Annotated in this window: 79 protein-coding genes (2 of these 79 only partly in view); 43 read left to right on the top strand and 36 right to left on the bottom strand. The window is 55.7% G+C overall.

What is annotated here, in order from left to right; genetic code table 11:
• Positions 1-255, top strand: partial view of a carbohydrate kinase family protein gene (locus ABD971_RS08075; RefSeq protein ID WP_345320998.1) — the 3' end only. It extends 675 nt beyond the left edge of the window; 255 of the gene's 930 nt are visible here — the last part of the coding sequence; its start codon lies beyond the left edge, outside the window; the stop codon is at positions 253-255.
• A gap of 97 nt (positions 256-352) precedes the next feature.
• On the opposite strand, the gene ABD971_RS08070 is transcribed toward ABD971_RS08075, so the two are convergent.
• Entirely contained in the window at positions 353-2,197 is a 1,845-nt protein-coding gene (locus ABD971_RS08070; RefSeq protein ID WP_345320996.1) for a mucoidy inhibitor MuiA family protein, read from the bottom strand.
• Between the two features lie 253 nt (positions 2,198-2,450).
• On the opposite strand from ABD971_RS08070, the gene ABD971_RS08065 reads away from it, so the two are divergent.
• The 3 genes from ABD971_RS08065 (at position 2,451) to ABD971_RS08055 (ending at position 6,410) form a co-directional block, all read left to right on the top strand.
• Positions 2,451-3,410 (top strand): hypothetical protein, encoded by a 960-nt coding sequence (locus tag ABD971_RS08065; RefSeq protein WP_345320994.1) that lies wholly within the window; start codon positions 2,451-2,453, stop codon positions 3,408-3,410.
• 189 nt (positions 3,411-3,599) lie between these two features.
• On the top strand, positions 3,600-5,138 hold the full coding sequence (locus ABD971_RS08060) for a PQQ-binding-like beta-propeller repeat protein (RefSeq protein WP_345320992.1): 1,539 nt from the start codon (positions 3,600-3,602) through the stop codon (positions 5,136-5,138).
• Positions 5,139-5,240: 102 nt separating this feature from the next.
• Positions 5,241-6,410 (top strand): DUF6985 domain-containing protein, encoded by a 1,170-nt coding sequence (locus ABD971_RS08055; protein ID WP_345320990.1) that lies wholly within the window; start codon positions 5,241-5,243, stop codon positions 6,408-6,410.
• Positions 6,411-6,464: 54 nt separating this feature from the next.
• On the opposite strand, the gene ABD971_RS08050 is transcribed toward ABD971_RS08055, so the two are convergent.
• The 3 genes from ABD971_RS08050 to hemB form a co-directional block, all read right to left on the bottom strand.
• A complete protein-coding gene (locus ABD971_RS08050; protein ID WP_345320988.1) occupies positions 6,465-7,925 on the bottom strand; it encodes a multiheme c-type cytochrome in 1,461 nt (486 codons plus the stop codon).
• Between the two features lie 196 nt (positions 7,926-8,121).
• Positions 8,122-8,820, bottom strand: coding sequence for a class I SAM-dependent methyltransferase (locus ABD971_RS08045; RefSeq protein ID WP_339938415.1), 699 nt, complete (start codon positions 8,818-8,820; stop codon positions 8,122-8,124).
• 21 nt (positions 8,821-8,841) lie between these two features.
• Positions 8,842-9,858 carry a porphobilinogen synthase gene (hemB, locus tag ABD971_RS08040; RefSeq protein ID WP_345320986.1) on the bottom strand — a complete coding sequence of 339 codons (1,017 nt, stop codon included), beginning with the start codon at positions 9,856-9,858 and terminating at the stop codon, positions 8,842-8,844.
• Positions 9,859-10,162: 304 nt separating this feature from the next.
• On the opposite strand from hemB, the gene ABD971_RS08035 reads away from it, so the two are divergent.
• From ABD971_RS08035 to ribH, 7 genes are all read left to right on the top strand, one after another.
• Positions 10,163-11,704 (top strand): 3-keto-alpha-glucoside-1,2-lyase-like domain-containing protein, encoded by a 1,542-nt coding sequence (locus ABD971_RS08035; protein ID WP_339938417.1) that lies wholly within the window; start codon positions 10,163-10,165, stop codon positions 11,702-11,704.
• Between the two features lie 403 nt (positions 11,705-12,107).
• Positions 12,108-14,252, top strand: a complete 2,145-nt coding sequence (gene dnaG, locus ABD971_RS08030) for a DNA primase (RefSeq protein ID WP_345320984.1) — start codon at positions 12,108-12,110, stop codon at positions 14,250-14,252.
• A 285-nt stretch (positions 14,253-14,537) separates the two neighbouring features.
• Entirely contained in the window at positions 14,538-16,196 is a 1,659-nt protein-coding gene (locus ABD971_RS08025; RefSeq protein ID WP_339938420.1) for a sigma-70 family RNA polymerase sigma factor, read from the top strand.
• 294 nt (positions 16,197-16,490) lie between these two features.
• Positions 16,491-17,225: a zinc ribbon domain-containing protein gene (locus ABD971_RS08020; RefSeq protein ID WP_345320982.1), complete on the top strand. Its 735-nt coding sequence runs from the start codon at positions 16,491-16,493 to the stop codon at positions 17,223-17,225.
• A gap of 220 nt (positions 17,226-17,445) precedes the next feature.
• Positions 17,446-18,084, top strand: coding sequence for a dephospho-CoA kinase (gene coaE / locus ABD971_RS08015; protein ID WP_345320981.1), 639 nt, complete (start codon positions 17,446-17,448; stop codon positions 18,082-18,084).
• A gap of 142 nt (positions 18,085-18,226) precedes the next feature.
• A complete protein-coding gene (gene rho, locus ABD971_RS08010) occupies positions 18,227-19,738 on the top strand; it encodes a transcription termination factor Rho (protein WP_339938426.1) in 1,512 nt (503 codons plus the stop codon).
• Positions 19,728-20,195 carry a 6,7-dimethyl-8-ribityllumazine synthase gene (gene ribH, locus ABD971_RS08005; protein ID WP_345320978.1) on the top strand — a complete coding sequence of 156 codons (468 nt, stop codon included), beginning with the start codon at positions 19,728-19,730 and terminating at the stop codon, positions 20,193-20,195. The genes rho and ribH overlap by 11 nt, the downstream gene beginning before the upstream one ends.
• A gap of 3 nt (positions 20,196-20,198) precedes the next feature.
• Here the strand turns inward: ribH and ABD971_RS08000 are convergent, their stop codons facing one another.
• The 3 genes from ABD971_RS08000 to ABD971_RS07990 all read right to left on the bottom strand — a co-directional run bounded on the left by ABD971_RS08000 (position 20,199) and on the right by ABD971_RS07990 (position 23,564).
• A complete protein-coding gene (locus ABD971_RS08000) occupies positions 20,199-21,491 on the bottom strand; it encodes an alpha/beta hydrolase family protein (RefSeq protein ID WP_345320976.1) in 1,293 nt (430 codons plus the stop codon).
• A gap of 221 nt (positions 21,492-21,712) precedes the next feature.
• Positions 21,713-23,047: a histidine--tRNA ligase gene (gene hisS / locus ABD971_RS07995; protein ID WP_345320974.1), complete on the bottom strand. Its 1,335-nt coding sequence runs from the start codon at positions 23,045-23,047 to the stop codon at positions 21,713-21,715.
• Positions 23,048-23,072: 25 nt separating this feature from the next.
• Positions 23,073-23,564: a YkgJ family cysteine cluster protein gene (locus tag ABD971_RS07990; RefSeq protein ID WP_345320972.1), complete on the bottom strand. Its 492-nt coding sequence runs from the start codon at positions 23,562-23,564 to the stop codon at positions 23,073-23,075.
• A 164-nt stretch (positions 23,565-23,728) separates the two neighbouring features.
• Here ABD971_RS07990 and ABD971_RS07985 point away from each other — a divergent pair, with 164 nt between their 5' ends.
• The gene (locus ABD971_RS07985) at positions 23,729-24,589 is read left to right on the top strand and encodes a formyltetrahydrofolate deformylase (RefSeq protein WP_339938437.1); all 861 of its coding nucleotides are present in this window, start codon (positions 23,729-23,731) and stop codon (positions 24,587-24,589) included.
• A gap of 92 nt (positions 24,590-24,681) precedes the next feature.
• Here the strand turns inward: ABD971_RS07985 and ABD971_RS07980 are convergent, their stop codons facing one another.
• From ABD971_RS07980 to ABD971_RS07955, 6 genes are all read right to left on the bottom strand, one after another.
• The gene (locus ABD971_RS07980; RefSeq protein ID WP_339938439.1) at positions 24,682-26,013 is read right to left on the bottom strand and encodes an ABC transporter permease; all 1,332 of its coding nucleotides are present in this window, start codon (positions 26,011-26,013) and stop codon (positions 24,682-24,684) included.
• On the bottom strand, positions 26,013-26,831 hold the full coding sequence (locus ABD971_RS07975) for an ABC transporter ATP-binding protein (protein ID WP_339938442.1): 819 nt from the start codon (positions 26,829-26,831) through the stop codon (positions 26,013-26,015). The genes ABD971_RS07980 and ABD971_RS07975 overlap by 1 nt, the downstream gene beginning before the upstream one ends.
• Positions 26,828-28,633, bottom strand: coding sequence for a permuted SH3 domain-containing protein (locus ABD971_RS07970; protein WP_345320969.1), 1,806 nt, complete (start codon positions 28,631-28,633; stop codon positions 26,828-26,830). Before ABD971_RS07970 ends, ABD971_RS07975 begins: the two co-directional genes overlap by 4 nt.
• Before the next feature lie 183 nt (positions 28,634-28,816).
• A complete protein-coding gene (locus ABD971_RS07965) occupies positions 28,817-30,214 on the bottom strand; it encodes a UTP--glucose-1-phosphate uridylyltransferase (RefSeq protein WP_339938446.1) in 1,398 nt (465 codons plus the stop codon).
• A 205-nt stretch (positions 30,215-30,419) separates the two neighbouring features.
• The gene (locus ABD971_RS07960) at positions 30,420-31,166 is read right to left on the bottom strand and encodes a lipoate--protein ligase family protein (protein ID WP_339938448.1); all 747 of its coding nucleotides are present in this window, start codon (positions 31,164-31,166) and stop codon (positions 30,420-30,422) included.
• Between the two features lie 6 nt (positions 31,167-31,172).
• On the bottom strand, positions 31,173-34,742 hold the full coding sequence (locus ABD971_RS07955) for an ABC transporter permease (RefSeq protein WP_345321072.1): 3,570 nt from the start codon (positions 34,740-34,742) through the stop codon (positions 31,173-31,175).
• Positions 34,743-34,991: 249 nt separating this feature from the next.
• Between ABD971_RS07955 and ABD971_RS07950 the strand changes: the two genes are divergently transcribed.
• Positions 34,992-37,181: a TolC family protein gene (locus ABD971_RS07950; protein ID WP_345320966.1), complete on the top strand. Its 2,190-nt coding sequence runs from the start codon at positions 34,992-34,994 to the stop codon at positions 37,179-37,181.
• A 92-nt stretch (positions 37,182-37,273) separates the two neighbouring features.
• Here the strand turns inward: ABD971_RS07950 and ABD971_RS07945 are convergent, their stop codons facing one another.
• Positions 37,274-37,744, bottom strand: a complete 471-nt coding sequence (locus tag ABD971_RS07945; protein ID WP_339938455.1) for a nuclear transport factor 2 family protein — start codon at positions 37,742-37,744, stop codon at positions 37,274-37,276.
• A gap of 54 nt (positions 37,745-37,798) precedes the next feature.
• A complete protein-coding gene (locus ABD971_RS07940; protein ID WP_345320962.1) occupies positions 37,799-38,383 on the bottom strand; it encodes a carboxymuconolactone decarboxylase family protein in 585 nt (194 codons plus the stop codon).
• Positions 38,384-38,604: 221 nt separating this feature from the next.
• Here ABD971_RS07940 and ABD971_RS07935 point away from each other — a divergent pair, with 221 nt between their 5' ends.
• The 3 genes from ABD971_RS07935 (at position 38,605) to ABD971_RS07925 (ending at position 43,947) form a co-directional block, all read left to right on the top strand.
• Entirely contained in the window at positions 38,605-40,221 is a 1,617-nt protein-coding gene (locus ABD971_RS07935) for a sigma-54-dependent Fis family transcriptional regulator (RefSeq protein WP_339938536.1), read from the top strand.
• Between the two features lie 735 nt (positions 40,222-40,956).
• Positions 40,957-41,988: a GDSL-type esterase/lipase family protein gene (locus tag ABD971_RS07930; RefSeq protein ID WP_345320960.1), complete on the top strand. Its 1,032-nt coding sequence runs from the start codon at positions 40,957-40,959 to the stop codon at positions 41,986-41,988.
• 162 nt (positions 41,989-42,150) lie between these two features.
• Positions 42,151-43,947 (top strand): arylsulfatase, encoded by a 1,797-nt coding sequence (locus ABD971_RS07925; RefSeq protein ID WP_345320958.1) that lies wholly within the window; start codon positions 42,151-42,153, stop codon positions 43,945-43,947.
• A 100-nt stretch (positions 43,948-44,047) separates the two neighbouring features.
• Here ABD971_RS07925 and ABD971_RS07920 read toward each other — a convergent pair whose 3' ends face one another.
• The gene (locus ABD971_RS07920; protein ID WP_345320956.1) at positions 44,048-45,679 is read right to left on the bottom strand and encodes a cation:proton antiporter domain-containing protein; all 1,632 of its coding nucleotides are present in this window, start codon (positions 45,677-45,679) and stop codon (positions 44,048-44,050) included.
• Positions 45,680-45,838: 159 nt separating this feature from the next.
• Here ABD971_RS07920 and ABD971_RS07915 point away from each other — a divergent pair, with 159 nt between their 5' ends.
• A complete protein-coding gene (locus ABD971_RS07915) occupies positions 45,839-46,918 on the top strand; it encodes a dihydroorotate dehydrogenase-like protein (RefSeq protein WP_339938464.1) in 1,080 nt (359 codons plus the stop codon).
• Positions 46,919-46,970: 52 nt separating this feature from the next.
• Here the strand turns inward: ABD971_RS07915 and ABD971_RS07910 are convergent, their stop codons facing one another.
• From ABD971_RS07910 to ABD971_RS07900, 3 genes are read right to left on the bottom strand one after another with little or no spacing between them, the layout of a single operon-like run.
• Positions 46,971-49,139, bottom strand: coding sequence for a serine/threonine-protein kinase (locus ABD971_RS07910; RefSeq protein ID WP_339938466.1), 2,169 nt, complete (start codon positions 49,137-49,139; stop codon positions 46,971-46,973).
• A gap of 49 nt (positions 49,140-49,188) precedes the next feature.
• The gene (locus ABD971_RS07905; RefSeq protein ID WP_345320953.1) at positions 49,189-49,317 is read right to left on the bottom strand and encodes a hypothetical protein; all 129 of its coding nucleotides are present in this window, start codon (positions 49,315-49,317) and stop codon (positions 49,189-49,191) included.
• On the bottom strand, positions 49,308-49,937 hold the full coding sequence (locus ABD971_RS07900; RefSeq protein WP_339938468.1) for a sigma-70 family RNA polymerase sigma factor: 630 nt from the start codon (positions 49,935-49,937) through the stop codon (positions 49,308-49,310). The genes ABD971_RS07905 and ABD971_RS07900 overlap by 10 nt, the downstream gene beginning before the upstream one ends.
• 232 nt (positions 49,938-50,169) lie before the next feature.
• On the opposite strand from ABD971_RS07900, the gene ABD971_RS07895 reads away from it, so the two are divergent.
• Complete coding sequence (locus tag ABD971_RS07895) at positions 50,170-50,964, top strand: TlpA family protein disulfide reductase (RefSeq protein WP_345320951.1); 795 nt, start codon at positions 50,170-50,172, stop codon at positions 50,962-50,964.
• A gap of 96 nt (positions 50,965-51,060) precedes the next feature.
• Here ABD971_RS07895 and ABD971_RS07890 read toward each other — a convergent pair whose 3' ends face one another.
• Positions 51,061-51,909: a class I SAM-dependent methyltransferase gene (locus tag ABD971_RS07890; protein ID WP_345320949.1), complete on the bottom strand. Its 849-nt coding sequence runs from the start codon at positions 51,907-51,909 to the stop codon at positions 51,061-51,063.
• A 395-nt stretch (positions 51,910-52,304) separates the two neighbouring features.
• Here ABD971_RS07890 and ABD971_RS07885 point away from each other — a divergent pair, with 395 nt between their 5' ends.
• Entirely contained in the window at positions 52,305-53,189 is an 885-nt protein-coding gene (locus ABD971_RS07885) for a hypothetical protein (protein ID WP_339938474.1), read from the top strand.
• Between the two features lie 13 nt (positions 53,190-53,202).
• Here the strand turns inward: ABD971_RS07885 and ABD971_RS07880 are convergent, their stop codons facing one another.
• Both ABD971_RS07880 and glgB read right to left on the bottom strand, forming a co-directional pair.
• A complete protein-coding gene (locus tag ABD971_RS07880) occupies positions 53,203-54,198 on the bottom strand; it encodes a BPSS1187 family protein (protein ID WP_345321069.1) in 996 nt (331 codons plus the stop codon).
• 110 nt (positions 54,199-54,308) lie between these two features.
• The gene (gene glgB / locus ABD971_RS07875) at positions 54,309-56,336 is read right to left on the bottom strand and encodes a 1,4-alpha-glucan branching protein GlgB (RefSeq protein WP_345320946.1); all 2,028 of its coding nucleotides are present in this window, start codon (positions 56,334-56,336) and stop codon (positions 54,309-54,311) included.
• A 457-nt stretch (positions 56,337-56,793) separates the two neighbouring features.
• Between glgB and ABD971_RS07870 the strand changes: the two genes are divergently transcribed.
• The 7 genes from ABD971_RS07870 (at position 56,794) to ABD971_RS07840 (ending at position 65,836) form a co-directional block, all read left to right on the top strand.
• Positions 56,794-57,723, top strand: coding sequence for an SRPBCC family protein (locus ABD971_RS07870; RefSeq protein ID WP_339938478.1), 930 nt, complete (start codon positions 56,794-56,796; stop codon positions 57,721-57,723).
• A gap of 274 nt (positions 57,724-57,997) precedes the next feature.
• Complete coding sequence (locus ABD971_RS07865; RefSeq protein WP_339938539.1) at positions 57,998-58,996, top strand: mechanosensitive ion channel family protein; 999 nt, start codon at positions 57,998-58,000, stop codon at positions 58,994-58,996.
• A gap of 310 nt (positions 58,997-59,306) precedes the next feature.
• Positions 59,307-60,032, top strand: coding sequence for a hypothetical protein (locus tag ABD971_RS07860; RefSeq protein WP_040764695.1), 726 nt, complete (start codon positions 59,307-59,309; stop codon positions 60,030-60,032).
• A gap of 128 nt (positions 60,033-60,160) precedes the next feature.
• A complete protein-coding gene (locus ABD971_RS07855; protein ID WP_345320939.1) occupies positions 60,161-61,201 on the top strand; it encodes a phospholipase C/P1 nuclease family protein in 1,041 nt (346 codons plus the stop codon).
• A gap of 551 nt (positions 61,202-61,752) precedes the next feature.
• Positions 61,753-62,997 carry a Glu/Leu/Phe/Val family dehydrogenase gene (locus ABD971_RS07850; RefSeq protein ID WP_339938484.1) on the top strand — a complete coding sequence of 415 codons (1,245 nt, stop codon included), beginning with the start codon at positions 61,753-61,755 and terminating at the stop codon, positions 62,995-62,997.
• Positions 62,998-63,073: 76 nt separating this feature from the next.
• Positions 63,074-63,802 (top strand): 1-(5-phosphoribosyl)-5-[(5-phosphoribosylamino)methylideneamino]imidazole-4-carboxamide isomerase, encoded by a 729-nt coding sequence (hisA, locus tag ABD971_RS07845; protein ID WP_345320936.1) that lies wholly within the window; start codon positions 63,074-63,076, stop codon positions 63,800-63,802.
• Positions 63,803-63,814: 12 nt separating this feature from the next.
• A complete protein-coding gene (locus ABD971_RS07840) occupies positions 63,815-65,836 on the top strand; it encodes a hypothetical protein (protein ID WP_345320934.1) in 2,022 nt (673 codons plus the stop codon).
• 267 nt (positions 65,837-66,103) lie between these two features.
• Here the strand turns inward: ABD971_RS07840 and ABD971_RS07835 are convergent, their stop codons facing one another.
• Positions 66,104-67,249, bottom strand: a complete 1,146-nt coding sequence (locus ABD971_RS07835) for a helix-turn-helix domain-containing protein (RefSeq protein WP_339938490.1) — start codon at positions 67,247-67,249, stop codon at positions 66,104-66,106.
• Positions 67,250-67,556: 307 nt separating this feature from the next.
• On the opposite strand from ABD971_RS07835, the gene ABD971_RS07830 reads away from it, so the two are divergent.
• Complete coding sequence (locus ABD971_RS07830; RefSeq protein WP_345320931.1) at positions 67,557-71,189, top strand: circumsporozoite protein- membrane associated protein; 3,633 nt, start codon at positions 67,557-67,559, stop codon at positions 71,187-71,189.
• A 65-nt stretch (positions 71,190-71,254) separates the two neighbouring features.
• Here ABD971_RS07830 and ABD971_RS07825 read toward each other — a convergent pair whose 3' ends face one another.
• Entirely contained in the window at positions 71,255-72,367 is a 1,113-nt protein-coding gene (locus tag ABD971_RS07825; protein WP_345320929.1) for an HD domain-containing protein, read from the bottom strand.
• Between the two features lie 316 nt (positions 72,368-72,683).
• Here ABD971_RS07825 and ABD971_RS07820 point away from each other — a divergent pair, with 316 nt between their 5' ends.
• The gene (locus ABD971_RS07820) at positions 72,684-74,147 is read left to right on the top strand and encodes an autotransporter outer membrane beta-barrel domain-containing protein (RefSeq protein WP_345320927.1); all 1,464 of its coding nucleotides are present in this window, start codon (positions 72,684-72,686) and stop codon (positions 74,145-74,147) included.
• Positions 74,148-75,075: 928 nt separating this feature from the next.
• Here the strand turns inward: ABD971_RS07820 and treZ are convergent.
• The gene (treZ, locus tag ABD971_RS07815; RefSeq protein WP_345320925.1) at positions 75,076-76,920 is read right to left on the bottom strand and encodes a malto-oligosyltrehalose trehalohydrolase; all 1,845 of its coding nucleotides are present in this window, start codon (positions 76,918-76,920) and stop codon (positions 75,076-75,078) included.
• Between the two features lie 199 nt (positions 76,921-77,119).
• Here treZ and ABD971_RS07810 point away from each other — a divergent pair, with 199 nt between their 5' ends.
• The gene (locus ABD971_RS07810; RefSeq protein WP_345320923.1) at positions 77,120-78,211 is read left to right on the top strand and encodes an endonuclease/exonuclease/phosphatase family protein; all 1,092 of its coding nucleotides are present in this window, start codon (positions 77,120-77,122) and stop codon (positions 78,209-78,211) included.
• Complete coding sequence (locus tag ABD971_RS07805) at positions 78,211-79,350, top strand: glycosyltransferase (protein ID WP_345320921.1); 1,140 nt, start codon at positions 78,211-78,213, stop codon at positions 79,348-79,350. Before ABD971_RS07810 ends, ABD971_RS07805 begins: the two co-directional genes overlap by 1 nt.
• 7 nt (positions 79,351-79,357) lie before the next feature.
• Here ABD971_RS07805 and ABD971_RS07800 read toward each other — a convergent pair whose 3' ends face one another.
• The gene (locus ABD971_RS07800; RefSeq protein WP_345320919.1) at positions 79,358-79,795 is read right to left on the bottom strand and encodes a PH domain-containing protein; all 438 of its coding nucleotides are present in this window, start codon (positions 79,793-79,795) and stop codon (positions 79,358-79,360) included.
• Between the two features lie 264 nt (positions 79,796-80,059).
• Here ABD971_RS07800 and ABD971_RS07795 point away from each other — a divergent pair, with 264 nt between their 5' ends.
• From ABD971_RS07795 to ABD971_RS07785, 3 genes are all read left to right on the top strand, one after another.
• Positions 80,060-80,728 carry a hypothetical protein gene (locus ABD971_RS07795; RefSeq protein ID WP_345320917.1) on the top strand — a complete coding sequence of 223 codons (669 nt, stop codon included), beginning with the start codon at positions 80,060-80,062 and terminating at the stop codon, positions 80,726-80,728.
• Positions 80,703-82,079, top strand: a complete 1,377-nt coding sequence (locus tag ABD971_RS07790) for a sporulation protein (protein WP_345320914.1) — start codon at positions 80,703-80,705, stop codon at positions 82,077-82,079. Before ABD971_RS07795 ends, ABD971_RS07790 begins: the two co-directional genes overlap by 26 nt.
• Positions 82,080-82,489: 410 nt before the next feature.
• Positions 82,490-83,698, top strand: coding sequence for a vWA domain-containing protein (locus ABD971_RS07785; RefSeq protein WP_345320912.1), 1,209 nt, complete (start codon positions 82,490-82,492; stop codon positions 83,696-83,698).
• 385 nt (positions 83,699-84,083) lie between these two features.
• Here the strand turns inward: ABD971_RS07785 and ABD971_RS07780 are convergent, their stop codons facing one another.
• The 4 genes from ABD971_RS07780 to ABD971_RS07765 form a co-directional block, all read right to left on the bottom strand.
• A complete protein-coding gene (locus tag ABD971_RS07780; RefSeq protein ID WP_345320910.1) occupies positions 84,084-85,424 on the bottom strand; it encodes a hypothetical protein in 1,341 nt (446 codons plus the stop codon).
• Positions 85,425-85,440: 16 nt separating this feature from the next.
• Complete coding sequence (locus ABD971_RS07775; protein WP_345320908.1) at positions 85,441-85,857, bottom strand: hypothetical protein; 417 nt, start codon at positions 85,855-85,857, stop codon at positions 85,441-85,443.
• The gene (locus tag ABD971_RS07770) at positions 85,854-86,906 is read right to left on the bottom strand and encodes a DUF1559 family PulG-like putative transporter (protein ID WP_345320906.1); all 1,053 of its coding nucleotides are present in this window, start codon (positions 86,904-86,906) and stop codon (positions 85,854-85,856) included. Before ABD971_RS07770 ends, ABD971_RS07775 begins: the two co-directional genes overlap by 4 nt.
• 310 nt (positions 86,907-87,216) lie before the next feature.
• A complete protein-coding gene (locus tag ABD971_RS07765) occupies positions 87,217-87,690 on the bottom strand; it encodes a DUF2946 family protein (protein WP_345320904.1) in 474 nt (157 codons plus the stop codon).
• Positions 87,691-88,008: 318 nt separating this feature from the next.
• On the opposite strand from ABD971_RS07765, the gene ABD971_RS07760 reads away from it, so the two are divergent.
• From ABD971_RS07760 to ABD971_RS07745, 4 genes are all read left to right on the top strand, one after another.
• On the top strand, positions 88,009-88,554 hold the full coding sequence (locus ABD971_RS07760; RefSeq protein ID WP_339938522.1) for a sigma-70 family RNA polymerase sigma factor: 546 nt from the start codon (positions 88,009-88,011) through the stop codon (positions 88,552-88,554).
• Entirely contained in the window at positions 88,551-90,248 is a 1,698-nt protein-coding gene (locus ABD971_RS07755; protein ID WP_345320899.1) for a LamG-like jellyroll fold domain-containing protein, read from the top strand. Before ABD971_RS07760 ends, ABD971_RS07755 begins: the two co-directional genes overlap by 4 nt.
• 8 nt (positions 90,249-90,256) lie before the next feature.
• Complete coding sequence (locus ABD971_RS07750; RefSeq protein ID WP_345320897.1) at positions 90,257-93,124, top strand: PSD1 and planctomycete cytochrome C domain-containing protein; 2,868 nt, start codon at positions 90,257-90,259, stop codon at positions 93,122-93,124.
• A 154-nt stretch (positions 93,125-93,278) separates the two neighbouring features.
• A complete protein-coding gene (locus ABD971_RS07745) occupies positions 93,279-94,676 on the top strand; it encodes a DUF1501 domain-containing protein (RefSeq protein ID WP_345320895.1) in 1,398 nt (465 codons plus the stop codon).
• 152 nt (positions 94,677-94,828) lie between these two features.
• Here ABD971_RS07745 and ABD971_RS07740 read toward each other — a convergent pair whose 3' ends face one another.
• Together ABD971_RS07740 and ABD971_RS07735 are read right to left on the bottom strand one after the other, a co-directional pair.
• Entirely contained in the window at positions 94,829-95,983 is a 1,155-nt protein-coding gene (locus tag ABD971_RS07740; protein WP_345320894.1) for a fatty acid desaturase family protein, read from the bottom strand.
• Positions 95,984-96,320: 337 nt separating this feature from the next.
• On the bottom strand, positions 96,321-98,240 hold the full coding sequence (locus tag ABD971_RS07735; protein WP_345320892.1) for an OPT family oligopeptide transporter: 1,920 nt from the start codon (positions 98,238-98,240) through the stop codon (positions 96,321-96,323).
• A 187-nt stretch (positions 98,241-98,427) separates the two neighbouring features.
• Between ABD971_RS07735 and ABD971_RS07730 the strand changes: the two genes are divergently transcribed.
• The 5 genes from ABD971_RS07730 to aat all read left to right on the top strand — a co-directional run bounded on the left by ABD971_RS07730 (position 98,428) and on the right by aat (position 106,570).
• Positions 98,428-99,987 carry a sulfatase-like hydrolase/transferase gene (locus ABD971_RS07730; protein ID WP_345320890.1) on the top strand — a complete coding sequence of 520 codons (1,560 nt, stop codon included), beginning with the start codon at positions 98,428-98,430 and terminating at the stop codon, positions 99,985-99,987.
• A 79-nt stretch (positions 99,988-100,066) separates the two neighbouring features.
• Positions 100,067-101,200 carry a lactonase family protein gene (locus ABD971_RS07725; protein WP_345320888.1) on the top strand — a complete coding sequence of 378 codons (1,134 nt, stop codon included), beginning with the start codon at positions 100,067-100,069 and terminating at the stop codon, positions 101,198-101,200.
• Between the two features lie 178 nt (positions 101,201-101,378).
• Positions 101,379-102,659, top strand: a complete 1,281-nt coding sequence (locus ABD971_RS07720) for a beta propeller repeat protein (protein WP_345320887.1) — start codon at positions 101,379-101,381, stop codon at positions 102,657-102,659.
• 10 nt (positions 102,660-102,669) lie between these two features.
• Positions 102,670-105,252 carry a DUF4838 domain-containing protein gene (locus ABD971_RS07715; protein WP_345320885.1) on the top strand — a complete coding sequence of 861 codons (2,583 nt, stop codon included), beginning with the start codon at positions 102,670-102,672 and terminating at the stop codon, positions 105,250-105,252.
• Between the two features lie 658 nt (positions 105,253-105,910).
• Complete coding sequence (gene aat, locus ABD971_RS07710) at positions 105,911-106,570, top strand: leucyl/phenylalanyl-tRNA--protein transferase (RefSeq protein WP_345320883.1); 660 nt, start codon at positions 105,911-105,913, stop codon at positions 106,568-106,570.
• A gap of 22 nt (positions 106,571-106,592) precedes the next feature.
• Here aat and ABD971_RS07705 read toward each other — a convergent pair whose 3' ends face one another.
• The 4 genes from ABD971_RS07705 to ABD971_RS07690 all read right to left on the bottom strand — a co-directional run bounded on the left by ABD971_RS07705 (position 106,593) and on the right by ABD971_RS07690 (position 114,312).
• Positions 106,593-107,987: a DUF1501 domain-containing protein gene (locus ABD971_RS07705; protein WP_345320881.1), complete on the bottom strand. Its 1,395-nt coding sequence runs from the start codon at positions 107,985-107,987 to the stop codon at positions 106,593-106,595.
• Between the two features lie 36 nt (positions 107,988-108,023).
• Positions 108,024-111,128 (bottom strand): PSD1 and planctomycete cytochrome C domain-containing protein, encoded by a 3,105-nt coding sequence (locus ABD971_RS07700; protein WP_345320879.1) that lies wholly within the window; start codon positions 111,126-111,128, stop codon positions 108,024-108,026.
• Positions 111,129-111,496: 368 nt separating this feature from the next.
• On the bottom strand, positions 111,497-112,708 hold the full coding sequence (locus tag ABD971_RS07695) for an outer membrane protein assembly factor BamB family protein (protein ID WP_345320877.1): 1,212 nt from the start codon (positions 112,706-112,708) through the stop codon (positions 111,497-111,499).
• Positions 112,709-113,172: 464 nt separating this feature from the next.
• Positions 113,173-114,312, bottom strand: coding sequence for a DNA alkylation repair protein (locus tag ABD971_RS07690; RefSeq protein WP_345320875.1), 1,140 nt, complete (start codon positions 114,310-114,312; stop codon positions 113,173-113,175).
• 244 nt (positions 114,313-114,556) lie between these two features.
• On the opposite strand from ABD971_RS07690, the gene ABD971_RS07685 reads away from it, so the two are divergent.
• Positions 114,557-115,343 carry the 5' portion of a phosphoribosylformylglycinamidine synthase subunit PurQ gene (locus tag ABD971_RS07685; RefSeq protein WP_339939341.1) on the top strand. 14 nt of this gene lie beyond the right edge of the window, so 787 of the gene's 801 nt are visible here — the first part of the coding sequence; it begins with the start codon at positions 114,557-114,559; its stop codon lies off the right edge, out of view.

The following is a 115,343-nucleotide window of genomic DNA, read 5'->3' as shown; positions in this document are numbered from 1 at the left end:
ACTTGCGGTGAACGCGGCAGTTGGATTGCCGAGACCGATCAGTCGCCCTGGCATCAACCGGCCACCACGGTCGAGGCGGTTCGTGATACCACCGGCTGCGGTGACACCTATCACGGTGCATTCCTGTTCGCTTGGTCGCAGGGGTGGTCGGCGCGTAAGTGTGCGGAAGTGGCGTCGTTGGTTGCCGCGCACAACGCCACCGAGTTAGGGGCGTTTGCCTTTGATGCAAGGCAGGTTTCCGCGATGCTGAAATGAGAGTGATGCGCGCCAACGGCTTGGAAAGCCGAGCGACAATGGGAAAGCGACGACAAACCTCTGATTCGCAATGGAAAGGATCCGGACGAGTGTTGCTTTAGAAGATGCCACCACCGCCCATGCCACCGCCGAACCCGCCGCCGCCTGAGTTTTCAAATCGGTAATCGCTTCGCATCTGTTCGAGCATGCGGTCGCCGACAATACGTTTCTCGCGATCGTGTTCAATCGTAAACATATATTCGAAATCGTAAGCGTTGCTGCCAAACCGGTCGGCTGGGATTTCGAGATCCCAACGCAGTATTCCGGTTGGTCGTTGCATTCGCAGGTAGAGCGGATCGGTGGACAATTGATTCGCCGCGTCTGCCGCCAGCGTGATGCTGATCGATTCATTCTCAGTCGCCAGCGGAATGCGGTCCAACAAACGGATGGGGATTACGGTGTTGTGATAGTTGGAAACGACCAATCGGTATTTCAGAGCGACGCGTTGGTTGCCGCCGTGGACCGTTGCATCCCGCGACATCAATTCGCGACGCGTTCGGACTTGGCGGTCGGACCCAAATCCGATTCGGAAACGTTGTCCCGCGGCGGTGGGCGGCAGCGTCGTTCGGCCGATAAATTTTTCGTTTAAGTAGACGTCGGCATCGCCAGCGATCAAGTTTCGACCGATCGTGTTTTTTAAGTCGGCTTCGCGAAAGGCAAAGCTGCTCAGCAGCGGCGTGACGACGTAATTTAAATCACCTGCGAGTGTGTTGCGAGTCACCGCGACGACTTGGTTCTCAAGTCGACTTGGGATTTTGATGCGGTCGGCGATCGCGTAGCTCTCGTCGCTGACGTTCGCTCCCGCATCCAAGGCGATATCGCGTTGGACTTTCGCAGCAGACTCGAGTTCAGCGATTTGCTTCACTCCCGATTCGGCATTGCGTGTAATGTCGCGGTGCCAAACCATTTGGTCTTGCCATGAGGGGATTTCCAGCTCGTTCGGCGCTGTCGATGGCATTTGAGATGTCGAGGCCGCACTTGATTCCGCGATGCCGATGCGTAATGGGGTCAGACCGGGGGCGGCGGAGTGCAGATCGGGCTGAGCCGTCGACAGGGTCAGCTTTACGTTGTCCCAATCTTCGCCGCTGTTTTGCACCATCACGCTTTCGAATTCGAGCGAAAATTCCGCTTCTTTCTGGTCGATGCGTTTGCCCCGCACGGTATAGCTCGGCGACCATCCTACATCGCTGACTTGGTAGCTGAACCGCAATGGCCCGCCGTCGGGAGAGATCACCTCGATCAGAGCTTCGCTTGTGGTGCCTCGCGTATTGTGGATCGATTCGATGCTCGCGCGGTTGACTTGGATCGCCTTTGTCAAATCTTCGATCGCGGTTTGCTGTTCATATAGTTCTTGAGCGAGTTGCCGTCGCCGCTGCATGGTGAAATCGGTCAGTGCAGTAACCGATTGTACGTCCAGCGTGGCACGGTCCAGGTTTTCAAGCGTTTTGCTCGCCGAGAAGTCGACAAGTTTCTCGAGCGTGATCAAGTCCTGTTCAATCACCGTCGATGACTGTTTGGCGTTATCCAGATCACGAAGCAGCGTCGCGTATTGGTCCGCAAGCGTTTTGACTTTTTGCTCGTTTTCGGGCGAAAGTGAATCGACGGTCATCACGCGAGTCGAGCGAATGACACTGCCCGATTCACATTGTGAAAACGCGGATCCTGCCACATAACTCGTCGGCAAGTCGGTCACCCGGATTTGTTGCAAGTGCGTCGAGGCGGGGACTTCGATCCGGCGAACGACACTCGCTTGGTCGCGGTACAGCGTGACGGAATCGATCGTGTCGGTGCTCGCTGCGATCGCTTCGGCGGCGCTGGTTTGATGGACGTTGATGACAATCGGGTGGAATGACATGACCCAGGCGACAGTGATCGCAAGCGAATTGGTCCTGAACGAGAGCATAGTGGATTCCTTGTTCACGACGTCAAATTCCGGATGGTTAGAAAAGTGAATCGAGGGATTGTCTTTGTGTGCAAATCGAATGCAGCAAATTGCAACACACTCGGCAAACTTGATCACGCAGCCCAGCGCAGTGCATGAAGGATGTTCTCGATACCGTGGTTGAATGCACTTGGAATGCCAATTGGGAATGCCAATTGCTTGTTCGGTAACGCGATGGAGTTCGAATTCACCTCACACACTGCGAGTGGCTGCCATGACGTTTTCTGTGCCGCGTTGTCGATCGATTTTCGTGACGGGAATCGTTTTAGCTGCGGCGTCGGTGGCCGATGCTCAATCGGTAGTGCCGGCCGACGTGATGCATGGAATTCACGCTCACGCCCGCGTTACTCGAGATGGTGGCGAGGTGGCTTCGTGGCAAATCGATCCGTTTATGACTGAACAGCAGGAGGCTGACATCCTGGCGTTTTTGAAGGAGCCGTGTCGATTTGACTGGGACGATGGTCTCACGTTGCCTCAGTTGGTACGAGACATGTCGACCCACGCTGCCACCGAGATTGATGTGCGGGCTTTGGAAGAGATCGGAGTGAAGGAAAGCCTTGTGCTGATTGCAAAGAAACGCGAGCAACCAAGTTTTGCGATCACGGATAATGATCCGTTTGCGAGTCCTTCTCGACCGGACTCGCAGCGGCGTGACCAAACCGCCGATTCGCAAGTGAATGTACCTGGGGGTGCGGAGGGGCGTACTGGTGTCGTTCCATGGTGGCGAAGCTCCGAGGTGACGAGGGGTATGGATTTAATCCGGGCGGACATCCAGACGCCGTGCGTCGGTGCGAAAGTGACCCATTTGTTAGAGCAGTTTGACTTAGTGCTCTCGATACGCTCAGGGCAGCTAACGATCACCACGCGAGAAGGTGCCGAGGAGCAATTGGCGATTCGCGTCTATGACGTCACGCCGTTGATCGGACGTCAGCGCGAGCCGGAGACGAAACGGAATGCCAGCGGGGCAGCCTTCTGGCGGGAATCTTATTCCAACCGCGCCGAGCCGCTGATGCAGGTAATCGAAACGAGCATCGACAGTGATACTTGGGAATCGCTAGGCGGACCGTCCACGATGTCGCTTTTGACGTGCCGATCGCGGCGATGGTTGGTGGTCGCGGCCACTTCGCCGACGCACTGGAAAATCCAAGCGATGTTGGATCGTCTCAATCGTTAATTTGCATTCTCGCCCAAAATCAGGGGGTGGGGTCCAGTCGGTTATCGTCCGAATTAGCTGAAATGACCAGTTTTCGCAGCTCCCCAGCGCTCCCGACATCCAGCGGAACTTGCGGGTCGCGGAGGGGTTGAATCGAGCTATGGACTCGCTGACTTGCCGCTCCTTTTCTCGATTTTTGGGACTGTTGTTGTGAAATCAATCCATTTGATTGCCTCTGCCACCTTTGCATTGACTGCTTTTGTCGGGGTTTCCAGCTCGGCCAAGGATCTCGATCCCGCCTGGCCGCAGTGGCGTGGTCCCGAAGCGTCCGGCGTGTCGCCAACGGGGAATCCGCCGACGCAGTGGAGCGAAACCGAGAACATTCGCTGGAAAATCGAAGTGCCGGGTGTCGGCAGCTCGACCCCGATCGTGTTGGGCGACCGCGTCTATGTCGCGACCGCAGTGAAAACCGATCGGATGAAAGAGGGAGCGGAGACGGCAACGGAGTCGCAAGCCGCCGAATCATCCGAGCCGCCGCGACGTGACCGTGCTGGAGATCGTCCCGACGGCGATCGGGCAGGTGGCGATCGGGCAGGTGGCGATCGAGCGGGTGGAGATCGAGCGGGTGGAGATCGAGCGGGCGGCGATCGCTCCGAAGCTGGGCGTCCAGGCGGTTTTGGTCGCGGTGACCGTGGCGGACGCGGTGGTCGTGGCGGTGGACGTGGTTTCGGTGGCGGGGTAGCGCCGACCCATTACTACGCGTTCATGGTGTTGGCCTACGACCGAGCCAGCGGCGCCGAGGTGTGGCGGAGCACCGTGACCGAGCAAGTGCCTCATGAAGCCGGACACAACACCAACACGTTTGCATCGGCATCGCCGGTGAGCGACGGAGAACGACTGTACGTCTCGTTCGGATCACGAGGCGTTTACTGTCTGGATCTAAACGGAAAAACATTATGGAGTCGCGATCTGGGCAAGATGCAAACGCGAGCTCAATTTGGCGAGGGCAGTTCGCCGGCGGTCTCCGGCGACACACTCGTGGTCCCCTTTGATCACGAGGGCGAATCGTTCATCGTGGCACTCGATGCGAAATCGGGTGAAGAGCGGTGGCGACAAACTCGCGATGAACAAACAACGTGGTCGACTCCTTTGATCACCGAATTTAATGGACGCACGCAGGTGGTCACCAACGGCAGCAATCGGGTGCGTAGTTACGACTTGGCCACCGGTGAATTGATTTGGGAGTGCGGCGGTCAAGCGGGCAACCCGATTCCATCGCCTGTGCGTTTCGAGGACAACGTGATTGTGATGACCGGATTTCGAGGTTACGCGATCTATTCGATCCCGCTCAGCAGCAAAGGGGACATCACCGACAGCGAGACGATCACTTGGATCGAGGAAGACGCGGCGCCGTACGTGCCATCGCCGCTGCTGTATCAAGGCCAGCTCTATTTCGTCAAAGCCAACAATGGCGTGCTGGTTTCACGCGATGTCAAGACCGGCGAATTGCGGATTGACCAAACTCGATTGCCCGATATTTCGACCGTTTATGCGTCACCCGTCGCAGCGAATGGCTATGTCTATTTGACCGGGCGGGATGGCACGACGGTGGTTTTGAAGCATGGGAATTCGTTTGAGGTTGTGGCCAAGAACAAGCTCGACGAGGAAATCGATGCCTCGGCGGCGATTGTCGGCGACGAGATCTTTTTTCGCGGCAAGCAACACCTATACTGTGTCGCCAAAGAGTGATGATTGTCGCGTTTGCTCGTTGCGAAAGTAGCGATGGTCACTCGACTCGTCACGCTCTTGGCGATGCCATCCCCTTAATGCTTTACCGCTGCGAAAATAACGATGAAAAAAACGATTCAGATCGAAGGTCTCTGGTTCACTCGCGACGAGGAAGGCGCTGGATGGAGCTGTGAAACGGAGCTCAAGGGCTGGAACGGCCCGCATGAAAGTTGCGATGTGGTGATCGAGATCGATACCGAAATGAGTGACGGTTTTTCTTCGCAGCCGTTGGTCCCCGACCTAGAACCGACCGAGGCTCAGATTGCGGCGGTCAAGTATCTGCTGGAAAACCAGTCGCGAATCATCGAGCGAGTGCTCGATGCGTCGCTGCGTTGGGCTCGTTATTTTATGGAAAACAACGAGGATTGGTTCGATGAGGATGAGGCCATCGAATCGGTTTCGCAGTTGCGAGACAATATCGGGGCGCTGGAAATCTTGGTCAGCCCACAAGCGGTGGACGGCTTCGCGTGGATCGGATTCAGTACCGATTGTGAGTGGGACGAGGAGCATGGGCTAGGGATTGCCGTTTGGAAAGACACGGTGATCGATGTCGGGCATGCCGATGTCGCCTTCTCAACTCCCTACGGCGGCTTTGATGAAATCCTGCCTATCGAAGAAAAGGAGACTCGCGAAAACGTGTTGAGTTCGCTTGAAGAGCAAGAGCAGCAAGCCGAAGCCGAGTACCTTGCCTCGCTTCCCGACAGTGTCAAATTGGTCCAGGCGATCTGTATCGGCGATCAAGACGAAGTGCAGCGATTGAAACAAAGGGGTGCGAAGGTGAACGACACCCCCGCGACTTTTCCACCGCCTATCTTTATGGCGATGCAAACACAGGACCCCGCCGCCGTCGCTGCGATGATCGCCGAAGGAGCGTCGTTGTCAGTCAAAAACCACGAGGGGCAAACGCCGGTGGAGTTTGCCCAGCAGATGATCGAGACTTTCTCGATGAGCTCGCAGATGCCACTTGGTGATCCCGAACTGATGAGGGAAATGATCTCCGAATTTCTTGGCGAGGACGTTGGCGATCCGTATGACGTAGTTCAAGACACGTTGAACGAGATTCGTGGCCTTGGCGGCGAGCTGGCTGATGCCGCCGATGAGATCGGCGGGATGTTTGATCGTTTGGCGGGCGAAGATTCCGAAAGTACCCCACAAAGTTCGCACGATTCGGAGCAGCAGGAAACCCTCGATGCTCTGCAGCAAATTCTGGAAATCGTAAGGCAAGCTAAGTGAGGAGTGAGGAGTGAAACCTCTCGTCCGCGCCCCCAAACGCCAGCTGGCATTGCACTAGCGGGCTGCGTCGGGTTCGCTCGATTGTGATCGTGACTGTAAATACTCTGCCGTCGCTTCATCATCGACGCGGATCAGGTGATCCCGCAGCGGTGGAAATACGTCTCCTTCGACCGAACGCAGTCGCAGCGGTTTGGTGGCTCGGATAGGCATGTGGCACGCGATACAGTTTTCGGCGATGTCAAAGTCCACCTTGTCGTGCATTCCGCATGCTTGCACATTGTGGCACTGGAGGCACCGCTGCGAAAAGAGTTCGTTTTGGCCTCGCTCGTTCTGGTGCGGGTTGTGGCACTCGACGCAGCCCATTTGTGAGTTTTGAAAGCATTCGCTTGCGGTCAGCCGCGTCAATTGGTTGCTGGTGTGTACCGAGTTGGTTCCATCATCGGGCGTCCGGTGATAGTGGTCAAACAATGGGTCGCCGGGGCGGTAGCTGAAAGTCGGGTTTTTCAAATTGTTTACACCCGAGTGGCATTGGCCGCAGACTTCGAGTTGGCGGTCACGTGGCAGTTCGCTCGGTAACACGATCGCGTGGGCCTGTTTAACATCGGGGTTTTGCTGGTGATGGGTGACGTGTTCCTTTCCCGGGCCATGGCACCGTTCGCAGGTCACGCCAAAGATCATGCCGTCGGGGGTGTAGTGGTTCGGTTCTTTGCGAAAATCAAAGTACGTCATGTGGCAATCCATACAACGCTCGGGCACCGGGCGTGCGTAGGCCGCGTCGCCATCGATATAGCCGGGGCTGTTGATCCATTGATCACCGTCGGTCAAGTAGGTTACGTTGGCTTGATAAAGTTGATCATCATGCCAATACAAATACGTTTGCGCCATCTTGCTGGACCCCAAAATGATGTCCATCGGCACGTCAAACTTCCAGTCAAAAAACTGCACGCGTTGAATGTACTGGTCGTCCCGTTTTCGCATCTCGAACTTGACATGCTTGTCGACGGTCTTGAGCACATTTTCGCCTTCGGAAAAACGGCCGCGGATCGTATCCTCGCTCACTCGGCTGGATGTTCGGTAGTGCGCGGTGTGCACAAACGATTCGTACATCTTGGGGTGACATGCTTTGCATGCGTCGGGGCCGACGTAGCCCGGGTTTTCATGCAGCGGTTTCAGCTCGGGGGGCGGCGTCGGTTGGCGACCGGGCGCGAACGGGATCTCGACCCCCGATCCTCCTTCGTGCTTGCCCACAAACCAATAACCCTCGGGTTGGACTCGCGAGAAAATCAGGTCGTCGGGTAGCGGCATGCCAACGCCTCGTTTGGCAAGTACGTCTAGATCCGCGTCGATTTCCGATTTCGATTTTGTTTCAGAGGTCGCGGTTTCTGATTGCGAGTTTTGCCGCTGTGCTAAGCGTCTGGCTTGATCCATCCGCTCGCGATCTTGGCTAGACGTGTAGGCGAGCCAGAGGGCCAGGCCCAGTACGATGGCGACGATGACGATCCATTTCGCTTTCAAAGTCGCAGTTCCCGTTCACAGAGGTCCAAGGTGTTTAAATCGATTGTAGAGGATCGTGGCGGAAAGAGTGCAACCCGCACCACATCCCCCCCCTGGCCCTTGTTGAATCGCCCCTTGCAAATCCCCAGATCACGAACCGCCAGATCACGAACCGTCCGTTTACGAATCTGCGGTTCGCCAATCATCCGGTTTCGAATTACTTCGCGTCTCGCAATTGCATCACGCGGATCGGGTGTTTCGGATCGTCCGCCAATTCGACTTTGTGCTCGGTGTAATGCCAGCCGCGTTTTTGAATCCATTCGCGGAATTCGTTGGCGATAAAACGGTACGGATCACTCAACAGCACTTGGCCTCCCTTGGCCAAATGTTGCCGCATGCAAACGTCAAGCTCGGGCCATAGTTGCCGCAGGTACGTCACATCGCTGCCCAGAATGATCGGAAATGATTGGTCGTCGATGGTGTCGATACCAAATCGCAGTCGCTCGACGGTGCATTGATCACGCAGTTGCCAAACGCTCATTCGCACGAGCAGCAACGGGTCCTCTACACCATCGGTCAGCGTGACCTTGCCGCCCCGCAGCATCGCCGCGATACCGGCATGTCCGGTGCCGCAACCCAGTTCCAATACCGGCACGTCTTTGACGTCGACTTGATCGAGGAAACGATCCAGCCCCGCGGCGGCCCGCCATGTGGTTGCCCAAAACGGATCGATCACCCCTTCTTCGCCCGCGTCTTGGCGTTCGCAGGCTTCGATCAGCATGCTGTCGGGATCCGCCGCAACGGCCAACTTGTACGGTTGGTTGGCAATCGAAATCGCGTCCCATTTCCAGGCGAACTTCTCGCTGGCGGCGGCTTCAAGTTCGTCGAGTGTGGGGGTGTTCAGTTCAGAGGTCATCGTAGAGCTATTGCGGCGGGGTTATTGCGATTGGGCGGCATGAAGAAGACGTGCCGCTTCGACGGCAAAGTAGGTCAGCACGCCATCGGCACCGGCACGCTTGAACGCTAGCAAACTTTCGAGGATCACCTTGTCACGATCGAGCCATCCGTTGTTCGCAGCGGCTGCCAGCATCGCGTATTCGCCACTGACTTGATAGGCGAACGTGGGAACACCAAAGGTGGACTTCACGCGATAGACGATGTCCAAGTAGGGCATCCCTGGTTTGACCATCACCGTGTCGGCGCCTTCGGCCAAATCGAGTGCCACTTCGTGAAGCGCCTCGTCGCTCTGGGCGGGGGATTGTTGGTAGGTGCTCTTGCTGGCCTTGCCAAGATTGCCGGACGAACCGACCGCGTCACGGAATGGGCCATAGAACGAACTGGCGTACTTGGCCGCATATGACATGATTTGCACGTTGGTCTTTCCGGCGTTTTCCAGTGCACCGCGAATCGCGCCGATCCGGCCGTCCATCATGTCGCTCGGCGCGATGATGTCACATCCCGCGTCGGCTTGCACCAACGCTTGCTGGCACAAAACTTCGACGGTCTCGTCGTTGATCACATACGAATCGCGAACCAATCCGTCTTGGCCATGGCTGCTGTAGGGGTCCAAGGCGACATCGCAGATCACGCCGAGGGCATCGCCCGCTTCTTGTTTGATCTTGCGAACGGTGCGGCAAACGAGGTTTTCGGGATTGACGGCCTCAGCCGCATCAGGCGTTTTCAGTTCACTCGGGGTGGCCGGAAAGATCGCGATGGCGGGGATGCCCAAGCGGCACGCTGATTCGATGGCGGCGGGGATCTGGTCGAGTCCAAGGCGGTCCACGCCCGGCAAGCTTTCGATCGGTTGGCGTCCTTCGCCGTCGAAAACAAAGATGGGCCAAATCAAATCGTCCACGCTCAATTGGTTCTCGGCGACAAGCCGTCGAGACCAGTCATGGCGACGGACGCGTCGCAGGCGAGTGGCGGGGAAATTCCCGCGAGTAAAGTGGCTCATTCGTCAGAAGGCTCGATTTCAAAGGATTGCTGGGCCGGCCACGTGTGTACCAGCAGCGGTGAATTATCATGGCACAGGATCCATGTAACTCAGGGTCCACGTACCTCAATATCCACGTATCTTAGGCAACTCATCCCAATCCATGTACCCAGCGTGACGGCCGTGCGTTGGCAAAACGTGACCGCTAAAGCTGTCTGACGCCCCGCCAAGTGGAAGATGATGTTGATACAATGGGGCCCACGGGGGCTCTGTCCGCCCAAAGATACCCACTCACCTTCGCTTTCCCCAATTGAACTTGATGCTGATGAATCTCAATACCTTTTTCTTTCCACGATGGGTTGCTTGTTTCGCATTGGTGGCCGGTTTTGCCCTGCAAGCGTCTGCTGCTGGCGATGCCAAAGTGCTATCGGCTTTGTTGATCGACGGGCAAAATAACCACAAATGGCAAGAAACCACGCCGTTGATCAAGCAAACGCTCGAAGCTAGCGGGCGATTCCAAGTCGATGTCGCGACCTCGCCCGCCAAAGGGGGCGACATGAGTACGTTTGCCCCTAAATTCGCCGACTATGACGTCGTCGTTTCCAACTACAACGGCCAACCGTGGAGCGAGTCGACGCAAAAGGCCTTTGAAGATTACGTCGCGGGCGGAGGCGGTTTCTGCTCGGTCCATGCCGCCGACAACTCGTTCCCAAAATGGTCGGCCTACAATCGCATGATCGGATTGGGGGGCTGGGGCGGCCGCAACGAGAGCGATGGGCCCTACGTTCGTTGGAAAGAAGACCTGCAAAAGTTTACCCGTGATACCTCGCCTGGTTCAGGCGGAGCCCACGGCAAACGCGTTCCCTTTGTCGTCGTGGTTCGCGATCGCGAGCATCCGATCACCAAGGGATTGCCGGGATCGTTCATGCAAACCGCCGACGAACTGTACGCAAAACTGCGAGGGCCGGCGGAGAATATGAACGTGCTGGCGACTGGATTCAGCGCCAAAGAAACGGGCGGAACCGGCGAACATGAGCCGCTGTTGATGAGCATTCAATACGGCAAAGGACGTGTTTTTCACACGACTCTCGGGCATGACGTCAATGCCATGAAGGGGCTAGCGTTTCAGGTCACGCTGCAGCGGGGAACCGAGTGGGCGGCGACCGGCGATGTGACGCTGCCCGCCATCGATGCCGAGACGTTGACCGCCGACGAGCCCGCACTTCGCGATCCAGCGACGCTTAGCGAGTCGGCTGCGGGTAAAGATGTGTCGTGGGATACAATTCCCGATATCGATGGCAAAGGCTGGGTTTCGCTGTTCAATGGCAACGACACCAAGGGCTGGACGCAAAAGAACGGTACCGCAACCTACCGCGTCGAAGACGGAGCCGTGGTTGGAAAAACGTCCGAAGGAAGCCCGAATTCGTTCCTGTGTACCGATCAATCGTTCGGCGATTTTGAGTTGACCTTTCAAACGAACGTGGACACCGGCTTGAACAGCGGGGTGCAGATTCGTTCGGTCAGCAGCAAAGAATTTAAGAATGGCCGAGTTCATGGACCCCAGGTCGAAATCGAAGCGGCACCGGGCGAAGCGGGCTACGTCTACAGCGAAGGGACCGGACGGGGTTGGATCACCAAGGAACAACCGATCAAGGACGCCTACAAAAACGATAGCTGGAACCGTTTCGTGGTTCGTGCGGTGGGCGATCGCATTCAAACTTGGGTCAACGGAACCAAGATCGCCGATTTTTCGGACGCAGAATCGAGCAAAGAAGGCTTCTTTGGGCTGCAGGTGCATGGCATCGCCAAGGGAACCGGCCCATTCCAAGTTCGCTGGAAAGATATCCGCGTGCGTGAGCTGAAATAAACGCCCGGCGTTTTACGCCCAGGGGCGAAGAAAACGCTGGAAATTGCGATTTTTAGCTCAAGAAAATTGAGCTTGACGCCGACACGGCGGTTTCGCACAATCCCCGGTCGCTCGTAATTTATGAGCGGTTTGCCAGTTGTATTTTTGCTAGCAAACCGTTCAATTGCGTTGCAATGGATTGCATGATCGAAATTTGCCCGCTGCCAGTCGGAACGATTGGTGAAATCGGTGGTTTGCCTGGTAGGTGATCGCCGAGATGGGTCGACCGATCGGAAACGTTTCGCCAGCTTGAATAGGCGAGGCACCCAAGGAAGGGGTTCCGCACCGAAATTGTTTCGGTTTTGTCGTGGCTTTCTTTTCTGGTGTCTTGTCACCAAGTGGTTCCTTTAACGGGAGTTGTCGCTTGTCCCTGCCTGCGGACTTCGACCTGAAAGAGCGAGTGCGCGCGAACGTCGACATTGTCGATGTTGTCGGCCAGACGCTGGAGTTGCATCCGGCGGGTCGCAATATGGTTGCACGTTGTCCCTGGCACAACGATCGGCGACCTTCTTTGACCATCAATCCCGAACGGCAAACGTGGAAGTGTTGGGTTTGTGATATCGGCGGCGATATCTTTAGTTATGTGATGCAGCGAGACGGGCTCGATTTCCCCTCGGCACTTCGCGTGTTAGCCGAACAGGCAGGCATTCCAATCGACGAGCTGCGTGGCGGCAAAAAGACCGTGTTCGGCAGCCCCGATGATCGCCCGACTTTGTTTGCAGCGATGAAGTTGGTTTCGGATGCTTATTTCGAGCAACTTGAAAGTGGCACCAGCAACGATGCCAAGATCGCTCGCGACTACTTGGCATCGCGTGGGATCGATGACGAGAACCGCAAGCGTTTTCGTATCGGCTTTTCGCCCGAGTCATGGAGCTTTGCAGTCGACCTGCTCAAGAAGCATGATTTTAGTGCCGAGGTGGCTGAAGCGGCCGGATTGGCCATCAAGCGAAACAAGGGTGACGGGCATTACGATCGGTTCCGTGGCCGTTTGATGTTCCCGATTCACGATCTGCAGGACCGCCCAATCTCGTTGGGAGGCCGTTTGATTCCCGCGATCGCCGCGCGACGTGGCGAAGACAAGGCGGGGGCTAAATACATCAACGGTCCTGAGACCAAGTTATTTCGCAAGTCGCACCAGCTGTATAATTTGCAACTTGCGCGTGAAGCGATCCGTCGCGGTGGCGATGCCTTGGTGATGGAAGGCTACACCGATGTCGTCGCGGCACGCCAAGCGGGTGTCGAGTCGGCGGTCGCCGTGCTTGGGACCGCCTTGGGCGAAGACCATATCCGCTTGCTGAAGCGATTTGCAAAACGAGTCGTCTTGGTGCTCGACGGGGACACCGCCGGTCAAACCCGCGCCGATCAAGTGCTCGAATTGTTTGTTCGTGCCGATGTCGACATGCGAGTGTTGACGTTACCCGATGGGAATGACCCCGCGGACTTTTTGGCATCACAAGGCCGGGCTGCGTTTGACGAATTGGTGGCAAGTGCACCGGACGCGCTCGAACACAAGCTGAACCGCTTGACCGAGGGAGTGGATGTCACGAATGACACGCACAAGGTCACCCAAGCGATCGAGGTCTTGTTGGGGATTATCGCCCAGGCGCCGCGGGCGGCGAATCTGAAGGTCGACCAGCTGATGCTGCGAATGTCGCGAACGTTCGGTTTGCCAACCGAGCGGCTGAACGAACGACTCGAAGAGGTTCGTAAAACGCGTGCACGAACCGCGGCGAAGCATCGTGATTCCTCTCCGCGTGATTCACGTGCTCGCGACACCAAGCCGACTCGGCCGAGCAATCGTCCCTCGGCTCCGCCTCGCAGCGACAGTGCTGCGCCGCCCAAGTCGTTTGATCCGAACGCTGCTTTTTTAGAATCGGCGGAGTTCGAAGGTGACTTTGGTGGCTATGACGACTTCGCTGTGCCGCCGGATTTGGGGGGGGCACCTGATTTCGGTGGGCCTGCGGACTTTGGTGCACCTCCGGACTTTGCAGATTCCTCTGGGTTTGGCGAGCCCCGTGATTTTGGCGCGACGCCGCGTCGTGAGTCCAATCCGAATCGTCCGCAACCGCTCAGCGGGATCGATCGCGAGTTGTTTGAAACGCTGATCGAATCACCCGAGTTGGCTGCGATGGCGGTCGAGTCGATCGATCCGGATTGGCTCGAATCGAATACCGCAAAGATGTTGTTGTCGGCCTATCAAGACTTGGATCTGCAAGGGCGTGACCTGACGCTCGAGTCATTGATGTCGGTTCTCGCGAACGAAGATCTTAAAAACCAAGTGATGACGCTTGAGGAACGTGTGCGTCGTCGCGGAGACCAATCCACGCAAACCACCTTCGAACGCTATGCTGGTGTTGTGTTACGCTACCGTGAACGAGAATTTTCGGCAGAAAAAAACAGACAAATTGCAAAACTGGCTTCTTCGGCATTGGCAGAAGACGAAGAGGAGGCTCTATTGAAAGAGCTGTTTGACGCCGAGCGAACGCGTCACCAGATGAAAAAAGATTAGCTTGCGAGATGCTAGCAAATGATAGCATTCGAAGTCAATACTGAAAAATAAAACAGAACCGAACACTCGCGAACATTACTGTTTCCAATCAATCGAAGGAGCCACTGACACCCCGCTTCAGACCGTCCCGATTCAATACCACTCACCGTTGATGTCTTTCCCGAAAAGACGCCCGCCAATGGTGACCGATCAGAGGAGCTGATCATGTGCGTATTGTGTGAAATAGGATTTTTCAATCGACCCACGGTGCCAGGATTCGGCACTAAAAAAACATGAGGTTTTCAGATGCAATTGATGGACCAAGATCTTTCTCAACTTATCGCTCGTGGAACCAAGGATGGATTCCTCACCTACGACGAAGTCAACGCTTACCTACCGGATGAAGACGTCAATCCGGAAAAACTCGATCGCTTGATGCAAGCGATTGAACGCCACGGGATTCAGTTAATCGAGAAGGCGGAAAAGAAGGCGATTGTTGCATCGGGCAAAAAGCCCGAGCCTCGTGTGGCAGAGATGCGATACAGCGAAGACGACGATGCTCCGCTGGTATCGGCAGAGTTGCCCAAGGCCAGCGATGATCCGATTCGCATGTACTTGAGCCAGATGGCTGAGATTCCTTTGTTGACACGCGAGCAAGAGATCTCGTTGGCAAAGAAGATCGAAATCACACGTCGTCAATACCGCCGCATGTTGCTTGAGTCCGATTACGCACTTCGCAGCACCGTGGAAACCTTGCACCGAGTGCACAATGGCGAACTGCCATTTGATCGCACCATCAAAGTCTCGTTGACCGAACGATTGACCAAAGAGCAAATCAGTGCTCGCATGCCTCATAACTTGCGAACGATCGATGTGTTGATCGCGCAGAACAAGTCGGATTTTGAGCAATTGGTTCGCAAGAGCGTTTCGCCTCGATTGAAGGCTGAGATTCGCCGCCGATTTATCCGCAACCGCCGCAAGTGCTTGCAGTTGGTTGAAGAGCTTTCGCTTCGCAGTCGCCGCGTGGTGCCGTTGTTGGGACAGCTCGAAAAGATCTCGCGCCGCATGACCTTTATTCGCGATCGTTTGTCCGCTCTGGGCGAAGACGCGATGAGCCGCGATGAAGCTGCCGATCTGAAGCAAGAGCTACGCGAATTGATGTTGGTGACTCAAGAGAGTCCCGAAAGCCTTCGCAACCGCATGACCAAAGTTCGCCGTCACTTTGATGAATACGAAGCGACCAAGCGTCAATTGAGCAGCGGCAATCTTCGATTGGTGGTTTCCATCGCCAAGAAATATCGTAATCGTGGGCTGTCCTTCTTGGATTTGATCCAAGAGGGCAACACTGGTTTGATGCGGGCGGTCGATAAATACGAATATCGTCGTGGTTTCAAATTCAGTACCTATGCCACGTGGTGGATTCGTCAAGCGATCACGCGAGCGATCGCGGACCAAGCGCGAACGATCCGTATTCCTGTGCACATGATCGACGTGTTGAGCAAGTTGCGTCAGGCTCAGAAGCGTCTGACCCAGGAGTTGCGTCGCGAGCCCACCTACGAAGAAATTGCCTTGGCCACCGAAGTGCCATTGGAAGAAGTTCGCCGCGTGATGGACATCGGGCGTCACCCCGTCAGCCTGGATCGTCCCGTGGGCGAAGGCGAAGACAGCAGCTTTGGCGAATTCATTCAAGGCAGTGAAGACGACAACCCTGTGCGAGCGGCTGCCAGCGGAATCTTGCGAAGCAAGATCGACGAATTGCTCAAGACGTTGACGTTCCGCGAGCGAGAAATCATCCGACTTCGCTACGGTTTGGTGGACGGATACAGCTATACGCTTGAAGAGTGCGGCCGGATTTTCAAGGTCACTCGCGAGCGTGTGCGTCAGATCGAAGCCAAGGCGGTCGCGAAGCTGCAGAGCCCCTCGCGAGCGGATCGCTTGAGCGAGTTCTTGAAGACCGCTGCGTAAGGCTCGGTCTTCGGAGAGGCGTTGCGAAACGAAGCGTAGCGAAACTCGTCAAGAGTTTCGTCTGTGCGGTCGTGGGCGTAGCGGAACGCGTCCAAGAGTTTCGGCGGTCTAGCGGCGGCCGCCACGGAGACGCGATTTTCGCTGCATTTCATGCGAGCGTGGCCCCGAGTTTTTCGGGGGCCCGAACGCTTCGGCAACCTCGGTGCGGCCCCGGTGGTGTCAGATCGTAGTCCAAAGCGATATGCTATACGTACAGTTATTCTTATTGCTTCGGTTCCCACTGGTCTTGTCGTCATGTCTACTGGTTCGAATATCGAAATCAGCGCTCCACTGCTTCGCACGCTACACCGTATTCACCGTCAATTGACCGATTTGCGTAGTCAGCTTTCACGTTGTCCCCGCCAAATCAAGGCGGGCGAAGCGATGGTCGCGAAGGCTCAGTCGGACGTGGACGAGTTGCAGGAGAAGCTGAAAAAAACGAAGCTGGCATCGGATGAAAAACAGCTTCAGTTAAAATCGCGTGAAGCGCGAATCGTCGAAATCAATGTCAAGCTGAACACGGCCGCGAGCAATCGAGAGTTCACGACATTCAAAGAGCAGATCGCAGCGGACGAACAGGCCAATAGCGTGCTCAGTGACGAAATTCTCGAAGGGCTCGAGTATATCGATGAGCTGCAAGCCGAGTTGGATTCGCTCAAAGCCGAGCTGGAGAAACAGAAATCCGAGCATGAGCAACGGGTGGTTGATGTGCAAGCCAAAACCGAGCGATTGCAGGCTGAGCTCGAGCGAGTCGAAGCGGAGCTTGTCGAAACCGAAAAAGAAATCCCTAGCGCCGTGCGTCCCGATTATGTGCGTCTAACTGCCTCGAAGGGTGAAGAGGCACTTGCCCCCATCGACGGCGATTCGTGTGGCGGGTGTTACCAAACGCTGACGACTCAGGTCATGAGCCAATTGCAGTTGTCACGACTGGTGCGTTGCCCCAATTGCAATGCGTTTTTGTATCTTCCCGAGAATCGCCGAGTCACCTGATCCTGGCGTTTTTCCCGACATCGGGCGCGAAATGAGGCGGGTGAATCGCTGCGAACCGTTGCCTGGGTTCGGGTTTGCGGAGCGGACAGCCGTTTTTGCGAACGAGCGAAAAAAAAATAGTAAATTTATTTTTCGATTTGCGGCGGTCTCATCACCCTAGATTTGGCTGCGAAACAAGCGAGAATGGCTTCTTTTCGTTCTCATTTTAAGTGCAGCTGAAATGGTAATCGTGGGCATTGTGGGAGCTCCGGCGGGTGGAAAATCAACCGTTGCTCGCTATCTACAGGGACTCGGAGCCACCTGGGTTAACGCGGATCTGATTGCCCGCGAAGTGCTCAACCAGCCGCAGGTGGTGGCCAAGTTGGTAGAGCGTTTTGGCTCGGAAATCGCCGATGCCGAGGGAAAAGTCAATCGTTTGCGTCTCGCGGAGGTGGTTTTCGGGGATGACGACGCGAGTCGTGACGCATTAGACTATTTAGAGTCGCTGACCCATCCGCCTACTCGCAACGAAATCCTGAAGCAAATCCGGCAATCGGAGGCCCAGGGCGTTCACGTCTTGGTACTGGATGTTCCACTTCTATTCGAATCAAAGTGGGATCGAGCTTGTGACGAGATATGGTGTGTCGATTCCCCATGGGCACACCGGTTGCAGCGAGCTGAAGAACGCGGTTGGAATGCCACTCAGCTTTCCAAGCGTGAAACCAACCAACTTTCCATTGAAGAAAAACGCCGGCTTAGTCACCGCGTTCTAAGCAACGAGGGCTCTCTCGAAGATCTTTTCGAGCAGGTCCGCCAGCTTTACGCTAAGTTAAACGATTGCAGTGGAGAACCCACTGCGGATCGACATTGTCTCGAGTGAGACGACGGCGAAGCCAACCCGAACACCATTTCTCTTTTCTCAACCCGACCTGCTTGAAATTATTCTTGCACTCACACCTTCCTACCCATCTCTTTTCCAATCGACTGTCCTGCCCTCGCCGGTCTAACTCGGCCTAATCATCATGCAATCCAATCAACCACCCCGCGATCGCAATAGTCGCGGATCGAACGACAATAGCGGTCCGCGCGAGTATCGCAACTATCGGCGTCAAACCAATCGTCCTCGGCATCCCGACAAGGAGGTCGATCAACGGATTCGCGAACTGGACGCCGAACGAGATCCGTTGTCGTTGCCGGAAGAGATTGTCAGCGAAGCGAACAAAATCGGCGAGAAAGTGGGGATCCCTAGCGGTGAGTCCGAGACGCCTCAGCTAAACATCGCTCAGTTGCAAAAGATGCCTCAGGACGCGCTGACCGCGATGGCCGAAGCCGAGGGGATCACGGTCGCCAAAGCGGGCGGAAAGCAGGAATTGATCTTTTCGATCCTGAAGCAACGAATGAAAGCCAATGGGCTGATGTTCGGCGAAGGAACGCTCGAGATTCTGCCGGACGGTTTTGGGTTCCTGCGCAGTGCCCAGTACCACTACGTTTCGTGCCCTGACGATATTTATGTTTCGCCAAGCCAGATCCGGCGATTTGGTTTGCAAACCGGCAGTCACGTGGCGGGCCAGATTCGGCCGCCCAAAGAAAACGAACGCTACTTTGCTTTGTTGCGGATCGAGGCGATCAATCGCCGTGATCCAATGGCTCGCCAAGCTCAAATTCCTTTTGACGAACTGACCCCGCTGCATCCCGATCACCGCATCATGATGGAGTACGACAGTAAGGACTTGAGTACACGGGTTGTCGATATGTTGACGCCTGTTGGGTTTGGTCAACGTGGTTTGATCGTCAGCCCGCCGCGTGCAGGCAAGACGATTCTGATGCAACAATTGGCCAAAGCGGTGTTGAAGAATTATCCGGAAGCCTATGTCTTTATCTTGTTGATCGACGAACGCCCCGAAGAGGTCACCGACATGGAACGCGAAGTTCGCGGGCCGCAGTGTGAGGTGATCAGCAGCACGTTTGACGAACCAGCACAGCGGCATATTCAGGTCGCACAGATGGTGATCGAAAAAGCCAAGCGGATGGTGGAAACCGGAGTCGACGTGGTTATCTTTTTGGATTCGATCACGCGTTTGTCTCGAGCACACAACAGCGAAGGGGAATCCACCGGCAAATTGTTAACCGGTGGACTTGATGCCGGAGCGTTGCAAAAGCCAAAGGCATTGTTTGGGTCGGCACGTAAGGTGGAAGAGGGCGGGTCGCTAACGATTCTGGCCACCGCCTTGGTCGATACCGGCAGCCGCATGGATGATGTGATTTTCGAAGAGTTCAAAGGCACGGGCAATTTGGAGATTGTGCTCGATCGATCCTTGGTTGACCGCCGGGTATGGCCGGCGATTGATATCAGCCGCAGCGGGACTCGCCGCGAAGAAATGCTGATGGATCCCGAAGAGTATCGCCGTATTTCGGCTCTTCGCCGCGCATTGGCCGAGCTTTCGCCAGCCGACGCGATGCAAGATTTAGTGACACAGCTTAGAAAAACCCAGAACAACGCCGAATTTTTGATGAGTTTGAAGGATGTCGATTGAATTCAGTGGAGTGGACGGAAAGTTGCCCAAGGGCAGAATCGCGATTATCGCAAGTCGCTACAACGAAGCGATCTGTGACTCGTTGGTCGAAGGCGCCAAACGGACGCTTGCCGAAGCGGGGTATGATGCTGCCAGCATCGTGGTCGTTCGCGTTCCTGGAGCTTGGGAATTGCCAATTGTCGCAGCGCGGATGTTGAAACAGTCCAAAATGATCGCCGTGATCACGTTGGGCTGCGTCATCAAGGGCGAGACGACTCATGACGAGCATATCAACCGCGCGGTTAGCGAAGCGTTGATGCGGTTGTCGATCGAATCGGATTCGCCAGTCGGTTTCGGTTTGCTGACCTGTAATACGGTCGAGCAGGCGCTGCAGCGCAGCGGTGGAAACGTTGGCAATAAAGGCGAAGAAGCAGCCGAAGCCGTGCTCGAGTTACTGCGGCTCGCCGAGAAAATGTAAGCGTTATCGCTTGAAGAAGTCGATGGCGGCAGGAATGCCTGTTTCGATCATCGGGGTGTAGTGGTCGCCGGTGACGCGTAGATGGGTGGCGTCTTTGCCGGCTCGCTGTAGTCGTTGGCGAAAATGCTCGGCGTGTTCCAGCGGTACGTTGGAATCGTCAAGTGCATGAAAGATCAAAAGCGGACAGCGAAATTCGTCGACGTGATTCAGCGGCGATGATTCCGACACGAAATCTTTGATCCCCGGCAACATCATTCGGTACGTCACATCGGACGTTATCTCCTGCATGCGGCTTTCCAGGTCGTAGGCCGCCGCGAACGCCGCACAGCGACGGATTCTCGGTTCCGTTGCTGCCAGCAGCAAGGCAAGACTTCCGGCCGAGCTGTGACCGGCGCAGTAGATTTTTTGAGGATTCACAATCGCGATTTTTTTGATCGCATATTCAACGGCGTTGCGTCCGTTCACGATTCCTGCTCCGGCGTTACGAAACTTTTGGTACGCCAGCGGAAGTGATTTCAGGTAGATTTGGTCACTGTTTTCGGCGCTGGCCGGCATCGCACCATCGATCGAGTAGTGAATGACCACCACGCCTGCTTCGGCATACGGCAGTGTTTCGTCGTGATAGCTGCCGCTAGGATCAACGTCGACGCCGTGAATCAGCGGCGTTCCCGCGGGCGCGACCAAGACACAAGGCAGCGATTGGTTAACGTGAGTTCCGGCGGGGATGTAAACCCGCATCGTCATCCGGCTTCCCGCAACCGTAGGGTCACCCAGTACCCGCACAAAGTGCGTCGTGACACCGGATGCGAACGTTTGTTCGACCGCGCCCAGGCTAGGGAAGGCATCCGGGACTGGTACGTTTTGCAGACCCGACTCGGAAATCGGAGTGCTCGAACCGCGATTCGATACCCAGAAATAGAGAGCCACTCCGGAAACGCCACATAGCACCGGTGGCACGATCACGAGGGCAAGGACCAGATAAATCCAGTTCGGGATACCGCGTCGCGGTGCCAAACGCGAATGAGAGTGGCGTGGCGGCGCGGTGGGGCCGTATCGTGGCGGTGCAGTGGTTGTGTGCCTGTAGCGATCGATTTGCTGCGTTGGAAAGGTCGCAGCAGGATAGTTCGTCTGCATTGCTTCGAAATCGAGGTCGTCCGGCGCCGTATAGTTAGAAACGCCCGGGATTTGCAGAAAGATTCCACACTTTGGGCATTGCACTTGAACGGTTTGAGCCGAAGTCGCAACCAGTAGAATGGTGTTGCACCGGACACACGGAACATTGCGATTTGGGTTCATGATCAGCTTTGAAGCTATCGACACAGATTGCCGTGGAACCCATTCTCGTCTTGGGCGATCAACGGGATCGACCCGAGTCACACGCGGCGAAGGCGAACGGCAGGTGAAAAACGACCCTAATATTAGCACGATGCGCAAGCGAGTGTAACGGATTCACTTGCTTGCACTGCGTGCTGATAAACGTGCGATGGCCGATTCGCCAAAGGAATCGCTGCGTTAGCTTAATTCAGCAATTCGCGAAGTCGCTCCACGAGCTTGCTGGGGTCGTCGTGGCTGTAGGAAATCTGCTCGGTTTCCTTGGTGTTCAATTGTTTCAATTGACACTGGCCTTCACCCCACTCGTTGCCACCGGCGATAATCGCAAACGGGAATCCGTGGCTGTCGGCGTATTTGAGCTGGGCGCCGAGCTTCTTCGATTCGGGATAGACTTCGGTTCCAATTCCGGCAGCTCGCAAATTGCTGGCCAGTCGCAAGTAGTCGTCGCGGTGGGATTCGTCAAAGTAGGCGACAAAAACCGACGCCGGAGTCGAGGTCGATGGCAGCAACTTCAATTGCTCCATCGCGGCGATCAAGCGATCCAGGCCAAGCGAGGCGCCGATCCCCGGCAGGTGTTGTTTGGTGTACAGACCAGCCAAGTTGTCGTAGCGACCACCGCTGCAGACGCTGCCGATCGCAGGCAGATCATCGAGGATCGTTTCAAAGATCACGCCGGTGTAGTAGTCCAAGCCACGTGCGATCGACACATCCAAACGAAGCCGTCGTGCGGGGACACCCGACGCCAATGCCCCTTCGTAGATATCTCGCAGACGCCCAATCCCAGTTGCCGCTTTTTCGTTGCCACCGGTGATCTCGGTCAGCTTGGCAAAGATCGCGTCCGCTTCGCCGGTGCATTCGGCAAGTTGCAAGACCGCCTCGGCTTGTGCGGGCTGGATCTCGGCGCTAGTGACCATTTCGTTGATCGTTTTCTCGCGGCCAATCTTGGCCAATTTATCGAGACTGCGGAGCACCGGGACGCTGCGGTCCGCTAATCCCAAGTGGTCGAGAAGTCCCGTCAACACGGCTCGGTTATTGATGCTGATCGTAAACCGGTCAAAGCCAATCGTTTCAAGTAGATTGTTGATCACCGCAACTGCTTCGATATCGGCCAAGACCGATTCGGTTCCGATCGTGTCGAAGTCACACTGGATGAATTCGCGGTAGCGACCCGCTTGTGGGTTTTCGCCACGCCACACCGGAGCGATGTGATAGCGTTTAAACGGCGTACCCAGCGTTCCGATGTGCTGCGCCGCAAAGCGTGCTAGTGGGACGGTCAGGTCGAATCGCATGCCCACATCGCGACCGCCGTTGTCCTGGAAACGATAGATTTGGCGGTCGGTTTCGTCGCTGCCTTTTCCCGTCAAGATTTCCAGGTGTTCGAGCGTTGGGGTATCAATCGGCGCGAAACCGAACGAACGGAAGACCTCGCGAGCGGTTTGCATCAATTGCTCGCGCGGGATCATGACCGCTGGCAGATAATCGCGGAAACCTTTGAGTGTTCTGGGCTGGATAAGCGACATAGTTTGGATCGGTTTTGAAAATGGATTACGAGAGCAGGGGAAGCGAGGTGGGGCGGCGACTTCGCAGCGAGTCATGGTCGTTGCGATCCGGGTCAGGAAACTGAGGTCCGAACAACGCGTCGGCATACTCGTCGATTTGTTCGGGGGTCTCAAAATATTTTTCGTAGCACCAATCGTCTTCGAATTCGCATTCTTTGGTGGTGTAATCGCGACAGATTTGAGGTCGCGTTTCGTAGATTCCGCAGCGATGATCGTCTTGCAAGTGTTGGCAGGTCGAATAAACCAGCAAATACCAGGTTTCGCCTTCGACAAAAACCGTCGCCCCGGGGTGAACGAGGTACCAGCGAATGAAGTCAAAATCGCGGCGATTGACCGGTTCGTCGATCGGCAAAGCGAAATAGTGACAGCATTTTGCCGTGCAGTGTTCGCACAGATTCGTCCCCTCGGGGAATTGATCGCGGCGTTTCCCAGTCGGGATCTGGCGGTTCCCGGTCGGGATCGGGGTTACAGTGCTCACCTGGGCGAATCTCCTCACGGCAGTGGTGGTTCTAGGTCGATGCTGGATGTTGTAGAAACTACCAAAGCATCGATTGTTCAACAAAGCCCCTAGATTTGTTTGGGGCCTGTTTTGGGGTAGTTCAAGCTCGAAAACGCTTGAAGACATTAGGGAGAGACTAATCAGTGGAAGTCGTGATTACAGCACTGGGGCCCGATAATGTCGGTTTGGCCGATCCGATCATTCACCACGTCACCGGCCAGGGGGCGCGGATCGCCGAGATCCAGATGTACGATCACGACGAAGAGCATCTGTTTGCCATGCTTTGCCGGATCGATATCCCGGCGACCGAATTCGACCGATTGTCCGACGCAATGCGGCAGATCGGTGAAGTCACCGGGTTGGCGATTCGTGTTTGGAGCAGTGAGCTGAGGGCTGAGCGTCCGCGGTTGGCGGTTTGCTGTACTTATCTCGAGCACACGCCCCGGGCGATCCTCGAAGCGGTACGCGACGGGGGGATCAATGCCGACGTCCCGGTGGTCATTTCGAATCGCAAAAAGCTCGCTCCGTTGGCCGCCGAGTTTGGTTCGGCGTTCGAAATGATTGGCGACGGACAAGGGGCATCCGACGATGCATTGATGGTCCAGTTGTTGGATCGCTACGAAGTCGACTACGTCGTCTTAGCTCGCTACATGCGGATCCTGCCTCCCTCGACGTGCTGGCAATTCGCCGGCGGACGGATCATCAATTTGCATCATGGGCTGCTGCCCGGTTTTCCCGGATTTCGGCCGTATCACGATGCCTACGGTGCTCGCATGTTGACGTTTGGTGCGACTTGCCACTTCATCATCCCCGAGCTCGATGCAGGCAACCAGACGATCAACCAACGCACCTTTGCCGTTTCGCCCGGAACCAAATTAGATGAAGTCATCCGGATCGGAGAAAGCGAAAACGAGCCGGCGTGTTTAACCGAAGGGGTGCGCCGCGTGATCGACCGCGAAGTCTATTTGCACTTCCACCGCGTCGTCGCTCGCAAAGCAAAATAGTCTCGCACCCCGTGGGATAGGCTTCCAAAGTGTCATTGCCGGTTTAGGTAAGCCTCCGGTCGTTGTCCAGTGTACAGCCGACTGCACCGGGACTACTCGTGTCGCAGCGCTTCGATCGGGTTCATGCGTGCGGCTCGGATCGCGGGATACAATCCGCTGATCAAACCGACCGCGACCGCGATCACGACGGCCAACGGAATGGTGCCGTAGACGATCGTGGGTTCCGCTTCACGAATCGCATCGGGAAGGGCCGCAAACTTGTCGGGAAATCCGGTCTTGACGATCCACATCAATCCGCTGAACATCGCCGGCCCCAAGAATCCAAGCAGGATGCCAAGGGTTGCACCAGCGAAGCTGAGTACCAGTGTTTCCGCCAAAAATTGTCGTACGATGTCACCACGTTTTGCACCGAGTGCACGACGAATGCCGATTTCACGGGTGCGTTCGGTAACGCTTGCCAGCATGATGTTCATGATCCCGATCCCGCCCACGATCAACGAGATACAGGCGATCAAAATCCCGATTCCTAGGAACATCATCCGCAAATTTCGGGCTTGTTCCAGCAGTTCCAAGGGGACGACGACGGCGATGTCGTTGACTGCGGCATGTTTGGGTTCGAGCATGTATTCGATCATCGCTGCGGTGCTGCGGACTTGATCGACCCGCTCGACCTGCAGCGTGATCTGGTTCAATTCCATGATCTCGACTTGGAACTGACCGCTACGCCGCGTCATGATCGTATCGCCGACGCGTTTTCGCAGCGTTTGAATCGGGATGTAGATGTCCGAAGAGAAGTCTTGAGAATCAAGCGAGCCACCGATTGCTGCGGAAGGATTTCTTGCTTTGAGCACGCCGACGATTTTGAAAAAGTCTTCGCTTTCAGGCACATACACCCGTTTTCCAAGCGGTTCTTCGTAAGGAAACAAACGGTCCGCCACGCCTGCGGAAATCACGCACACGGTAGCCGAATGGATGCCGTCGGCGTCAGACAAAAAACGACCTCCCCCCTTACGGATGACCAGATTGTTGACGTCATCGTAAAGCGGAGTGCAGCCGACAAGTCGCCCATCCAAGATGCGGTCTTGGTAACTGAATTGGCGACGAATTTCGCGGATTGGAATCGCCGCTTGGATCGTGGGAACCGTGCCCAAGATTAACTCTAAGTCGCTACGCAGCAGCCCGTACTTGCTGGCCGACATACCCGCCATCTTTTCGTCTGGCGGTTTCACGCTGCGGACGATGATGGTGTTGGCACCGAGCGACTCGATTTGTTTTTGGACCTGATCGCTGGCGCCTTGGCTGATCGCGGTCAACACGATCACCGCCCAAACGCCGATCAAGATCCCAAGCATCGTCAAACCCGTTCGCAGCGGATGCAGCGAAAGACTTTTGATGCCAAGTTGCCATGTTCGTAACCAAAGCATTACGATTGCCTTGCAAGAAGTTGAACGACGTTTTCGTGTTGGGCAGCGCGGGCGGCAGCACGTTTTTCTTCGCTAATCAATTCATCCCGGTCAAGCATCCCGTCTTTCAGCCGAACGATTCGCTTGGCACGCTCGGCGACATCATCTTCATGGGTCACCAGGATGATCGTGCGACCTTCCTCGTTCAGCTCATCAAAGATGCCGAGGATTTCTTCGGTTGTCACGGAATCCAAGTTACCCGTCGGTTCGTCGGCGAGAATGAAGAAGGGGTCATTAATCAAGCTGCGGGCGATCGCAACACGCTGTTGCTGACCACCGGAAAGTTGCGAGGGGCGATGGTCCAAGCGATCCGCTAGTCCCACCCGAGCGGCCATTTTTTTAGCTCGTTCGAGTTCTGCCGCACCCAGCCGACCTTGGTAATAGAGCGGGACTTGGATGTTTTCCACCACGCTTAGCTGTTGGATTAAATTATAGGATTGAAAGACAAAGCCGATCCGCTTGCTGCGAATATCGGCAAGTTGATCGTCAGTCAACGTGATGATGTCGTCGTCGCCCATCATCAGACTTCCCGACGTGGGCTGGTCAAGGCAGCCGAGCATGTTCAGGAGCGTACTTTTGCCGCTTCCGGACGGCCCCATGATCGCAACGTAATCTCCTTCGGGGACATCAAACGAGACGCCGCGAAGTGCCCGTACCGTCTCGCTCTTGAGCACGTATTCTTTTTTGAGATTACGAATCGACGTGGCCATCCGCTGCGGCGTGTTGCTAACCACCTCCACAGGCCGCGTTTCGGTGGAATACGCTTCCTTCATGCTCATCGCGGGCCTCCGCCACCCTGCGACATGCGTTTTTGCATCGCGCTGGTCAGTTCGGATTCGGTGACCATGCCATCGCCATCGGTGTCAGCTTCGACAAGCGACCCACGTCGTCGTTCATCTTCGACCGCATTGATTTCGTCTTGTGACAGTTTGCCGTCGCCATCGGTGTCCGACTGTTGGATCCGCATCTTGGCGATCGTTGCGGGGTCGGGACGTCCACCGTCGGCGGAACTACCGCCCCCGCCTGGGCCTGAATTGCCAGGACCTGAATTGCCTGGGCCTGAATTGCCTGGGCCGCCCCGGTCTCGCGGTGGGCCGCCTGCCTCGTCACGGGGGCCCTCAGTCGCGTCCATCGTCTCGCCGCCGCGAGCAGTATCGCGAGCGCGATCGGCGGCGATTTCACGCATATCGCTGTTGTCGGTTTGTTCCAACTCGGGCAGATCCATCAGCGTCAGGAATGAACGCAGGTTCAGCACGACCGTTTCGCCTTCCTTAAGTCCTTCATCGATACAGGCCATCGTGTCATTGGTGGCCCGGATCGTGACTTCGCGAGTTTCGAACGATTGAGGTCCCGTTTTCACGAGCGAGTACATTTTGCCGCCGTGCTCGTACAATCCTTGAATTGGAATTTGAGTCGCATCGGGAATCTGTTCGACGAAGATCTGGACCTCGGCCGTCATCCCGGTGCGAATGTTGTCAGGCGGATTAATGATCTCGACCCAAGTGGCGTATTCTTTAATCGACGAACTGAAGAAGCTGCCCGGTTCGGCATAACGATTGACCTTGACGACAGCTCCCTTTAGCCGCAAACCGGTTACCGATTCGACAGCAATTTTGGCGGGCATTCCCGCCTGGATCAATGTGATTCGCGACTCGTTGATCTTGCATTTCACTTGCATTTGGCTTGGGTCGGGCAAGCGAATGATGGCTTGTCGTTCACGCACTGTGGCTCCCGCTTCGACCACAAATTCGGCATTGCCGCCTCGCGAGCTGTAGCGGTTCGCATGGACCACCACGCCTTCCGAAGGAGCGACAATCACGCAGTTCTCAATCTGCTTTTTCACGTCGGCCAGTTCTTGCTCCTCTTCGGCCAACCCGCTTTCGGCTGCGGCGAGTTGGGCTTTGGCCGCTTCAATATCACTGTCGAATTGGACCAACATTTTGCGTTTGGTGAGATCTCGCAGGACCCGCAAGCGGCCCTCGGCGGCTTGCAGTTGGTTTCGGGCATTGGCGACGGCGTATTTGTCGGCGTCGAGCTGCAGCGATTTGACGAGCCCTTTGGCCACCAATCGCTCGCTGCTTTGCAGCGCCAATTGGTTTTTGCGAAGCTCTTGTTCCGCGATCGCCTTTTCGCTCAAAATTGCCTTTTCTTCGGTTTTGAACACCCCTTCGAGATATTCTTGGCGAGCGATCGTGGCTTGTTCGACCAGGGCTTTCGCCGTCGCCACGTTAGCCGCGGCAGTGATCACTTGGATCCGCGATTCTTTCAACGTCAATTCGAGTTGCGACGCGTCCAGTTCGACCAGCTTGTCGCCTTTGGAAACGCGAGCCCCCTCGTCGATCACCCACAGAATGGCGGTGCCTGAGTTGTTGCCCCGCGATTCCACCTGGCAGGTGACTTCGATATTACTGCTGCTCTCGATTTCGCCTTGTTCCAATACGATGTGGTCAAAGGGCGAAACAATAACAGGGGACGTGATCAAGTCTTTAGTGGAAATGCCCTCGGCGCGTTTGGCCAGGTAGCTGTAGACAAACCACCCCGCCGTTCCTGCGATTACCAAAAAAACGAGAAGTCCAGCCATAAGGCCCCCACGTCGATGGCGGGCCGTGGCCAAGCGGGAAGCTGGTTTGATCATTGCAAACGGGTGGGGAATGAAGGGGGGAAGGGCATCGTTTCAGGCCCGATCTGGACGGAGCCTCTGATTAAACCACGCCCAGTGCCGAAAGTCTCGGTCGCTATGGCGATTTATGCCCCCTCATTGTAATCAAGCCTCGAAATAACGATCGGCATCGATATGCAAATTCGCGGGAATCTTTGTGGCAAGCTCTTCCGGTGTTAACGAAAATCGGGGGTTGATCTCCACTTTGACCCCCTCGGCCACGCTCGCCCCGGCCGCTTCGAGCCAGCGGCGATGTTGCGCGACAATCGCTTCTCTGGCTAATTTAGGTGTATCATTCTCTGCTCCGTCAGCATTCTTGACCGGCGCAAATCCTTCACTCGGAAGGACTTCGACCACAAATGCGTTTTTTGCACTGGGCAGCAAGTCGAAGATGAACTTCTCAAATTTCACCGCGTTGGGTTCGCTCGGGGAGACCACGTTTTGGTTGGCATCCAAGTAGGGCACCTTTTTCTGAGCGCGATGGAACGGCAGCGACGACGTGCTCTGGCTGGCTCGGCACAGGAAGTCGACGTCGATCACATGCACTCCGATGCTTCCCGCCCACAGTTTCAATTGGCCGTCCGCGTCGGTCGCTTCGGCCGCTTTTTGGGGCAAGTCGCTATATTCAATCACTTGCACCTTGCCTCCGGCCAAAGCGATGTTTCCGACTTTTTCCATTGCATAGCGTTTACGAATGACTTGCGTGGTCATCTCGCTGCCGGACAACAAATGGTGCCCGATCAGCGTGGGCTCGCACACGTTGACAAGCGGATTGTCGACTTGGAAATAGGACAGACATTTAACGCCCCGCTTTTTCGCGTCATCGAGGCACCCGTTGCGGTCCAGTGCCCGCACGGTTCCGCCATGGCCATCGGGGCTGAGCGCCAATGAGCTTTTCGAAGCCATCAGCAGTTTGCCTGTTTTGGCATCCACCGCAGGCATCGTGCCTTGGCGAAAGATTCGCACGTCATCGGGTGACATGCCGAGATAATTGTTTTCTTGGAAATAGGCTCGTGTTTCCGCGTCAGTCGCATCGCTGGTCATGATGTAAAACGGAATCGCGACGCCGTACTTTTTGCCAATTGCCAGTAGCCGATCGGCAAAAATCTGAAACAGCGTACGGTTCGAGATCGGGCCGATTGGAAACATGCCCTTGGGCTGGTCAAATCCCAGTCGTGTGCCCTGGCCACCCGCGACCAGGATCGCGCCCACTTCGCCCGCGCGCAGTGCGGCTTCACCCCGCTGGCGCGCTTCGTCAACGCTCCATTTCGCTCCGCTGCCGTCGGCGCGAACCGAAGGCGGTGTTTCGGCATTGGCCGCGAGCGTTTCAAAATCGATCTTCTCGTCCTTCCCGGCCACCAGCGTGGCAATGGTTTCGAAGTCGACATCCTCGATTTGAGCTGCCAAGCTTTGACGCTCTTCGTCCGAAAGTTCGTCCCAATATTCTAGGACATGCTCTTGTGAATATTTAGCGAGTTGCGATTTCAAGGACTCGAGATTCATTGTTGGAAGCATGGGAAACGAGGATACGGGAGATGGGATACGTGAGATGGGATACGGGAGATTTCGTCAAAGTGCAAAAAAGGAGCACCTTCGCGGAGTAGACGCAAAACGTGTGCCGGAAGACGCAATCGATGGGCGATGCGTTTGCCGCGAAAGACTCCTCTAAAGACACCTCTGTAGTGTGCGGACCTAAAACGATAAACCGCTAACGCGAGAAATTCCATCCGGTGTTCTCGTAACGCTGTTCGCACAGCGATTGGATCTGCGATTGCGGCAGCGCTTCACGCCAAGTCTCGCGGCCACCGAACACTTCCACCACGTCGCGTTTCAGTTCCGCGGGGTCGACATTGATATTGGTAATAAAATGTTCGTGATCCCGCTCGGCACGGTAATCAGGCTGCCGAGGTGCAAATTTTAAACAACGAGCAATCAACGCCAAATCACCGTCATACAGTAGGGTGCCATGATACAGCAGATGATGGCGAGCCATCCGCATGCTGTTCCCCGAGAACTTGCAATTGTTGAAAGTTAAATCGCAAGTGCCTTGAAATTGTGCCGCCTCGGTCGCCGTACGCAGTTGGCGATTGACTGCGGTTTGCAGGTGCTGCATCACAAATTGATGAGTCACGTCGATGCGAGCCAAGTCGGGACGCAAATCCAGATCCAGCACCACGCTGTACATCAAACATCCAGGCCCACCGACCACCGAGGCGCCACCGGTACAGCGGCGGAAAATGGGGATCCCCTCGCTGCGGCAGAAATCGATATCCACTTCCTCGGCAACTCGCGATGATCGCCCAACGATCACGGTAGGGTGCTCGAATTCCCAGACGCGAATGAACTCGCACGTTCCTCCCGCGTTGGACGTTTGCTCTTCCGCGATCAGCAATAACGCTTCGTCCATCGCAATTTGATGGGAAGCTTTGGTCAGGGGGTGGGCGACAATCTGCATTCGTTCCTAGTCTCCGCGTAGCGAGTCAAGCAGCGGCATTTTTGCGACTTGACGCACCGCTAACAATCCTGCCAGCAACCCGAAGACGACGATACCGATCACGATCAACAGTGGCTCGATCCAAGGTGGATTTATCCCGCTTAGAATGCCGTAGGGCAACACCGCCAACATCGCACAGTTGGCGCCGCAACCGATTCCGACCAACAGCAGGATGCTGGTTTCACGCAGCACGATGGCCGATAATCGCCCGCGAGTAAACCCGATCGCTCGCAACACCGCCAATTCGCTACGCCGCTCTAGCACGCTTCGCAATTGAGCGATCGCCAATCCGACCGTGCCCAGTAACAGTCCCAACGCCCCCAGACTTTGGAACGTACGCAGGTAGGTGTTTTGCACCGCCATCATGCTCGCCAGAATCGATTCACTTTGCGAAACGTCCATCCCGACATCGCCCAGCCGGTTTTCCAGCGCCGAAGCGGCCTGGGCCATCTTGTCCTGCTCTGCATCAATCAAGAAGTAGCGATAGCCACTGAGATTGGAAAACTGCGTTTCAAAATTCGATTCACCGATCAGCAATTTGCCTTGCAGCAGCGTGTTCGATAACAGCCCCACCACTTTCAGATACAGCGGTTTGCCAGGTTCAAACTCAAACGCCTTGGTTTCACCGATTCCCTTTTGCATCTGCAGACTCCACATCGCGGTGTTCAAGTCGATGATCACCGGAATCGGGTCTTCTGCGGTTCCCTTGGCTGCGGGCGAAAGTAATTCCCAAGGCGATTGACCGTCCGTAACCGCCGCATATTTCGCCCATTCAAAACCCGGCAGACGCTCGGGGGTTTCATGGAACAGGTTGGCAAACGATGCGGGCACGCCCAGCACGGTGGGGCTGGTCGCTTGGTACAAGTTGTTGCAACTCGCGTCTTGTCCGGCGCGCATTCGCATCGGGGCGACGATCGCATTGGCCATCGTCGCGGCGTCTTTGCCCATCAAGTCCTCGCGGATTTGAGGATTGGCAAAGTCGCGATAAAGCGGTTGGGCGGTTTGCGCGACAAGGTCGAATCCGCCGCTGCCCGCTTCGGTTGGCCGCAGCCGAAATGCCGTGATCGCAATAATCAAAAACGCGGCGGTGGCCATTAACCCGATCGTCAGCGTGCTTCGCAGCGGATGCCGTGCGGCGTTTCGCGTCGCCAGCGATCGATACGAGGAAAGTGTGGCGACCGAATCGTTGGATCGCAGATGCGGCTGTTTCAGTCGGGTGTAGACCAACGTCAGTGCGGCGACCAGCAACAACATGCCGCCGCCCACAAAGCCACCCGCCGCGGCTTGACCGCCTGCCTGGGCACCCAGTGCCGCAACCACCACGGCCAACACGCCGAGTGAAATCGCCGCGATCCGCAACCGCGACACGCCGCGTGTTTTTCCTTTTCGCAAGGTCGTTGCCGATCGATCTTGGTCCCTTCCCGTTAACAGACTGCGTGCGTCAACTCGTACGATCGACCGAACCGTCAATGCCAACGTGGCCATCGCAACGACCCAGCTGACGGTCGAACCAATCAGCAAGCTTCGCAGCGTCCAGTGGAATGTCAGAAATGGCACCGTGACCGCGCCGACCCACCACGATCGTAGCGCCCACAACACAAACATCGCATAGCCGATGCCGGCGAAGATCCCCAGTACGACGCCGATCGTTGCCACGACGGCTCCTTCGCTCAGCACCAAGCGTCCGAGCCGACGTGGGGTCCATCCGATAGCCAGCAGTGTGCCGAGTTGTTTTAGTCGCTGTGTCAGCCCCAGTCGGAACAGCATCGCGATCAACATTACCGCCGCTAAAATGACGAAAAAACTAAGCGACAAGAAAAGGGCGTCAAACGGTGTTGTTCCTCGTGATGCGGCAAGTTGTTGCTCGCGGATGCGGTGGATCGACCAACCCAGATCATCAAACGAAGGCTTAAGCGAGCTGAGTACTTTGGATTGCAGTTGGGCTTTGCTTTCGTTTTTGACGACCTTGATACGAAGCCCCGTCGTGTTGCCAAACCGGCTGCCAAATAAACGTTGACCTTCGGCCAACGGCAAGAATGCTTTCGGGGTTAGCCGGAAATCGTTCCAGTACTCGTCATCTGCCGATTCAATGTCGCGAGTCAGTTTGAAGGGTAAATCCCAATTGCTGATCGAATCCTGGTCCGTTACGCCCGGCACCGTGGGGGTTAAATCGGGATCGTTGTAGACGGTGGGAGGCTTGTCAAACACCGCTTCGCGTGATCGACGGTATGGTTTCGCGGGCCGCGTGATCGGAACGATGCCGGTTACCACCGCAGAGAAATGTCGCTCAATCTCGTTTCCGTTTTCGACTTCGGGTTCGTAATAGGCAATCCGCAGCGGCGTGCCGATTTCCGCGTCAAGCTGTTTGGCGGTCCAGTCGTTAATGACCAGCGGGACAAGGGATGTGTCGCCGGCTGCACCTGAGGAAGTGCGGTTTGACTTCGCAGGCAACGTGTAGTCCAGCGGCAATTCCGGTGTGGAATCGATCGCCGTGATCGTGCTGTAGGGGACTGAGGCAATCACTTTGCCATCATCGTCGACTCGTTCAATGGCATTGGCCAGATACGTGCAGACCTCGGTCACGCGGTCACGTCCCAACGCTTGCACGGTCTGCTCGACGACTTGCTCGGGAAGCAACAGTTGATCGCTGGTCAGTGACATATATTCAAAAATCGTTTCGCTTTCGCTGCTGCCCGCCGCGTCTCCTTCGCCGACAAAAACTTGTTTGACCTGTTTCAGATCCAAACCGAGTGCCTCGAGTGTGATGTTTAACGCCGACGGATCGATGGCCGAATCAAACAGCAGTAAATTTGCTTGTCCCTCACGCTGTAGCGCCTCGGCAACGGTTTTGCGGCGAAGGTAAACGTTCAGCGGGGCAGCTTGGCTGGCCGTGACAGAAAATCGTCCCAAGCCGCGATCCGGAATGATGCTCAGCACCTCCATTCGCGGCAGTCCTTCGCTTTGGATGTCGCGACGGCCCAGTGGGCTGTCGGCAGGCACGGCGGCTTCGACCGGCAGCCGCACCGTGACTAAGTCTCCGACGTCGACCCCCAACTCAGTCGCAGTCGCCTGGTTCAGCACCACCCCTTCGTCGCTGGGCAATACGTCCGGGCGAACACTTTGCACGCCCAAGTCCCAGAAATTCTCGTCACATCCGATCAATTGCACCGATCCGGCGCGATGGGTGACATCGCCTTCGGCATTTTCGGATTCGACAATTCCTGCGGGAAAGAAAATCAGCGGGACAGCGTCACTGGAATCGCCTGTGACTTGTTGGCTGTTGAAAAAGTGTCCCGGTGCGACCATGGAATCGGTGCGTCCGAGTCGTTCGATCGTCAATTCACGCAGACTGCCTCGCATCGAATCGCCAACCAATAACGCTCCGACAATCACCGCGGTGGCCGTCGCGACACCCAGTGCGACCGAGGCCGAAACTCGCCAAGAATGGCGTACCGACGACATGACCATCGTTTTCATACCAAACGACGTCGTCAAGTTTTGGGTTCGGGGCGTTGGGTTCGCTGTTTCCATTGTCATGTTGGCCACCAAGAATTCCTCGCAATCGGCACAATCGTTCTGTCCATCATGGTGACGGTTGTACCGTGTTTAGCAATCCCGCGTTACAGGTTTGAGTCGCAGAACGAAAGCGACCGATTCACATCAATCATACGGCCAAACGGATTTGGCTGACGGTATCGCTGGAATTCGCCTCGCGTTCGATTTCGCGGTGTGACCCGAGCTGGCCCGGCCCTTGTGGGGGAATCGCGGCGAAAGGATGAGCTTCGCTTGGCAAATTTGCAAGAAACGAAACGACGTCGGTTGCGATTTGCCCTCAGCCTGCTGGTGATCAGCGGGGGGTGTGTCAGCGGAGATGCTCAGCGCTGGCCTCGTTCAAGCTACGCTGCAAAGGGGCGAAGTGCCGCAGATAGCAGTGTCGCAGATAGCAGTGTCGCGGGTCAGATTGTCACGAGTCAGATTGTCACGGGCGATCCGCAGCTTACCAGCCCAACCACCGAGACGTCTCCGTTTCAATTGACTGGGTACCCGATCCGTCCTGCGGGTCCGAAAACCGCCAGGTCCACTGGCGTTGCGGAAGCGCCCGCCAAGCAAATCGAAATTCGATCAAAACCGTCGCTCTCAGGTGTTACGCTCGGTAGCCCGCAATCGTATTGGCCCGTGTCGCCGCAAACGCCGCACGTTGCTTCCTCAGCCGAGCCCGTCTCGCCAAAACAACATCCCTCCACAATCGCTGCCTCAGCGGCCAATCTTGCCTCGACTCCGCTTGCCGATTCGATGGATCTCGAACGCGAAGAGATGTCGGATGATTCGGAATTGCCGTCGGTTCAAGCGACATCGCTTCCGATGGTGACTAACACCATCAACGGGTTGCCGACACGTCCGATCAGCGAAAGCGAAATGCTTCACCTGGCATTATCGCAAAGTCCGGTGCTTCATCCGTTGGGGCTACGGATTTTGGAATCGCCCGAATCTGCGACCACCGTTTACGACCGCAGTATTACCGCGAGCGATCCATTTTTTGGACCGCAAGCCGCATTGGCGGCATTTGACAGCACGCTCTCCGCCAGCGCCACGTCCCAGAACAACGATCGCGTTTTTAACAATGCAACGCTCGGCGGCGACGTCCAAGAGTTGACGCAAGATTATGCGACCTTTAACGCCGGGATTCAAAAGCGGACGCTCTCGGGTGCGACTTGGGATCTGACAACCCGCAAGCAATACGATGCCAATAATCGCGCGGCCAATCGGTTCCCGAGTTACTGGGAAACGCAGCTCGAAGCCGGAGTGCGTCAGCCGCTGTTGCGAGGTGCGGGCAAGCAGTTCAATTCGATTGCAGGTCCAAATGCTCAGCCCGGTTTTAATTTTTCAAAGGGGATCATAATTGCCCGTTTGAATACTCGCATCACCGAAGCCGATTTTGAAATCGCGGTACGCACGTTCGTACGAGACTTGTACGCAGTGTATTGGGATTTAAAACGGCAATATCGCAGCTACGAAAGTATCATCGCGGCGCGTGACCTCGCCTATCGAACGTGGCAGAGCGTGTTGGCTCGCAGCCATGCACAAGTTGATGGTGGCGAGGCGAACAAAGAGGCTCAGGCACGAGCGAAATATTATCGCTATTGTCGCGAAGCCGAACTGGCACTCGGTGGCGGCGATTCGGAAACCGGGTTGTTTGCGACTGAGCGGCGACTGCGGCGAATGGTTGGATTGCCGATTAGCGATGGCCAAATCTTGCAGCCGATCGAAGACGGCCCTGAGGCGGAGTTCCATTTTGACTTTGAAAGTGTGTTCAATCAGGCTTTGGCCAATCGGACCGAACTGAAACGGCAAAGTTTAAAGGTCCAGCAACAGCAGTTGCAGTTGGTGGCGTCGAAAAATTTCTTGCTGCCTCAATTGGACATGATCGGTCGCTATCGGCTTCGTGGTTTCGGTGACGATTTGACGGGGAATGGTCAGCAGCGATTTGGCAGTGCCTATGACGACTTTTTCACCGGCGATCATCAAGAATGGGAATTTGGTCTTGAGATGGGGGTCACTGCGGGACGCCGACAAGCCCGTGCGGCGGTACGCAACGCCTCACTGCTGTTAGCGAAAGAACGCAATTTGTTGGCCGAACAGCAGCGGACCCTCGAATTTGAAATCAAGGATGCGATCGCCGAGGTCGATTCCGCCTACGCTTCGCTGAACTACTCGCGGTTACAATACGAAGCCGCGCAAGATCGTTTGCGGTCCTCCGAAGTGTTGTTTGATTCCGACAAGATTCAAATCGAATTCCTGCTCGATGCGCAAGAAGAACTGTTGCAAACCGAACGTCAATACGCTGCCGATTTATCACGCTATTCACTGGCGATTGTGTCGGTCAGTGCCCAGTCTGGCACGCTATTGGACGACGTCGGCATCCACCTGCAAAACGGTAACTCGCAAACCCACGCGATCTACACGCCAGCGGAATAAAACGATTTTTCAATCGAAGCCGTGCCCTGTTGCCCGCGAGTCGGCCGCCGGTGGTAGCGGCCGACTTTGAAGATAAGAGCCCGTCTGTTTGACTATTTGACAAACTCTTCCAAGCCGGGATGGTCCGCCGGGCGGGGACCGAGTGGCCAGTGGAACTTTCGATCCGATTCTTCGATCGCATAGTCATTGATGCTGGCTTCACGGCGTCGCATCAAGCCATCGCGATCGAATTCCCAGTTTTCGTTACCGTAAGCACGAAACCAGTTTCCCGATTCGTCGTGGTACTCATACTGAAACCGAACCGCGATTCGGTTGTCCGTGAATGACCACAATTGTTTGGCCAAACGGTACTGCTGTTCTCGGTCCCACTTTCCTTTCAAAAATTCGACGATCTGCGGACGTCCTTCGACAAACGTCTCGCGGTTCCGCCATTGACTGGTTTGAGAGTAGGCCAACGAAACGCGTTCTGGATTACGCGAGTTCCAAGCATCCTCGGCAGCCCGGACTTTTTGCACCGCCGTTTCACGAGTGAAAGGGGGGCGAATGTCAGTTGGTTTTGACATGTGATCTTCCTCCAACGAGATACTTTGATGTTTGTAGTCCAATCGAACGGTTGATCACGCGGCGCTGCACGTATCGCCCTGGCAGCCGCAGGATGCAGCGGTGTCGATTGGCTCCGCCACAGGGAAATCGATGTCGGTTTCCGCGACGTGATTGAAGTAGTTGGTCAACAGGTTCAGCGCCGTGTTGGCAACGACTTCGGCGATCTCGCCATCAGTCAAACCAGCGGCCTTCGCTGCGGCGACTTCGTCGTCGGAGACCAAGCCACGTTTTTCCACCAGCCGAGCGGCGAGCTTTAAGATCGCATCGGATTTCGCGTCGGCGGACTTCGCCAATCGGGCGTCATGGATCTGGTCGGTCGTCAGCCCGACCATCTTGCCGATCGCCGTATGGGCGCTCAAGCAATAGTCGCATTGATTGGCTTGCCCGACCGCCAGCGCGATTTGCTCGCGATCCTTGGCCGAGAGTGCTCCGGCGGCCAGCGCGCTGCTGAATTTCAAATACGCATCCAAGACAGCCGTCGAGTTGGCCATCGTCGACATCATGTTCGGGATCATACCCAGTTTGGACTGCACGCCGTTGAGCAGTGCTTTGGCGGGGCCGGTTGCCTTTGCAGGGTCGATGGGGCTGATTCGGGTCATTGCTTCTTTCCTTATAGAAAGGGGGTTTAAACTGCAAACAGTGAAAGCCACTGCTTGTCACCGTTTCCTTAGGCACGTCTCGGACCAAATCGTGTGGAAATCCGTAAGTCGTTTTCCGTAAACTGTTTGCGTTAATTATGCGCGGCTGGCGAACGCAACGAGATATCGTCGATTCACGAAAGATCGCTTGCGATTCACGAAATGTCGTGTATTGTTTGCGAATGCTCGAAGAAAAGACGTCTTTGATCGATCAGCCCAAAACGCTGCTGTTAGAGTTGGCTCAGCGGCTGCAGGTGGACGATGCGCTAAACTTGATTGTTGATCGCATTGCCGCGTCGCCAGCGGTGGCATTGGCGAGGATTTGGCTGATTCGACCCGGCGCCGGTTGTGAGACCTGTCCGTTGCGTCAGGAGTGTCCCGATCAAACCCGATGTCTGCATTTGGTAGCCAGCGCCGGTGCCTCGGTAGTGGATCCGCAGCGAAAGTTCTCGCGAACCGACGGTGCGTTTCGGCGTTTTCCGATCGGCGTTCGCAAGGTAGGCCGGATCGCAGCGACCGGCGAACCACTAGAGGTCGGCAATCTTTTAGGCCAACCCGATTGGCTGGTTCACCCGGAATGGGCTAGGGCAGAAGGGATTCGAGGTTTCGGCGGCCAACCGCTGGTGTACCGTGGCGAAGTCCTCGGCGTGCTGGGGGTATTCAGCCGAACCACCATCAATGACGAAGACCTGGATTGGCTGCGTACGATCGCCAATCACGCGGCCGCTTCGATTGCCAATGCGTCGGCATGGGAGGAGATCGAGTCGCTTCGTCGCCGATTGGAAATGGAGAACGACTATTTGCAAGAGGAGGTGCGGACGAGAAACGCGTTCGGAGACATGGTGGGCAAAAGTGCGGCGCTGCAAAAGGTCGCCGAGCAAATCGAGTTGGTTGCTCCGACCGATTCAACCGTTCTGATCACCGGTGAAAGTGGGACCGGCAAAGAACTGGTTGCCCGCGAGATTCATCGGCGTTCATCACGCAGCGATCGACCGCTTATCAAGGTCAACTGCGCCGCGATCCCTCGCGAGTTGTACGACAGCGAGTTCTTTGGTCACACCAAAGGCAGCTTTACCGGCGCCGTGCGTGATCGAGTCGGCCGTTTCGAATTGGCCGATGCGGGTACGTTGTTCCTCGATGAGATCGGTGAGATACCGCTTGATCTGCAAAGCAAGTTGTTGCGAGTGTTACAGGAAGGTGAGCTAGAGCGAATTGGTGAAGAGCAAACACGCCGCGTGAATGTTCGCATCATCGCCGCGACGAACCGAGATTTGAAAAACGAAAGCGATGGGGGCCGGTTCCGCAGTGATCTGTACTATCGACTGAGTGTGTTTCCGATCGAGTTGCCGCCGCTGAGTCAACGTAAAGAGGACATTCCCTTATTAGCTGGGCATCTGCTCGCACAGCTTGCACGAAAGCTCGGCCGCCCCGTTCCTCGCTTGACCAAGGCGAATGTCCATGATCTGCAACGTTATGATTGGCCTGGCAATATTCGTGAATTCCAGCATGTTCTCGAGCGAGCCATGATCACATCCCAGGCTGGACGATTGCGATTCCAGCTCGATCCGGTGCAAGCGGTGAACCGCAAATCAACCACCGCGCAACCGGGAATCGTTGCGTCACTTGACGATGAGCGTGTCATGACGGCCGCAGAACTTCGTCAGTGGGAAGCCGCCAATATTCGCCTCGCGCTAACGCAATCTAACGGAAAAGTCTCAGGAGTCGGTGGAGCCGCCGAGCGGCTTGGGATGAAGCCCACGACGCTCGCGTCACGGATCAAGAGTTTAGGGATCCACTGAGAAACGACTGATCGATCACGTCATGTCGTTTGGGACAGTGACTGTACCATCACAGTCAGCCAGTAGTTGAGTCCGAAAATCGACTGTGATTGGTTAGGTTCGGCTATGATGGTCGAATTACAACTTGCCATAGTCATCTTGCTAGTGGCCTCGCTGTTGAGTTTCTCTAGTGTGCTGTCTTGGAGTTAGCCGAACAGCGACGAACACTCGAATTTGAAATCAAGGATGTGGGATAGGCTTCCATCCTGTCATAGCATCCATGATGACGGATCTACGACCACCTTTTGGGGATGGTGTTCGCGTTTGCATCGGTTTCCGGCGGTGTTCGCTTCGCTCGACCGCCGGCTAATGTCTGTAACGACTCCGGCGTAATCGTCGGTGCACGAAGTCCAAGCGGTTGCTCCTTTTTTTCTTATCTGCTGACACTGGCTGTTCAGCCCGATGACTCCTTGCGTGCTGCTCAGCCGAACAGATCTTGGATGTCCAGTGCAGTGGCACACTGTTGGGAATGAGCGAAAATTAGATATCCAGTTTGCAAGGAAGGCCGGTGGGAACCGGCCCTACGCTCAGGAACCTTGGTTGACAAAACGGTTTGACAAGACGTCGGTGTAATTCAAGTGAATTGATTGTACCATCACTGCCAGCCAGCAGGTGAGTCCGAAAATCGACCGTGATCGGCGAGGGTGGGCTATGATGGTCGAATTGTAATTTGCCATCGCCAGTGATTGCAAATCCATGAACCAGCCTGTTGAATCCGATGACCCGTCGGAACAGCCCTCTCCCTGCAAACCAAAGACCTCGCTCTTAGGTGTTTTCAAGACGCTGGTGATCGCCATCGTGGTGGTGGTCTCGCTGTTGAGTTTCCCTAGTGTGTTGCCTTGGATGGTGGCTTTCTGGTTGGTTTGGGCTTCCGTTTTGCTCTTTGGAGATCGGCCAGGTTGGCTTCCGCTGTTGACTTGCGTCGTCATTCTAGCGGTCAAACTGGTGCCACGTACGCCTGCGATGATCGTGCTCGGGTGCGTGATGCTGCTTGTAGTTGCCATCCGGATTCGCTATCGACATCATCGCCTGCACGACAGACGGTTCGCAGGGCTTTGCGTCACGGTATTGTGGATGTGCTGGGGATGGATGTTTTATGAGTTCCACGCGATCGCCAATTCCAGTCGCACACTGGTACTGGACCCTTCTCGGCCCGTGGTCTGTCTGGGCGACAGTTTGACTCAAGGGATGATCCCCGATCGAGGGTACCCAGGTGCATTGGAAGCGATGATTCGCGTGCCGGTTGTGAATCGAGGCTTTTCGGGGATCGCGACGTCACAAGGACTCGGGCAATTGGACCGCGTGCTTGCCGATGATCCTCAGGTGGTCGTGATTGAACTCGGTGGCCACGATTTTCTAAAGGGACACTCCCGAGCGGCAACAATGGCGAATCTACTGAAAATGATCCAAACCTGTCGCGATCACGATGCGGAAGTGATTTTGATGGAAATCCCGCGAGGATTTATCTTCGATCCGTTTGCAAGTCTCGAGCGTGAGATCGCCTATGAACAGGATGTCCAGCTCGTGGCGGATACCTGGCTACGGCAGATTGTGGTGATGAGTCCCGTGGCACCGCCGGGGATGTGGATGCCCGAGTCTCAGTTGAGTGATGACGGGATTCATAGTAACCCGGCGGGCAGCAGGGCGATCGCCGTGCGAGTCGCCGAGGCACTGCAAAAAATGGTCGGCGATGAAATTCGGGTCACCCCCATCGCAAAAAACAGGTGAACTGGGGCTGAGTTCCGAAAAAACTTGCCTTGGAAATCGCGATCGACTAACTTCGTCGATTGCGGTTCTATAAAGCGGCGGTTGGGTTTTGACGGTACAATCCACGTCAACCTGACAACGCCTCTCTTGTCTTCAAACTCCTATTCGTAGTCGCCACCACTCATGACTTTCAAACTTCGAATTGCCGTGCTCAGCTTTGGGCTCTTTTTCTCGGGGACGCTTGCCGCGTCGGCTACCAACGTCGTGTTCGTTATGTCCGACGACCAAGGCTATGGCGATCTGGCGTGCACCGGCAACCCGATCATCAAGACGCCGAACATCGATCAGCTTGCGTCGGAAAGTTCGGGGCTGAGCGATTACCACGTCGCTCCGACCTGTTCCCCGACGCGTTCGGCGCTGTTGACAGGGCACTGGACCAACCGCACTGGGGTTTGGCACACGATCATGGGACGATCGATGCTGCGAGAAAACGAAGTCACGGTCGGGCAAATGTTCAGCGACGCTGGCTATCAAACCGGCATGTTCGGAAAGTGGCACCTCGGCGACAACTATCCTTATCGTCCCGAAGATCGCGGATTCACCGAAGTCTATCGGCATGGCGGCGGCGGCATCGGGCAGACGCCGGACGTGTGGGACAATGCCTACTTTGATGGTGCCTATTTTCACAACGGCAAGATCGTTCCGGCCGAAGGCTTTTGCACCGACGTCTTCTTTGATCAGGCGAATGCGTTCATCAGCAAGTGTGCAAAAGAGAAGAAGCCATTCTTTGCCTACATCGCTACGAACGCGCCTCACGGTCCGCTGCATTGTCCACAAAAATACTTGGACATGTATCAAGACCAGGCCGACAACATTGCCGCGTTCTATGGCATGATCACCAATATCGATGACAATGTTGGCAAGACCCGCAAGTTGATCGAAGAGCTTGGGATCGCTGACGACACGATCTTTGTCTTTACCACCGACAACGGAACGGCCAGCGGGGCGAAAATTTATAACGCAGGAATGAAGGCCGGAAAGGGCAGTCCCTACGAAGGCGGTCACCGCGTGCCGTTTTTCCTGCATTGGCCAGCCGGCGGCATCGACAAACAACATGACGTTGATGAATTAACGCATGCCGTGGACATCGTCCCGACGCTGCTCGAAATGACGGGGCTGAAAAAGCCGGAGAGCGTGAAGTTCGATGGGGTCTCGATCGCCGCACTTCTGGATCCGGCCAAAGACGTCGATTGGCCCGAGCGTTTTGTGATCAGTGATTCTCAGCGTGTCCGCGATCCGATCAAATGGCGTGGTTCGTCAGTGATGTCGCAGAAGTATCGACTGATCAATGGCAAGGAACTTTACGACATCACCGTCGATCCGGGCCAGAAGAAAAACATCGCCAAAGAGCATCCCGAAGTCGTCGCGACGATGCGAGAGTTCTACGATAAGTGGTGGGATGAATTGAAGCCTACGTTTTCTCAGACCACCGAGATCTACCTCGGCCACCCCGATCACCCCGTGGTCAGCATGACCGCTCACGATTGGATTCAAGAGATCTATCCACCGTGGCATCAAGGTTCGATCCGCGCGGCTGACCGGAAACACCCGAAATCCGAGAAGCTGACGCACGAGGGACACTGGGCGGTGAAGGTGGTTCGTGATGGAAAATACCAGGTCTCGCTGCGGCGTTGGCCCGCCGAGTCGGGCGCATCCATCAACGCTTCGCTTCCCGCCGGCGAAAATGTTCCCGGCGCCACACAGGCGTTTCGTACCACGCCGGGTAGCGCCATCGATGCTACCCATGCGGTCCTGCGAATCGACGACAAGGATCTCGATCGCAAACCGGTGGCCGCCGGTGCCAAGGAAGTCAGCTTCGTCACCGAACTGAAAAAGGGATCGTATCGCTTGGCTCCAGTCTTCGAGATCAGCGAAGGCGAGCTCGGCGCTTACTACGTCGTCGTCAAAAGCCTTGATTGACGATCGGCTTCGTTGATTACAAGAGCCGCGACGCCAGTTATTGGCTTCGCGTCTCGCGCGAGTTTTGCTACGCAAAACGGTCGCTACCGGCTACGAATGGTCATGCTTTGGGTTGCACAAAACGTTCGCACCACCGCAGCAGCGCCGCGGACGCCTCGCCCTCTTCGCTGACGATCCCGTTGGCCCCGGCTCGCCGCATGGCTGTGACGTTCCCCTGGTAACGACAGCGAACCAGGATGGTAGAGTCGGCGTTCAGCGACCGCAGCGCCGCGACGATCTCTTTGGCGGCCGCGTCATCGGGAACGCTGACGACCGAAAGGTTGCAGTTCGCAGCGTCCGCTCGCCTCAGGACTTGTGGATCGCGAGCGTCGCCGGTGACCGTATGGAATCCTTGTTGGGCGAAGAGGTGCAGGTTGATTGGGCTAAAATCGACAAGCCGAACATCAATCCCCTTCATCTCAAGCTGCGAACTGATCTGGCGTCCAATCAGCCCAATGCCAATTACGATCGCATGCCGACTGGTGTCGTTGATCAACCCGTGGTGGTCGTGTTCATCGTGCTCGTATTGCTCCTCGCCCGACCAGCGGAGTCCAAATTGGATCAATTGAGGCGTCAAGATTAGCGTTCCCAACGCGATGAGCAGCAAGCGGTTGTAGGCGATCGGGCTGAGTAGCTCCTGTTTCACTCCTTCGGAAAGCAGTAGGAACGAGAACTCGCCCATTTGAGCCAGCCCCAATCCCATGCCGATTGCGGCTTTGGTGCGTAACCCTACCAATCTCAATGCAATCGCCGCAGCCGCCCCTTTGATCAGCAGAATTAACAGCACTCCGGATGAGATCAGCAGCGGTTCATCAAAAAATTGACGCGGATTCAAAAGGGTGCCGAGCGTGACGAAAAAGATTGCGGCGAACGTCTCGCGAAACGGTAATACGATCGTGTCAATTTGCTTGCTAAGCCGATTTCCGCTTAGCACAATCCCAGCGGCCAACGCGCCCACGGCGGAAGGCAAGCCCAAGTGGTGGGCGATCCAGCAAACACCACCTAACAGACAAACGGCAAACAGGACGACGAGTTCAACGCTGCGGAGTTGGGCCAGTTCCGGCACAAGCCAACGGCGAACGAAGTGATAGACCATGCCGACACTAATCACAAAAACCAGCGATTTGCCGCCGAGCAGCGCATACGCATTCAGCGAAGGCGGCTCGCCATGGTGAGTCAGCAGCGGGATCAGCAGCATTAGCGGCACTAATGCAACGTCTTGGAAAAGTAGAATTCCAATGGCGCGGCGGCCCGAGGCCGATGCCGCTTGGCCCCATTCGGCTAACGCCTTGAATACCAACACCGTCGAGCTCAGTGCGACCGCGGACGCGGCCAGCACGGCCCCGTTTACGCTCATTCCCATCGCCATGCAGATCAACGCTAGCGGGATGGCGACGAGTGTCATTTGGACGACACCACCGAGCAAAAAGTAGCGGCTTAACCGCATCAGTTCTTCGAGCGAAAATTCGATTCCGACGGCGAACAATAACAGCAATGCTCCGAGTTCCGCCAACGCTTCGAGCTCGTGGTTTTGCTGTTTCACGAACCCCAGTGCGCCTTGGCCGATCACCCCGCCGACCACCAAGTAGCCGACCAGCATCGAAACACCGATACGTTTGCACACGGCGCCTGCGATCAAGCCAGCGGTCAGCACGAGCAGCAGGTCGGTTGTGATTCCGGAAATATCGTCCATAGATTAGTTCGCTGAGCGGACAATGTTGGCGGTGAGTGTTGCGACGAGATACAATAGACCCGATCTGCCGTTCGCGTTAGTGTGCATTGGATGTCGCCTTGCGGTTTGTGGGTCTTCACATGTGAACATGAAAGCCATTCAAAAATGGGGGCAACCTAAATGAGTATCGATTTAACAACGCATTATGGTGGATTGAGTTTGCGTTCGCCGGTGGTCATCGGGGCTTGTCCGTTGACGGCGCAAGAACAGATGCGTGTTGCCATCGATGCTTCGGGGGCCGGAGCGGTAGTGTTGCCATCGTTGTTCGCAGAGCAAGTATTGCTTTGGAACCAAAAAAATGGCCAGAGATTGACGGCGCGTGATACCCAAGTGCTCGCGCGGGCCCAGCGATTCAAGGTAGATTCGTTCTGCAATGATGCCGAGACTTACTTGTCGATCGTTCGGCGTGCTCGTCGCCAGACGGCGCTGCCGGTGATTGCCAGCTTGAATGGTGACAACGCCAGTCATTGGCTCGATTACGCCGGGGCGTTACAAGAGGCTGGGGCGAGTGCGATCGAATTGAATTTGCGTCATCCACCTCCGGCTGAATTTTCGGATGCACGCGAGATCGAGGATTCGCTCGTCCAGGCGGTTCAAATTATTCAACAATCGATCTCGATTCCGTTGTTCCTAAAACTAAGTCGCGAATACACCAGCCTCAGCCATTTGGCCGTTCGCTTGCTGTCGGGAATCCAGGGCTTGGTTTTGTTTGGCCGTTCACCCGAAGTGGATATCTCGCTTGATACGTTGCAAATGAGCACCGATTGGTGCCTGACCCCCAGCGGGAAAATATCGCATCTGCTTGAATCGGTGATGCGAGTCCATGCTTTTTGTCCGGCGATGCCGATCGCGGCGTGTGGCGGCGTGAGCAATGCGACCGACGTGATCAAGGTTCTGTTGGCCGGCGCCGATGTTGCCATGGTCTCGTCGGCGGTCTATCGCGAAGGACCCGATATTGTGCGTTCGATGATCGATGGCCTTGTCGTGTTTATGGAGCGTCATGGCATCCGTTCGGTGCCCGAATTGCAAAGCATCCGGCCGCTGGAATTCAGTAGCGAAGAAGAGCGATTGGACTACATGGAAGCATTGGCCTCTCGTGTGCCTCCGTCGCAGAAGAGCGGGGGGCAACGCAGAATGTGTGGCGATCGCTGGGGACATGTCCAAGCCGCAGATGTCGCCTCGGCCGATGCGAATCATTAAGGACGATGCGAATCATCAAGGCACACACGCTGCGGTTGATTCTCGCTCGATCCTAAGGCGTCGTTTCATTGACTTCGAAAAATCGGCGTGCGGCACTGTGCAGTGCTAAGCCTTGCCATTCGGCCGCATGTTTTCGCGGGATCAATCCGGCACACAACAGCGGAGGCTCGTACAGCGTGCGGAGCGTCGCGGTTACCAATTCCGAGGGGGTGTCGGTGCGGGCCGCTAAAAACGCCGTGGTTCCGACGGTGGCCACGCCTTCGTCGGGAAGTTCGACCTCCGGATAATCGCCTGCATCGATCGTCATCGGACGCAGTGTGGGGTGTTGCAACGCAATTTTGATTGGATTGGGAATCGGCATCAGTTCCCAGCGATGGCTACGGATCAGATTGGCAATCAGCGGACTGCCCAAACCGACGCAGATCACCGCGACATCGGGGGCCGAATCCGATTCCAATTCTTTCCACGCCATCACCTCGCGGGGCGCGATGTCGGGCGTGATCGCAAGCGATTCAAACACCATCTCGGTCGCCTCGCGTGATCCACTGCCGATCGGGCCCACGGCGATGCGGTGGCCTTTCAGATCGCTGAGCTCTTGGATGTTCGCGTCCTCACGCACCAACAGATGAACGACTTCAAAGAACAACGGGGCGACGACACACAGGTCGCTTCCGCTAATCGCCGACGCCTGCATCGGCGCGAGATGGACTTCGCCGCTTAGCAGCCGTGATCGGTTCTCCAGCGACCCATTGCTGGTGGCGACCGAGCTGGTGACTTGGTATCGCTCGGCCAACCGTTCTGCGATCGTCGTCGACACCGTGTTGTAGACGCCATCGTCCAGTCCACCGCCGATGCGAACAAAACTCGGCATCGATTCTTTGTGCTTGTGCCACAGCACCGACAATCCGACCGCCACGAAGGGAGTCAGCAACAACAGCAGCAACATGACTGCTTGAAAGCGGCGATGCGACGTCGATGCACTGACCATCCGGCGTCCCGAGACGGCAGCGACCAAGGGGACCCCTTCGAGCCAATGCCAAACCTTGACGGGCAGCGAGCGAGGCCGCGCCTTGATCGGACGGTCTTCGAGAAAGGCATCAAGGTCATCGGCAAGTTTTCCAGCCGACTCGTAGCGTTTCTGTGGACTCTTTTCCAAACATTTCGCCACGATCGTTTCGATGTCGACCGGGGCATCCGAGCGAAAGTAGCGTACGGGGGGGGCAGGATTGTGAACGACATCCAACAACGTTTGCATCACGGTGTCGCCCACGATCGGCGGACGCCCGGTCAAGCACGCAAACAAAATCGCGCCCATCGCGTAGACGTCGCTTTGCCGATTGGCTCGATCGCTCAGTCCCCCGGCTTGTTCCGGAGCCATGTAGTGAGGCGTCCCCAGTGCGGCGCCGGTACCGGTCACGCTGCTGTCAGCATCCATGTGTTTGGCGAGCCCAAAATCGGTCACATGGACTTCGTCATATTCGTCGATCAGCACGTTGGCGGGTTTTAGGTCGCGATGCAGCACCCCTTTGTGATGCGCGTGGTCGATCGCGCGTGCCACATCGCGAACATAGCGAGCGGCTTGTTTGGGGTGGAGTGTTTCGGCGTAAATTTTCCGCTGCAAGTCGCTGCCACGAATGTATGCCATCGAAAAAAAATGGTGGCCGGCTCGTTGACCAAACTGATACACCGGAACGATCCCGGGGTGGCTCAGGCGGGCCGCGGCTTGGGCTTCGGTATAAAACCGCCGCACATCCGATTCATCCGCCAACATGCCACCGCGAATCATCTTGACCGCGACCATGCGGTTGAGTTGTTTTTGGTTCGCCAGATAGACGATCCCCATACCGCCTTTGCCAAGCACTTCTTGCAGTTCGTAATCGCCCAAATCAAACGGCAGAGTCGGGCCTGGGTCGTTCTTGGATCGGTTCGCCATCGGCAGCGTGATCGCTGGATCGACATCCGATTGCTCGCCGACCGCCGAGGTGATGGCGACCGTGTCGGCGCCGTTTTGGACCCTCGCTCGATGCGATGACAATCCCGATGCCATCGTCACTTGGCCGAGCAGGTCGGCCGCTTCCATCAATTGCTTTAATTGTCCGGCAACGTCAGGAAACTGCTTCAAAAAGTCCTCTCGGCTGGTTAACTCACCGGCATCACACGAACGCAGGTAAGCCGCAAAGGCTTCGTCCACGGGGTCTGCGGTAGGTTCGTTGTCAGCCATAACAGATCGTGACACAAGATGGAAAAGGAGGGCAAAGACGGTGTCGATTCTAACTCAGGCTCAAAGGGATGCCCCAGTAGGGCGCGGTAAAGTTTGGCGAGGATTGATTCAGGGTGCCGCTGCCGACCGCGTCGAAAACGGTGCCGATGCCGTCATTTGTTGTGTTTTTTACAGCCATGGGCTCATGTCGTGGTCCAAGATCGTTCTTAGTTTTTGCAGTCCACGTTTCAGTAAACCCGCCACCGCAGTGTCACTTTTGCCCATCCGCTCGACTATTTCCGCCAACGGCAGCCCTTCCATGTAGCGGAGCCGGATCGCCTCGGCCTGAGTTTCGGGCAATTGATGCAGCGCTTCCAGCAGTGCCATCGTGGCCTCGGTGCGGATCGCGACCCCGCTCGGACTGGTTGTGCTGCCTGGTAATTGTTGGATCCACGCACCGCCGCCGGAATCGTTCGGTGACGGTTTGTTTCCATCGACTTCGCGTTTGAGTGACCTTTTTTGCGTCGTCACATGGCGGGTCACCGCCGAAGCGACGTTGTTTTTCAGCACCCCCCGTAGCCAGGCTGCAAATTCCGCTGGGCTCGAGCCGCGAAAGGAGGCCAAGTCACGTTTGGCCTCCAGAAACGTCAACTGGACAATATCGGCGGGATCGATCCGGCGTCGCAATCGCTCCGAAAGAAAGCGATGCGCCAACATCAAAAGGTACCCCCGATAACGCTCGAGCAGCTGGCCGAGCGCATCATTGTTGCCCTCTTTCGAGGCAATGACCAAATGGGTGGTTGATTCGGTACGCTCCACGCTGAGATCGCCTATTGTTCTTTCCTGGAAAACCTTTGTCAGAATGACGTACCCGCAACACGGTCACACCGGTACAATCATCGTGTTAACCCCACAGCACCCTATTTCCATCGCAGTCGCACTGTGCTTCGATGTCCATTGCTTCGGTATTCATTGCATTGACTTTGGGCGTTCGCACACGCGGGCGTGGGGGGACACGGAACCTGATTATAGAAGAATGAAAGAACTTCGGATGCCAAAGAATCACTTAATCGTTCGCTTTTCGCAATCTGGGCGAAACAGTCTGAATTTGCTTGCGTTGATCACCCTTTTTTCCTGTCTGGGATGTGGGAAAGCCGCGGAGGAATCGCCCACGGTTTCTCCGCCTGAAACGCTGACGCCCACAGAACAAGTGGCGACGCCAAATGAACCGGCGCCATCGGAGCCACCGGGGCAGCTCGAATTGCCACCCGGGGACATCCCACCAGCGAGCACGAATTTGCCGAAGACCGGAGGTGACGGCGGTTTGGAGATGCCCGACGTGCAGATCAGCAACAAGCCGCCTGTCGCAGAGGCGTCCGAAACAGCGTCGCCCGAAATTCTGTACGGATCTTTGGACGAAATTCAAGACCGCATCGCCAAAACCAACAAGATCACCGTGGTCGACTTTTGGTCGCTCTCCTGTCGCCCTTGTTTAGAAGAGTTTCCTGGCTTGGTGCGATTGGATAAACAGTTCGCCGACAAAGTCCAGTGCATCTCGGTCGATGTCGATTTCGATGGACGAAAATCGCGGCCACCGAAACACTACGAGGAACGAGTCGTTGCGTTTGTCACCAGTGTCGGGGCAACCTTTCCTAACTACATCAGCACGACCGAGAGCGATGAGATCTATTCCGAATTGGATCTCGATTCAATTCCCGCAGTTTTGATTTACGACGCGGATGGAAAATTGGTCAAAAAGTTTGTCGATGCGGGCGATACCGCAGGCTTCACGTACAACAAGCAAGTGATTCCGTTTGTCAAACAGATGATGCAGACGGGGAACTAGCCCGCTTCGGTAGTGGATCTTGCTAAAGATCCTTCAGCCAATGAGTCGGCTACGCGAGGGATCTTTAGCAAGATCCACTACAGACTACGGGTGACTTCATTTGTTCGTCTCCAGTCGCTCGAACACGTATTCGTTGCATCCCCAGCCGTTGCCGACGGTCTTGAGTTGATTGAGCACAAAACCGTGTTGCCGCAGCGGCATGATGATCCGCTCGGGTTTGGCGACTTCGAACGGCAGCCCTCCGACCCAATCGACCCAGTCGTGCCAAGCCGACATGCCGCGGTCCTCGCGTTTCGCCCTCCAATCTTTCAGCGGCGAGGGGTTCTGCAAACGAGCAAGCCGGGCGAGAGCAAACTTGCACTCATACCACGACGCGATGGCAAGAACCCACAGAGGACGCAGTGGTTTTGGCAAGCGGTTGTAGGTCTGTTTGATCTTTAGCCAGCGTCGACTCGCGCCGCCTTGGTCGTTGTAGATCGCCAAAAAAAGTTGACCACCGGGTTGGGTCGCATTGGCGGCAATTTCAATCGCTCGATCCATCTCGCCGGTGTGATGCAGCACGCCCCACGAGTAGACGATGTCGAACGTACCAAGCGACTCGATCCGAGCTTGGTCGAGCACCGAGCCTTGATCGATCTGCCAATTGGATGCGTGCGGGGCGAATCGCCGCTTCAATTCTTGCGTGCATCCGACGCTGTCGTGGTCATAGTCGATCGAGACCACGTCGGCGCCTAGGTTGTGGGCCGCCAGCGAGAATAGGCCGCTGCCACTGCCGATATCCAAAAATCGTTTGCCAGCAAGCGATGAATTGCCCAGCATCTGCTGAAGCGATTGCTCGGCTTCGGTAACCCGCTTGTCATCGAGTCGCTCTAAAAACGATCGCCAATTTTCACCAAACGTGAACCGTGGCCGCTCATGCTCTTGGGCTGCAGATGTCGATGTCACGGATCGCCTGGATTCAAAGGTAATAAGGGAAACGAGCGAGGGGCAAAAAACGAGGGTGAAAAGGGGGACAGCCTGCAAAAGGGGCGTGAGCTGCGTGTGTGGTCGATTTGATCCGGTAAACGCGATTTTGCCGCGGATTGCTATCGGCTGCCGCTTCACCAGTGGCCGCAAGGTCGGTCGCAATCGTTAAAGAATCGGCAATCGTGATAACCGGATCGATACCCCCATTACTTAGGGTCAACACAAAACACATCATCCGTTTCGGACATCGTAATGTCGGGACGTTCTGATGTGAAGAAACTGCATCCCGTTTCAGCAAAGTTCGATAGCAAATAAAGGCCGGGTCGCCGTTACCGTTTTGATTGTTGAGAATAAATAGGCAGGTTTACCAAACGATGCGAATTCTTTTTTCCTACCTCCTGTTGGGCTTGGCCGTCTGTACCGCAAGTCAGTCATACGGCCAGAGCACGATCAGCAATTCTCCGTTTGATTTGACTCTGAGCAAAGGGTCTTGGATCGCATCGCTTCCCGAGTATCAAATGGGAACCAACAGCAGCGGTGGATCCGCATTTTTTGACGATCAGGATCAGTTCGGTGGTATCGTTCGACTCGACGCGGTTCGCCGGGCACTGGGGACACGCACGAGTTTCGAAGGCAACATTTTCTATGCGTTCGCCGGATCATCGAGCGACGGAAACAATGGCGATATCAACTTTCCCAACCCGATGGATGGATCCAACATCTTGCGATCGGGCGCCTCGCCACGCTTCGATAGTGATGTTCAACATTACGGGGGTGACTTGGTCATTCGCGATACCTGGAAAACTCGCTTTGGCGGGCTGTCGGCCGGAGTGGCGTATAGCTTGATGGCGTTTGACCAAGACTTTGAGCTCGATGATGGTTCGCTGCGTTTGTTCAAAGAAGAGCTCGACACCGATTTCCAAGGCGGTAAAGTGGTCACCGGTTGGGATGGCTATCTGTTGGGACGGGCGAGTAATTTGAAGCTGAACGTTGGTATCTACGACATGGACGCCAGCTATTGGGCCACGCCGTCGGCGGTCCCCGCCAGCTACAGTGAAGAGCTCAGCAAGACGACGTACACGATCGAGACCGAGTTTACGACCCGCGATCAATTCTGCGGCTATGACGTCGGGATGACCATTGGTGTGACCTACTTTGCCGACATGCCCACGATCCAGCACAACGTCGGCTCGGCGGCAACGCTCGGAACCGACGACGCAGTGACCGTGTCGCTGATGTTCGACATCCTGCTGCTGTAGTCGCTAACTCGGACTACTGCTGTTGCTCTTTATTGCAGCTGCTGTCCATCGCAGTGGCTTCGCCCACGACATCCACCGGATGCGTGTACAGGTAACGCCAAACATCTTCGTGCATGAATTTGCCGGTTGCTTTGTCTTTATAAGCCCGGCCGCCAGGCTGAACGCTGCTGTGAGCCGCGTTGGCATCTCCTTTGACATCAAAGTCGGTGATCAGCCGACGCGTGTTTTGATAAGGGGATTTCACTTTGTCGACGTTCACGATCGGGCCAAACTTGTGCATCCCGATCAACTCCCAGCTGCGACAATAGTGGTCGGCGGTCCAGCCGCCATCGAGCACATGCGAGAAACCAAAGTAACGATTCTCGGGCGTGGCCGAGGGTAACGCTTGCCACGATTGATATTGGTCGCGTGGACCGCACAGCGCCACGACGCGAGCCACTTTGACATGCTTGGCAAAGCGGGCGGCGGTGGTGGAACCGTGGGATGATCCCGAAATGATCACCTTGTCCCAACGCAAATCCTTACCGTCTTCGCTAAGGAATTGTTCCCACTTGCCTTGCGGATGTTTTTTAGCCAGCCATTTCACATATTGGGTGGCACGCTGCATCATCCCATCGGGTTTAGGGATATCGACCTCGTCACTAAAGTCTTCGCCGGTCGCAGCTTCCAATCGAATATTGCCGCGGCAATGTTCGCTGACCGGTTTTTCTTGGCAACAAATGCCAAACCATTTGTTCGCATAATGGACTTGCATCGCGTGCAGTCCGTAGCTGTTCAGCCGATCGAAAAGCCCGCTGTTGTGCCCCATCAACCAAATCACCAACTCGCCCCGAGGGGCGACGCGTGTGTCCACCGAAGCGTGTTGAGTATCGGCAGGTTTGCCTTTGTCGGTTTCAATCAGAAAGTTGATTTCCGGATGAGCCTTCACTCGCGAATCAATCTCGCTCGCTCGCGTCGAGAATTTGTAGTGCTGAGGATTGGGATCATCAAACGATGGCGGTGCCGCCATCACGGCCGAAACACAAACGAGCAAACTCAGGGACGCAGCGATGCAGCAAAGTCTCATAAAACGCCTAGCAGCAGGTTGGGGTAGGGGAGGGGCTAACCCAACGAAGCGGGTTAGGTAGGTTTGTCGAGCGTTAACATCATAATCGCTAGCGGAGGAATGTTCAGCTCGAGACTGTACGGGCGACCGTGACTTTCTTGGTCAATTGTTTCCTTGGCCCCCAAATTCCCGAAATTACTGCCTCCATAGACTTCCGCATCGCTGTTCAAAATCTCGACATACGCCCCTTTTTCGGGGACTCCGACACGGTAATCCGCGTGCGTTGACGGGGTGAAGTTGACCACCACCACGACTTGTTGCCCGTCACTTGATGTACGGCAGAACGTGTAGATGCTTTTTGCAGCGTCATCGGCCGCGATCCACGAGAACCCGGCGGGGTCGCAGTCGAGTTCATGTAGCGCGGGGTAATCTTTGTGCAAGCGGTTCAAATCGCCCACGAATCGCTGCAAACCGCCGTGCAGTCGGTGTTCTTGTAACGCCCAATCGAGTTGCTCTTCATATTTCCACTCGGACCACTGGCCGAACTCGCAACCCATGAACATCAACTTCTTGCCCGGTACCGCGTACTGGTACCCGAACAGCAATCGCATATTGGCAAATTTTTGCCAATCGTCGCCGGGCATTCGCGACATCAACGATCCTTTGCCGTGAACCACTTCGTCATGCGAAAGTGGCAGCACAAAGTTTTCGCTGTAAGCGTAAACCGAACGGAAGGTCAATTCATTTTGATGGTACTTGCGATGGATGGGGTCGCGTTTCATGTACTCCAGCGTGTCGTGCATCCATCCCATGTCCCATTTGATTCCAAAGCCAAGACCGCCCGTATAAACAGGACGAGAAACGCCGCCAAACGATGTCGATTCCTCGGCAAACGTGATCGCGCCTGGAAAGTCGGCATGCAGATGCGTGTTCATCTCTTTCATGAAATTGATGGCTTCAAAGTTTTCGTTGCCACCGAAACAGTTCGGCACCCACTCGCCATCGTTTCGTGAATAGTCCAAATACAACATCGATGCGACCGCGTCGACTCGCAACCCATCGATGTGATACTCCTTCAGCCAAAATCGAGCGCTGGCGTGCAGGAAGTCGCGGACTTCGTGGCGACCGTAATTGAAGATGTGGGTCTTCCAATCGGGATGGAAACCTTGCTTGGGATCGTCATGTTCATACAACCCTGTGCCATCAAAACGAGCCAAACCGTGCGCGTCATAAGGGAAGTGGGCAGGCACCCAATCGATGATCACGCCGATGCCGTTTTGGTGACAATAGTCGACGAAATAGCGGAAGTCATCGGGTTCACCAAAGCGACTCGTCGGCGCAAAGTAACTCGTGACTTGGTAGCCCCACGATCCGTCGTAGGGAAACTCGGTGATTGGCATCAATTCAATGTGCGTGAAGCCAAGCGATTTGACATGCTCGACCAACATCTCTGCCAACTCACGATAAGTATGGTAGGGACGTCCGTCCCAAGGTCGTTTCCATGACGGCAGGTGAACTTCGTAGATCGACATCGGTTCGCGAAGCCACTCGCTCTTGCTGCGTTTTTCCATCCACGCCTCATCCGCCCATTTGTATTGATCGATGTCGTACACGATCGAAGCGGTCGCCGGAGGATGCTCGGCGTAAAACGCAAATGGGTCCGCCTTGTGGAGGACTTCGCCATGTTTGGTGCGGATGCCATATTTGTACGATGTGCCATGGGTGACCCCCGGGACAAAGCCGGTCCATACACCTGAGTCGCTGCCGGTCAGCCAATCGGCGCCATGTTGCCAGCCATTGCCATCGGTCAACACGCTGACCTCGGTCGCGTTCGGGGCCCACACGGCAAAGCGCGCGCCTTCGACGTTGTCGCGGGTTTCTAGATGAGCACCAAGCCAGTGATATCGCTCGGGCGATTGCGAGACGCGGGTTACGGGTTCTGTCGATAGCGGTTGAGTCAGCGGAGCGGTGGGTTTGGCGGGAGTCGCTTGAGGTGCCGAGGCTTGTTGCACAACGGGAGTCGTTTGACTTGGGGCGGTGGTTTGTTTTTGCGACATGGCTTGGGGTGCAGTTCCGGTCGGCGTGGGGGGCTTGACTGTCATCGCGTGAACTCTCATTCAATTAGAGGGCAAAACTCAGGGGGCTTTCGAAGCCGTTTGACGAGCGTCGGAGTGTTCTTTCGGACCCTTCTAAAATAGCGGTATTCAAGCGGGGGGATACCGGGAATGCACCCTTTTCATGCTCGGATTGACTGTTCCGCCTAGAATCGGCTTAGTGGCTTGATGACCGCCACATGGGGATCGCGTGGCAGAGATGGCGAGATTGCGAGTCCCGGCAAATTGCGGTGTTCCCGGCGAATTGTCCACGCCTGCATTAAACGGCGGACTAAACAAACGTATGCGATCGGTTTGATTGCAGGGCGTTTGGGTTGCAGCCCGTTATTTGCACGGGACGGCTGCACCGCCGGCGGATTCGCATTTTCAATCGTGTTAGACTTGGGCCACCTGCATGTCTGCCTGCTGTGTTCGGTTTCCTCTCTGCTTAAAGTGAGTTTCGCTGATGCCTGCTTTTGAAGTGTCGCGGTCCATTGAAATCGCAGTGCCGCCCGAAACGGTCTACGACGGTGTCGCCGATCTTGGCACTTGGACCAAGTGGTCGCCATGGCTGGGGATCGATCCCGACGCGGTGGTGACAGTTTCCGAGAATGCTAATTCGGTGGGGGCGATTTATCGCTGGAAAGGAGAGGTCGTTGGCGAGGGGGAACTTGAACATTTAAAACTCGACCGCCCCCGGCAAATCAGCGACGAGATTCGCTTTACCAAGCCGTTCAAGTCGAAGTCGAAGGTCGGATTTCATTTCGAAGCGACCGACGTCGGAACCAGGGTGACGTGGCGAATGCAGGGAAGTTTGCCATGGTTCTTGTTTTGGATGCGGGCCAACATGCAGACGTTGATTGGGATGGATTACGACCGCGGACTGAAAATGTTGCGTGAATATCTCGAAACCGGCGAAGTGCTCTCAAAAATCGAAGTTCAGGGAGTCCAATCCGTTTCGCCAATCGACGTCTATGGCGTTAGCGATGCGGCCCCGCTCAATCACATGGGCCCCGCCATGGAGCGTGTTTTTTCGACGGCGACCGAGAAGCTAAAACAAGCCGACGTATCGCTCGATGCGGCGATGATCAGCGTGTATCACCCTTGTGATCTGAAGCAAAACGAGTTTCGCTTTACCGGCGGCTATGCCGTTTCCAATGATGACGGAATGGCCGCCGGATTGACCCACTGTCATCTGTCGGCCGGAAATGCGCTGTGCGTGCGGCATATCGGCAGTTACGAAAATTTGGGAAACGCATGGAGCGGTGCTTACCAATATGCTCGCTACAAAAAGCTAAAAGTGCTTCGCCAAGATGCCTACGAAATCTATCGCAACGACCCTGCGACCACACCCCCGCGTGACCGGATCACCGATATCTATTTGCCTGTAAAGTAGACGTTGCTCGTAAAGGAAACGACACTCGAGTCGCTTCCAGGCTTGCACACGTCAATCATTCACAGGACTCTAGGCTTTTGCGTTGATAGCAACCACATGCTGGCTGTTTCACGCACATTGGGGTTCGTCTTTACTTGCGATGGTGTCTTTTTCTATACCTACACCAATGGGCCGTCAGCAGCGGCCGAGAGTGCCCTCGTTCGAGGATGTCTCTTGATTGGGATTTTTAGGAAGGGATTTCGTTGTGGAAAACGGTTTAGTCAAAGACGCCAAGTTGATCGAGTCTGTCGTGACGGACACGGGCAAAGGCGAGCCACGCGTGTCCTTTACCGAAGCGACCGAAGACTTCATCGGCGATGTGACCAATGGTGACGTATCCGGAGTGATGGAATACATCACGTTGTATCTGGTACCCCAATTGTTTTTGGCTGCGATCGGTCTGGCCGTCATCTTTCTCGGTTATCTAGTCGCCAGCTATCTGTCGAGGATCATCAGCAAACCGGTGCGTCGCCGCGTCGACGAAACACTGGGGATTTTTGTTGGCAGGATCGTCTTTTACTGCACCATGTTCGGCGTGGTCGGGGCGGTGCTGTCGAAGATGGGCGCTCCGCTGGGCGGATTGGCCGCGATGCTCGCCGCCGCTGGCTTTGCGATCGGTTTGGCGTTTCAAGGCACACTCAGCAATTTTGCTTCGGGTGTATTGATGTTGGTCTTTCGTCCATTCAAAGTAGGCGATGTTGTGAACGCCGCCGGGGTGATGGGGAAGGTCAATGAAATTGATTTGTTCACCACGACGCTTGATACTCCTGACAACCGCCGGATCGTTGTTCCCAACAGTTCGATCTCGGGCGGAACCATTGAAAATATCAGCCACCATGCTCATCGCCGCGTCGAGGTTGCGGTGGGGGTCGCTTATGCCGCTGACATTGACGCCACTCGCGCCGCATTGACTGCGGCGGTGATGAAATTTGAAAGCGAGATCATTCCAGGCGAATCGCGGGGGCATGCCGTCATTATGAGTAATCTGGGGGCGAGCTCGGTCGATTGGCTGGTCCGGATGTGGGTGCCATCGAAAGAGTTCTTTCGTTTAAAGGAAGCGTTAACCGTGGAAGTCAAACGCCATCTTGATGCCAACGAGATCAGCATCCCGTTTCCTCAATTGGATGTTCACCTGAGCCGCGCCGACGGGGCCGATGAAGCAGTGTTCCAGCGTCCACGTGTTCGTCCGCTACGACGTGCCTTCGATGGCCACGCGATGCCTCACGCCTCGTAAATCCCACGTTTTCTTCGTAGCGGAGCGCTACCAAAGAAGATCAGACCGGGCCGTGGGGCCACCGCCCGGTCATCAAACGCTCTAGGTTTTGACCAGCAAACGACTTAAATCGCTTTGCAATAAAATTTCCAAATCGACAACCATGGCCACCGCTCCAGCGATTATGATGACGCCCACTTTTCAGTAGTACACATCAGCGTTCATCACACTCTTGTTTTTTCCGTATCAAGTCTCGCGTCGATCGCGAGGCCGACATGGATCGATAGCGATCAACATCGTGATGAACAGGGACGAAGGAGCAAGACGTAGCATGTGGCACTCAAGCCGGGGAGATCGAACGTTAAGAGGTAGCGAAGCAACGTTGGTCAGTCTGGCCATCGACACGATGATCGATGCCATCTTGTTGCATTTCGATGACGAGGATGAATCATCGATGGCGCCGGAATGTCAAACCGGGATCGCGGTGTACGATTCGCTAACCGCCTCTCAACGAATCGGTTTGTTGCACGATATCGCTCGCTATCTGTTGACCGATACCGAGTCGGTTATGGCGTTGTCCGCCGCGACCGAAGCCGCGATCGCAGCGATCTATGTCGAAGTGCGTGATCAAGTGGCGATCGAAATTGATTTGTACAGCGAAAATGCTCAGAACGAACGAGTGACCGATATTGCTCCGTGGCGAAGTTTGGTGCTGTCGGCGTACCAGTCGTTGTTTCGAGCCGCAGAGCCAGGCGAAGATTTTCACAGCGAAGCCGATTTGGCGTGTGATCCATCCGCGTTGCCCGCGGTCACCTCGGATGATCTGCCACGCTGGGAAACGTTGATCGAACGGTTGACCGACGCGGTGCTATGGGATCGCGATTTTGAGATGGCCGATAGCTTTCTTGATGTAGACCCCGGCATCTCGGATCGTCGCCGTCGCTTGCTCGGTATCGACGCCGACTATTTCACCTGCGTCGCCCCCGATCCGCGTCCCGAACAAGTGATGCGTTTGGTTTGGAATACCCGTGACATCATTCGCTCGAAGCCGCGTTAGAGTTTCAGCTGGCTTGCACGAGATTTTGATCCGATTCGTCTTGCCATCGCCCGCGCAAAATCGGCAAACTGCGTTACCTTCTTGCAGCATCCTTGGCTGCGTTTGGTTCCACGAAGGTTTGCCGAATCATGAAACCACTGCTCTCGCTGTTGCGAGCCATTCATTGCCGCAACACTCATCACTTTTTCGCGATCGATGCACTGCCCCTGGTCGCAAGCGACAGCGGTATACGTTTGACGCAGTTGCTGCTGCGCTACCATGACCACTATCTTCGCGGAGCAACGGATCCCGATTACCGTTTTCGTGATTATCAAAATCACGTTGTCCACGTCAGCGAAGGATACTGGGGTGGCGCTCCACGAGTGGCCCACCAATGGTATGACCGCTTGATGAAATACTTGCGGACCGATCGTTGGACCGACGCGGCGCATGCGGCGGGCGTATTAAGCCACTATTTCACCGATCCACTGCAGCCGCTGCATACCGCGCATGGCGAGCGAGAACGTGTGCTGCATCAGCCGATCGAATGGAGTGTTCAAGCGTCCTACCGAAGCATTTTCGAAGACTGGAAACGCAGCGAGTTGCAGGTCGTATTTCAGCTCGCCGAGAATCCAGGTTGGCTTGGCGAAGCGATCCTGCATGGCGCTCGCTTTGCCAATCAAAAGTATGACGTGCTGATTCAGCATTACGATTTACAAAAGAGCGTTGACAATCGAGCGGCCGCGTTTGATTCGATCTCGCGAGCTGCATTGGCCGAATTGGTGGGTTTGACCGTCACCGGATGGGCGTGTGTGCTGGAACGCATCGCGAGCGAAGCCGAACATATCCGCGGTGACTCGCTCCCCACGTTTTCACTGTGGCAGCCTTTCGTTGCGGCGACGATCAAGACACCGTTTCGACTTTGGGCCAACCGCATCGAGTCAAAATGGATTCAAGATGAACTTGAGAGTCTGGTCGAAGAGTACCAACGCACCGGGCAGTTAAGACGACATTTGCCAGCGGAAGTCGATATTGTCCACCGGGTGGTGAAAATCTATCACGACGAATTGCTCTGGAAACAAGAGCGGCAGCGGCGATTGCAATCTCGCCAAACGGTAACTCGCGTCGATAAGCCAGCGGACCCACCGGCCGAGACATCGGTCGCAACGCCTTACCGCCGTGCCGCATAGCAGAGCTTCGCTTTGGAGACAGATGGGTTTCGTTAGCCGTTTGGGCTAAGGCTGTGAAGCATTTTCTCTTATAGAGCTTGTGTTAATTTAGCGTAGCGGAAGTCGTCAAGACTTTCGTTTCCATGACGTATGCCTCCGAAACTCTTGACGAGTTCCGCTACGAGAAAACGCTTCACGGCGCCCAAGCGACTAACCTAAGAGCGGTGATGTCGTGCCGAGTCAGCAGTCTCCTATGGGGGGGAAGAGGACGGTGGCCGAGCCTTCCTCATCACGCTCCCCATCACTCGAGGTGGCGAACTTGGTATCCTAACGATATTCCGAATACCGTCCGGCGGCAGCGAGTTTTATACGCAGAGAAAACACCGGGCGGTTGGCGTTTTTCGCTACAAAAACACTCGCTGAGTGCCAAGTGTGGCTGGCATTGGATGCTCGCCACGCTGACTTCGGTACTGATTTTGCATCATGCTTAAGCAGCATGGTCGGCAGTGATTTAGTTGATCAATTTTTAACCGTGTAGGGCGCCCCCCCTCACCTACGATGGAGACACGCCGATGCGAGCGTTTGAATCGACCCAGATCTTTTTTGATGCAGCGGCCGAGCATCTCAATATCGAACCCTCGCTGCGTGAAGCGTTGCTAATGCCTAGCCGCGAGGTGCAAGTCCAAGTCACAATCGAACGCGACGATGGATCGCTGGCCAATTACGTTGGTTTTCGCGTCCAGCATGACAACAGTCGTGGTCCCATGAAGGGTGGTTTGCGGTATCACCCGCAAGTCGATTTGGACGAAGTGCGGGCGCTGGCCAGTTTGATGACGTGGAAGACCGCGGTGGTTAATTTGCCGTACGGAGGTGCAAAAGGAGGCATTGGTGTCAATCCTTCGAAAATGTCCAAACGAGAAATCGAGCGACTGACGCGTGCTTTTGTTGACCAGATTCACGACATCGTCGGTCCCGATACGGACATCCCTGCGCCCGACATGGGAACCGATCATCAGGTGATGGCATGGTTTCGCAACCAATGGGAAAAGTATCACGGTTTCAATCCTGCGGTGATCACCGGAAAGCCTGTGGAGGAATACGGTGCGCGTGGTCGCGAAGAGGCAACGGGCCGCGGGGTGGGTTCGCTGACCGTCAAATTGGCCAAGCGATTGGGAGTCAAACCGGCGGCGGCCAAAACCGCGATTCAAGGTTTTGGGAATGTCGGGACCCATGCGGCAAAATTTTTGTACGAGTCGGAGTTTCCGATCATCGCGGTCAGCGATTTGACGGGTACCTATTACGATCCCAATGGATTGAATATCTCCGAAGTCCTGCGTCACAAATTGAATCATCCCAAAGGACTGCTCGAAGGCTACCAACACTGCGAGTGTTTGCCCGTCGATGCACTGATGAGTCTGCAGGATGTGAATGTCTTGATTCCCGCGGCGCTAGGCGGTGTGATTACGGCCGAGAACGTCGACGACATTCATGCCTCGATCATCATCGAAGCGGCCAACGGTCCGATCGATCCCGAAGCGGATGCGGTTTTGCAAGAAAAAGGGGTCACGATCTTGCCCGATATCTTGGCGAATGCCGGCGGGGTGACGGTCAGTTATTTTGAATGGGTCCAAAATCGCCAGCACTATCGCTGGACCTTGGATCGTGTTCGGCAGGAATTGGATCACACGATGAACGAAGCGTTCGAGAACGTGTGGCAGACCGCTCAGCAAAACAACGTATCGCTGCGGATTGCGGCCTACATGATCGGGATCACGCGGGTCCGTCGAGCCGCCGAATTGGCCGGGCTTACCTCCTAGCCTCGCGTTTTATCTAATACAAATTCCCCCTACACATCTATGTTTATAAATATCGATTTATCGAGAGGATATCGTTTTGGAAATCTGGCCCGCAATTGATCTGCGTCATGGCAAACCGGTCCGCCTGAAACAGGGTGACTACGATCGCCAAACGATTTTTGGTGATGACCCCGTCGAGTTTGCCAAGCGATGGCAAGACGCGGGCGCAAAGCGTTTGCACTTGGTCGACCTCGATGCCGCGCGTGGCGATGACCCCGAGCGAAATCGCGATGCGGCAAAGCGGATTGTCGAAGCGACCGGGTTGCCGTGCCAACTCGGCGGTGGTGTGCGTGACGAAGCCGCGATCAAGCTGTTGTTGGGCCTCGGGCTGACGCGGCTGGTCGTGGGATCGCAAGCACTGAAACAACCCGCGTGGTTCGCGTCAATGTGCGACCGCTATCCAGGCCAGCTGGCTGCCGGCATCGATGCCCGCGATGGCATGGTCGCCACCGATGGTTGGTTGGAAACCAGCTCGACACCGGCGATCGAATTGGCTCAAGACCTTCGCAGTCGCACCGCAAACATCGCCGCGATCATCTATACCGACATCGCGCGTGACGGGATGATGAGTGGCCCCAATTTTGACGGGCTTGCCCAAATGGCCTCGGCCACCGATATCCCGCTTGTCGCTAGCGGCGGAGTGACAACGCTCGAGGATGTGCGTCAGTTGGTGGAAATGGACATGCCGGCTGCGATTATTGGACGCTCCCTGTACGACGGCGCGATGAACTTAGAGGACGTCGTCAAAATCGCAAATGATTTGTAGGGGGGCAGTGATATGAATGGTTTGCGAATTCAGCGGTATTTCGGCTGTGTTGCGTTTGTCGTCGCGGTCGGGACTTCGGTAATCGTCTTGGCTGACGACTACAAGCAGTTGCCTCCGCCCGGGATCGAAATCGATCAAGAAGTTAAAAACGCATTGGCCACGCGAGTCGAGCGGTTGGACAACGAGATCGACGTGTTAGCGGAATCGGAAACGGATTCAGCGAGCTGGCAGCCCGACATCCGCGTGCTGACCCGAGCGGTTCGGTTGGCGATTGCGCAAGATCGCTTTTACAAAGCTTCCGAAACCAAAGACGCCGCCAAATTGCTCGACGAAGCGGAGCGGCGGCTCGCGGCAGCGAGATCCGGAACCCGTGGTCTGGCACTATTGGGTGTCTCCGTTCGCAGCAGCGACAAGCCGCAAATGGTCGTCGGCGGATTTGTTTCCGATATCGACGACTCGGTCCAGCCGTACGGTTTGGTGATCCCTGCGGGGTTTCAATTAGGGACGACATCGCCGCACCGCTTGGATGTATGGCTGCACGGGCGTGGCGATACCAAGACGGAAATTCCGTTTCTGATCGAGCGGATGAACAAGGTGGGGACCTACGCGCCCGCCGACACGATCGTGCTGCATCCGTTTGGGCGTCACTGCAACGCATTCAAGTTTGCCGGGGAAACCGATGTCTACGAGGCGATCCGTCATAGCGAACGAATCCTACCGATAGACCGCGATCAGATTGCGATTCGAGGGTTTTCAATGGGCGGTGCTGGGTGTTGGCACTTGGCGGTCCATGATCCGCTAAACTGGTTTGCGGCCAATCCTGGAGCCGGATTTGTGGATTCAATTGTCTACCAAGGCTGGCAGACGAACCCGCCGTTTGCGATCGATGCGGTTCGTCAGAAACTGCTTCGTTGGTACGACGTGCTGCCCTGGGTCACCAACCTGCAAAACACGCATCCGGTGGCCTACAGTGGTGAAGTCGACAAGCAGCGACAGGCGGCCGATCGTGTGGTTGCTGCGGCGAAGGAGGCCGGTTTTGAATTTCCCTATGTGATCGGAGCCAAGATGGCTCACAAAGTCGACGATGTTTCGATCGCGGAAATTGATCGTCAATTGGCGGCCATTGCCGCCGAACCGGTGCCTGCGCCACGCCGCGAGATCGAATTTGTTACCTACACCACCCGCTATGCCAAAGCGGATTGGTTAAGCGTGACGGGGCTCGAAGAACACTGGACGGCGGGCAAAGTCAAAGCCAAGATCGCCGCCCAGGATCGTTTGGTCGTTAAGACCGAAGGTGTGACGCATCTGGAATTCGACTTTCGCAAATCCGCCTGGCCGGCTGCGTCTCGTGATGTGGATCTGATCATTGACGGTGGACGTTTTACCGTCCCCGATCAAAGTGAGTTGCCGGGATGGCAATGCCGCTTGGTTCGCAGTGATGGCCAGTGGAACATTGACGTGTCCGAGCCAAACGTGTTGCGAAAGCGGCCTGGATTGCAGGGCCCGATCGATGATGCGTTCTGCGATCGATTCTTATTCGTGTTGCCGACGCGGCCTGCGACGCATGGCGAAGTCCAGCGGTGGGTTAATCGCGAGCAGCTTTACGCGCAACAGCGTTGGCGTGAACTGATGCGTGGCGATGTGCGAGTGGTCAACGATGTCGATCTGACCGAGGATCAAATCAAGAACAACCACCTGATTTGCTTCGGTGATTTCTTTAGTAACCGTTACCTCGCTCGGATCCGCCGCGAGCTGCCAATCGAGTGGACGAAGGAAAAGATCGCGGTGGGGGACAAGACGTTTGACCCGGCCACGCACGCCGTCGCGTTTTGTTATCCCAATCCCAGGAATCGGACAAAGTATGTCGTCGTCAACAGCGGGATGACGTTTCGAGAATTTTCGAACGTCAGCAACTCGCGTCAAATCGCGATGCTTCCCGATTGGGCGGTCATCGATGTGCAAGCCGAAGACGACAGCATCTTCCCCGGCAACATCAAAGCCGAAGGCTTTTTCAACGAGACCTGGGGGCTTTAGTAGGATAGGCTTCCAGCCTGTCATCAAACGCATCCAGCGTCGAATGGGCTTCTCGTCTATCAAAAGCTGCTTCATTGTAGGGTAGTGGATCTTGTTAAAGATCCAGCAGCATGGGGAGCTTTAACAAAATCCGCTACGGCCATCCCTTATTCCCCGTGGGGACAAAACGCGACTCTAAGCGGAGAGCCGATGACAGGCTGGGAAACCTATCCCACAAAAAAAACGACGCGATGTTTCCATCGCGTCGTTTTCGGTTGATTTCGTTGTCTATCGTTTCGACAGACGTCGCTCGAGTGCTTTCCGCGACAGCGGCATGATCTGAGCCGCACCGCCGGGGTTGTACAGCAGGTCATCACGACTTGGTTTCGTATCGGTGTTCTCGTACTGAACCAAGTAGGCTCCGACTTGCATTCCGCCGTGCTCGTAAACGGGTGGCCAGAATTCTTCGCCGCGAATCGCCAGCGTTTTCGCCAACAGCCGCGTGGCTCGACCCGAGAAGCCACTCAGCACCATGTCGAGTCGCCCGAGAGCTTCACGGAAGATGTAGAACACCAAGGCCGAATCTTTGCCCTTGCCGCCTGCGTAGGCCCAAGTGCCGTCGTCCTTTTCGTAGTAAAAGCCTGGTTCCGGAGCGTCTTCGTTCTTGCTCAATCGCACCCCGGCCGACGCGGCACCCGGTTTCGGATCGCTATCGCGGTAACGAAGGAAGAACGGACACGAGCGGGCCGAGACGTCATCGACATCGTCTTCGGTCACAAACGGAGTGCATCCAAACGCGTCAGAAAACATCAGCTCGACGACGGGGTTGCTCTTCACGCTGCCGATGCATACCAAGCCGCGATCGCCAGTCGCTTCGACAAAGCCTTCGAAAACTTCGGTGGCTCGTTCGCGAGCATCTTCCAATGTGACTTGACCGGGGCTCCACACCAACGTTTGTTGCAAACGGTCCGGCATCGGCACATCCGGTACTTTGCCCTCTTCGTTCTCGGCCGTCGACTTGTGCTTTGCAGCACCGCCGAGGGTGGAGACACCGTTGAGCAGTTCGCCGAACAAGACCGAGTCACTGGCGACCACAGTGGCGTTTTCGGGCGAGTCATCGCCATCGTTTTGGCGAACGCCAATCACGATTTCAATGTCGCCTCGGCGAGCGAGCAATTCCCAAAAGTTTTCGGCATTGATTTGGAACAACGCGCCAGGCAACTGGTCGGCCGTCGCATAACCATGATCAATCAAGTAATCGCACAATCGCGAAAGTGCATCCAACGGAATGTACTTTGCCTCATTTTTTAACAGCGAAGCCACTTGGTGCCGATCGAGACCCGTGTGTTCCACAATGGACTTGATCGTGCCTGGACGCTTACGCCGGTCCGGGGTATGCCCAAGTAATTCCGCAAGCCGGAATGCGTATCTCATTAGTGAATGTCGAAAAAGAGGAGTGAAGTGAGTAGTCCCGTTTGCGTAATAGTGTAGCAGGAAGTTGCGGTTGTCACGCCTAGGTGTCGGATTACCGATTCCGATCCTATTTGCCCCCCGATCGAACGCAGCGGTTAGCACGATTATGCCATGTTCCCCTTGATTGGTTTGCAGTCAGGACGCCGCTAAAATGAATTTCGCGGTCGACAAGCTCGATTTGGCAGTTCGTACGATGAGCGTTCTGGGTATCCGTTGAGCTATACTTAAAGAGCCAATTTCCTCCGTCTACGCAAGTTTTGACGTCTCTATGTCGCAACCGACCACCGCTTCGCCAACCCCGCCTCCTGCGGCCAATCGCGATCAAAACGCGTTCCAGAGCGTTGCGAGTTTGATCGAATCGAGGATCCGCGAGGCTCAAAATGCGCTCTGGTGGTCCGAATTCATTCGCAGCATTTTACGAATTTTTATCGGCGTTTTCGTCGCCGTGCTGCTCTGGGTCGTGCTTGACCAGTGGATTTATACTCCCGGAATGCTTGCTCGTGTGGCGGGTTTCCTTGTGCTCCTGGGGTGGGTGGTGCATCAAGCGGTCACACGTGTGTTGCCCGTCATCAAAGGAACGATTCGGCCTGAGTATGCCGCTCGCTCACTCGAACGCGATGTTCCCGAAATGCGTCAAGAGTTGACCAGCTATGTAACGCTCCGCGACCAAAGCAACTCGCCCAGTCTGAACGGCAAAGTCATTCGATCCATCGGCGCCCACGCGGCAAGCCGGCTTCGCAGCCACGACGCGCTGCCGGTCGAAGCCACCGGAACGCTTCGCTGGTGGATCGCCGCAGCAAGCTTGATGGCGATCTTTTTCATCTATGCCGCGCTGTCACCGAAAAACAGTTTTCAATCCGCGAGTCGGTTGGTGATGCCCGTCGCGTCGATCGACCCGGCCAAACGAGTCAAGATTCGTGACGTTATCCCTGGCGATGCCGAAGTGCTAGCGGGGCGAACCGTCGAGGTGTCGGCCGTGGTCGAGGGCCTGCGTCATGACGAGCCGGTGGTGTGCCGCTGGCAACTCGAAGATCGCGAAGCAGAGATCGAGTTGATTCGCGATGAAGATTCCGGTCGCTTTGCCGGAGAGGTCACGCTGGATCATGCTTCGTCCGGCCAAGTGCCTTATCAAATTGTGGCAGGTGATGATGTCGCGGGGCCCTACTATCTGAGCGTCCAAGACGTTCCGGTCGTTGCGGTTCAGTCGATCCGCTACGAGCCGCCGGCTTACACGCAAAAACAGCCTCACACCAGCAGCAGTGCGGCGATCACCGCGCTCGATGGAACACGAGTCACGGTGACCGCGCGAACGAATCGTCCGATCGAAAAAGCAACGATCCAGTTCAATCCGAAACCGCTCGGCGATTTGGTGCATGCGACAGCGGGCGAATCGGCGATGAGCATTGATGATGCGGGCACCCTGGTGACCATCACGTTTCCCGTTCGCTATGCCCGCCAACGATCCTCTGCGGTGCAGTTGGAAAGTTATCGCATCAAGGTTTGGGACAAAATCGGACAAACCAATCCCTCTCCGATTGTTTATCCGATTCGTGTTAACGCAGACTTGTCGCCCGAAGTTACGATTGTGATGCCGCGGCAATCGCCCAAGAATATCCCGATCGACGCTCAGCAGATCGTCGAGATTCATGCGGCGGATGCTGATTTTGGTTTGCAGCAGATCGAAATCGAAATCCGTCGTGGAATCGAAGTGCTCGAGCGTGCGGCGCTGTGGAGCGACCCGCTCGGCAAGAAAGGAAACCAGATTGCCGAGTACCGTTTTCGGCCTCATGAGCATTTCCTGCGTGTCGGTGATGCGGTTCAAGTCACCGCGATCGCGACCGACAATCGACAGGATGAATCGGATCCGTTGGTCGAACCCAATGCCACAAAAACCGATCCGGTAGAACTTCGCATCACGATGAGCGAACCGGTACCCAACGAACCGGCGGCGGGCGATGGCTTGTCATCACCTGATAACAAGCCCGCAGCGGATCCCAACGCCAGCGAGTCTTCAGACGAAGGAGGGCAGGGCGGTTCTGGTGGTTCGTCGGCCGCGGGCGGTAAAGGTGAATCAGGCAAACAGTCCGGCGGTTCGTCCGGTAGCGGCGAAGGTGGCGAGTCGGGGGAACCCCAAGACGGCGACCAAGAAAACCAATCCGGTTCATCCGGCGGCGGTGGAAAACAGTCGAGCGATCGAAATGAAGGCGGTGATGAAAATCCGTCCGAAGACAGCGGGACAGGGCAGGGCGGTTCGAGTCAGGGCGATGCGTCGAATTCAAACCCCAGCTCAAAACCCGCAGGCGATTCGATGGAAAATTCCGAGGCGAGTGACTCGGGGAGCGATCCGGCGACGCAAGGCGATGCGGATCCAAATCAAAAAAACTCTGGCGATGAAAGCGGTTCTGAAAACGCAGAAGGTGGCAATCAAGGTGCTGGAAATCAACCGCAAGGTTCGAAGTCCAGCGATCCACAGAATGCGGGCAAACCGTCCGGCGATTCCAAAAATGGGGCAGGGCAGGGCAGGGCAGATGAAGGCATGATCGATCCTTCGAAACAAGATTCACCCAATCAAAATGATTCCAATTCGGGCGGTTCGGGCCAGCAGTCCAGCGAGTCCCAAGCAGCCGGCTCTCAAGATGCAGGCTCGGAGGGGGCGTCGGGCTCACAAGACTCCTCCGCTGGCGGCGGCGAAGCGGGCAAGCCCGAAACGCCCGAGCATGATGGGGAAGCGTTCGAGCGGATTCGCGATTACCTCGATAAAAAGAAACAAGAGCAAGCGGGCCAAGAGAATGAGTCCGGGCAAGGCAACGAATCAAACGGAGGTCAGGATTCCGAAGCGGCATCCAGCGATGCGGGTGCAATGCAATCCGATGCAAACAAGCCAGCCGGGGACAACCGCGACGCAGGTAAGTCAGCAACGGATCCGGCTGGCAGCGAAGCCGCTGGCGATGCTGCGGCGGAGAATCAAGGCGGAGCGGGCGAGTCGAGTGATGCGATGCAAGGTGATGCCAAAGCCGAAAAGGGCGACGATGCAGCGGGCCAGTCCGCCGAGAATGCTGGCGAGCAGAGCGGCGAAAAGGGAAGCGACAAAGGGGCCGGCAGCGACTCGATGAACGAACAGGCCGACGGCGAACAGGGCAGCGGCGAACAGGGCAGCGGCGAACAGGGTGCCGGCAAACAGGACGGTTCCGAGCAGCAACAGGGTGACGCGGCCAAGGAGAACGCGGGGGAGACCGCAGAAGGGAAGCAGGGGAGTGACGCAAAGCAGGGAAGCGATGGAAAACAATCTCAGTCAGGTACACCTCAGGATGCTGCGTCCAAAGCCAATCAAGACACGAAGCCGCAAGGCAGCGAGTCGCAATCGGGCCAAGCTAACGAATCCGGATCGAACTCCAAATCGTCACCCCAAGCGGGACAGCCTCAGGACGCGTCGAACGATCCTTCGGCTTCGTCGGGCCAGGGCAGTAATGGCGCAGGTTCGGGAGCGGACACTGGCGAAGCGGCTGCCGATTTGCCGCCGACTCCCGACCCGATCGACCTTGATTACGCCAAGAAGTCGACCGACATGGTACTCGATTACCTCGAGGAAACTCGCGATCAACCCGATCAAGAGCTTTTGGAAAAACTGAATTGGAGCGAAGACGACATGCAGCGGTTTGTCGATCGCTGGAAATCGGTTCGCGAACTGGACAACGCCAATCCAAACGACCCGAATGCCAAGAGCGAATTGACCGAAGCGTTAGAAAGTTTGGGGATGCGTCCACCGACGCAAGCCACCAGTCAACGTCGCGAGCAATCCGATGCATTGCGAGGACTGCGTGATTCCGGCAACCGAACGCCACCGCCGGCGGCCTACCAAGACGCCTTCGACTCTTTCCGCCGAGCCATCGGCGGAAAGTAGTGGATCTTGCTAAAGATCCTTTAATCGTCGTAGCGCCGGTTTGTGAACGGCCGGTGGAACCGGCCCTACTCGAACATCTCGTCAAGCTGCTCGATGTACTGCAGCGCCTCTTCGGGCTCTTCCACCTCGGCTCCGGGGACACGGCCTGCGCGGTCGCAATCGCCCAGTAGGCACAAGTCTTCGAACCACGGGTGAGCCGCCAGTCGTTTACGGCGTCGCGCTCCGATCGTGCGGTCCTGGATCTTATGCGACTCCATGTGATGCTGGATCAGCCAGGCGGTTCGCTCGCTAATGAATCCCTCGAGTGCTTCCAGACCGCTGGCGACATGATCGTCGGGATCGATCGCCTTGCCGACATCGTGCAGTAGCGCCGCCAGCAAAAACTCTTCGTCGTACGGCATCACGTCTTTCGCAAGTGCAAAGACCTGCATGCTGTGAAACAACGCGTCGCCCTCGGGGTGGTAACGCCGGCTTTGCCGCACGTTTTCCAGTGGCACTAGCAGCGACAAGAATACATTCGAGCGATCGGGGCATGCATCCATTGTCAACATTTGCTCGGCTTGTCCGTTCGCATCGACGTCATGTTCGATCGCGATCACACGTTCCAATTCCCCGATCCCAGCCCGTTCGATCGGTTTGCCCGTGATCGAACTGCGGAAATTGAACCCTAGCAGTGACGGATGGTACACCGTCAATTCCACGGGAAATTGATCTCGCACGTGCAGGTGGGTGAACACGCGTTGCTCGCCATTCTTTTCGACCCGTTTACGCTGCATGTGATAGAAAACGCCCTGCTCATCCAGCACGATGGCGATCGACTCTGGCGAAGCGGCAAAGACATGGATGTCGATATCCGAGCCTTCACGGATACTGCCGGTCAGCACGCTGCCGATCAATTTGGGGTGAAACGGCGTCAGTTTCCGCAGCCACCATGCCGCTCGCAGTCGCATCTCGAGCAGTCGCTGCGAATACCCTTGATCGCCTTCGCTGATTCGAGCAAGCAATTGCACTTGCTCGCGGATTTCAGCGTTGGTTGGCAAGTCGGCTGGTTTGATCCAACCTTTGTAGATGCGGCGAGCCGCCTTTTGTTTGGCGTGAAAGTATTCGCTGCATTCGCGAGAATACATCAAGCGTGCCGCTTCCCAAGCAATTTGGCGGCGAAGTTTTGGCGATGACATTCAAAAGGTTTGGCGATGCAAACCGAGAAAGATCGAGCAAAGAAGTGTTAAGTCACCTCTCCAGTCTTCGTCGTTTCGCCCCGACTGTCAAGATGTTTTTTTTTTGAAGGCTCACCGCTGTGTCGCCAACTATCAGCCTAGATTGGAGCGGTTGTGGCCCCCCCTGTGCATCGTGAGGTTTGTAGCGATTGGGAACGGCGAAAACCGTGTTGCTCCATTGTTCGGCCCAATCCGAACGATAGGTATTGCACGGCTCAGTCCGAACGATAGCTACAGAGAGTCCATCCGTCACTTTGCAGACCACCGAGAACATTGCATGTTTCGATTTTTGACCACGTTAACGCTGATTGCATGTGTGACGACCGCACAGGCGTCACCCCCATCCTTGTTTATCAACTCGTCCAATACAACGATTACGCAAGCCGACCACTACTCTGGTGATGCAACTGTTACCGTAGGGGCCGGCGAGTCAATCTCTGCCGTTAACGTGAGTACGAACAGTCATGACTTTCATTCTCGAATGAATGGAGAAGGCCAAAACTGGCATTGGCATTTTGACAATGAAGTAGGCAATCTGCTCGATTTTGGAACCGCATCCACGGCTGGCCCTGGCTCCTATAGCTTCGATTGGGATGATTTTTTTGGCCATGGAGACTTCACCATCAACTTCATTTTTGATCTCCCCTCCTTTGAAGCAGGCCAATTGCTCGGTAGCACCTCGCAGGCTCAATTCCAAAACCAAAACTATCAATTCCAATCGCTGAGCCATCAAGTTCGAACCATGGCAGGCAGCTTCTCGGGCGGTGCCGGCTCGATGGACTTTGTCGCGCTGACCCCTCCGCCACGTACCGCAGGCGGCGAATACACCGCGGTTAGTCTGGTCAGCTACGAGGAACCCGCCATTGAGCAGACCAGCTACCAAAGCAAGTTTGGCAGCCAGCTCGGCAGCCGCAGTTATCGAAGTTCACCACTCACTCGCAGCGGTTGGGGTGGTTGGATGCAAGGCTACGGCATTGGCGGCAGCGCCGATGGCCACCTCGGTGTGGCGGGATTCGATTACGGTGCCGCAGGCACGCAACTGGGGCTCTTCCGCAGTGTTGATGCGCATACGATGGTTGGATTTTATGGCACGTACGGCTATCAAAACGTTAGCACGGACAACGGTTCCGAGGCAGACGTCAACAGCGGGATGATTGGTACGTTTCTGCACCGCAACGACCACGATGGCAACTACTACACGCTGGCCGGCAACGCGGCGTACGACGACTACGACACGTCTCGCACCGGTGGCATTACCGGCAACTTTGACGGCGTACAAACTGGCACCTACCTGGAACGCGGTTGGACACGCACACTTGGTGGCGTGACGGTCCAGCCGAATGTTGCCCTACAATACGTCTGGGTTCATCAAGACGATCATGTCGAGTCCGGCGGAACCTCGATCGACGACGTCGATGCCCACTCGCTCCGCAGCATGGTTGGTTCGAATTTTTACGGCAACCGCCACCTGCACGGTCATTACGGTTGGTGTTGGACGCCGAATGCCCGGGCTTCGTGGATGCACGAGTACCTCGATCCATCGACGAGTGTGACCGGCACCCAGGGTGGATCCAGTTTTGCAACCAACGGCTTGGACCTGGGCCGCGACTGGGCATTGGTAGGCATCGGGTTACAAGGCAATCGCAACGCGGCGCTAACGCTCTACGGCAACTATGATCTGCAGGTCAACGACCGCAGCCAATTTCACACCGGCAGCGGCGGCGTGGTCTGGACGCGATAACAGAGCGTCATGCGGGCAGGAAATATTGAGGCTGTTTCGGGCTGCAAACTTGGTGCTCGTCTTCGATTCCCGCAATTTTCTAACCTCCCATTTTTTAACCTTTTTTGTCGGACAGTCGCGGAGCGACGATTTTCGATAGCCTCTGACTTTAGTCCGAGGGGGGCGTCGATATTAATCGCGTCGCTGCGGGACGTTTTGTGATTCGAACGTTTGCCATAAAACGTCGCTCCGCGACTTGATGCCGATTTCAAAACCGGAGCGATGGACTAAAGTCCAAGGCTACCACAAAGAGTGCCTCCGGCACAAAAGGGAGCAATGTCAAAATGCTTGAGCATCGATGTGGGGTTGCCTAGAGTCTCTTCTGAGAACCTCAATCCATTGCAAATCCGAACGCAAGGGCTGGCCTTCGCAATGCAGTTGAGTAGACAGAAATATTGGTGCGACAGCAAAATGAAGTAGGCTCGACTACGGTGTGAGAATCTTTCTGTCGCACCAATCTTTTTGTCTTACCCTGAACAGGCCGCAAACGCCAACGCTGCACCAGGCAACTAGTTACGCCCCTGCACCAAGTTCTATTATTTTCTAACCTCCCAATTTTTAACCTTGCTTCCCCTTCGATCGGCACTAGCACGCGTGGGACGATTCGCGGGCGTGAGCCGCCGCAATACGACCTAGCGCGGACGAAGAGGAGGTTAGAAAATGGAAGGATAAAAAATGTAATTGTGATACCGCCGTCGTGCGATCCAGTTGATCTGCATCGCCAACAATGAAGCCGCCTTCATCTTGATCCACCGGTCAGTCTTCCCATCTTCCTACCAAAACTTTCCTTGTGATGTAGAGGGTCCGGCGCATCACACCAACAAGCCTATTGGCACGATACAGCGCAAGATATGCAGCGAGGGATCAGCCCTGCCTCATAAATCCTCGTCTACGAACCACTTGAATAGAAGATCTTGGCTTGGTTGGGCAGCAATTGATTGACACCAACGTGTTCCACCGAGGTTTCCGGTAGTGAGTCGAGCAGTAAGTCGCCAGTGGGCTCGATCGAGATCGGGCCAGCGTCGGTTTCGTTCGTGGTTAGCCGCGAATAGACCGTGGCAGTTTGCGTCCCTTGCACGTAGCAGATTTGATACAGACTCGAATCACTGTCGTAATGCGTTTCAATGTTTGCATCGCTCAATAATCCCGCTGCTCGCCACTGTTTCCGCAACTGGATCAGCGATTGATACCAACGCCACATACTCTGGTTTCCGTCCTCTCGGGATTCCAATTTCGACGATCGGAATGCGGCCTCTTCGGTCGGCAGCAAGCCTTCGGACCAATCGTGTTGCGGATACTCAAGTCGGCGTCCGTTGACCACGGCCTCTTGCAGCTCCGCGTCCGTAAAGTCGACGAAGAATAAAAACGGCCGGCTCGAGGCAAACTCTTCGCCCATAAACAGCATCGGAATCGCGGGCGTCAAGCATAGCAGTGCCGCCGCCGACTTCTGTGCCGCCGGTGAAGTTAATTGATCCAATCGTTTGGCTAGCGGATGGTTGCCGATGAAGTCATGGTTTTGGATCGAATAAACCAGTCCGTGTGTGTCCGTACGCGTTTCCGGCGTCTGCCGGCTTCGATCCTTTCGCATTGTCCCTTCAAACACAAATCCTTTGGACAGCGACTGAGCCAAATCGGTTCCTGAGCGATAGACACGGTTCGAAAGTTGCTCGCCCGGCCGCACCACTGCAAACACGCTGTGCAAGAAGTCGTCACACCACTGGGCATCAAATCCGATCCCGCCTTCGGCGAGCGGTCGGTTCATCTCGGGATCATGCACGTTGGATTCGGCGATCAATAACACGTTTCGGTTCGCTGCTTCGGACCAGCGACGCACCGCATCGCTCATCTCCGCGACAATATGGGGATCGCTGTCATCGCGGGTGCAGTGGATCGCGTCGACGCGAAGTCCGTCGATGTGAAATTCGTCGAGCCAGTAGATGGCGTTGGCGATCACGTAGCGGCGGACTTCGCTGCCCCACTGCGGATCATCAAAATTCGGCGCGTCGCCCCACGGCGTACCGTGTTTTGCGGAAAAGTAGGGGGCAAACTCACCCAGATAGTTGCCTTCGGGACCAAGGTGGTTGTAGACCACATCGACGATCACCGCCAAACCCTTGTGGTGAGCCGCGTTGACAAGCTGTTTCAGTTCCGCAGGCGTTCCATAGTTGTGGTTCGGTGCGAACCAGTTCACGCCATCGTAGCCCCAGTTCCAGCGGCCTGCCGCATCGGCCAGCGGCATCAATTCGATCGCCGTCACGCCAAGTTCGACCAGTTCATCAAGTCGCTCGATCGCACTGAGGAATGTACCCGATGGCGTGAACGCACCCACGTGCATTTCGTAAATGATCAAATCGTCTCGCTCGACCGATTGCCACTGCGAATCGGTCCAATCGAACGCGGGATCGACCACTTCGCTCGGTCCATGCACCCCGAGCGGTTGATAACGGGACACGGGATCAGGCCGCTGCGGACCGCCGTCACAGCGGTAGAAATAACGCTCCGATGGTCCGCAATCCTCCACGAGTCCCACATGGTATCCATCGTCATTTTTTTGCAATTTGACTTTGCGATCTTGGCCGACCAACTCGACTTCGACTTGGTCTCGCTCGGGTGCCCAAACGACAAAACGTGTCTGGTTTTTTCCGACCAATGTCGCTCCGAGCGATTGGTGGGGGGCGGCGTTTGCCCAGTCGATCAGCGAAGATTCAAATTGCGAAGATAGCGAACGTTTCATGGTCACAATGGATCAGGTGTAAGAGAAAAACGGTTACACTGCTGCTACCAACTTCGATAGTCTGTTCCCGCGGTGCAATCCCCTCATGTTTTCAACTTCGGTTCACGGGTTCTTTTTTAGCAGCCTGCTCGTTTTGCTTGCGGTTTGTGCCCCCCACTGTTCCGCCGCCGAGCCCACCACCACGAAGTCCACTAAGTCTGTGAAAATCCGTGTCGCGACTTTTAACGTTTCTCTGTACGGCAAAACGGCTGGCGAGGTCTACGAGCGGCTAATTGACGGACGTGATCCGAAAGCAATCAAGCTTGCTGCGATTGTGCAAACGGTGCGCCCCGATGTGCTGCTGGTTAACGAAATTGATTACGAACCCAATGCAGCAACCGCTCGGCTGCTCGCCGAAGAATATTTTTCGATCGCCAAGTCTGGCCGCAGCCCGATCGAGTATCCCTATATCTACGCAGCGGCGAGCAACACGGGGATCGATTCGGGTTTGGATCTGAACGGCAATCAAACCTCCGGCGAAGCCACCGATGCGTGGGGTTACGGCGTTTACCCAGGTCAGTATTCGATGGCGATTTTCAGTCGTTTTCCCATCGACCAGAAAAACATTCGCACGTTCCAGAATTATTTGTGGTCCGAGTTGCCGGCTGCTAAACGGCCTCGTGATCCCGAAACACAAAAGCCGTATTACGAGGACCGAGTGTGGTCAAAGCTGCGGTTGTCGAGCAAGAATCATCTGGATGTGCCGATTCAAATTGGCGACGCCACGATTCATTTGTTGGCAAGCCATCCGACGCCGCCGGTTTTCGATGGTGCCGAGGATCACAATGGTTGCCGCAATCACGATGAGATCCGATTTTGGCTGGACTATATCGACAACCCCGATGCGGCCTATTTACGAGATGATGCAGGGAACAGCGGAGGGCTGACGCGAGATGCAGCCTTTGTCGTCCTTGGCGACCTGAACGCCGATCCAGCCGACGGGGACGGCAAGCAAGACGCAATTCGGCGATTGCTCGGCCACTCTCGAGTTCAAGATCCCAAGCCTCGCTCGCCAGGTGCGGCGGAACCAAATGCAAAAAACAAGGCCAATGCCAAACACACGGGCGACCCCTCGCTGGACACTGCCGACTTTGGCAGCAGTGGTCATTTTCGCGTCGACTATGTATTGCCGAGCGAGTCACTAAACGTGGTGGATGCCGGCGTGTTTTGGCCCCAACGTCAAGATCCGCAGCGTGAATTGATCTCGGCGAGTGACCACCGCATGGTGTGGGTCGAAGTCGAGGTGCCCTGATGCGTAAACGTGTACTGTTGATGATCAGTTCGATGCGCGGCGGTGGCAGCGAACGACAAACATTACTACTGCTGCGGCATTTGGATCGAGCTCGGTTCGAGCCGCATCTGTACGTGATCGAGCGTGCGGGCGACTTGATGTCGGAAATCCCCGACGATGTTCCTGTGCATGCATTTGCCGATCTTCCGCAGCCAAACCAGCTCTATTTTCCTGGCCGCATTTTACGTCAACAGATCGCTCAACTGCGGGAGCTGTTGATCAAAGAAAAAATCGCAGTGGTTTACGATCGCACGTTTGCGATGAGTTTGATTGCGGCACCGGCCTGCCAACGATTGGGGATTCCCCGGATCTCGACGATCGTCAGCCCGCCCGAGCGTGCGCTGCCGTTGGTCGAAAAGCGTTTTGTTCGCTGGAAACGATGGCGATTGTCAGCCGCCTATCGTCAGGCTCGCACCGTGGTGGCCGTCAGCAAAATTGCCGCTCGATCGGCGGAATCGTATTACAAGCTGTTCCCTGATTCGGTCACGGTGATCCCGAATCCTGTCGATCGCGACGATTTGCTGCTGAAATCGGCAGCGGCCCCATCGCGTGATCCCGATCACGTCACAATGGTTTGTGTAGGACGGATGACGTCCGAAAAGGGGCACATGGATTTGATTCGAGCTGTGGCGATTGCCGAGACAGATTGGCCTGCCGAAGTTCCGCCGCTGAAGTTGATCATGGTCGGTGATGGGCCGCTAAGATCGCAATTGCAGCAATTGACGGCGGAGCAACTCAAGCGTCACTCGATCGAGTTCGTCGGAATCGACGCCAATCCGGCAGCCCGCATCGCAGCGGCGGATGCGCTCGTGTTGCCGTCGTTGTTCGAAGGGATGCCCAACGTGGTTTTAGAGGCGATGGCACTAAGAACTCCGGTGATCGCCACGCGTGCCGGAGGAACGATCGAGTTGATGGATCAAGAGCCGACGATGTTATTAGCGGATCCCGGCAAGCCGTTGTCATTAGCCAGTGCGATTGGTGAATTTGTCCGCGATCGTGATGCGGCGATTCGGCGTGCTGATGCGGCACTGCGTTACGTCCGTGATTTCCATGACGTTAATCAAACGACGCGGCGAATCGAAGACTTGCTTTCGTCGTGATGACGAATCAATCGAGCATCGCCATTTGCTTGATCGTGGCCATGAACCCTTCGCGATCTTTCGGCGATACCAGGTACTCACGCTTTTCCGTTTGAATTCGAACGCGACGAAGCGACAGCGCCGGAGCACTTTTCAGACTCGATGATTTTTCGATTTTTTGGATGTCTGCGATCGGAATCTGATAACACAGGATTCCGCATCGAATCGACACGGCATCGTCGAGGATCGTATAGCGACAGGGGACAACGAAGATGCCTTGCACAAACAAGGTGGCTGCGCCGGCCAGAAACAGCAGCGACGCATCCCCAGGCCGCCCGTTCACCATCAGGTAGCCGCCAATCACGACCGCGACCACGGGCGAGAGCATCAGCAGCATCAGGAGCCAGAGATCGATCGCCGACTCGTAACGGATCGGCGTTTTTATCGCGGGGGAAGGTACGTTCATTGCTGTCGAGGTTTCTTTTTCTTGGTTTTAATCATCGAAAGGGCCAGCCTTGTATCTCCCCCGTGCCACTTGTGAGAGGATGGGGGGCGACGTGGCCGCTGTGTTTCGAGATGCGGAATTCGATTTTAAAGGGACCCGGCGAGACTCATTCGGTTTTCGGCATCGTATCTCGGACCAAATGTACCTCTTGGACCAAATGTACCGAGGGGCAAATTCTGTACGCTCAAGGGTTTTTCAGCAAGCGAGATGAACTCAAACACTTCGATGAACGGTCCCGTTGTTCCCCTCGATCGGCGTCGTGCCCAGCACACCGGTTTGCCATGGGCGTGGTGTAATTTGTGGCGGAATCCGTTTGGCGAGTTGACGCGAGAAGAGCGAGCCGAGTTGGCGGTGGTCGATGTGGCGGAGCTGGCTTCGCATGTTCAAGGACCGCGGAGGGCACTGCAATTGATTGGCGAGTGTGGTCGCGGAAAGACGACGCGAATGTTGGCGCTGCTGCATTATTTCCCCGACGCATCCTACGTTTATCTCGACGAAGATTTGCCGTGCAGTGCGATCGCCGAAGGGGTTCCGCTGATGATCGACGAGGCTCAGCGGTTACCGCGAAAGGTAATGCATCGGATCTTCGCCACGGGATTGCCGTTGGTGTTGGCGACGCATCGCGATTTGATACGTCCGCTGAAAAAAGCGGGGTACGACGTCACAACCTATCGGATAGGTGATACAAATAACGCACAATTGGTAGCCGAGTCGGCAAATCGCCGAATCGAAGCGTCTCGGTTAGGGCCGGGGCCGATCCCAACACTGTCGCGGCACGATGCCGACAGGTTGGTGTCGCGGTTTGGCAGCGATATCCGCGGCATCGAAGGTTACCTCTACGAGCAAGTTCAACACCAGGTGTACAGCGATGGCGAAATGCGATTTGTCGATTGAGTTAGCCGAGGATGCCAACTTTCTGTACGAAGGAGGTGGCACCGTCCGTGGCAAGGTTCGCGTGAACGTCGACCAGGACGTGAAGTGCAGCGGATTGGTGGTCGAGTCGGTTTGGAAAACGCATGGACGCGGCAACGTGACCACGGGGACGTTTGCCAGTGCGACGCTTTTTCAAGGCGAATGGGTTGGTGGGCAAGTTGTCGAGTATCCGTTTGAATTGCCCGTGGGCGATTGGCCGCCGAGTTACCACGGCCACTACCTGAACGTCGATCATTACGTCGATGCTCGTGTAAAAATTCCTTGGGGCTTTGACCCCAAGGCCTCGGTACCGATTTTGATGCGTCCGACCTGTGGCCCAGAGGCTGCTGTGACGAAAAAGGCACCGAACCGATCTGTCTTTGCCGGGATTTTTATCGGCGTGTTTCTGATGATCTGGTGTTCGGGGTTCATGTTCTTCATGGTTCAGAACCCCTTTTCGCTGATCTGTATCGGTATCTTTCCCGTTCTATTCGCCGTCGGCTATGCAATCAAGGTCTTGTTGCCCAAGTATCTATTAGGCGAGGTGGTCTACGAAGTCTCGCCCACCGTGGTTGCTCCCGGAGACCAAGTCACGGGCGAGCTTGTGCTTCGCCCTCGCAAGAACGTCAGCATCAATGCGATCACATTGAACTTCGAGGCTCGCGAGGTTTGCATCAGCGGCAGTGGCAGTAACAAGACAACGCATAAACACGTTTTCTTTGAACAGACGACCGAGCTGCAATCGCCGACGACATTGGCGGCGGGCCAAGAACGCCGATTTCCGATTTCGGTCACATTGCCCGAGGATGCACCCTATACACTCGATCTGCCCAGCAATGATTTGATTTGGGCGACAACGCTTCGCATCGACATCCCCCGTTGGCCCGATTGGTCCAAAGAGATTGCACTGCAAGTGTTGCCATCGGGCAAACCGCTGGAACGACCGGTGCCGTCGATTGGGCAGCCGGCCGTACGCGACAATGCCGATGGGATCACCTTCGCCGAGACCGCCAGCCATCTGTGGTCGCTGCGGGATGATTCCGAGCAACTTGCAACGCTAGTTGATGCAGTGACCGGGCTTTCGTTTCGGATCGAAGCGTTTGTGGAACGCCGGTTACTTTACGCAGGTGACGAAGATCCGCATTTGTTCAAAGACGGTTACGCGGTGTGGGCCCACTACGGCGAGCCGCCCTTGCCGTTGGTGTTGTATGTCCCCCATGAATTGGCAGACGATTTCGAGCAGATTGGACGCGATCGCTGGGTAGGCCAGGGGACGATCGTCGGCTGGGATGATCGCCATCGACGGCTGCAAATCAAGCTCGACGCTAAATAAGTCTCGGTCGTCACTTTATCCGATCTCAATTTCACCGTAGCGAAAGTCGCCAAGCCTTTCGTCGGCCCCTTCGCCCGGGGTCTTACGAACCTTTTACTCGCTATTGCCGACGATTCCTCACCGCGGCCCTCCCCGAAAATCTCGTTGAAGGCTCGGTTTTCGACCTTCCCAGCGTTGCTGGGCGGGGGAAGCACGTGCTCGCGAAAGCTGCTGGGGCCACCTTTGACCCGGTGCCTTACGGCCCTCTCGGTTCACATCTCGACCACGCGACCATCCCTCGCCGGGTAGAATAGAAAGATCCGAGTCCGGCAACTTCGATCGATCTATTCCCCGAAGCACGCGACGGAAAAACGTTCCATTGCGGTTCCGCTTACCCGTACAAGAACCCTCTCTTTTCTTGGAGAAATCCGATGCAAGCGACTCTGAAGTTTGTGCTGCCGCTGGCGATTCTAATTGGCTTTAGCCAGCAAATGATCCCTGTTGTTCATGCCCAAGGTGTCACGATCACGATTGAAAAAGACAAGGATAAAAAATCGGACTCCAAAAAGAAGGCACCGTTTTCGGGGACGCGGCCTTCGGTCGACGTGGCGATTTTGCTCGACACATCCAATTCGATGGACGGTTTGATCGGCCAAGCCAAAAGTCAACTTTGGAACATTGTGCAAGAATTCGCCAAAGCCAAAAAGAGAGGCAAAACGCCGCTGCTTCGCGTCGCGGTGTTTGAGTACGGTAATTCAGGATTACCCGCCAGCGAAGATTACATCCGCCAAGTCGTGAAGCTGACCGATGATCTGGACAAGGTTTCCGAAGCACTGTTCGCGCTCCGCACCAATGGGGGTGACGAGTACTGTGGCGCGGTGATCAAGGAAGCGGTCAAGCGACTTGATTGGAGCAGCGAACCGAACGCCTACAAAGCGATCTTCATCGCTGGTAATGAACCGTTCACACAAGGCTCGGTCGATTATCGGTCGGCTTGTAAAAAGGCGATTGGTGCGGGCGTGGTTGTCAACACCATCCACTGTGGCGACTATCAACAAGGGATCAACGGCAAATGGAAAGACGGCGCCGATATTGCCGAAGGCGAGTATTTGAACATCAACCAGGATGAGAAAGTGGTGCACATCAAGGCACCGCAAGACACGATTATCATTAAACTCAATAACGAATTAAACAAAACGTACCTCTGGTATGGATCCAAGAACAAACGAGAGAGTTACGAAAAAAATCAGGCGATGCAAGATTCCAATGCAAGTGGTTTTGGCGGGCTCAGTATTCGTGCCGCTACCAAATCCAGTTCACTGTATCGCAACGTTGGACGTGATTTGGTGGATACGTACGAAGAAGACAAGGATGCGATTGCCAAGATTGACGTTGCGGAATTGCCAGCGGAATTGCAGTCACTTTCGCCCGCCGAGCGGCTCAAACGAGTCGAGGCAATGTCGAAACGTCGTGCAGAGATCAAGGCCAAGTTGGCTGCCGTGAACAAAGAGCGTCAAGCCTACGTTGCGGCTGAGCAAGCCAAGTTGGCGGAGCCGTCGGAGGAGGCAACATTCGGAGACGCCTTCTCCGGAACCGTCCAAAAGCAACTGGAAGCCTCCGGTTTTGAACTCGAAAAATAGATGGCCATCTGCCGCCAGCGTGACCCCTTTCCGTAGCGAAACTCGCCAACGGCTTGTTGATTTAATCTAAATGCAAATCGAAACGGTGAGCCGTGAGCCGTAAGGCACCGGGTAACGCGTGAGACCCGGCCGCTGACGCGTCGCGGCTCACTGAATCAACAAGCCGCCAAGCGTGTCGGTGCACACCTAGCCGCATCGCATCACCGTTCGCCAACCAGAGTGTTTGGGAGGATCGAGATTGGTCGTATTGAACTTGGCGCTAAAAAACGCGGTTGATTGGGCAAAATGGAGTGTGGGAAATCCCACCGCGCGAGACACGGCAACCGGAGGTGGTCGGACCGATGGCTGACGACGCCTCACGCGGCAGGACAAAAGCAGGCGAGGATTATTCTCCGATCGCGACAATCCGCGATGGATTTCCGCCTACCGAAAATGTTTCTAAAACACGCTGTTCGGTTAGCGAGATCAACGAAAGGGTTCCATCGGCTGGATTGCTGATGACCACTTCACGCCGGCTCGGCAGGACGACAGCCTCGTGATGGCCCGAGTGACCTTCGATCAGATTGCCTCCGATCGAAAGATCCGCAGCGACGGCAGCATCGGAATAATCCTTATCTGCATTCGGGTCGAGATCGACAATCAAAAGGCAATCATCAGCAGGCGACGTTTTGTTTTCGCGAAACAAGATCGCCAATTGCTTGCCGCCGCGAGCGTTTACCGCTAATGGCGTTGTCAACGTTTCGCCATCGGCTAGTTCGATCGGCAGCGACGCCACCGTCGGATCGTCGCTGACCGCGTCGATCCAGCAAAGCTGAGCATCGTTGCCTTTGCCGGCGGTAAACAATACAAGTTGATCCAGGTTTGCAAAAGCTCCGGTGCGAAGTGGAGCGTCATCGGCGTCTTTGCCGAGCGATAGGTGGTTTACTTCGACCGACTCCGGCGCAGAATCGAGATCCAAGTCCGCGTGAACCCAGCAGATACCATCGCTTGGCGCCAGGAACACTTTGCCTGAATTAACCGTCGCTCCGTGCAGTCCGCCAGTGGGGCAGTGGATCGAGTACCGTTTGCCATCGTTGTTACCGAGCCCGACGACGTCGACGCGACCGGCATCGTCACCGTCGCGATCAATCCAGGTGGCATAGACCACTTTCTCTTCGATCGCGGCGAGTGTGATGTGCCCGTGGCCTCCTTCGTGAAACAAAGTGGCCGTTTCCGGGCTTTTCGCTTTTCGTAATCGTGACGCACTGGTGATGGTAAATCCATTGTTGCTATCGTTGGCTAGCACAAACGATTTTCCATACTTGTAAACGTGTGCGGGGTTGCCTTGGTCTGTATCAATCCTGGTGTGCAGCACGCTTGGTTGATGTTTGAGCCGCACGTGGGAATGATCACCATGCGATTCTTCGACCGCGCCCGAGTCGATCGCAATCCAGCCGCTACCAACGGTACCTGCGGCATGGTCGTGGATCCCAAGCACGATGATGCCCGCGTCCGTTTGCATCTGCACCAGCATTTGCTCGGCGGTGTCCAGCGATGGAAAGTCGGGGATAGGTTCCGGTTGCAGCGTCCATCCTTGGGCGGACTTTTTTAGGTCGCCGTAGTTCACGGTGGCGTCGTGGTTGTCTTGCCAAAACAGCCGAGCGACGGTTCGGCCCTCGGCGTTTGCGGTTGCCGTCGCTATCGTCGTGATCAAGCAAGCAGCGGCCAATTGCAGTAGAGATTTCATAGTAAGGTATCGCATTTTAATAGTGGTTGGTTGGGGTAAGCGGGCGAACGGCACCGCGGGGAAGTCGGATGGACTGGACATCGCCCTGGGCAAGCGGCTTTAATTTCAGTCCGCTGTCGGTTGGTTTCAGGTACTTGGCGTCGAGAATCCAGCCGCCATCGCCGAGCGAACAGAGCGAGACGAAGTATTCATCGGGTTGCGGATGCGGCGTTTCAGCAAAGTGAGCGATCCCATCGGTCGATGAAATCGCTTGCGCTAGAACTGGACCGGTTGCCGATCCGTGCAAGCGAACATGCACGTCGGCGAGTGGATCGGAACGGTAGCTCACTGCGACGCCAAGGCCATCGGTCACCGTTGCATTGGAGTCCCGTCCACCGCAACCGGTGAGAGTTACTGTTGATGAAATCAACAAAATCGAGGCGAGCGTTTTCACTTCGGCACCTCCACCACTTCGCGTCCATCACGCGAGAACAAGGCATGGTACAAGTTGCGATCGATCGAATCGGTCAAAAAATGGATGCTGCCGTCCACCATCGCGTGCATGCTTCCACCGGAGTGGTAGGAGCGCGACGCAAAGAAGCCGCGTCCGTGGATTCCGATGTCGGGAGTGCGGTGGTTGGGGGTCATGTAACCATTGATCACGGTTGCATATGGCACACCGCGAATCCACGATTGGCCTCGATTGCCACTGTAGGATGAAATGCGACCCGGATAGATTGCGTCCAAGTTGGGATTGGCGATAAGGCTTCCGTCATCGAGAAACCCGGGGTTAGGAGCCACGTTGCCCGTGGTGCCGCCCCAATTGGCGATGCGGCGGTGCGGACCTTCAGGCGTAGCTTCGCTGACGCCGCTGGTTTGGTCCCCGAGCACCGTTTCGGCCATCAGCACGGTATTGGACGTGCCATCGAGACAATCTCGAAATCCTGCCCACGAATCGGTCCAAACCATCCCGTCGGTGCGGTAGCGATCGTCGTAGTGAGTGTCGGTCCCACTGCCGTAACTGAACATATAGCTCAATCCACCACACGTCCCTTCGCTGTCGTCCGCAAAAACCGTTGCAAAATTGGGATCTCCGATGTCGCTTGGACAGAGAAAGGTGGGCACGACGGACGTGATCGCATCACGCTGCTTGGGATTAAAACGAGCCATCCAAGCAGGACCCACGAGCAATGGTTCTTCAAAGTCGATCAGGTCGCTCAGCCCTGCCTGCTCGATGTACGGTAGCACTCGGGCTTGCACCGAAAAACTGCTCGAACCCGTCATTGCGGGAATGACTTTGAACGTACTTTCATAGTTGTGTACCGCTAATGCGATCTGTTTCATGTTGTTGCTGCAAGACATTCTTCTCGCAGCTTCACGCGCGGCTTGCACCGCGGGCAGTAGTAAGGCAACCAAGACGCCGATGATCGCAATGACCACCAGCAGTTCAATCAGGGTGAAAGCGGCTCGGCGCCGCAGGTGATTTTTGGGGGGATATCTCATTTTGTCGATTCATGTGGAATTGGATTGGATAGGTGCAAAAGCCCAGCGTGCTGGCGGCGCGCAGCTTCAGCCGCTCGTGTCACTGGTTCGGTCACAATGGCTTGACGCCGCAGCGAGCCGATGCGAAACGATGGATTGAATCAGCGACCCAGCGAAACATCGTGGGCGGATGCCACGCAATCTTGCAGTGGCGGCGCGCGGGGGCCGTCAGCAACATGGCGCAGCGTCAGCCGCGAGGTGTTTCAACAACACGTGTGTTGGGGGGTAACACGCAATGCCGGACTCGAAAGAAATTCGCGAGCCAAATGGCTCAAGCGATGGCAGGGGGACCGCGGGGCGCGGCGACAACGAGAAAGATCGGAACGACAATGAAGCCGCGTTGATTTTCCGCTTGCTCGACGTAAGCATCACTGAGAACAGCTGTTTCGAGTTCCCATGTGAAGCCACAGGGGACGCTCAGCGATTGACAAATCAGGCAGCGGTCGTGGTCATGATGAGCCGGACTGTGTTGATGGTCATCCGGTACATCCGTTTCCGTGGCCGGTTCGTCATCGTGATGATGGCAGCCGTGTGAGCAACCCGCGTGAGCGGATCTCGGTTTGTCGGCGGGGGCCAAGTCGACACACTGGAGCTTGCCGTCCCGTGCCGATTTACTCTCTGCCGATCCATCATCGCACGTCACACCGTCATGGCATGTCGCAACATGCAGCCATGCAGGGGCATGTCCCAGAGCGATTACGCTGCACAAGACAGCGGCAACAAATGGTCGGATTATCGAAAGCACGGCGGCATTCGTGGCGAGAGTTCAGGAAGAAAAAAGTGGTCCGACCAAGGACAGTTTCGTTACGGTAGTGCGAGCCATTCGGTTCGTCAAGTCAACCAAATTGCCGAGCAACGATCGAAGTCATGGGCAAATCATCGGGGCACCTAAGTTAGCGTCATTGCAACAAGACAGATGCCCCAGTTTGTCTCTGATGACTCCGGAAATTCCGCGTTTACGGAGGTTTTCGCTCTACAATGAAGGAATCTCCCTTCACCAAGAAAAATACGAAACCGTGACTTTTTTCTTGTTAACCTTTTCTCTCGATCGGCATTTATTGGTATGCACCCACCCAATTCTCACTCTGCCGATGAAGCCACGTTTGTGGGACAGCTGACTGAATGTCAACTGCCACTGATGCTGTACGTCCGTGCATTGATGCCGGGAGATCATGCGGCGAGTGATGTGATCCAGCAGACCAATACCAAGATTTGGGAAAAACGATCCGATTTCGAGCCCGGAACCAATTTCAAGGCTTGGGCTTTTGCGATCGCCCGTTTCGAAGTGCTGAACCATCGCAAGCAACAAGCCCGAGACGCCCGCTTGCGATTCTCGGACGAGCTGGAAGTGACCGTAGCGGACGAGTTGGTCGCTCTGGATGACGATCTGTTGCAGCGACATGCGGCGTTGCGGGAATGTATGAAGTCGCTCAAACCCGAGAGTCGTGAACTGTTGATGTGTCGTTATGCTTCCTCGGAACCGTTGGCTGATTTTTCAAAACGCGTCGGTCGATCGGTGGGCGGAATCAAAGTGACGCTGCATCGGCTGCGTAGCAAGTTGGCGGATTGTATTGAACAGCGACTCGTGACTTCAGGAGACATGGAATGACACCTGACCAACGCTCCGCGCTGCTCGATTCGCTTCTGGACGGTGACATCAGCGAATCCGATTTCCTCAGGATCGAAGCCGAGTTGATTGTCGACCCGGAAGTGCGACAGGAATATTACCGACGATTGCAACTGAATTTGCTGCTGGAACGCGAAGCGGCCGAGTCGCTGTTGGATCCATCCGCGCATCCGATACCTGTGGCCGAGCGAGTCGCGGCGGAGCATGCTGCGGTCCAGCAATTCAAACCACGGGGATTCAAGCCAGAACGCATGATGTTGTTGGCGGGCACCTTGCTTGCCGTCGCGGCAAGCTTGCTGATCGCGGTTCCTCTGATTCAAGGAATCAGAGGACAGAACGGTCTTGTCGCGGAAAATAGCGAGTCATCACCAAACCCTGCCATGGAAGAACCATCGGCGAGCGGGTTTGCCATTTTGAGCGGCCAAAGCGAAGCCGTTTGGGAAGGAGTCTCCGTCGGTAGCGGCGGCTTATTGCCTGAGGGCGATTTGCATTTGAAGTCTGGCTTGGTTCACTTGGAATTATTCAGCGGTGTGCAAGTCGTGATTCAAGGCGAGGCGATCTTTTCAATCGATTCGCCGATGCAAATCAGCATGACCCGAGGGCGTGCACGAGCTCAAGTGCCCAATGCGGCACACGGTTTTCGCATCAAGACCTCTGCCGGCGAAGTCGTTGACTTGGGGACCGAGTTCGCGGTGGATGTGACCCATGATCGCTCGAGTGTTCAGGTGGTCGATGGCGAAGTCGAGTTGCGGCCTCAGGGGGCCGGTTCGGACGCGGATTCACTTCGTTTATTGGAGGGCGAGTCGGTTGATTTGATGTCCGATGGACAGGTTTCGCAAACCCAATCCGCCGATCTGAATTTAGTTGGCCCCGTTGCGTTTCAAAAAGAGCTGGCCGCATCACAATCGAATCGTTTGCAGCGGTGGCAAGCCGCTAGCGAACGGATGCAAACCGATCCTCGGTTGATTGCTCATTATCAAGTTGATCCAAGTGCAGAATGGTCGCGACAATTGATGAACCTTGCTGCCGGACGCCGCGACGTTGCCTCCGATGGCGCGGTGGTCGCTGCCGCACGGGCAACGGACCGCTGGGGGCGTAGCGGCGGTGCACTGGATTTTAGCCGTACCGGCAGCCGTGTTCGTTTGGATGTTCCCGGCACCTACCGTGGTTTGACGCTGTTTTGCTGGGTCAAAATTAACAGCCTGGACCGCTGGTACAACTCGCTATTTTTGACCGACGGCCATGAAGTTCACGAGCCGCACTGGCAAATCATGCAGGATGGCCGGATGTTCTTTTCAGTCAAGGCACCGCCTGCGGATCCGCAAGCGAACCAGGAATTTTCGCACAAGATCTACTATTCCGAGCCGATTTGGGACACCTCGCTCAGTGGCCGCTGGGTCATGTTGGCGACCGTCTATGACGTGGATACCCAGCGAGTCGCTCACTATTTGAACGGAACGGAAATTAGCAGTGAGGCGATCCCCCCTGAATCGCTGGCGGAAACGATCGAGATCGGCGCGGCATCGATTTGTAATTGGAGCCAGCCGATGTATCGCACCGATGCCACGTTTGTGGTGAGGAATCTGAATGGGGTGATGGACGAATTCGCAATGTTCGCTGGAGCATTGTCGCAACAAGAAATTAGCGAAATTTATAAGCTGGGAGATCCCTATTGATGTGTGACATGATCCGTAATATTCGAATCGTTCCTCTGCTGGTTGCGGCGCTAGTAACTAGCACCGTGATTACTAGCACCGTGTTGGCCGACGAAGCGGCCGAGCGTGAATTCACCTTAAAGGTGCTTCCGCTGCTGAATGACAAATGTCTTGGCTGTCATGGCGCGGATGCGGATGACATCAAAGGCGAGTTTAGTGTGCTGACGCTCGCGGATATGTTGCGCGGCGGTGAGTCCGAAGAACCGTCGGTTGTTCCAGGCAAACCGGACGAAGGAACTCTGATTGATGCAATCACGTGGACCACGCTGGAGATGCCTCCCAAAGAAAATGACCGTTTGACGGAAGCACAAGTTGCGGTCGTTCGACGCTGGATCGAAAACGGAGCACCTTGGCCAGATGAGGCGGCTCAGACCCGCTATCGCGATGAAGAACGCCAACAACGGGTGACCGACGAAGGAATGATCGTGACCACTAGCGGCGGTACGTCGAGCGAGTGGACTCATCGTCGCTATAAACCCGAAGACCTGTGGTCGTTTGAACCGCTGAAAGACAAAAACGACCTGTTGCCCGCGTCGGTCGACGCATCCGAGGCGATTGACTATTTCATCGACAAAAAACTGGTCAAAGCGGATTTGAAGCCGGCCAGCGAAGCGAGTCCCGAAGACTTGGTTCGTCGTGCAACCTTGGATTTGACTGGCTTGCTGCCCGCACCCGAAGAGGTCGATGCGTTTGTTGCGGCATGGAATACCGATTCGCAAGCGGCTTGGTCCGAGTTGGTGGATCGATTGCTTGAAAGTCCTGCGTACGGCGAGCACTGGGCCCGCCATTGGTTGGACGTGACTCGCTATGCCGATACCGGAGGGATGGCGAACGATTTTGAACGATCCAATATGTGGCGTTATCGTGACTATGTGATTCGCTCTTTCAACAACGACAAACCGTACAACGACTTTGTGGTCGAGCAAATCGCCGGTGATGAACTGGCCGACGAGTCGGTGCGAACTCGCAGCAAAGGCAACGAAGGGGCAGTTAAGAAAGCTCAGCTCAAAGGCGACTACACTCCGGAGGAAGCCGAGTGGATTATCGCCACAGGCTTTTTACGATTGGGGCCTTGGGACAACGCGATGATCGAAGCGGACGAGGCACGTCAAATTTTCTTGGATGACCTCGTCAACATTACCGGACAGACCTTCCTGTCCACCACGATGCGATGCTGCAAATGTCACGATCACAAATTCGATCCGATTCCAACGCGTGATTATTACCGCATGTATTCGGCGTTCGCGGCGACGCACATGGCCGAGCGGAATGTGCCACTTTTGGATGTCGAAAGCCGCGAACAGTTCGAAGAAGGCCGCAAACATGTTCAGAAGATGCTCGATTTCGCGGTTTCCGAAAAGACACGCTTGGTGAACAAACGCGAAGCCGCGGCCCGCAAATGGTTCGACGAGCACAATCTGCCGTACAAGAACGAACAGCAACGAAAGGATCTGCCGGACGAAGAGAAGCCGGAACGACACGTTGGTCTGGATCATGTCGAGCAAGGTCAGCTCAAAGTTCGTGAGCAAGATGAATGGATTTGGACTCGTCGACTCGAACGCTACGAACCGATGGCGCAAAGCGTTTACAACGCCGAGTTTGCCAAATTGGCTTGGAACGGAGCTCGCAAATTGCGAATCACGCCGGACAAGAAGAAGGAATCGCTCGTCAATCACATCTTGGTTGGTGGCGCCCTGACGGCACTGGGCGATCAAGTCGCACCAGGCGTGTTGAGTGCGGTGTCGGTACCAGTGGATCCACACGCCGACGATCCTTATTTGCTGACCGAATCGGTCGATGGCCGACGATTGGGACTCGCTCGCTGGATCGCACACCCTGAGAACGCATTGGCACAGCGATCGATCGTGAACCGGATTTGGCAGTACCACTTCGGTGTCGGGTTGGCTGCAAATGCAAACAACTTCGGCGGCAAAGGAGCGAAGCCTTCGCATCCTGAGTTGCTCGATTATCTTGCTGGCGACTTTATTGAGAACGGCTGGACGATCAAGCGGATGCATCGAAATATCATGATGTCCGACGCGTACAAACGTTCCACGATTCCGGTGGACGCCGAACAGATTGCCGAAGTGGATCCAGACAACAAATTGCTCTCCTATTTCCCCCGACGCCGTTTGAGTGCCGAGGAACTGCGAGATTCGATTCTGTTGATCACCGGCGAACTGCAGCAGTGTGAGGGTGGATTGCCGATCAGTCCCGAGATCAACATGGAAGTGGCGCTGCAACCGCGAATGATCCAGTTCTCGTTGGCTCCGTCGTACCAGCCATCGCGGACCCCCGAGTTGCGGAACCGCCGGACGATCTATGCCTACCATGTACGTGGATTGGCGGATCCGTTTACCGAATTGTTTAACCAGCCAAATCCGAACGATTCGTGTGAGTTGCGCGAGACGGCTTCGGTGACACCGCAAGTCTTCACGCTGCTCAATAGTGACACGATGACCGACCGTTCGGTGGCCTTGGCACTGCGATTGGAACAGGAATGCAAGACGCTGTCCGAGCAGATCGACCGTGCATTTCGTCTGACATTGGGGCGTCATGCGACCGCCGATGAACAGCAACAGCTGTCACGTTATGTCAAAGACATGCATGTGTACCATCAATCGGTCGATCCCGAACCGGTGGAATATCCGACGGTCATCACTCAGTCATTGGTCGAAGAGTTCTCAGGTCAACCGTTCCAGTATGAAGAGATCTTGCCAATCTTTGAACGCTATGAACGCGACAAAAAAGCAGCGGATGTATCGGATCAAACTCGTGCGTTGGCCGACATGTGTTTGCTGTTACTGAACACCAATGAATTCATGTACGTCGACTAAGAACCAATCCGGAAATCGGTAGCGGAAGTCGTCAAGACTTTCGGCCTCGATAGAGCTTGATCGAAAGTCTTGACGACTTCCGCTACGACAGACTCAGCGATTGCAATTACCTGCTTCATCGCTCCAATTCATTTCATTTCGAAGAGTTAATGCCATGTTAAACGCAAACCGACGATCTTTTCTGTACGGTCTTGGGGCAACCTTGGGTACCGTCGCCTTGACCGATTTGATGGCGGCTGAAACGGCGAAAGCGGCGTCTGCGGGCCCGCTCGCACCGAAGCCTCCGATGCATCCGGCCAAAGCCAAGAACGTGATCATGTTGTTCATGGAAGGCGGCCCAGGGCATATGGATACCTTTGATCCCAAGCCTGAATTGACTCGGCTGCATAAATCGGAATCCAAGTTGACGGCGGGGCAAGAAACGGGATTCAAGTTCTTTGTCGGCAGCCCATTTGGGTTCAATAAAGTTGGCGACAACGGGATCGACATGTGCGATCAGTGGAAATATCTTTCCGACCCGTACGTGGCCAATGAGTTGTGCAACTATCGCGGTTGCCAAGCGGAATCGCTAAACCATCCCGAAGCGTTGTTCCACATGAACACCGGCAGCCGTTTGGGAGGCGACCCGGCGCTGGGGGCTTGGTCCACCTATGGGCTGGGCAGCGAGAACCAGAATTTGCCGGGCTACGTGGTGATGACCGAAATGGCATTGCCGCAAGGCGGACCGGGCAACTGGAGCAACGGATTCCTGCCGCCTTACTACCAAGGCACTCGGTTGCGACCTCAGGGCTCACCGATTTTGGACCTCGCTCCGCAGCAATTCAAGACACGCGAGCATCAACGGCGAGCGCTCGACGAATTGGCGCGCCTGAATGCTCAGCATTTGACGTCGTTAGGTGCCGAAGACGAGAAGCTCAACGCACGGATGGAGAGCTACGAATTGGCGTTCCGGATGCAGACCGAAGTGCCTGGCGTGATCGATCTGGCAAAAGAAGATGCGAAGACGCTGGAGATGTACGGATTGAATGATTCGGAAACCGAGACATTCGGTCGTCAATGTTTGATGGCGCGTCGCTTGGTCGAAAGCGGTGTTCGCTTTGTGCAAATCTTTAGCGGCGGATGGGACAGCCACGATTATCTCGAGCGGGGTCACACCGCGCGTATCAAGAGTGTCGACAAGGGGATGGCCGCATTGATTCGCGATCTGAAGCAACGTGGAATGTTAGAAGATACGTTGGTGATTTGGACCGGCGAATTTGGACGTACACCGGATAACAACAAACGCGGCGGCGTCTATTCACTCGGTCGTGGCCACAACAATCAAGCGATGACGATGTTGATGGCGGGCGGCGGCGTCAAACCAGGTGTTGTGGGGGCGACCGATGAACTCGGTTCTTCCGCGGTGGAATGTGTTCATCCGATTCGCGACTTGCACGTGACGCTTCTGCACTTGTTGGGACTCGACGACAACAAGTTGACTTACTTTCACGGCGGCCGCTACAAACAGCTCAGCCAGTTTGGCGGCGAAGTGATCCACGACCTGATCGCATAGCCGTCGATCGCTCCAAAATGTGGGATAGGCTTCCAGCCTGTCATAGCATCCTCGACATGCTGGAAGCCTATCCCACATTGCAAAATCCATAGTATTGCAATCAACGTCCCCCGCGATCCAAACGTCGAACCGCAAACGATCGGCGGCGCTCTCTACGTGGACGCCTGATGACTTGCAGCTTGCATTGTCGTGTGTTGTCGGTTCCGTTTGACCAAACTGATAATGCCGGCCGTTAGCGAGCGTTCCTCCGTCAAACGATACGGTGAATTCGCAGGCAATGACGCCATCAAACGGCGATGTGCCTCGGGTAACGCGTGATAAGGCAGCGAGGGAAACAGATGGTGCAGTGCGTGGAAGCGTGTTCCCACCGGGCCCCAAAGTTCAGTGATCCAAGCGTGGTGGGGATAGTTCACCGAATCAAGCAGCTGATCCAAAAATTCCATCTCTTCGCCATTGTTGGACCAGCGGTGCGACCCAATCGTGCGTACCGAATTCAGGAAGATGATGCACACCGACAACAGGTAGGCATGGATCAGGAACGGCGTCGGCCACTGGCCCACCGCCAATGGTGCGATCACGACGATCACAAGGCTCCACAGAAAACAACCTAGCTCTTGGATGTAGATGATCTTTAGTGTCTTCTTCGTTGGCAGCGGACGGATATAGGTCGGATCCATCACCATCGACGAAGCGTGTTGATGGACAAATGCTCGAAACCCGGGAATGACCCAGGCCAGCGGAGTGAGCACGAGAAAGCGAACCATCGCCACGATCGGAATGACGAAACACCACGAAAGGTAGAACAGAATTTGCCACCCTCGTTGATGTTCAAGCGGCAGGTATTCGCCATCATGATCGGTGCCATAGTGTTTGCGGCGATGATGATCGATGTGCGTGTAGTAGACAAACGAAGGAATCAAAAACGGAATGCCGCAAAGCAAATTCCACACGATCCGGAACCATTTCAGCCGCTCGTTGGTGCGTTGATGGACCACTTCATGGATGAACAGTGACGCTCGGTAGAACAGCAGGACCGAGGCGAAGAAGAAGAACGTTTGCTCGAACGTGCCTTGAAACCCTTGATGACGTCCGTAGATCGGACCGCCGTAGACTTGGGTGAAGCAGAAGGCCCCCGCCGCATAGGTGAGCAGAAAGTCGGTCCAATAGATCCAGGCTTGTGCTCGAAATAGATCGCCAATCAGACGACGGCTTTCGGTAAATGAAAATTCAGAGGAACTTGTTGTGTTGGTTGACATGATTACGGCTGTCGAAATTTGCGAGGCCAAACTGTTTTGAATTTGGTTCATTCGCGTCGCTCATTGAGCCCCTGCGTGGGGCCTGCACTCCCGCTGCGAAAACCCTTCAGTTCCATTCGGTTTAAAGGCAGCCAAACCGAACCGACGATGCTCGCGGCGAGCCTTAAACGATTCGGATTTCACATCGCCTGCAGCGAGTGCCATCGGCTCCCCAGAACGAACGGTACTTAAGGGGGGTGGCACCGGGCGGGGATCTGTCGAGACGCGTCCACCTATGTTCCATCTTTAGTCTATTTCGGCTTGAGATAAGTTCAAGTTTATTCGAATTGCCAGCTTGTTATGGATCTGCTGTTTGGCATGCTGCGAACAGCTATTCGGCGGCAAAGTTTTACGATGAGCGGGGCCGCGTCATGATGAAGAACAAGATGACAATCGCGACCGCAACCGCCACCGTCAGCGTCGTTAGCACGTGTGCCGAAAGTTCGAGGTTCATCGCGGTGATTCCGAATGCGGCCAGACCAGCGAGCCCAACGGCGGTCAATGCTTCACCCGCAATCACGCCGGATGAGAATAAAATACCGCGATGCAATACACGGTCATGTTCGGCGGGGGGTGTGTTGCTTGTGGACAGCTTGGCGATGATGCCACCGATCAAAATCGGTGTCGCCAACCCAAAGGGCAAATACATACCGACAGCAATTGGCATCAGGTGGGCACGATGTTTCGTTCGTCGTTTCAGAATTTCATCGATGATCAAAATCACAATGCCCACGCCGGCACCGACGCCGATCAAATTCCACGGTAATTCCCCTTCGCCGGCGAACCCGCGTGCCAGACTGGCGAACAAGCTGGCTTGCGGGGCCGACAATTTTTCGCCACCAATGCCGCCGGGCGTATTGTTGTGTAGCAGTGTCAGCACCGGTGCCATCACAAATGCGGCAACCCCGACGCCACCGATCTGCATGATCTGTTGCCGAAAGGGGGCGGCGCCCACGATCGAGCCCGTTTTTAGATCGTTGCAAACATCGCCGCTGGTACACGCGACACAACAAACCACAGCGGCGATCCCCAGCGTGGCGACCATCCCTTGGGTGCCCGAGTAATTGAACAACCACAGCAACCCGCCCGCCGCCAAGACTGCGGTGATCGTCATTCCCGAGACTGGGCTATTGGAATTTCCGACCAGCCCCACGATGTAGCTGGCAACGGCAGTGAAAAAGAATCCCATCGCTAACATCACGAGCGTGGATAGCATGGTGACGCCAACATCTTCGGTGAAACGATAATTCAAAATCGCCAGCATGACAGTGCAAGCGATTCCGAGCGTCAGGATCAACCCCGACGGAATGTCGCGTTCGTGTTCGGTACGCACGGGCGTCTGGCCCCGCAGTCCTTGGGAAAGCTCACGCACCGCCGCAATCAACCCGGATCGCACCGCAAACAGAGAACTGATTCCGCCGACGACCATCGCGCCGACGCCGACGTAGCGAATTTCACTGCTCCAAATCGTCCAGGCACCGTCGATTGGGTCAGCGTAATCACTTGCTCCGCCAAGCAGTGGGATGCCGATCAGCCACCCCAACGTACCACCGATGAAAATTAAAATCGCGACATGCAAGCGAACAATAAAACCGACTGCGACCAGCATCGGTGACAAGTCGCCTCCGAAATAGAAGATGCGATCGCCCGCCGTTTTTGCTATTTGCAACGAGTCCTGAACGATCCCCAGGAACCCCGCAGCGACTTTGAACAGAGCACCGACGATTCCGCCAATAATCAAACCTTGCGCCGCATCGTGTTGCTCGTTATCGGCTTCGCCCGCTTCTAAGACCGCTGCGCAGGCGACGCCTTCGGGGAAGGGCAGTTCGGGATTATTGGCGACAAAGACGCGTCGCATCGGGATCATAAACAGGATGCCCAACAGCCCGCCGGTCAGCGCGACCATCGAAACGGTCCAGAAATCAAACGACTGCCAATACCCGATCAAGATCATCGCAGGCATCGTGAAGATGATACCCGCAGCCAGCGACTCGCCCGCCGAGGCGCACGTTTGGACTTGGTTCGCCTCCAGTACGGTGGATTGACGAAACAGCAGCCGGAACAACAACATCGCCATCACCGCAGCCGGGATGGATGCCGAAACCGTCATGCCGGCCTTTAATCCGACGTACACATTTGCGGCTCCCATTACGACCGACAACAGTAGTCCCAGCACGATCACACGCAGAGTTAATTCGCCGCCCCCGAACGAACCGTTTGCGGTGGTCACAGGCGGCGTACTGGGATCGGGTGTCGTCGGGTCGTTCATCAATTTTTCTTGTTTGCAGTTTTGAATTTGTGATTTGAGGCTTCTTCGCCCACACACCAGTTCGCGTCAGTTAAAGTAAGAGGCTCCGAATTCCATTTGCGGATTCCTACCGGCCTTTCCCTCCCCCCCCCCTATCGTATCCGCTTTCGCCTCACGAACTCCCCACTTCCACGGTTCCCTTCCCCCGATGAATACACTGCATCCATTTCTGTTGTCGTGCCTCGCAGTCCTCGTAACGATTGCGTCCGCGGCGGCTCAGACGCCCCAAGCCAACCGCCCCAACGTGATGGTATTTCTTGTGGATGATATGGGAGTGATGGATACGTCGGTGCCATTTTTGACGGACGCCGAAGGGAATCCCAAACGTTATCCGCTGAACGATTATTACCGCACCCCCGCGATGCAGCGGTTGGCGGATCAAGGCATTCGTTTTAACCAGTTCTGTGCCATGAGTGTTTGTTCGCCGACGCGAAATTCGATCATGACCGGACAAAACGCCGCTCGTCATCGTGCAACGAACTGGATCAATCCCGAAAAGGATAACGCGGGGCCGCACGGAGCACCGGATTGGAATTGGGAAGGTCTGAAAAAAGGGGACGTCACGCTCCCAAGTGTTTTGAGTGATTGTGGTTATCGCACGATTCATGTCGGCAAGGCACACTTTGGGCCAGAAGATCATGAAGGTGCCGAACCGCTGAATCTTGGGTTCGATGTGAATGTGGCCGGAGCCGCCTTTGGAGCCCCCGGAAGCTACTATGGTGAAAAGAACTATGGTCACGGGACCAAACGTGCCAATCACGCCGTGCCACACTTAGAAATGTATCACGGCAGCGACACGTTCTTGAGCGAGGCGTTGACGATCGAAGCCAAAAAGCAGGTCACTGCAACGGTGCAAAGTGGCGAGCCATTCTATTTGTACTTTGCTCATTATGCCGTGCATGCCCCGTTTGATTCGGATCCTCGCTTTGCCGATCACTACAAGGATTCGGGCAAACCGAAGAATGCCCAAGCCTTTGCGACGCTGATCGAAGGCATGGACAAGTCGCTTGGCGATATGCTTGATCACTTGGAAGAACTCGGCGTCGCCGAAAACACGCTGGTGCTGTTCCTTGGCGATAATGGCTCGGATGCACCGCTTGGACATCAGCACCAAGTCGCGTGTGCGGCGCCACTGCGAGGCAAGAAGGGAGCTCATTACGAAGGCGGTATGCGAGTGCCCTTTATTGCCGCTTGGGCGAAACCCAATGCGGACAACGCTTTGCAAAGCAAGCTTCCGATTCCCGCCGGGGCGATTCAGAGCCAGATTGCTGCGGTACAAGATCTGTTTCCGACCATCACAAAGCTGACCGGGTGTGACGTTCCCTCGGATCATGTGGTCGATGGAGAGCATTTGCAAACGCTGCTCACTGGAAAGTCCGACTCGGATCGTCCACAAACCTTCTTGATGCATTACCCTCACGGACCGCATCGCAGCAACTACTTTACCACTTGGCGTGACGGCGATTGGAAGGTGATTTACCACACCTTGCCCAAGGAAAAGACCACGGGCGGATTCATTCAGTTCGATGGCGGGTATTACGAACTGTTCAATTTGAAAGACGATCCCTTTGAATCGAACAATCTCGCGAATTCGCATCCGCAAGTACTGCGGCGGATGATGACGGGGTTGATTGCGGAACTCGAAAAACACAACGCTGTCTATCCCGTGGACGATGCGGGAAACGAACTCCGCCCGCAGTTACCATAAACGGATCAAGGCATGGTTCGTAAAACCGAGAGTCTATTGTTTCCGCGTTTTTTATCATCCAAGTAATGTAAGAATAGAAATGCGTCCATCCATTCTTTCCCTCTTCGGGCTTCTTCTTCTCTCGCTGTCGGTCGCTGCTGGCGAACCAGTGGTTTTTGTCTCGGCGTTTAAGTCGGGCGAAGAAGGCGCGATCCATGCCTTTCGTTTCGATACGCAAGCGGGAGAATTAAAACCGCTAAACCAAAGCACCGGCATTGGCCAACCGTTCTTCATGGCACTCTCGCCCAATGGACAATTCTTGTATGCCATTGATACGGATCAATTCGGTGGCGACCAGGATGAATGGATTGCGGCATACGCGGTCGAAGGCGAGACGGGAAAGTTAACACGTTTGAACCGACAATCGGCGCGCGGTACCGCGTCGTGCTATCTCGATGTGGACGCCAGCGGAAAGTCGGTGGTGGTTGCGAACTATGCTTCCGGCAGCGTGGCAGCACTACCGGTACGCGAGGATGGATCACTCAAAGAAGCCGCCTCGTTTATCCAACACAAAGGATCCAGCGTGGATCCCAAACGTCAGAAGGGGCCGTTCGCACACAGCATCGTGATCAGTCCCGACAACCGCTTTGCACTGGCGGCCGACTTGGGACTCGACAAAGTGCTGATCTATCGATTCGATGCGGCCAACGGGAAACTGGTCGCAAACGACGAACAGCCGTTCGTGGACTTGCCACCCGGTTCGGGACCTCGCCACTTGACCTTCGATCCGAGCGGCAACCGAGTGTACGTCATTAACGAGCTGAAAAACACGGTGACCTACTTCACCTATGCCGCGGACTCGGGCACGCTAACCCTTCAGCAAACGATCTCGACATTGCCTGAAGGTTTCTCCGGTACGAGCCATTGTGCGGATTTGAAGATCACGCCGGATGGCCAGTTTTTGTACGGTACCAATCGTGGTCACGACAGCATCGCGATCTATCGCATCGGTTCCGACGGCCGGTTGAATCGGGTCGGGATCAAGTCGAGTTTGGGTGGCGGCCCACAGAATTTGTTGATCACGCCCGATGGCCGCTGGTTGCTCTGTGCGAACATGACCGGCAACAACGTGAGGGTGTTTCGAATCGATTCAAAGAACGGTGGATTGACCGCCAACGGGGATCCGGTTTCGGTCTCCATGCCAGCCTGTCTACGTTGGTTGCCGGCAACTTAAACCGTTCAACACGCAGTTGAAAGTGATTGATAATCACAACCCCACGCGTAAGCGTGGGACCGCGTCAGAAAAATAGTCCCTCGCTTACGCGTCGAGTTGGCTGAACCGTGAATCAATGCATTTACCGAATGGCCTGTTCTAGCGTCCTTAACGACATCTAAAGATGAGTATCCAAGCAATGAATTCTAAAGCCAACTCGGACTCGCCGTCTGCTGCAACTCGCAGACAATTTCTTGCCACCGCCACCGCCGCTACTGCCGGCGGTTTGTTCTTGCCCAGCCGTCAGCTTTACGCGGCAGCGCCGGGCGTCGGTGAAACCGATCATTTCTGGTATCGGCTTGCGCCGCAGCATCCCTACATCGATTCGCAGCGAGAAAATAAGGCGTTTGGATTCGGGCTCGGCAAAATTTATCTGTCCGAAGACAACGGAACGACGTGGCCACATGAGGCGGTGTTTCGCAATGCGGATAACATCACGTTCAGCTGCATTCTTGGTAATGGAAATATTCTCTTTGCCACGCGGACGAAGCTCTATCTCAGCACCAATAATCTGAAGACACACAAACAGATCATCGTCAAAGATCTTGATGGCAGCGATTACATACCGCACACGCCGCTGGACCCTAACGCTCCGGGGTGGTACTTCCATCCGCTCGATGGCGAGCATACCTGGGACGTAGGCGGGACGGAAATGTTGGTGTGGGGCAATTACTGTAACGTGCTTGGCGGCGCGGTTCCCGTCAATATTTATTACTCGACCGACCAAGGGCAAACGGTCAAAATTGCTTACGCGTTTGGGAAAAATCCAACCTTCCAACAACCAGGATCTAAGGAACGCGATCGATTGGGCAACCCCGATAATCCGGTGGTGGCTCGGCACATTCACTCGGTCGCCTACAACCCGGCCGAAAATGCATTTTACGCCTGCACCGGCGACCACGACCGCGACGATGTGCACGAGTGTCATTGGTTACGTGGCACTTATGACGCCACGAGTGATCGATGGGATTGGAAGGTATTGGTGTCGGTCAATTCCAACTCGCGTTTCAAATCGGGCGGCATCAACTTCGTCGACGGACGACTCTATTGGGCTGCCGACGCCAATGGCAACAACGGCACGATGCCTCATGATCGTGGACTTTTTTACTGCGATCCCGCCGACCTCGCTAATGTGGAAAAGCACACGATGATGTTCAATCCGAAATACGAGTCGGCGAACATGATCATCGAACACGACGTGATTTTGTCGGCGCATTATGCCCCTGCTTCGCCTTATGACACGGGCTTTATCATTTCAACGGACATGGGCAAGACGTGGGCTCATTACGACTTGAAACAGTTTGGCAAACGATCCCCCACCCGTTTTCATAAAAAGAATAGCGATGGATGGTTCCGAGTCGATCTGCGAAAGGGATGGATCGAGCGAGGCGAAGTGCTGTTCATCAAACCCAAACCGTGAGTGATCGGTCATGCTGAATCTGAAACGTCGATGCCGTTGCGCGGGAGTGTTCGTTGCCCTCGTTGTAGGGTGGATCGTCCCGCTAGGTTCGTCGCTGGCTCAGACGCCGCCGGAAGTCATCTTGGCATCGGAGGGGCAATCGCGGATGCCGGTTTTGGTTCACGACGAAGCCGATGCGGAGGTGCGTGAGGTTGCTGACGAGCTGGCCGACTATCTCGGCCGCATCAGTGGGACGACCTTTTCCGTTGAAGAGGCTGTCACAGGCTCGGGAATCGCCGCAGGGCAGCGTGGGATCGTGGTCGGATTGGTCTCGAGTTTTACCGACCTTCCGTTTCCAGTTGACTTTCCATCGGGTACAGCGGTTCGTGATCAATACATGTTGCGAACGACACGCGATGGGCTTTATTTACTTGGTACGACCCCGGCGGCAGTCCAATCTGCGGTGTGGGACTTTTTGCATCGCCAAGGCTATCGGCTGTTTTTTCTCACCGATACTTGGGAAGTTGTGCCAGAACGTTCGCATTTGACCGCGGCAATCAATGTCGTCGAGCAGCCCGATTATGTCACACGGGAAGCACCTCGCGGTGCACCGTGGTCGGACCGGGATTTGTGGAATCGGTGGCAGCGACGCAATCGCATGAATTCGTCGTTTGCGCTGAGCACTGGGCATGCCTATGGCGGCATCGTCCGTCGCAATGCGAAAACGTTTGCCGAGCATCCCGAGTATTTTGCTCTAGTAGCCGGGGAACGACCTCGCGGTGGGAATGCCAAGTTCTGTGTCAGTAATGTCGGGCTGCGGCAAGTTGTTGTCGCAGATGCCATCAAGCAGGTGAAGGATCATCCCGAACGTGACAGTGTTTCGCTCGACCCGTCCGACGGTGGCGGGTGGTGCGAATGTGAAGCGTGTCGCGAAATGGGCAGTGTCAGTGACCGGGCAGTGACGCTTGCGAACGACGCCGCCGCCGCGATCAACGACCTCGGGTTGGGGGAAAAGTATGTGGGTATGTATGGTTACAATGAACATAGTCCGCCACCCAGCATCAAGGTTCACCCCAACGTCGTGATTAGTGTGGCGACCGCGTTCATCCGAGGTGGCCACTCAATCGAAGAACTCGTCGAGGGCTGGCAAGCACAGGGTGCGGTCCTGGGAATCCGTGATTATCACGACGTCTTTGCGTGGAGTCATGATCTTCCTCGCAGCGCACGCGGTGGTAACCTTGACTATCTCACTCGCACAATTCCTTGGTTTCATGAGCACGGCGCACGGTTCATGAATTCCGAGAATATGGATAGTTGGGGCGCCAATGGGTTGGGTTATTGGATCACCCCGCAACTGCTCTGGGATGTGGACAACGCCGAGCGAGTGGATGCGATTGTCGAAGACTTTCTCGAGCATGCGTTTGCCGGGGCGAAAGAGCCGATGCGTACATTTTATGCATTGATCAACCGCGACCATGACTCGGTTCGTTCGCACGAAGACGTGGTCGCGCGGATGTATCGTGCACTGGATCAAGCCCGAACGTTGGCGCGGGATCCGCAGGTGCACGCCCGAATCGACGATCTCGTGCTCTATACTCGCTATCTCGATCTCTATGGCGATTACCGAAGCGCCGACGGTAAGGCGAGACAGCAAGCGTTTGAGCGGGTATGGCGACATGCCTATCGAATGCGCGACCGGATGATGCTATCGACTGTCGCCCTTTGTCATCGTGATCGATTTCGTGATCGCAGCGTGCAAGTGCCGGAGCAGGCAAAGTGGAGCGTAACGGAGCCGGAAAACCCTTGGAAGAGCAGCGAGCCGTTTGACGAAGCGGAGATTGCCGAGTTGTTGGCTGCGGGAATCGCGGCGAACCAACCGACGGTGCTCGACTTTACGGCAAAAAAATTCAGCGATGATCTCGTGCCCGCGACACAATTGAATTTGCCGCATGTGCCGCCGGGGCGTTACGATCAACGCGGTCGCGGACGCCAGCAAGTCTATGTGTGGCTTCCTGAAAATCATCGCAAGATCGAATTGGACGTGACCGGCGGGATGATCAAGCACTATCGTGATCGCGGCAACGTCAAGTTTTCGCTTTATTCGTCCAAAGAAGCGACGCTCGACGCCGTCGATCAAAACGACAGCGTGCCTCCAGACGGAATGCCGCGGCGGATCGTTCTGACCAGCCCTCATCAGGGGCTGCATCGAATCGAGTGGAGCGATGGAAGTGATATGACAAAGGTGGTTTTGCCAGCGGAATTGCCGTTGACGATTCGCTCGACGTTGGAAAATCCGATGCGACTGGGTGGACGCTGGGACCTCTATTTCTATGTCCCTGGTGGCACCGCGGTAGTGGGCGGTTACAGCGACGCAACTCGAGGGAAGATGCTTGACGGAGACAACCAAGTTGTCTTTGACTTCAGTACGATGGACGCGGCTGGGTACTTCAGCGTGCCGGTGCCGGAGGGACAAGACGGAATGCTTTGGAAGTTCTCGGATTCTCGCGGCAGCCGGATGTTGATGACCGTTCCGCCCTACTTGGCGACGAGCGTCGAGACGTTGTTGTTGCCGCGCGAAGTGATCGATGCCGACAAGAGGCCGTCGCCGCGCTAATGGGTTCGAGCTAACGATTCCCCTCCTGCCGAGAAAATGCCAGCGCCAATTGGTTCTCTTTCTCTTTTCTAGCCTTCCATCTTCCAACCACTACGTCGCGGTTTCTTAGTCGCGTTCGTGATCGCGAAACGGTCCGCACGAATTAGCCAGGGTAAAGAAAGGCTAAAAGATCTGGGATCGACGTTACCGTCATTGGTGGACTGTCCTCCCATTTCCTAACCTTGTGCCCGATTAACCCGTGCGATCAGGCAATGCGTTTTACGTTTGATGTTTGATTTCCGGATTCATTTGAAACGAATGCGACGTATGGCTGGCTTGAAGATGGTTCACTGGATCAACGTCAGCGATCGTCTCGTGCGACTGGAGTCGGCCGGAAGAAAAGGTTAGAAAATAAAATGGTTAAAAAATGGAAGGCCAGCGTAGACTAGATTCATGAATGGCCTGTCGGTTTTTATATCTTCTAACCCTCCATTTTCTAACCTCCTCTTCGTACCTCATCAGTAACGTTGCTTGGCAACGAAACCACTAGCGCGAATAGTGCGGAAATGTAATCGGTTAAAAGAGGGAAGGATTAGAGATTGGGGACCGATGTGGTTGCGGTGGAGGCGTTCTGAATAGCCGGTTGATTCCGGAGTCCTTGGCGGGATAGCATGGGCGGATGGAGATTGCTGCCCTGCGAAACGATGACCCGACTTGGTTTCCCCCTTTGGAGGCTGCAATTTGCGCCGACGGGGTCGATGGGTTGTTGGCCGCCGGAGGCGATCTGAGTAGCGAGCGTTTGCTTGGTGCGTATCGCAACGCCATCTTTCCTTGGTATGACGAACAGGGGCCGATCCTGTGGTGGTCGCCTGATCCACGTGCGGTGATCTTTGCCGACGCGATCTATGTCTCAAAAAGTATGGCCCGGCTGATCCGTCGGCAGACGTTTCGCGTGACTTGGAACCAAGCGTTCGAACAAGTCGTTCGCCAGTGTGCGATGCCTCGAAACGGCAATCCCGGCACCTGGATCTTGCCGGAAATGATCCAAGCGTATCAGCAATTGCATCTCAGCGGGCATGCCCAATCGTGCGAGATCTGGAGCGGCGAAGAATTAGTCGGCGGTATTTACGGCGTCACGATCGGCAATGTATTTTGCGGCGAATCCATGTTCCATCGCCAAGCCAATGCGTCCAAGTTGGCACTGATCTCGGTCGCTCAAAGTGGGCAGTTCGATGTGATCGATTGCCAGTTCCCAAGTGAGCATCTGTTGTCGATGGGCGCCGAAATGATTTCTCGCGACACGTTTGTTGGTTTGGTAAAGTCGGCGATGGACAAGTGAACGGTGACTCGGATTTCGCCATTCACGCTAGAATCTCTGTAGGCACGCGTCCGTGCACGTCAGTCAAGCGGAAGTCGCGACCGGCGTAACGATAGGTCAATCGCTCGTGGTCGATGCCAAGTAGATGCAGGATGGTGGCGTGCAAATCGTGCGTGTGGACCGCTCCTTCGGCTGTCATGATGCCGTGTTCATCCGACGCACCATGCACCATCCCTCCCTTCACTCCGCCTCCGGCCATCCAGGACGAAAAGCAGTGGTTGTGATGTTCACGGCCGGGATGGTCCGCTTTTTGGTGAAATGGGGTGCGGCCAAACTCCGTGGTCCACACCACCAGAGTGCGATCAAGCATGCCTCGTTGTTTCAGATCGGTTAGCAAACCGGCAATCGGTTGGTCGATCGCTTTGGCCAACCGTTGGTGGTCGCCCATGTTCCCGTGCGAATCCCAGTTCGAGCTCGACCCGACATCAATCAACTCCAAAAAACGCACGCCGCGTTCAGCCAATCGACGAGCAACAAGACATTGCCAACCAAACCCGCTCGTGGCACCTCGTTGTAAACCGTACATCTTCATCGTCGCTTCGGACTCGCCCGACAGATCGAATGCTTCGGGGGCTTCACGCTGCATCCCAAACGCGGTTTCAAACGATCGGATGCGAGCATCGAGTGCTTGGTCGGCTTCGCGTTGTTGCAAATGCGCACGATTCAATTTTTCCAGCATCGCAAGTTCCATCTGCTGCAACTCGTCAGGAACTTTGGCGTGAATGTTCGGAAGCGGTTGGTCGCCCGGCATGACGTGCGTTCCCTGGTGACAGGCAGGCAGAAAATCGCTGCCCCAGGTTTGTGCACCCGCATAGGGAGCCGCCGGGGCAAGCACCATGAACGACGGCAGATTTTGGTTCTCGGTCCCCAGTCCATAGCTGACCCACGCCCCGGCACTCGGTCTGGCGAATTGGGCTGATCCGGTATGAGCCGCCAGCGTTGCCTTGTCGTGACCGTCGCTCTCGCAGTGCATGGCGTTCAGCACGCACACGTCGTCGATCACCGACCCCAGGTGTGGGAACAGGTCGCTGACCCAGGTGCCGCTTTGCCCATACTGTTTGAAACCCCATCGAGGTTTGATCAGGAACCTTTCAAATTGGCCCGTTTTGTTCAGCCACCGCGATGCGGTGATCGACTTGCCATGGTCGGCGGTCAGCCGAGGTTTGTGATCCAAGGTGTCGACGTGAGACACACCGCCGGTCGAGAAAATGAAGATCACACGATCAGCGGTGGCGGGGAAATGACCTGGTTTGGCACCCAGCGGGTCGGTCGCTGCGGCTTGGATTTCGTTCCACATTCCCGCCAACGCTAACGCACCAAAGCCGCCCGAGGCGCGGTGTAAGAATTCGCGACGATTCGTTTGCAGAGGAAGGTTCATTGCTGATCTTGGGATAAAGGGAGCCGAGCGGGTTGGCTAGTCCACGTACAGAAATTCATTGCTGGATAACAACACGCGTGCAAACGCGGCCCAGGCGACGATCGAATTTGCTGGTTCTGCGTTTTCGACTGTCGCCAGTTTGCGGTGGTAGATGTCCAGAAACGACAGCGTCTCGTTGACCTCGGCGTCGGTCGCCTCGCGGCCCAGCACGCTCTGGTAGGCAAAACGGACTCGCGATGCATCGTCGCCTGGGGTGGCTAACAGCCGCTTGGCAAATGCCTCGGATTGTTCGTGGACAAATGCTGAGTTCATCAGGAACAACGACTGAGTCGGCGTCGTTGTCGGCAACCGCTTCGCCACGCTGGTGTTCGGATCGGCTGCGTCAAACATCGCCAAGAAAGGATGGCGGCGGTTTCGCTGGACCATCAGGTAAATACTGCGGTGATTGGATTCATAAACCGCATGAAACGGTCGGTGGATGGTAAAGGCCCATTGGTCGACCGGGGGAAACGGATGGGATTGCGGAACGGTGCGGTCGAGTTGGCCGCTGATAGCGAGCATCGCGTCGCGGATCGATTCCGCGTCAAGCGGTCGTCGCGAGTAACGCCACAGCCAACGATTGTTCGGGTCGGCGGTAAGGTTTTTGGCGTGATCGTCACTCGAAAGCATGTAGGTGCGTGAATTCATGATCTGGCGATGAAGTGACTTGATCGACCAACCCGATTCAATGAACTCTGACGTCAACCAGTCGAGTAATTCGGGATGACTCGGGGATTCCCCACGAGCTCCAAAATCGCTTGGCGTGGTCACCAAACCTTGGCCGAAGTGCCATTGCCAAACCCGGTTTACAAACACGCGTGCGGTGAGTGGGTTCGAAGGGCGGGTTAACCAATTGGCTAGTTCCAACCGTCCGCTACCGGGCGAGTCAGGCGGCAGCGTGTCCCCGCCGAGAACTTTCAAGAAACGTCGCGGAACTTCGTCGCCGAGTCGCTCAGGTTCACCACGTTGTTGTAGCCGCGTGTTGATTGGTGTCCCCTCGCTGACACCGTAAGCGACAGGATACGCGGGCGTTGCGGAAATCGTGTCGCGTTGTTTTGTCGCTGCTGCCAATTGAGCATCCAATTCCGCCAGTCGCTGTTCCGTGCCTGGGGCCGGTTCGGGGATCACCACAGGACCGCTGCCCGGGATTCCAAACGGGGTTTCTTGCAGCCCAATGTTGTCAATATCACGCGTTGGTGCGGGGCCGCTGACATGCCCGATCCCATCACAAATGAACGTGTCGACGATCCCATCCCAATTTGGGCTGAGTGGTTTGTCGTCGAAGCCGCTGAGGTCGTCGATCGTGCCGACGATGCCCGAATAGGTTTTCTTTTCATGGTTCAGGCTAACTCGCAACGTGTACCAGGTTCCTGGTTCAAGCGTGCGAATGACATCCCACTGTCCACCGCTGCGAATCGCAAACTCGGTGGCGGTCACACTGCACTCAACGGCCAGCGATTGGACCACTCCGCGTCCCAGAAAGAAGCGATAGGCGGCTTGTTGTGTGGCATCCGCAGCGGTTCGAAAGTCGATCGTAAAGTGAATTTGTTTTTCAGGTTTCGCATGCAAGGCCCGATCAAAAACGTAGCGGATACCATCGTGCGATCGACTCGTTCCCACACGGACACCACGTGTGCCCGCCGGGTGAACGTGAGTGAAGGGGCTTTGGGCATCAGCGTGGACCGTGTTCGGCCCAGAGGAGAGCCAGGACTTGGCGGGTGGTTTTCCAAACGGTAGTTCCTCGAACCCGAGGTCGACGCCGCCGACAAATGATTTTCCATCGAGCGCCGCTCGGTCTTGTTTTTTCCGTGCGATTTCCTCGTCCAAACGGGCGAGGTCGTCGGCTTTGGCTTTATCAAGCCTCGCGGCCTCGGCGGCGGGCAACAAGGGAGGAAAGTGAGCGGGCCGTTTGTGCACCTCGCCTCCGGGGAATGCCCATTTCGTGCTTTCAAAAATGCCGTACAGGGCATAGTAATCCTCTGCCGACACCGGATCGAATTTGTGATCGTGACAGCGGGCACAACCTAGGGATAACCCCAAGATCGAGCGGCCCACCGAATCGATCACGTCAGCGAAATCAAGGTATTGATAATCAGGCTCGGGGGCGTACCCGTAACGTTTTCCGATGGCGAGAAAACCGGTCGCGGTGACTCGTTCGGCGTAGCGGTCCACAGGGCCGGCAGAGGCCAAAATGTCGCCCGCGATTTGTTCGCGAATAAACTCGTCAAACGGTTGATCGCGGTTCATCGCATTGACCACCCAGTCACGATATTTGCCTGCTTCTCGAACCGGATAATCCGCACCATCGCCAGCGGTGTCTGCGTAACGCGCGACATCCAACCAGTGGCGTCCCCAACGTTCACCATACGCGGGCGATTGCAGCAGACGGTCCACCAACGATGCGAACGCGTCCGGCGATGAATCGTTCAAGAATTGCTGGATCTCCGTCGGAGTCGGAGGCAACCCGGTCAAGTCGAATGTGGCACGACGAATCAAGGTGCGTTTGTCCGCTTCGCCAACTGAAGTTAATTCTTGTTTGTCAAGTTCCGCTCGAATGAAAGCATCGACCGGATTAGCCATCCAGCGTGTGTCATTGACCTTGGGGCACGATGGTTTTGACAGCGGTTGAAACGACCAGAACTGTTTTGCCGTTTCGAGATCCATTGCGTCGCTCGCCGATCCGCTCTCGGGTGTATCGACACGCGGATCGACGGCTCCTTGTTTGACCCAGGTGACAAGGTCGGCGATCTGAGCCGAAGTGAGTTTGTCTTCGTCGGGCGGCATCTGCGCCGCGTCACCGGAATCCTTGACCGCATGGATCAGCAGACTGTTCTCGGGATCGCCGGGGATGATCGCGACGCCGCTGTCTCCGCCGCGGAGCCAACCTTCGCGTGAATCGAGCCTAAGTCCTGATTCTTGTTTCTTCGGGCCATGGCACTCAATGCAGTGCGTGATCAGCAGCGGACGGATCTGGGATTCAAAGAAATCGTCCGCATGACACTTGGTGGGCTGCGGCAAGCAAAGAAACGCCCCTCCAATCATCCCACAAGCGAAGCGGGTAAACGCTCGGTTACGTCGACGTTGTTGATGGATTGATTGCATTTCTATCCACTTTCTTCGTAACGGTTTGGCAAGGGCGTGCGTCGATGGCGGGAAAGGTTGGCGACACACTTGGTGGGCAACTTGCCGGGGATGGCAAGTCGATGGTTCGAGAAGCGAGAAAGCGACGTGCTGTTTAAAAAATACAGTCGCTCAGCCACCCGGAACTACTCTATACATTTTCGTGATTGTATCGCATTCGCACTCTACCGAGGGCGAATAATGTGGCGGGCCAAGGAAATGATGCAATTTTGCCACTTGCGGCACCGCTATCTAAAACGCCAGCGCCCTGCGCAGAAGCAGTGGTGTTGTTTCCGAAATCGGTGAATTGTGTCGAATTTAGAGGGGCTAAGTGGTATCCGCGGCATGACCTACGGCAGCGTCACGGCGACAAGTCGACCTTGGGCATTGCGGGCGTAAATGTGACCATCCAGCAGGACTGGGACGGTCCAGCAGCGGCCATCCAGGATTTCTGCTCGCGCGAGTTCCTTGTATTCCTTGCCCGTTGCCTCGGCGATCACCAGTTGGCCATCCTCGCTGAGTAACACCAACTTGCCATCGGCAATCATCAGCGAACCGCAGCCAAGTCCACGCTGCTGCCAAAGCACTTCGCCGGTCTCATGGTCCATGCAAACCAGTTGCACGACACGGCCGAGATTCGAATTACCGTCGAATCCGTATAAATTGCCTTGATACAAGATGCTGTTGTTAAAGTGATTTCGCATCTCGCGATTGTCGTAAATCAATTCCAGCTTGCCGTTGGTCAGTCGAAATTTGCCGCAGCCGACGCCATAGCCGGTCGAGATATAGATCGTGTCGTCCTGGACGATTGGTGTGGTTGAGTTGGTGCGAAACGGCGATGGCCAGGGGAAGGCGTCGATTTGTTTTCCATTGCTCGCGTCGAGAATTCTCAATCCATCGGAGTCCAGCGTCGCGAGCATCGTTTTGCCGTCTTGCTGGAAAACTTCGGCACATCCATAACCTGCGGTGTGTTTAGGCGTCTTCCAGATCAATTCGCCGTTGGTTTTGTTGTACGATGCGATTCGTCCACCCTGCACGATCACTTGGTTGTTCACAATGGTGGGTGAACTGTTGAAACCCCACTCGGGCAATTCGACATCAAGGTCCTTTTGTAGTTCCCGCCGCCAAAGGACTGTGCCATCGTCCGCGCCTAAGCAGAGCAGTTGCCCCTCTTTGCCCAGCGTGTAAACGTGATCGCCATCAATCGTCGGCGTTGCTCCGGGGCCGCCTTCGTACAAATTGTCGACCAATGCGGACGGGTAGCTGTGGCTCCAGATTGTATCGCCACTTTTTTGGTTCAGACAATAAACCGTTTCCTCGCCGTCGTTGTGGCCCATCGTAAATAGGCGTCCGTTGGCGATCGACACGCTGCTAAAACCGATGCCGATCTCACGCTGCCAAGCAACCGAAAGTCCCGATTCGGGCCAGTCGACCGACCAACCGGATTCGTCCGACACGCCGTCACGGCCATCGCCCAGCCACTGGGTCCAAGACGGTTCGGCGGCAGTGGCATGAAATGCGAAACAGCACAAGAAAATCCAGGAAACGGTGATGCGAATCATTGTTGCTTGGTACCGATAGGAGAGAGACGGAAAGGGTGGGGCAGGGGGGACGACCCAAACGCGATGCCGTAATTCTATCAAGGTTCGTGGTGAAAGGAGAATTCGTCGCTCCCGCCAGGGCAGCCCGATGGAAGCGAACGCATGCGAGGGGTAGCAAGTCGTCTCACCGAACAGCCACGAAGTGGCGACATGCTGTAGCCATGGGCGTCAGCCCATGGAACCGGGTTCCTCTCCGCGCTCGTAGTCCCAAAGGGACGACAGGAAATCCCACGCCACCAATTCATGTCGCCCCCTCGGGGGTTTGCGGACGTTCGTATTTATGCAACCACGGGTTTGCACCCGTGGCTACAGCGTGTCGTCCTTTCAGGACTAGCGTGCTCGAGTCTCGTCACCGAACAGCCACGAAGTGGCGACATGCTGTAGCCATGGGAGTCAGCCGATGGGGCACGTACGTAGGTAGGGGTTCATTGCAAGTCAAAAGATTGAGTCCCGAAGGATCCGCCATTGATCTGCAGCGTGACGTGATGAATGCCTGGGTAAAGGGAATACGTCGTCGCGGCGTCTCGTAACACATGACGCTTTTTCAAAGAGACTGTCTCGCCCTTCTTGATCCGAAGCTGTTTGATCTTGTGGACTTTAGGCGACGTGCTCCCATTGGCTTTGACAAAATCGATCACATAGTCGATCAGCAACGATTCGTTTTTGCGGCCCGTTATCTCAAACGTGAATTCGATCGCGTCGCCTGGACGAACCTGAGGCGTGTGGATGGCAAAATCCGTGACCGTAATCTTGGGACTGGGACTGAATCCGAGAAGTGCCAAGGCTTTGCGATCCCCTTGTTTGACCAGGGTTCGCAGTGCGTGTTTACACATCCACTGTAACTCGGTTGCGTCTTGTTGCGAGAGTTGTTGCCACTGTTTCAGCGTTTCCAAAACCAAATCAGGATGCGTCTTGGCAATGTCATTGAGATGATTGGAAACCGAGCGAGTGACATAGCGAGTGGGGTCGGCATGCAATGTGTTCAGCAGCGGAATCGCGGTGGTGGTGTCGATTGACAGTCGGCCGGACCAGGGAAGCCGTGGTCGTGTTCCCTCGCTGACCAGACGCCGTACATGATAGTTGCCATCGGTGGACCATTTTTCCAGCGTGCGGAGCGTTTCGCTCGGGTGCGTGTTAATGAATGCGCGAATCGCGTCCTCCATCGAAAACCGCTGCGTGATTGCCTTGATCGTCTTGAGCGACAGCTTTAGGTGCCGTTTTTCGAGCCCATTGCGAACGACGTATTCTCCCAGCGGTGCAAAAATAAAGTCGCCAAAATCGTTGTCGCGTTTTGTCGGATCCAGTGGCGGTGGCAGCGCGGCGGCGATTTGCTTTGCCGCCACTTTGTAGTCCGCCGCTAAATATCGCTCCAGCGTGCTGGCAATGTGAACAATCCGTTCTTTGAGTTCCAGCTTTTTTAAGTCCTTCATCGTCTCGGCGACGAATCCGGCCGCATCAAACCGAGCGTCCGCAGCGTGAAAGCAGGAAGCGAGATACGAGACGCGGTCCACGTTGAACAGTTGGTCCTTCAGACTGAAGCCGGTTCCTTTCTGCGGGGTAGCCATGGTGGAGCGGTTTCCTTTGCGGCGGGCTTTCCGGGGGGTAGGTGCCGCCGGAGTGTTTATGGAAGACGGCATCAGCGAGAGGGATCATTTTAGATAGCTAGATCTAGAAATCATCCGCTTCACCGACACCAAGCGATAATCCAAGGGATTTGACGTGGTTCTCAATTTCGGTCTGGGTGTCTAAACTTCGCAATATCCGTATGTCCTTTGGCTGTTTTTTCGCCGTTTTACCCCTGAATCGATCATGCCTCAACCTCGCGTTTTGGTCCTCCGTGCTCCCGGTACCAATTGTGATGAAGAAACTGCGTTTGCGTTTGAGCAGGCAGGGGCCGTTGCGGAACGCGTGCATGTGAACCGTTTGATCGAGAATCCGGCACTGAAGGACCGCTACCAGATTTTGTGTTTGCCAGGCGGTTTCAGCTACGGCGACGATATCGCGGCCGGTCGGATTTTGGCGACGAAGCTGCGTCAGCACCTTTCGGATCTCGTCGATTCCTTTGTGCATGGAAAAGGGGATCGTTTGGTTCTGGGGATTTGCAATGGCATGCAAGTTCTGATGCGGCTGGGCGTTTTGACCGAAGGGCTGCCCTCGCCGGTCGATGCTCCGGCGACACTGACCTGGAATGACCATGGCCGATTCGAAGACCGCTGGGTGCACCTCGTTGTTGACAAAACCCCCTGCGTTTTCTTGAAGGACATCGAGCGGATGTACCTGCCGATGGCCCACGCCGAAGGCAAGTTTGTGGCGGCCAGCGACGAAGTGTTGCAGAAGATGCAAGCCGAAGGGCGATTGGCGATTCGCTACGCCGACGGTGAAACGGGAGGGATCGAAAGCGACGTTTTGCCGTTTCCCGCCAATCCCAACGGCGCCGATGCCAACGTGGCTGGGGTGTGTGACGCCACAGGCCGTGTCTTCGGTTTGATGCCACACCCCGAGCGACACATCGAAGCGACTCAGCATCCATTTTGGACGCGTCGTGACGAGCAGCCCGAATTTGGTGACGGAATGCCGATGTTCAAGAATGCCGTCG

Source organism: Novipirellula rosea, from assembly GCF_039541335.1.
In the GTDB taxonomy this organism is placed as follows: domain Bacteria; phylum Planctomycetota; class Planctomycetia; order Pirellulales; family Pirellulaceae; genus Novipirellula; species Novipirellula rosea.
This window is presented reverse-complemented; position numbering and strand designations above follow the sequence as displayed.

Bases quoted from the DNA above. Each gene is read 5' to 3' on its own strand.
- ABD971_RS07770 (WP_345320906.1), bottom strand. From the start codon at position 86,906: ATGAGATATCCCCCCAAAAATCACCTGCGGCGCCGAGCCGCTTTCACC.
- ABD971_RS07925 (WP_345320958.1), top strand. From the start codon at position 42,151: ATGACTTTCAAACTTCGAATTGCCGTGCTCAGCTTTGGGCTCTTTTTC.
- ABD971_RS07940 (WP_345320962.1), bottom strand. From the start codon at position 38,383: ATGACCCGAATCAGCCCCATCGACCCTGCAAAGGCAACCGGCCCCGCC.
- ABD971_RS07780 (WP_345320910.1), bottom strand. From the start codon at position 85,424: ATGAAATCTCTACTGCAATTGGCCGCTGCTTGCTTGATCACGACGATA.
- ABD971_RS07980 (WP_339938439.1), bottom strand. From the start codon at position 26,013: ATGCTTTGGTTACGAACATGGCAACTTGGCATCAAAAGTCTTTCGCTG.
- ABD971_RS07850 (WP_339938484.1), top strand. From the start codon at position 61,753: ATGCGAGCGTTTGAATCGACCCAGATCTTTTTTGATGCAGCGGCCGAG.
- ABD971_RS08055 (WP_345320990.1), top strand. From the start codon at position 5,241: ATGAAAAAAACGATTCAGATCGAAGGTCTCTGGTTCACTCGCGACGAG.
- ABD971_RS07745 (WP_345320895.1), top strand. From the start codon at position 93,279: ATGTTAAACGCAAACCGACGATCTTTTCTGTACGGTCTTGGGGCAACC.
- ABD971_RS07800 (WP_345320919.1), bottom strand. From the start codon at position 79,795: ATGAACGTACCTTCCCCCGCGATAAAAACGCCGATCCGTTACGAGTCG.
- ABD971_RS07825 (WP_345320929.1), bottom strand. From the start codon at position 72,367: ATGTCATCGCCAAAACTTCGCCGCCAAATTGCTTGGGAAGCGGCACGC.
- ABD971_RS07795 (WP_345320917.1), top strand. From the start codon at position 80,060: ATGAACGGTCCCGTTGTTCCCCTCGATCGGCGTCGTGCCCAGCACACC.
- ABD971_RS07830 (WP_345320931.1), top strand. From the start codon at position 67,557: ATGTCGCAACCGACCACCGCTTCGCCAACCCCGCCTCCTGCGGCCAAT.
- ABD971_RS07760 (WP_339938522.1), top strand. From the start codon at position 88,009: ATGCACCCACCCAATTCTCACTCTGCCGATGAAGCCACGTTTGTGGGA.
- ABD971_RS07690 (WP_345320875.1), bottom strand. From the start codon at position 114,312: ATGGCTACCCCGCAGAAAGGAACCGGCTTCAGTCTGAAGGACCAACTG.
- ABD971_RS07750 (WP_345320897.1), top strand. From the start codon at position 90,257: ATGATCCGTAATATTCGAATCGTTCCTCTGCTGGTTGCGGCGCTAGTA.
- ABD971_RS08000 (WP_345320976.1), bottom strand. From the start codon at position 21,491: ATGAACCCAAATCGCAATGTTCCGTGTGTCCGGTGCAACACCATTCTA.
- ABD971_RS07790 (WP_345320914.1), top strand. From the start codon at position 80,703: ATGGCGAAATGCGATTTGTCGATTGAGTTAGCCGAGGATGCCAACTTT.
- ABD971_RS07885 (WP_339938474.1), top strand. From the start codon at position 52,305: ATGCGAATTCTTTTTTCCTACCTCCTGTTGGGCTTGGCCGTCTGTACC.
- ABD971_RS07695 (WP_345320877.1), bottom strand. From the start codon at position 112,708: ATGATTCGCATCACCGTTTCCTGGATTTTCTTGTGCTGTTTCGCATTT.
- ABD971_RS07955 (WP_345321072.1), bottom strand. From the start codon at position 34,742: ATGACAATGGAAACAGCGAACCCAACGCCCCGAACCCAAAACTTGACG.
- ABD971_RS07720 (WP_345320887.1), top strand. From the start codon at position 101,379: ATGAATTCTAAAGCCAACTCGGACTCGCCGTCTGCTGCAACTCGCAGA.
- ABD971_RS07820 (WP_345320927.1), top strand. From the start codon at position 72,684: ATGTTTCGATTTTTGACCACGTTAACGCTGATTGCATGTGTGACGACC.
- glgB (WP_345320946.1), bottom strand. From the start codon at position 56,336: ATGACAGTCAAGCCCCCCACGCCGACCGGAACTGCACCCCAAGCCATG.
- ABD971_RS07725 (WP_345320888.1), top strand. From the start codon at position 100,067: ATGCGTCCATCCATTCTTTCCCTCTTCGGGCTTCTTCTTCTCTCGCTG.
- ABD971_RS07805 (WP_345320921.1), top strand. From the start codon at position 78,211: ATGCGTAAACGTGTACTGTTGATGATCAGTTCGATGCGCGGCGGTGGC.
- ABD971_RS07730 (WP_345320890.1), top strand. From the start codon at position 98,428: ATGAATACACTGCATCCATTTCTGTTGTCGTGCCTCGCAGTCCTCGTA.
- ABD971_RS07935 (WP_339938536.1), top strand. From the start codon at position 38,605: ATGCTCGAAGAAAAGACGTCTTTGATCGATCAGCCCAAAACGCTGCTG.
- ABD971_RS08070 (WP_345320996.1), bottom strand. From the start codon at position 2,197: ATGCTCTCGTTCAGGACCAATTCGCTTGCGATCACTGTCGCCTGGGTC.
- ABD971_RS07715 (WP_345320885.1), top strand. From the start codon at position 102,670: ATGCTGAATCTGAAACGTCGATGCCGTTGCGCGGGAGTGTTCGTTGCC.
- ABD971_RS07895 (WP_345320951.1), top strand. From the start codon at position 50,170: ATGCCAAAGAATCACTTAATCGTTCGCTTTTCGCAATCTGGGCGAAAC.
- ABD971_RS07915 (WP_339938464.1), top strand. From the start codon at position 45,839: ATGAGTATCGATTTAACAACGCATTATGGTGGATTGAGTTTGCGTTCG.
- ABD971_RS07910 (WP_339938466.1), bottom strand. From the start codon at position 49,139: ATGGCTGACAACGAACCTACCGCAGACCCCGTGGACGAAGCCTTTGCG.
- coaE (WP_345320981.1), top strand. From the start codon at position 17,446: ATGGTAATCGTGGGCATTGTGGGAGCTCCGGCGGGTGGAAAATCAACC.
- ABD971_RS07840 (WP_345320934.1), top strand. From the start codon at position 63,815: ATGAATGGTTTGCGAATTCAGCGGTATTTCGGCTGTGTTGCGTTTGTC.
- rho (WP_339938426.1), top strand. From the start codon at position 18,227: ATGCAATCCAATCAACCACCCCGCGATCGCAATAGTCGCGGATCGAAC.
- ABD971_RS08065 (WP_345320994.1), top strand. From the start codon at position 2,451: ATGACGTTTTCTGTGCCGCGTTGTCGATCGATTTTCGTGACGGGAATC.
- ABD971_RS07860 (WP_040764695.1), top strand. From the start codon at position 59,307: ATGTGGCACTCAAGCCGGGGAGATCGAACGTTAAGAGGTAGCGAAGCA.
- ABD971_RS07970 (WP_345320969.1), bottom strand. From the start codon at position 28,633: ATGGCTGGACTTCTCGTTTTTTTGGTAATCGCAGGAACGGCGGGGTGG.
- ABD971_RS07700 (WP_345320879.1), bottom strand. From the start codon at position 111,128: ATGCAATCAATCCATCAACAACGTCGACGTAACCGAGCGTTTACCCGC.
- ABD971_RS07930 (WP_345320960.1), top strand. From the start codon at position 40,957: ATGAACCAGCCTGTTGAATCCGATGACCCGTCGGAACAGCCCTCTCCC.
- hisS (WP_345320974.1), bottom strand. From the start codon at position 23,047: ATGTCGCTTATCCAGCCCAGAACACTCAAAGGTTTCCGCGATTATCTG.
- ABD971_RS07975 (WP_339938442.1), bottom strand. From the start codon at position 26,831: ATGAGCATGAAGGAAGCGTATTCCACCGAAACGCGGCCTGTGGAGGTG.
- ABD971_RS07855 (WP_345320939.1), top strand. From the start codon at position 60,161: ATGAAACCACTGCTCTCGCTGTTGCGAGCCATTCATTGCCGCAACACT.
- ABD971_RS07735 (WP_345320892.1), bottom strand. From the start codon at position 98,240: ATGAACGACCCGACGACACCCGATCCCAGTACGCCGCCTGTGACCACC.
- treZ (WP_345320925.1), bottom strand. From the start codon at position 76,920: ATGAAACGTTCGCTATCTTCGCAATTTGAATCTTCGCTGATCGACTGG.
- ABD971_RS07945 (WP_339938455.1), bottom strand. From the start codon at position 37,744: ATGTCAAAACCAACTGACATTCGCCCCCCTTTCACTCGTGAAACGGCG.
- ABD971_RS07740 (WP_345320894.1), bottom strand. From the start codon at position 95,983: ATGAACCAAATTCAAAACAGTTTGGCCTCGCAAATTTCGACAGCCGTA.
- ABD971_RS07920 (WP_345320956.1), bottom strand. From the start codon at position 45,679: ATGGACGATATTTCCGGAATCACAACCGACCTGCTGCTCGTGCTGACC.
- ABD971_RS08035 (WP_339938417.1), top strand. From the start codon at position 10,163: ATGAATCTCAATACCTTTTTCTTTCCACGATGGGTTGCTTGTTTCGCA.
- ABD971_RS07870 (WP_339938478.1), top strand. From the start codon at position 56,794: ATGCCTGCTTTTGAAGTGTCGCGGTCCATTGAAATCGCAGTGCCGCCC.
- ABD971_RS07960 (WP_339938448.1), bottom strand. From the start codon at position 31,166: ATGCAGATTGTCGCCCACCCCCTGACCAAAGCTTCCCATCAAATTGCG.
- ribH (WP_345320978.1), top strand. From the start codon at position 19,728: ATGTCGATTGAATTCAGTGGAGTGGACGGAAAGTTGCCCAAGGGCAGA.
- ABD971_RS07705 (WP_345320881.1), bottom strand. From the start codon at position 107,987: ATGAACCTTCCTCTGCAAACGAATCGTCGCGAATTCTTACACCGCGCC.
- ABD971_RS07880 (WP_345321069.1), bottom strand. From the start codon at position 54,198: ATGGCGGCACCGCCATCGTTTGATGATCCCAATCCTCAGCACTACAAA.
- aat (WP_345320883.1), top strand. From the start codon at position 105,911: ATGGAGATTGCTGCCCTGCGAAACGATGACCCGACTTGGTTTCCCCCT.
- ABD971_RS07835 (WP_339938490.1), bottom strand. From the start codon at position 67,249: ATGAGATACGCATTCCGGCTTGCGGAATTACTTGGGCATACCCCGGAC.
- ABD971_RS08045 (WP_339938415.1), bottom strand. From the start codon at position 8,820: ATGACCTCTGAACTGAACACCCCCACACTCGACGAACTTGAAGCCGCC.
- ABD971_RS08025 (WP_339938420.1), top strand. From the start codon at position 14,538: ATGCAATTGATGGACCAAGATCTTTCTCAACTTATCGCTCGTGGAACC.
- ABD971_RS07785 (WP_345320912.1), top strand. From the start codon at position 82,490: ATGCAAGCGACTCTGAAGTTTGTGCTGCCGCTGGCGATTCTAATTGGC.
- ABD971_RS08020 (WP_345320982.1), top strand. From the start codon at position 16,491: ATGTCTACTGGTTCGAATATCGAAATCAGCGCTCCACTGCTTCGCACG.
- hemB (WP_345320986.1), bottom strand. From the start codon at position 9,858: ATGAGCCACTTTACTCGCGGGAATTTCCCCGCCACTCGCCTGCGACGC.
- ABD971_RS07755 (WP_345320899.1), top strand. From the start codon at position 88,551: ATGACACCTGACCAACGCTCCGCGCTGCTCGATTCGCTTCTGGACGGT.
- ABD971_RS07905 (WP_345320953.1), bottom strand. From the start codon at position 49,317: ATGGCTGTAAAAAACACAACAAATGACGGCATCGGCACCGTTTTCGAC.
- ABD971_RS07965 (WP_339938446.1), bottom strand. From the start codon at position 30,214: ATGAATCTCGAGTCCTTGAAATCGCAACTCGCTAAATATTCACAAGAG.